We start from the raw sequence: 115,343 nt of genomic DNA on the forward strand, positions 1-115,343 counted from the left end.
TGACCCGAGTCAGTCCGCAGTAACGACCATCTCCTACGATACTTATCTGCAGCGTTATTCAGGATTAACAAGTGCAGGAATATATAACTACGGCAATCCTACTTTGAGATGGGAAAAAGTAGGTATGTTTAATCTTGGGGTTGATTTTGGCCTGCAAAACAACCGTTTCAGTGGATCTATAGAGTATTATCATAAAAATGCAAAGGATCTTTTAGGGCCTACCCCCGTTGACCCACTGATGGGATATTCCGGATATATTACTTCCAATGTGGCCAATATGAAGGGCAAGGGCTTAGATATTCAACTGAATGCTACGGTCGTTAATACGGCCTTTAAATGGAGGCCTTCTTTAATCATGAGTTTTAATACAACTGAAGTTACGGAGTATTATAACATGAACATGAATGGTTTAATCGCAGATAGAGGTGGCCTGTTTGCCATTGTAGGGAAACCGGTGTATGCGGTCTATAGTCAGCGTTGGGCAGGCCTTGATGCTAAAGGAAATCCCCAAGGATACCTGAACGGAGAGAAATCCATTGCTTACAATACGATGAACGAAAATGTTAAGGTGGATGAGTTGGTTTATAATGGTTCTGCAACACCAACTATGTTCGGGTCCTTTAACCATAATCTATCTTACAAGAACCTCAACCTATCTTTTTCCATCTCTTATAAATTCAATTATTACTTCAGAAAAGATGCCATGAACTATGCTGGGATATTTTCCGGATCAGCTCCGACAGCTGAATATAATAAAAGGTGGCAAAATCCAGGAGATGAGTTGATCACGAATATCCCATCAATGGTTTATCCAAATAACAGTGCGAGATCTTTCTTCTATCAGGATGCAGAGATTAATGTGCTTAAAGCAGATCATATCCGCTTGCAATACATTAACCTATCTTATTCCCTACGTAAGGAAGATTACAAACGGCTCCCGGTAAAAAGCCTGGATATTTTCAGCAATATCTCCAACCTGGGGATTTTATGGAGAGCAAATAGGCAGCACATAGATCCTGACTTTGGAAACAGGTCTATGCCAGCAGCTAAAACTGTCTCTTTTGGGTTAAGGGCAAATTACTAAAGAAGGATTTAACGTTTAAGATTAGAAGCATCATGAAAAACTCAAAAAATATATTAATGTTCTTGCCATTGGCACTCATCTGTTGCCTGACAATTACCGGATGCAAGAAATTTCTGGATGAGAAACCAGATATCAAACTCGCTGTTCCCGAAAGTCTGCAGGACTTACAGGCACTTTTAGACAATAGTGGGAAAATGAACACATCGGGTTCTAATGGGCGCAGTACGGATTTACCGGAAGCGAGCAGCGACAATTATCAGATTGATGATGAATCTTATGAAAGCCTCGAACAAGGCACTCGAAATATCTATATCTGGGGACCGGAAGTGATGGGTACTTATGCCTCTGAAATCGAGGGTTGCTGGGGTGGTCATTACTCCGTTATCACACCGTGCAATACGGTATTAAAAAGTATTGAAGGCATTAAACGAACCTCCGCCAATGCTGTAGCATACGACAATGTAAAGGGAAGCGCTTTATTTTTTCGTTCAAATTCCTTCTTATGGCTGGTTACCGGCTGGTCAAAGACCTTCAATGAAAGTAGTGCTGATCAGGACCCTGGTATCCCATTGAGGAAAGACGATACTTACAATGAAAAAGTAAGTAGAGGAACGCTGCGTCAGACCTATGACCAGATCATAAACGACTTGAATGAAGCGCTGCCCTTATTACCTGAAAAACCGGTACACTCCTTTAGACCTTCCAAAGCTGCTGTTCATGCCTTATTGGCCAGAACTTACCTGGCCATGCGCAAATATGAATTGGCCGCAACCGAAGCAAAAGCATGCATCCAGGTATTTGGCAACAACAATTTACTTAATTACAACACCTTAGATGCAACAAGTGAAGAACCAATAGCCAGGTTCAACCCGGAAGTAATCTTTTCTATGGAGTCATTCACGACTACTTATACTGATGAAACGGCTACAGTTAAGGCAGATCTTTATGCCAGTTATGATGACAATGACCTGCGTAAAACCGTATTCTTCTATGAAAATGAGGATTTCGGGGGATATTCTTTTAAAGGGCATTATGCAGGATACAGGCTTTTTACAGGTCTGGCATTAGATGAAGTTTACCTGATTGCAGCTGAATCCCTGATCAGAACCAATAAAGCAGGAGAAGGAATGGACCTACTCAATGAGTTACTGTTAAAAAGATGGGCTACGGGAAGTTTTGCGCCACTGCAAATTACAAATCCTTCGGATGCCCTTCTATTGGTGTTAAAAGAACGCAGAAAGGAACTAGTGATGCGCAACCTACGGTGGATGGACCTCAAAAGGTTAAATATGGAACCTGAACATCAGGTCCAAATCAGTAGAACTATCAAAGGAAAAATAGAGAAACTGGAACCTGGAGACCCCAGGTATAGCTTCCCTATCCCGCTTAGATCAATTCAAATGTCTGGCTTAACACAAAATCCGAGATAAACACCTAATCAATTACATATGAGACTTTTATTACTGGCATTATTGATGCCCCTGCAAATCTATGCTCAAAATTCCCCTGGTTATGTCATCAGGGGTAATACCAATGTTCCATCTAAAAAAGCATGGATCTATATAAGTAGATCTACAGAAAGGTCAGCAAAAACAGATAGCGTACCATTTAAAGACGGCCGGTTTGAGTTTAAAGGAAGTGTTACTGAACCTACGGAGGTTAAAATTTACATTGACTATAGATCTCCAAAAGCAGTATTTGTCGTTGACAATAGCGACATGATATTTAAAGCTACCGATTCATTAAACAATTTTTCCGTGACTGGTTCCCCGGCGGCGATGGCAGCTATTGAGTTTCAAAAATTGATCGCGCCAGCGGAAAAGAAATATGATGCATACTTAAGAGATTACTGGGCGAATTATATGAATAGAGCAGATCTCGATTTAGAAAAAAAAGCAAGTAAAGAAAGAATTGACCTTGCTTATGATCATATCAATGATTTACATTTATCTTACCTTAAAGCAAATCCAAAAAGCCCTATTGGTATAATTCTCTTGAATAAATACGTTTCCAGAAAAGGAAATATGGATGGCTTATCCCCGATATTCAATGCGCTTACTAAAGGTATAAAAAGCTCAACATCTGGTAAAGCATTTGCCGCCCGGCTAAATACAGCCTTGACCCTGAGCATTGGAGAACCTGCATTGGACTTTACCGTAAAAAACCCGGATGGAAAAGAGGTTAAATTATCTGATTTCAAGGGTAAATACGTTTTTCTGGATTTCTGGGCAAGCTGGTGCGGACCATGCAGGTCAGAAATGCCTCATGTGCTGAAGGCCTATTCAGCAAACCAGAATAGGGGATTCATGGTAATGGCTGTGTCTCTTGACAAAGAAAGTAAACGTGAGGAATGGCTGAAAGCAATTAAAGATGATGCGACCAGTGTCTTCTCACAAACCATAGATCCCACAGGAGAAATTGCTAAACTGTACGATATCCGCAGCATTCCTCAAAACTACCTGATCAATCCTGCAGGAAAAATCATTGCTAAAGACCTCAGAGGCAAAGACCTGGAAGCATTCCTAAACAAACAATTAAATCCTTAAAACCTGCTATGAAAAAAATACTGATCGCAGCATTATTCCCATTTTCGGCATATGCGCAACCAAGCAACTATATAATTAAAGGTGAAAGCCCAGCTAAAAACAACAATAAATGGGTTTACCTAACTAAATCGCAAAAAACAAGTCCGGACAGTGTGATGATCAAAAATGGTGGTTTCATCTTTAGGGGCACCCTTGCTGAACCTGTACAAGTAAAGATCTTTATCAAAGATCCGGAGGCAAAGTTCAAAAATAATCCAGGTTATAGAGGTATCAGCTTTTTCATGGATAATAGTACAATTGAGTTAAAAGTAACCGATTCCATTCAAAACAGTCTGGTAAAAGGATCTACAGCGGAAGATCACTATACAGCGTTCAAAGAAGCAACAAAATCTAAATCTGACGAATACATGGTTTATTTGGAGAAATTTTGGGATATGAGTCGGTTGGATAAAGTGGACACCGTGAGGGTCAACTATGAAGACCGTAAAGATTTGGTAAAGAACCAGTACTACCAGAAATACATTGACTATGTGATCGCGAACCCAACCTCTCCTATCTGTATGTATCTGTTGAAACAATATCAGGAATTCAATGATAAAGTTATGCCAATGAAAGAAGCATTTGACGTACTTCCTGCCAGCACAAAAACATGGCCCTCTGCAAAAGCGTTCTCGAAAAAACTGGAGGTTGCACTACGTCTGGCTCCTGGTCAAATGGCAAAGGATTTCAAAGTAAAAGACACAGATGGAAAATGGGTAAGTTTTTCAGCTATTCCCGATTTCAAAGGAAAGTATGTACTGATAGATTTCTGGGCAAGCTGGTGTGGCCCATGCAGATCAGAAATGCCAAATGTACTGGCAACTTCTAAAAAGTACAAAGGGGCTGGTTTAGCTGTAATGGCCGTTTCCATGGACGAAACGAAAGATAGAGACAAATGGCTGGCCGCTATAAAAGAAGATGGAACGCAGGACATGTATCAGGCCCTGGACGAAGAGCGGATCGCTGCTGATCTTTATAACATTCAAAGCATTCCTCAGAACTACCTCATCGATCCTTCAGGTAAGATCATTGCCAAAAATATCAAAGGCATTCACCTGCGCAGAAAAATGGCGGAATTGTTCCCTGGTTTGTAGTGGTACAGGTAAAAAACTACGTCGTTATTATTAGAAAAATTTAAGCATTAATTAAGATAAAATTTATATATGTGTGGTATTGTTTGTTCCTTTTTACCGGTTGAGAACCAGTTTATATTACGAACCAAAGTCTTGGAGATGGCGAGACGTATACGTCACCGGGGTCCGGATAGTTCCGGGATATACGGTTCATATAAGGCTCATCTGGCGCATGAACGTTTAGCCATAAGTGATTTTGAAACTGGAAGTCAGCCGCTGTATAATGCTGATCAATCAGTGGTACTAGTAGTAAATGGCGAAATATATAATCATGAGCAGCTTCGTGGCGAAATTGGCGTATATCCATATCAAAGCCAATCCGATTCGGAGGTTTTAATGGCGCTTTATCTAAAGTACGGAATTGATTTTTTGGATAAACTAAACGGGATGTATGCCTTTGCGATTTACGATACGCGAAACGATTCGTTTTTCATCGCCAGAGACCACTTGGGCATTATCCCATTATATCATGGTTACGACAGTAAAGGACAGTATTTTATAGCATCCGAGTTAAAATCTCTGGAAGGATTTTGCGACACCATCGCCCAGTTTCCTCCAGGACACTATCTTTACAGTAGAGAGGGAATGACCCCTATTCCCTATTATAAACGTGAATGGGAGGATTTCGATGCGGTAGCAGCGAACATCAGTACGGATACGAATTTGTTACGCCAATCGCTGGAAAACTCGGTTCGCCGACAAATGGCTTTAGAAGTTCCATTTGCTGTATTGTTATCCGGTGGGTTAGATTCATCCATCATTGCAAGTATCGCAAAGCAAGAGATAAATGAGCAGAACCGTCTGATGAACCAGCAAATTCCATTACATTCATTTGCTATAGGATTACAGGGCGCGCCTGATTTATTGGCCGCCCGAAAAGTTGCAGACTATCTCGGCACTACTCACCATGAAGTGCAATTTACATTGGAGGAGGGAATAGATGCGCTCCGTGATGTTATTTATTCCTTAGAAACCTATGATGTGACGACTGTAAGGGCCTCTACTCCTATGTATTTATTAGCCAGGGTGATGAAATCTATGGGGATAAAAGCAGTCCTTTCCGGAGAAGGATCAGACGAATTATTTGGAGGCTACCTCTACTTTCACAAAGCTCCTTCAGCCAGAGCTTTTCACGAAGAGACCGTTCGCAAACTGAAAAAACTATATCTATATGATTGTCTTCGTGCCAACAAATCGCTTTCTGCCTGGGGAATAGAGGGACGTGTGCCCTTTTTGGACATTGATTTTGTTGACACCGCAATGCGAATCAATCCTTCCCTGAAACTGATCGATAAAAGTCATATGGAAAAATGGATATTGAGGAAAGCTTTCGAAAACTGTTTGCCTGATGAGATTCTCTGGAGACAAAAAGAGCAGTTTTCAGATGGTGTAGGCTATTCCTGGATCAGTACCTTAAAGCAATATGCCGAGCAGGAAGTTAATGACGGTAGGTTTCAAACAGCAGCTTCACGTTTTCCAGTCAATACTCCGTTAAACAAAGAAGAATACTTTTATAGAACAATATTTGAAGAATTGTTCCCATCGGCTGCCGCCGCTGCAACAGTACCCTCAGTGAAATCGGTAGCGTGCAGCACACCAGAGGCCTTGGCATGGGACAGCGCATTCCAAACTATGAATGATCCTTCTGGTCGGTCGGTACTGCAGGTACACAACGAAGCTTTCAAATAAAATGTAATTACCCGATACATCTACCTGCGTTAGAGCCCGCTAATTCAATAGCGGGCTCTTTTTTAATTTTATTCGCTAATATTGTTCAGCTTCATTGGGAAAATCATTGGTTTTAACATCTGTTATGTATGTTTTTGCGGCCTCTTCTATGGCCTGGTAAAGATCTGCATATTGCCGTAGAAAACGCGGCTTAAATCCTTTATTCAGGCCTAACATATCGTGAATTACCAATACCTGTCCGTCACAATATTTACCGGCGCCAATCCCGATAGTAGGTATATTTAGGTTTTCGGAAACTTCTTTCGCAAGTGTGGCGGGGATTTTCTCCAGCAACAAAGCAAAACATCCGCATTCTTCCAGCAACAGCGCATCATCCATTAATTTTTTAGCCTCTTTTTCATCTTTGGCGCGGAGCGCGTATGAACCGAATTTATTAATAGATTGCGGCATTAGTCCGAGATGTCCCATTACTGGTATTCCTGCGCTGATGATTAGTTTAACAGCGTCTATAATTTCTGCGCCTCCTTCTAGTTTTACACCATGCCCCCCCGATTCTTTCATGATGCGAATCGCTGAGTTTAATGCCATTTTGGGGTTTCCCTGGTAGGAACCGAATGGTAGATCCACCAATACAAACGCACGATTGACTGCCCTTACTACACTTTGTGCATGATAAATCATATGATCTAATGTGATCGGCAACGTTGTTTCATACCCAGCCATTACATTTGCAGCTGAATCTCCTACAAGTATCATGTCCAGTCCTGCGTGATCCAGAACGGTTGCCATCGAAAAATCATACGCAGTAAGTACCGCTATTTTTTCTCCCCTAGCTTTCATCGCCTGAAGCGTATGGGTGGTGATTTTTTTAATTTCTTTGTGTTGGGACATTTCGTCTTAAACTTTATTAATTGTTAACCTTATTGGATTTATTTTTTTCCTGGATCAGGCAATGTATTCTGTATAGATGAAGCAGGACAGCTATGCTCCCACCAATGATCATTGGCATAGCATATAATAAAACACCATAAATGATATAGATAGAGTTTGCAATTAAAGAACAGACTCTTAAATAAAATATATTCTTCATTCCCATGGAGATGATATTTAGTGAAAGAGCTGAATAACCAATTGCATCTATCATATTGTAATTGAAATTAACGTCGCTGTCATTTTTGCAATCAATTTATCTTGTTCTAAATTATAAACGTACCCCTCACAAATCGTTAATGTTTTTCCTGTTTGCAATACTTTCCCAACAGCAATTAGCGTCTTTGTATCTGCCGGTTTCAGAAAATTAACCTTGAATTCAACAGTTAATACTTCTACATTTTCGGGCATTAGCGTGAGTGCAGCATAACCACAAGCACTATCAACAATACTGGTAGCAACACCTGCATGAATGTATCCGTGTTGTTGAGTCAGCCCTTTCGAAAAGTCACAACTAATTTTAACCATCCCTCTATCAACTGCTATCAAACGGGCATTTAAGGTGTTCATTAAGCCCTGTTTATCAAAGCTCTTTTTTATCTTTTCGTACATCATACTTAATGTTTTATTGCTTATTTGTTATGACACAAAAAAGTGTAAGAATAGGCAGTTCATAATCCGCTGGTAGAATTTTATCTGATTCACAAGCTTTTAATTCACAAAGCATTTCCAATTCTATCCAAACAGTCTCATTATAAATAATCTTGTCGAATTGGGCTGAACACATCAACTACTTCTCCTGCTTCGATGATTTCTATAGAGTGTTCTACATCAGCATGAATGGAATAAGTATCTCCCTCTGATAATAAATATTCATTCCCTTCAAACCTCAATTTGTATTTGCCCGAGATAACGTAACCACTCTGCTCGTTTGGGTGTTTATGGAAAGGAACAAAATCGGTTGATTTATAAAGCATTTTTGCCACCATGGTATCTTTACCAATAGAAAGCACCACGAAATCAACTCCTAAAAACTGTCTTGCAACAGCTGCTTCTTTTTTAACTACATTTTTCATATTTGGCATTTTAATTAATTAAAGTTAATTCCATCTGGATATTGCAACGTGCATAAGGTGTAGACCGGTTCACAATTTTCTTAAACCCAAGTTTGTGGTACAAATTGATTGCAGGTTTTAACTCAGTGTTACTTTCCAGGTAAAGTTTTGATGCACCTAGTTCTTTAGCTGCGTTGACAACTGCCAGGCCAAGTAACCAGCCAATACTTTTGCCTTGTATGGCGGGAGATACAGCCATTTTAGCCAGTTCATATTCGTAGTTAGCATCATCCATTTTGATCAGCGAACATACCCCCACAGGCTCATTCTTGTATAGGGCAACAAAGATTTTACCACCCTTGTCAAGTATATAGGATTTAGGATTATCCAATGCTTTGCGATCTGCTTCTTCAATCTCAAAATAAGTTGAAATCCATTCTTCATTCAGGGATTTAAAAGCACCTTGGTATTTCTCTTGGTATTCCACGATTTCAACGTCCTTACGCTCCCTAAGCTTGCGTTGTTCCTGAACTCTTTTGAGCAAAGATTTATGATCTAAAAGATATTCCCATTCTTCTAAAGCTTCCCAAAGATTGTGATGTGCTTCTGATATCACTCCATCTATAGCCGCATCAACATCTGCGCATTGCAATACAAGCCTTTCGGACATCTCCCTTCCTTTGTCAGATAAAGCGACAACATTCCTACGCTTGTCTGTCGATGTTTGATTTTCATTTACTAATCCAGCACCAATCATTTCTTTAATAATCTTGCTTACAGATGGCTGCGAATGTCCGATTTCATTGGCTAATTCGGTTATAGTTTTTGGGACATCTTCTGCAAGTATAAAAAACACCGGAAACCACTTTGGCGTAAAATCGATATGGTACCAATCATAGATTTTTGCAGCATCATCTGTAATTCTTGTTGTAAATAGGCGCAATCTGCTCCCTAGCGCCATTTTTCCTGTTTTTTTAAATAAATCCATTTTACATAATTAATTACATAACTAATTATGCAAATATAAAACTTTAATTGGTAATGATGGATAAAGACAAAGTAAAAATGGTTCTCTTACAATTATAGAGTGAGCATTTTTTTTCTGAGACTGACCATATCATTCAATACTTTTTTCTTTTTTACTTTTGAATATATCTGTGTGGTACGGATACTTGCGTGCCCCAGCATGTGTGAAACGCTCTCCATAGGCACACCATTTTCCAATGTAACAGTTGTGGCAAAAGTGTGCCTAGCCAAGTGAAAGGTAATTGCTTTATCAATATTGGCCTCCCCTGCAATTACTTTTAGATAACGGTTCATGGTCTGATTTGAAAAGGAAGGAAAAACTGTTCCATTTTCTTTGGCAAATTGGTTATTGTTATATCGTTCAATAATTTCCAGGGCTTCAGGCAATAACAGCACATGAAATTTATGTTGTGTAAAGTTTCTATTCTTCTGCCTTATCATTTCAATCCAATATTCACCCGCACTATCTTTAACCAAATGCTTTTTAGCCAGACTTACTAAATCACAATATGCCAACCCAGTTAAGCAACAGAATATAAAAAGGTCACGAACGATTAATTGACCGCTTTTCAACCCATCAATGGCTCTGATTCGTTTCAATTCTTCATTTTCGAGACAGTCACGATCTTTATGTATTATTTTCCGTTCAAAATGAAGAAAAGGCTGATTCATAGTCCATCCGTTTTTCAAAGCGACTCCAAATACCTTCTTAAAGCGTTCCATGTGTTTCATAAGTGTATTATTTCCACAAGGCTTCTGCCCCTTATCTGGTACGCGGTTGAGCATATATATGCCAAAATCAGTTATAAACTTATTGTCAATCTTATCTAAGTATATATCTTTCACCTTTTTCTGTTTTATCAAAAATTCTTTTAAAAAACGTTCGGTTGAAAAATAATTCTTTAAAGTCCCAGGTTCAATTAATGATGCTAGGTCAATATTATGGTGACTTAATAGAGAATTTAAAGTACATGGTTCCTTATCATACCCCTCTACCCTCGCTTTTATACTTTCCGAAGACAATGGCTTATGTTCATATTTCAGGTCGTTATAGGCGTTATTAATATCATTTATCAGTAACCGAATTTTCTCTCTAACCAGTGTTTCTTCCTTACCGTTGCCAGAAAGAGTTTGTTTAGTTTGATTCCATGCAGAAACATCAACCCTTTTCTTGGTTGAAATATCAGAAAACTTACTATTTAAAGTGATCCGAACAAATAATGGTGCGCAACCTGCTTTCATTTTGTCCTTTTTTAGGAAAAATGACAGACTAAATGTGTTTGGGCTTTTCATATTTTAATATGATTTATGCCCTTTTATGCCCTTATGCCCTCTCCTATTTTTAAAGAATTTGAGAGAAAAAACACAGGGTTAAAAAAGGCGGTAAAACAAAAAACTCAAGTAGTCATTTTTACTTTTTTTTGAAGGACAATAATAGCTGAAAAAAAGAGGGTGTAGAATAGGGCATAAAAACCTTGATATTCTTTGCTTTTCTTTGATATGACTAAAACGAAAAAACCCCCTAAATAGTGATATTTAGAGGGTTTTTGATAGAATTTGACATCTATGTTGTCGGGGTGGCAGGATTCGAACCTACGACCTCCTGCTCCCAAAGCAGGCGCGATACCGGGCTACGCTACACCCCGAACTGGTATCAATTTTTTACTGGTCATTATTAAAACTACGCTTCCGAATAGTTTGTGTCGGGGTGGCAGGATTCGAACCTACGACCTCCTGCTCCCAAAGCAGGCGCGATACCGGGCTACGCTACACCCCGAACTGGTATCTTCTTTATTTTCTTGTCAATACTAATTACCTTTCCAGGTAATTTTTGTCGGGGTGGCAGGATTCGAACCTACGACCTCCTGCTCCCAAAGCAGGCGCGATACCGGGCTACGCTACACCCCGAACTGGTATCTTCTTTCTCCCCTTTTCGAGGGGCTTTAAAGTCACGAATCGTTTTGGTTAAACCGAACTAATCGTTTCTTTGCATTATGCGGAGAGGGCGGGATTCGAACCCGCGGTACCGTTGCCAGTACGACAGTTTAGCAAACTGTTCCTTTCGGCCACTCAGGCACCTCTCCATTTTCAATAATTCAATTAACTTTCCCGCTTTAAACAAAAACCGTTGCTGTTTTTCGGGATTGCAAATATAGGAAGATGATTGATAGTTCCAAAATAAATTTAAACATTTTGTAGGTAATCTATACGCACATGATAGATGCTCATAAGCATCGTCTTGAATATCAACTTTATAGTTTCTAAATCTTTTAAAGTAATATCGCAATTATCTAACTGATTTTGTTCTAATTTATAGTTAATGATCCTTTCGACAAGGTCATTTATGCTTTGGGCGTCTGGATTTTTAAGACTTCTTGAGGCTGCTTCGACCGAATCTGCGAGCATTAACACTCCGGTTTCCTTAGAAAAAGGGATCGGACCAGGGTAACGGAAGATGTTTTCGTCCACAAATTTCTCCGGAGAGTTCTTTAAAAACGACTGATAAAAATAATCTACCCGGGTATTTCCATGGTGCGTTCTGATAAAATCAATCACACTTTCCGGCAATTGATGTCTGCGGGTAATTTCTATGCCCTTATGAACGTGCTTAATGATGATCTGAGCACTTTGCTCATACGGCAGCTTATCATGCGGACTGAGCGCCGTATTTTGATTCTCTATAAAGTATTGCGGGTTCTCAATCTTACCGATATCATGGTACAAGGCACCGGCCCTTACCAAAAGAGAATTTCCACCGATTTTAAAGATCGCAGCTTCTGCAAGATTCGCCACCTGCAAAGAATGCTGGAAAGTTCCCGGCGCTTTAAATGCCAGTTCTCTCAGTAATTTATTATTGGTATTGGTGAGTTCGATCAGCGCCACATCTGAGGTTATGCCGAACATGCGTTCAAAAGCATAAATCAGCGGATAAGCCAACAGGGATAAAAGCACGCTAATAATGAAGGGCACAAAGTTGAGCCATTCGATTTCGCTGAAAGATCCTTCTCTTAACAACCCAATGCCGAGGAAGGACACAAAGTATGCCGAAAGGATAAATAATGCAGACAATAGCAGCTGTTCTCTTTTGATCAGGTTTCTGATACTATATATCGCCACCATTCCGGAGGTAATCTGATAAAACACAAATTCAAAACTATTCGGCACAAAGAAACCGGCAATCAGGATCACCAGTAAATGCAGATACAATGCCAAACGGGTATCAAATAAAATCCGGATGATGATCGGGACAATACAGAACGGAATATAATAGATACTTGGCAGGTTCAGTTTAATGGCCCAGGTTAAACAGAGCAGCATCGTGGTAATCACCAGCAGCAATAAGGACAGCTGACGGTTATCGGCAAAAATATCCTTCCTGAACAGCTTTAAAAAGAACATGAGCAGGCTGACAATAAAGCCTACCAGTAGGATTTGTCCGAGGTAAACCAGCTTACTATCTCCAATTGTTTTCGTCTGCGCTTCATAGGCGTCCTTAAAAGATAGTAGCTTTTGATAGATCTCATCATCTACTACATTGTCTTTTGCGATGATCAGTTCTCCTTTCTGCACCATCCCACGGGTCGTAGAAAGGCTGTTCACGGTATTCTCTTGCACCACGCTGGTTAATTTCTCATCGAAAGTGATATTGGGCTGCAGATGATCTTCCACCAGTCCGACAATCATATCTTTAATCTTCATGTTTACGGAATTAAAGTTCTCCTCAAAAAACTTCAAAGCGGTAGGCACTGTAAAAACATCCTGGGTACTCAGGGTTTTACTGATGTTATTATTGATCAGTGAAAAATCATAGTATTTATTTCCTTTCTGGTGTTTCACATCCATGGCTATGATGCCCCGGTTGTAAATGGTCTCCAGGAGCTTAATAGAAGCTGCTTTATAGGCCGCCTTTTCTTCTTCCGGAAAGGCATTGGTTTTCCATTTCACATCAAATTCATTGGAATAAGCTTCTTCCACATTGTTGATCAGCTCTGTATTCATCTTATAGATGGGCAATACATTGCTTAAAGCGTCTTTTTTATCCAGCGCCACCTGTGGCGTTGTTTTTAAGATCGCAAAACTAAATGGAGAAACCAGGTCTTTATTTTTCCAGATCTCCCCCTTCTCAAACTCATATCTGAACCTGGGTTGTTTAGGTAAAAACACCGTTATGATCAATACGGACAGCACCATCATCACATATTTGATATTTGATGAATACTTACGGTAAAGTACCCTGTGGGAATTCTTCTTGATTTTTGCCAAAATGATATGAATTGATTTCATTCAAAAATAATACAATTTTTCCTCATATCGGCTTTTGGCAAAGCTAATCCTGCGAAAGGATGGGATTTACAAAGAATATCTCTTGCATTTACGGAATATCATTCGTTACTTTATGATATCAAATCAATATCATTATGTATCAGGAAAAAATCATCACTCCCCCATCAGGCTATCTTACATTTGTCCTATTCCTGGCGCTGTTAGGCGGCGGAATTTATGCATTAGCCATTGAACAGTATGCAATTGGCGTTATCGCCCTTGGCCTAAACTTCATTCTGGTATTACCCGGACTGATCATCAACAATCCTAACGAGTCGAAAGTACTGACCCTTTTCGGGAAGTATGTAGGCACTGTAAAGAGCGACGGCTTCTTTTGGGTAAACCCATTAACAGTTAAAAAGAAAGTATCCCTAAAAGCGAGAAACCTGAACGGTCATCAGATCAAGGTAAATGACAAGCTGGGCAATCCGATTGAAATTGCAGCTGTAGTAGTATGGCAAATTCAGGAAACTGCAAAAGCGATGTTTGCAGTAGAAGATTACAACCAATATGTAACTATTCAAAGTGAAGCCGCAGTAAGACACCTGGCGAATATCTTCCCTTATGATAATTTTGAAGACGAGGAAGCCACGATCACCTTAAAAGATGGTGCGGAAAAAGTAAGCAGTCTTTTAGAGGCAGAACTCAGCGAACGTTTGTCGAGAGCAGGCATCGAAGTGATTGAAGCCCGGATTTCCCACCTGGCATATGCACAGGAAATTGCCAGTGCTATGTTACAGCGCCAGCAGGCAACAGCGATCATTGCAGCCCGAAAACTCATCGTAAAAGGCGCGGTAAGTATGGTAGAAATGGCTTTAGAGCAACTTTCTGAGAAAAATATCGTAGAACTTGATGAAGAACGCAAAGCATCCATGGTGAGCAACCTGTTGGTAGTCCTTTGTGGCGACAGAAACGTACAACCAGTCGTAAATACCGGCACCTTATACAATTAATACGCATAGCATATGTCTGAGAAAGATAAAAAAGCTTTTGCCCTGAGAATCAACCCTGCCCTGCTCAAAGAGATTGAGAATTGGGCAACGGATGAGTTCAGGAGCATCAACGGGCAAATAGAATACCTGTTGAATGAAGCTGTGAAATCGAAAAGAAAACGACGGATAAACAAAAATGATACAGATGAGCCTCGTTAAAAACGATGGAGTTTAACCAGCAGATACTACTTATTACTTAACTTTGCTTCTAACCAAAAATTTAAAGCATCAATGAGAGAAGTAGTTATAGTATCTGCAGTTAGAACCCCGATAGGAAGTTTTGGTGGTTCACTAGCTGGTTTTTCAGCTCCCCAACTGGGAGGCATAGCCATTAAGGCTGCTGTAGAAAAAGCGGGCATCAGCCCTGCTGACGTTCAGGAAGTGTATATGGGCAATGTATTGTCCGCAAATATTGGTCAGGCACCAGCTACGCAAGCCGCAAAACTTGCCGGCTTACCGGACCTTCCTGCAACCACCATCAATAAAGTTTGTGCTTCAGGAACCAAAGCCATCATGCTGGCTGCACAAAGCATCGCCCTTGGCGAACACGATATTATCGTTGCCGGAGGCATGGAAAGCATGAGCAATGTGCCCTATTATTTAGATAAAGCAAGAAACGGATACCGTTTAGGCCATGGTCAGTTAACTGACGGATTGGTAAAAGACGGTCTATGGGACGTATATAATGATTACCACATGGGTTCTGCCGCAGAATTATGCGCCGCAGAATGTGAAATTAGCCGCGAAGATCAGGATGCTTTTGCCATCAGTTCTTATCAAAAAGCTCAGGCCGCGCAAAATGAAGGCAAGTTCGATTCAGAAATTGTCGCTGTACCCGTAAAAGACCGCAAAGGCGAAGTAACGCTAATCTCGAAAGACGAAGAGCCCTTCGCTGTTAAATTCGATAAAATCACAGGCTTAAAACCCGTGTTCAAGAAAGATGGAACCGTAACCGCAGCCAATGCTTCTACCTTAAATGACGGTGCTGCCGCCCTGGTATTGATGAGCGCTGACAAAGCCAAAGAACTTGGATTAAAGCCGTTGGCAAAGATCCTTGCTTATGCAGATGCACAACAGGCACCGGAATGGTTTACTACTGCCCCGGCAAAAGCAATTCCTTTAGCCTTAAAAAAAGCAGGCAAAACGATCAGCGACGTAGATTACTTTGAAATCAACGAAGCCTTCTCTGTTGTTTCTTTAGCGAATAACAAGTTATTGGAATTAGATGCCGCAAAAGTAAACGTAAATGGTGGCGCGGTAGCAATCGGACATCCACTGGGTGCTTCGGGTGCGAGAATCGTAGTTACCTTATTAGCCGTATTGGCTCAAAACAACGGCACCATCGGTGTTGCAGGAATTTGTAATGGTGGTGGCGGTGCCAGCGCAATAGTTATTGAAAAGTTAGGTTAATGTTCAAAGCTTCAAAACTAATCCTGTTGGTCATGATTTTATGCTGTGCAATGACGAAAGTCTATGCGCAGCATACTTTTCCGTTAACTAATATCCCGGCAATGGCCAGGTATCAGGACTCTTTAATCCGCATTAGCGATCAGGCTGAAAATGCCCGAGACAATCAGGCCCGTTTTGAGGCAAATGCACATTTTATAAAAACACTGGTGACTGCCCTGAAAACTCCGGGTTCCTTTAGCCATGGTTTTGACTCCCTGAAAAGAGTATCTATCCTGAATGCTCCAGACAAATCCTTCCGCCTCTTCACCTGGTACCTTCCGGTAGATGATGGTGGCTATCGTTATTTCGGTGCCATCCAACTGGCCAGCAAAGATGGAAAGCTCAAATTATTCCCTTTAATAGACGGCACAGCCGAGCTGAAAGATCCCAATGTGATCACCAGCAATAAAAACTGGTATGGCGCTTATTATTATCAGATCGTCCCGGTGAACACCAGCGGAAAATCAGCTTGTTATGCTTTACTTGGATGGAAAGGAAATAACAGCAAAACGTCTAAAAAAGTAATCGAAATATTATCCTTTGAGAATGGCGAACCCAGCTTCGGAAAAGCCATCTTCGTACAGCCCAAAAACACGGGAAACAACCGGGTCATCTTCGAGTACAATAAGTTGAATTCGATGACGCTTACGATGGACAAAGGGGTAAACATGATCGTTTTTGACCATCTTGCTCCCTTCAACGAAGAAATGACAGGAAATTTTGAATTTTATGCTTCTGACCTAAGTTTTGATGCGTACAAAGTCACTGGCGGCAAACTTAAACTCGTTGAGAATGTGGAACTAAAGAACGATCCGAATGAAATGGATGAGCTCTACATCGACCCGAAAGACAAAAAGATTCAGGCAATCAAGAAGCTTTAAAGGATGATTATACACCTTTAAACTGCTTTAAAAATTTGTGAGTTTGACTCCGTGTGCCTATCTTGCGCGATGGTTTATTTTAACATTATACAAAAACCCTACCAAAACAAGCGCCTCTTCATTATTTATTTATAAGAACTAACTGAACCTTTCAATAAATTAATACACCAAAATACTAACACATGAATGCACAAAATTTGGACACTCCAAATAACTTTTTTGAGAGTAAGGTACTAGGACATCCGGCAGGACTGTTTGTTCTATTCTTTACGGAGATGTGGGAAAGATTCTCCTACTATGGGATGCGCGCATTACTTGTGCTTTTTCTAACTTCTTCCATTATCGGCGACAATCCGGGATGGGGATGGCCTAGAGCTCACGCTTTAGCGATCTATGGTTCTTATACCGGTTTGGCTTACCTGACTCCTATTTTAGGAGGTTATATTGCCGACAGGATCATCGGATACCGCTGGGCAGTTATTGTAGGCGCCATATTAATGACCTTAGGGCATTTATCCATGGCTTTCGAAATTGATCATTTCTTTATGTACTTAGGCTTATGTCTATTGGTAGTAGGAAATGGTTTCTTCAAACCAAACATGACTTCCATCATCGCACAGATGTATAAAAAACACCCGGAGAAAAAAGATGGTGCGTATACCATTTTCTATATGGGTGTAAATGCAGGTGCCTTTTTAGGGATGCTATTGTGTGGATATATCGGAGAAAGCAAAGACTGGGGATGGGCTTACGGATTCGGTTTAGCCGGTATCTTTATGTTTATCGGTATGCTTCAATTCTACTTTACACAAGGTATTTTCGGAAATATTGGCTTAAAACCAGTTAAAAACGAAGTGGAAGAAGTTTCTGATAACCTGGAAGAATCTACGAGAAATCCTTTCTCTAAATTCGACCTGTTATTGATTGGTCTGATTGCAGCGATTGGCTTATCCTGGATCATCAATGATCCGGTTTCCAAAATTACGAGCATGAACTTGTTCGCGTTTAAAGTTGGAAGCATGGAAGGTAGTAATTTCATGATCATCACCGCATTAGTACTTTTCTTATTCATCTTAGTGAAAAGGATCAGTCAGTATACGCCGGTATTACGCGATAAAATGATTGCCGTAATCATCCTGGCCTTCATTACCATTTTCTTCTGGGCATCTTTTGAACAGGCAGGTGGTTCGATGACGATCTTTGCAAAAGACTATACCCAACGACTTTTAACAGGTGATTCTAAGGTTATTTTCAACGTCGTAAACACCTTAATTACGGTTATTCCTTTAATGATCATCTCTTATGTATTGTTAAAGTTGTTCTCTAAAACTTTCGGTAAATACTCTATTGGTAACATCATTTTAGCTTCAGGTTTCATCATCATTTGGGTGATTGTCATCTATATGCTTAAAAACCAATATGCGGAAGTGAAATCAGAAGTTCCGGCCACCTGGTTCGGTATCCTGAACTCGCTCTTCATTATCAGTTGTGCACCAATCGTATCTAAACTTTGGGAAAGTAAATACAATCCTTCTGCAACATTCAAAAACGGCTTCGGAATGATCCTATTGGGAATCGGTTTCGCTACGCTGGCTTATGGTGCAAGCACAATCCCTCAGGGTGCTGCTGTAGCTTCAGTAAGTATGATCTGGTTGGTATTGGCTTATTTCTTCCATACCATGGGTGAATTGTTCATCTCTCCGGTAGGTTTATCTTATGTAAGTAAACTGGTTCCGGGTCGTATGATCGCCATCATGTTTGGTATCTGGTATCTGGCTATTGCTATTGGTAATAAAATTGCCGGTACGATGGGTGGTATGATCGATGAGATCACCTCTAAATATTCTATGACAACTTTCTTCCTGATTTTCACCTTTATCCCGATCGGATTAGGTTTAATTATCATGGCGCTAACTCCGGTGTTAAAACGCTTAATGCACGGTGTAAAATAATTACAATCAAGCCTTTGGAACTCTCCAAAGGCTTTTTTTACTAACAGATCAATTACAATTAAGATATGGCTGAAAATCTTACTTTAGAACAAATTCAGAATTTCAAGGGCAAGTACCCTAAACAACTTTGGTACCTGTTTTTCTCCGAAATGTGGGAACGCTTCTGTTTCTACGGAATGCGGGGAATGCTTACCTATTTCATGGTAACGCAATTAATGATGAAAGATGGCGATGCCAACCTTCAATATGGAGCCACGCAGGCATTTGTATATGCGTTTACCTTTATCGGCGGACTATTTGCGGATAAAATACTGGGCTTCCGGAAGTCGCTCTTCTGGGGTGGTATCCTGATGATCATCGGAAGTGCCATCCTGTCCTACGATCCGCATCAGTTCTTCTTTCTCGGGATCAGTTTCACGGTAGTTGGTACCGGTTTCTTTAAACCGAACATTTCTACGATGGTAGGCTCGCTTTACAAAGGCAATGACCCACGTCGCGATGCTGGTTTCTCTTTATTCTATGCTGGTATTAATATTGGTGGTTTATTGGGTGGTTATGCCTGTATTTACCTGGGTAAAACCTATTCATGGCACCTTGCTTTCGGCCTTGCCGGAATTGTAATGACCATCAGTTTACTAACGTTCATCTTTACTAAAAAGAGCTTAGGTCCTATCGGATTATCGCCTTTTGAAAACGAGGAGGTAACGGTGATCTTAGCCGACAGTCTGGACGGAAAAATCCCTGCAGAACCTGCGGTGCTAAAAACTAAAGCGATCAACAGAAAATGGTACGATTACGCAGTTTATGCGGGATCATTAGCGATCATTCCGGTGATCATGACTATGGTTGCCAAAACACAATATACCGACTGGTTTATGTATATCATCGGCCCTGCTACCCTGGTTTACATCATTTATGAAATGAGTAAATACGGATGGGCAGAACGTAAGAAACTGATTGCAGCGATCATCTTCATCTTGTTCTCTATTGTATTCTGGGGTATTTACGAGCAAAGTGGTGGCTCTATGGCACTTTTTGCAGCGAGAAACCTGGATGATAAACTTCTTGGGGTAATCACCTTAGATCCAAACGGTGTAAACAACGCTGCAAACTCTTTCTTTGTGATCATCTTTGCCTTTGTTTTCAGTCTGGTTTGGATTGGTTTAGCGAAGAAAAAGATTGAACCGAATACCGTAGTAAAATTCGGATTGGGCTTTATCTTTCTGGCAGGCGGTTTCTTTATCTTGTACAGCACTCGTTTCTTTGCCAATGCACAAGGTATTGCTTCTTTAGATGCTTTTGCGCTTTCTTACCTGGTGATCACCTTTGGGGAGCTTTGTCTTTCTCCAATCGGCTTGTCCATTATGACCAAACTTTCTCCTGTTAAACTACAGGGTGTGATGATGGGGATGTGGTTCCTTGCCAGTGCTTACGGTCAGTATGTAGCCGGTATTCTAGGTGCAAACATGGCTAAAGGTGGAGAAAATGATACCACTGCTCAGAAATTAATCACCTTTACGGAAGGTTATAAGCAACTTGCTATTTATGCATTAATCGCAGGCGTATTGCTGATTATCCTGTCACCATTGGTGAAAAAACTGATGGGAGACGTCAAGTAATCTCATATTATTGTGATTTAACACAATTAACCCTCAGTATATTCTACATACTGAGGGTTTTTTCGTTAAGAATACATAATTTCGCTCCTAAATTTATATTACGTGTCAGACAGTCTAATTATAATCCCTACCTACAACGAGAAAGAAAATATTGAGAAGATCATTAGAAAGGTGTTTTCGTTGCCTTATGCTTTTGAAATCTTAATTATTGATGATGGTTCTCCTGATGGAACAGCCGCTATCGTTAAAGGGTTGCAGCAAGAATTCCCTGCGCTTCATATTGAAGAAAGAAAAGGGAAATTAGGATTGGGTACCGCCTATATTCATGGCTTCCGCTGGGCATTGGCGCGTCCGCAATACCAATATATTTTTGAGATGGATGCTGATTTCTCACACAATCCGGACGACCTGATCAGGCTTCGTGAAGCTTGTGTGAAAGGTGCGGATCTGGCTATTGGTTCCCGTTATGTAAATGGCGTGAATGTAGTGAACTGGCCGATGAACCGCGTACTGATGTCGTACTTCGCTTCGATGTATGTACGTATCATTACCAGAATTGACATTCAGGATGCTACTGCCGGTTTTAAATGTTACACCAGACGTGTTTTAGAGACCATTCCTTTGGATAAAATCAAATTTGTGGGTTATGCCTTCCAGATTGAGATGAAGTTCACAGCGCTTAAATATGGCTTTAAGGTAGTCGAGGTTCCGATCATTTTTACCGACCGTACCGAAGGAACTTCTAAAATGAGTACCCGTATTTTCAGGGAAGCATTTTTAGGCGTGATTCAGATGAAAGTCTGGAGTTGGTTCAGGAATTACAACCGGTAATTCCTTATTCCTTGCGGGGTTTTCCATCCCGCATCATGGTTCCGAAATCCCAGTCTTTGTCCATCGCCGTAACGATCCTGACCAGTCTTTTTGTTCGCGTAGGCTCTGTTTTCGCCGCATTCAACCAATTGATGTACCAGTTTTGATGAGATTTGGGAAGCTTTAAAAAGCCTTCCAGCCAATGAGGTTCCTCAGCCAGGCAAAGTTCCAGATCATCAGGCATGGTGATTTTAAAGGTCAGGTCTTCTTCCAGACTAAGTTCCAGCAGGGCTCCCTTATCCTTTTTTAATTTCTTGCGAAGTGCCGCGTTTAAGGCAATGATGAAATCACCTTCACCCATGGGTACCAGGGCTAATCCTTCCACAGCAATCTGATCCAGCGTACCTTTTACCCGATAACTTTTTCTGCAATCTGCTTTGATTTCATTGGCAATCGCAGCGGGAATGAAAACATAGGTCCAACCGCTCTTCTCCCCCATTTCTGCAAAACGTTCTATCTCTGCTTTAAAAGTTACCATAACACTAAGTTAAAATTTCTCTTCTACACCCAATCCAAATAAGGCAAAATCGTACTTCACGGGATCCAGTGGATCAAATTCGGAAAGCGTTCTGGTTAATTCAACTGCCGTTTGCCAATCCGTTTGTTTTCTGCTGATCATACCCAGTTTACGGGCCACACGGTCTACATGGACATCGCATGGACAGATTAAATCGGATGGTTTCAGCGTATTCCAAAGTCCGAAATCTACGCCTTTATTGTCCTTTCTGACCATCCAGCGTAAAAACATATTGAGGCGTTTACAAGTGGATTTTTGCATAGGCGAAGAAACATGTTTGATCGTTCTACGCGGGAAATCCGGCAGACTAAAAAAGTAAGACCTGAAATGATTTAAAGCGCGCTCTGTTGGAGGTGTTTTCTCTAATTCTGACAACATACAGGCCGCAGAGGCGTAGCCTTTTTTACCTTTTAAAGGTTGTTCTTCCAGGTATTCTTCCCTGAATATAGGTTTCGGAGCAAGGAAGGCCGTTTCCAGACTATCAGATTGCTCGTAATGAAACTTAAAGAAAGACACAAAATACAACAAATCGGTATCGTTGAAAGTCCGGTGTTTAAAGCCCAGCAAGCCTTTGAGCTCATCATCGCTATGCTGCAACATGAAATCGTGAGGCGCATTGTCCATCCGTTCAAACAGCTCTGTACATTTATTGATAATGGTTTTGCGTTGCCCCCAAGCTAAAATTGCCGCAAAAAATGCGGCAATTTCAACGTCTTGTTTTTTAGAAAAACGGTGCGGAATGCAAATCGGATCATTGGTAATAAAGTTCGGCTTGTTGTATTGCTCAACTTTATAGTCCAAAAAGTCTTTAAGTTCCAGGAATTCCAATATTTCTTATTTTAGTATGGTATAAATTAGCTTAAAGCCTGTTCTAAATCTGCGATCAAATCGTCGATATCCTCTACCCCTACACTCAGGCGTAAAAGGTTATCTGTAACACCAACTTTCTCACGTTCTTCTTTAGGAATAGAACCGTGCGTCATACTTACCGGGTGGTTGATCAATGATTCTACCCCACCTAGTGATTCTGCCAATGTAAACACTTTGAATGAAGACGCAACTCTGAACGTTTCCTGAAGGTCAGCACCTTTTAAAGTGATCGACACCATACCCCCAAAACCGCGCATTTGTCTTTTCGCGACATCATGGTTAGGATGGTCTTCAAAACCAGGCCAGTAAATCTTATCTACTTTCGGATGCGTTTTAAGGAAACGCGCCACTTTCTCACCGTTCTCACAATGCGCTTTCATACGTAAATGAAGGGTTTTAATTCCTCTCAATACTAAAAATGCATCCTGAGGTCCTGGCGTAGCACCACAAGCATTGTAAATAAACCAAAGGTCTTTATACAACTGCTCATCGTTTACCAACAAAGCACCCATTACGACATCAGAGTGACCACCAATATATTTGGTTACCGAATGCATCACAATGTCTGCACCCAGATCAATAGGATTCTGAAGATAAGGAGAAGCAAAAGTATTGTCGACCGTTAAAATCAGGTTATTTGCTTTGGTAATTTTGGCCACACCTTCAATGTCGATGATCTGCATGGTTGGGTTTGTAGGCGTTTCAATCCATACCAATTTCGTTTTATCATTGATATATGGCAGCATATTTTCTGGTTTAGATAAATCCAGGAAATGGAATTTGATGCCATATTTCGCGTATACTTTAGTGAAAATACGGTAAGAACCACCGTAAAGATCGTTACCGGTGATCACTTCATCACCCGGTTGCAACAGTCTTAAAACGGTATCTGTAGCACCCATTCCACTAGAAAAGGCCAAACCATATTTAGCATTTTCCAAAGCGGCAAGGCAATCTTCTAAAGCTTTACGCGTAGGATTTGTACCTCTTGAATATTCAAAACCCTGGTGATCTCCGGGAGATTTTTGCCAATAGGTAGAGGTTTGATAGATTGGAGTCATTACTGCTCCTGTAGACGGGTCAGGTTCCTGACCGGCATGTATAGCTTTTGTTGCGAACTTCATAGGTTATTATTTTGTTCTGTTTCGGACTTCAACTGATACCCCAGGTTTTTACCTGTTGGGTAACCGCTTGCAGCCAACATAGATTGTTTCTGATTTAAAGTTACTTCTTTTATTTGCGCAAAAGGGGGAATAATCAAATCAGAATCCAGACAGAACAAAATTGACCGTTCAATGATATCTGTCAGGTTTTGTTCCGTAACCAGATTGGCCGAAAAATCCGGATATAGAAAATTCAACGCGCCCTCCCCTTCTACCAGAAAGTGTTTTTCTTTATTGATCAGGACTCTGGCAATGAGGGAGCCTTCATCCGCCAGGCGGTTATATTTAATGGAATCTGCGAGGAAATTATGGATATAAATGATTCCGCAATAACTTAAGGAAGGGTCATCCTTCACATATTTCGTTTGAAATACCGAATGCCCCGCCTCAAAATTAAACACATTGCTGTGCATGGAAACCACCATCATATCGCCAGAAAACTTCAGCTGTACTTCAAACTTATTGTTCTCTTTATAATCTATTTCTACAGCAGAATCTTTCGATTGATAATCGTGTTTCAACCGGCCGGCAGTAGCAATGAGTTGCTTTTTCAGCAACTCAAAGACTTCCGTAGTATTTCTGTAGATCGCCTGTTTTAAAGAGGCTTTATTTTTAAGTTCAATAAGTATTTTAGCGTAATTCTCTGTGTCCATTTTTTAATTTTTGTTTCCCTTAATCGCGCAAATTGCTTTCTTTATTAATAAGCGCGGGCAAATAACACCCTTTGTTTAGATGGTTTACCTGAGTAAATACAAACACCATCTTCCTGCTTATTGTTTAAAGGAATACATCTGATCGTTGCTTTTGTTTCCTCTTTGATCTTTTGTTCCGTTTCCGGAGTACCATCCCAATGTGCAGAAACAAATCCGGTTTTACCGTCTAACAATGATTTCAGCTCCTCATAAGAATTCGCTTCTGTCGTATGTTCTTCACGGTACTGGAATGCTTTATTATAGATATTTGCCTGAATTTCATCTAACAACTGAACGATGAAAATATCAAGACCTTCCTGAGCAACAGTTTGTTTCTCTCTGGTATCTCTACGGGCAAGTTCAACGGTACCATTTTCCATATCACGGCCACCAATTGCCAGACGGATTGGTACACCTTTCAATTCATATTCTGCGAATTTGAATCCAGGGCGTTGTGCTTCACGGTCGTCATATTTCACGGATACACCTAAACTTTTCAATTTAGCGCTCAACTCATCAACAAAACCGGTGATGTTTTTAAGGTCTTCCTCATTTTTGTGAATCGGAATAATGACCACCTGGATTGGGGCTAATTTTGGAGGCAATACCAAACCGGCATCATCACTATGTGCCATGATCAAGGCACCCATTAAACGAGTGGAAACACCCCATGAGCTCGCCCATACATGCTCAATTTTACCCTCTTTATTGGTGAATTTCACATCAAATGCTTTGGCGAAATTCTGTCCAAGAAAATGAGAAGTACCTGCCTGTAAGGCTTTACCATCCTGCATTAATGCTTCGATACAATAAGTCTCTAATGCACCTGCAAAACGCTCATTAGCGGTTTTCATACCTTTTACTACTGGCATAGCCATCCAGGTTTCCGCGAAATCAGCATATACATCTAACATTTTCTCGGTTTCCTCTACCGCTTCCTGTGCAGTTGCATGCGCGGTATGTCCTTCCTGCCATAAGAATTCCGTAGTACGAAGGAACAGACGCGTACGCATTTCCCAGCGCACCACATTGGCCCATTGGTTGATCAGCAAAGGAAGATCACGGTACGACTGGATCCATCCTCTGTATGTATTCCAGATGATCGTTTCAGAGGTAGGTCTTACAATTAATTCCTCTTCCAGTTTCGCAGTTTCATCCACGATAATATTTCCATTTCCATCATTTTTAAGACGGTAATGTGTCACCACGGCACATTCAGTGGCAAAACCTTCCACGTGTGACGCTTCCTTAGAAAAATATGACTTAGGAATGAATAAAGGAAAATAAGCGTTACTATGTCCTGTATCTTTAAACTTTTTGTCTAAAACCGCCTGTATTTTCTCCCAAATGGAGTATCCGTAAGGTTTTATCACCATACATCCTTTAACAGAGGAATGCTCTGCCAGATCGGCTTTCATAACAATGTCGTTATACCACTGCGAATAATCTTCATTTTTACTTGTAATACCTTTGCTCATAACTATTTGGAATGTTTTTTGTGTAACTTTGCTTGAAATGTAGTTTACAAATTTATAAATTTATAGCCTACAAAAAAGCGTGTGACACACAAACAACACATATAGTTATGAAACCTAGACATTTATTCACCAGTATGCTGGCTTTGACAACCGTGGTTGTCGCTTCCTGCTCTGCGCCAAGGTACGCGCAGCAAGGTGCCCAAGAGGATGATGTTTACAACTCTAATGCAAAAGCGCAGATTTATACGCCTCAGCCAAGAGTAGTAGCTTCTCAAGATCAATATTACGATTCTAATGATGAATATTACGGTACCAGTGATCCTTATTATGACATGGATTACTCTTCCCGTATCAATAGATTTTCTTATGCCAGTCCATGGAGATCCTATTATGATCCCTACTTCGACGGTGGCTTCGGTTACGGTGGTGGATTTGGCAATTACGGCTTTTCTTTAGGTCTTAGCTTTGGTTCTGCCTGGGGCAACCCATGGTATGGCGGTGGCTATTATCCAGGTTGGGGAAGCGGTTTCTATCCAGGATGGGGCGGTGGCTTCTACCCGGGATGGGGAGGCGGCTTCTATCCTGGTTATCCGGGATGGGGTGGCGGCATCATTGTTGGCTCAAACAGATTCAATAATGCACCAAGACCATCAAGAAGTCCTGGTGACCGAATGAGTTACGGCGGAAATACAATTAGAGGTAATTCTGGAAATACCAGAAGCGACAGAAACGGAAATGTGATTTCCCGTGGAAGCAGATCGGATGCTTATCTTCCGAACAGAACTCAAGGGAATACTCCGAGACCAGCTGGTCAAAGCAGAATTGGACGTGAATATAACAACCAACAGCAACAGACCAGACCTTCAACAAGAGAAAGCTACAGACCACAACCACAAAATACGCCAACTTACAGCGCACCAACACGTGGTGGTGATGGAGGAAGCAGATCTTCTGGCGGCGGTGGCGGCGGCGGAGGCGGTAGATCTTCCAGAGGTGGAAGAGGTTAACCAGGTCTAAGTATTATCATTCAGAAAACGAACATGAAAAAAATTCTATCCTCCTTAGTGGCTATAGTAGCCACTACAGGTTCTTTATATGCCCAGACTCCTGCTGATGGCTTAAACTTTTCTAAAACGAATTATGGAAGCACAGCCAGATTCAAAAGTATGGGTGGCGCACAAATTGGTGTAGGTGGAGACATGAGCTCATTAGGCGGTAACCCTGCCGGACTTGGTTTCTTTACCAAATCTGAGTTTAGCCTTACTCCTGAATTTAATATGATGAAAGGAAAAGCAGAGTTTCTTGGCGAAAGAACCAACTCTTCTAAAAATATGCTGAACCTGAATAATGTAGGTGCAGTGTTTTACAATCCTACTTATAAACCTAAAGGTCAGGACCCTACTAAAGGCGTGATCAGTACTGTTTTTGGTGTAGGTTACAGCCGTAACAACGATTTCACAGGCAGGTACAGCTTTAACGGAACTAATAACAACAATTCTGTCAATAATTACTTCGCAGAAGAAGCCAACTTTTTCGCACCAGGTGATCCAAAAACTTTGGCGAACTACAGCATAGAGAAAATGGCTTATGACAATTATTTAATCAATTACGACGAGGCAAATGATGTTTATAACCCGGCAACACGTGCTCCATACCGTCAAAGTCAAAACGAAATCAGAACCGGATCTACTTCAGAAATGAATGTAGCAGGTGCTTTGAATATCTCTAATAAATTCTACGTTGGTGCGAGTCTGAACTTTGTAAATTCAAGATATGAAAGCGACCGTTCCTTCAAAGAATCAGGATATAATACAGGTGTACTCAGTACTTATGATCTGGATTATAGAACAAATTCTGATGTTAAAGGGGCTGGTTTCAATGCCCGTTTAGGTATTATCTACAGACCGGACGCCAACCTGCGTATCGGTGCAACGTACCAATCACCAAGCTGGATGTATTACGATGATGTTCAGGCACATTCTTTGTCTACCACTTATTATCAAGGCGAAAAAGAAGGTCAGTTCACGAATACACCTGGTATCAGTGGATTAACTTACCAATTGCGTACACCTGGAAAAGGATCGTTGGGTGCAAGTTATGTGATTGCCGGCAGAGCTTTAATCTCAGCAGATGTTGACTATGTTGACTATTCATCGATGCATTATTCTCTTGACCAGGACGACAACATGGGTCAGATCAATTATGCAAACGACTTTATCCGCGACAACTACACAGATGCGGTTAACTATAGAATTGGTGCAGAATTTAAAGTAGACAATGCGGTGAGTTTAAGAGCTGGTTACGGTAACAACGGTACTGCAATTAAAAATGACACCAAAAACTATTTTGCCACTAAATATTATACAGGTGGTGTAGGCTACCGTGTAGGTAACTATTATTTAGACCTGGCTTACCAACGCATGGAAGGTAATACAGATCTTGACAGTTACTTTTTAAATGATGGATCAGAACCTGTTGCCAATATCAAAACAAGCAGAGACAATGTGTTTTTAACATTTGGTGTGAGATTCTAATCTACGCCGGTTAAAATTTCCAATAAAAAAAAGGGAAGTTGATTCAAAATCAGCTTCCCTTTTTTTTATTGGTTTTTCAGCTACCTGACAGACCAGTATGAATCTCCCGATTAAAACCCACCCGCTTTAAAAAGCCCTGCAAATCTTTCTATATTCTTTTCTACCTGAGCATCTTTAATCAGTTCCGGTGCATGATGAGGCTTCTTACGTGCATCAATCACTACCGGGCCGGTACATCCCCAATGTTTATTTCTGGTAAATGAATTGATACCATGAATATCCACCGCAGGATTACTCCTTGTAAAAGTGATCCAGACCAGGTTATTGATATTCTGAGCAGTAAAGGCACTATCGTCACATAAAACAATCAAGGCAATCCCTTCCAGATTCAGGTCTTTCAATTGCTCATTTAAAACCACTATTTCTTCCATGGCCTGCGCATGACTCAGATAAGGAGCGGCCTGAACAGCAAGTACGCCTGGAATGGCGACAAATGCAGCACTAAAACCTGCTGGCAAAGTAAATCCAGCTGGAACAACCTCCGATAACGTTCTACATATGGCACCAGCAGCAGCAAAAACTACTTTAGAGCCACTATTTAAACCGTCACCGCTATAATCTAAAGTATCAATGGTGGTATTGGTATGGAAATGCAAATCAGTCTGCGGATCCATTCTTGACAACACATGCTGCATAAAACGGGAAAGATCATGCGTATCTAAAGATTCGTCATCTTCCCTTGCGGCAATAAATAGGTATTTAGCCAGACTAAGCTGGTTTTTACCTAAAATGTGGTTGGCAATAGTTAGAATTTCCTGAGGCCTGCGTTCTTTAAGAAAAGGCGTATAACGCTCACTTCCTATCGCGAACAATAAAGGATGAACACCCGCTGCGTCTACCGCATTGAGCTCTTTCAAGCCATGTATTTCCTGCGGCAAAGCTGATCCTGCAATCTCATGAATCAAGGCCCCAAAACTGGTATCCTCCTGCGGAGGTCTGCCCACCACTGTGAAAGACCAGATCGCATCCTTGCGGTGGTACACATTGTGCACCTTCATCAATGGAAAAGGGTGAGTTAAACTATAATAACCCAAATGATCCCCAAAAGGACCTTCTGGTTTGTTTTCCTGAGGATAAACAGTGCCGGTAATTACAAAATCGGCATCCGCAGAAATACAGAAACCTTCCTCATCATAAAAATACCTGAACCTGCGGTTGCCCAATGCACCTGCAAAAGTCATTTCCGACAAGCCCTCCGGCAAAGGCATTACTGCGGCCAGGGGATGCGATGGCGGTCCGCCTACAAAGATGCTGACCTTTAAAGGTTGCCCCTTTGCATTCGCCTTGGACTGGTGTACCCCAATTCCTCTATGAATCTGGTAATGTAATCCGATCTCCTGATCTTGTATATAATCATTTCCGGCAAGCTGAATCCGGTACATGCCGAGATTGGCATTCATAATTCCGGGCTTATCGATATCTTCTGTATATACCTGTGGCATGGTAATAAAAGGACCACCATCCATAGGCCAGTTCACAATCTGCGGCAAAGCACTGATTGTGGTCTTACTAAAAGTAGATTTAAAAGTTTGTTTTAAAGGCAATGCCGTAAGGGCAGTAAGGGCAATTCCAGGAATCTGCAAAGGTTTCTTTAGTGCGCTCATCGGATCAAATTTCAATCCTACCAATTGCTCTACTTTATCCAGGCTGTCCCTGAACATGAATTTGGAACGTTCCAGTGTACCAAATAAATTAGATACTGCCGGAAAAGGGCTTCCTTTTACCTTCTCAAAGAATAAAGCGGGTCCCTGTTGCTCGTAAACACGCAAATGGATCGCTGCCATTTCGAGATATGGATCTACTTCTTCTTTTATCCTGATTAAATGGCCGTGTTTTTCTAAATCGGCCACACATTCTGCTAAACTTTTATATCCCATTACCTACCAAAGGTATTAAACTATTGTTGTTTGGCCTAAAGCCATTCCATAGAAAAGAGATATATTGCTTTGCTTTTATAAAAATAAAAGCTCCGGTGCCGGGAATAGCAGTCGGAGCAATTACGAATGGGAGCGTTCCATAATCTTTAATACCTATAATAAGAATCCAGGATTAACAATAACCAGCACAAATGTTTAGCACCAATTACAATAAATATTAATCAAGGACAATACCTTTACATTTTTAACAAAAGTAACAGCGAAACTTTATGAAATAGCAAAACTTTCCACAGAAAGAGTACAACATTATAATCTTACACCCACTTTTAGCTATTTTGCAGCCGCAAACCACACAATCCCCCATGTCTACACCGCTCCACCAGCAAAAAAAGCCTGATCAAAAATACTTATATTCCGTATTTGAACGTCTAGACTATTTCTTTCCCCTGCCTTTAGCCGCCAAACTGCAGCTCAGTGAAACCTGCTATGAAATTCATGTCAAAAAGAATGAATACTTATTGAGGAAGGGAGACTATAGTTATTTCGTATATTTTATCATTGAAGGCATCCTCACCGGTGAGGCGACTTCCGGAAAACAAGTCATCACCAGTTTCATCTGTGTACAGGGAGAATTTGTTTCTGCCATTGAGGGGATTTATGGCATTGTACCAGCTACAGAAGACATTAAAGCCGAGGAAGATTCTTTATTGCTGGGTGTACATGTAGACGATCTGGAAAAGCTGACCGCAAACTTTCCGGAAATGAACATTGTGATGAGAAAAGTGATGGAGCTTTATTATAAGATTGCACATCACCGCTCTGTATTTTTCAGGATTGGTACGGCATCCGATAAATATGCCGACTTTTTAAAGAATTACCCGCATCATGCAACGCGGATACCTCTGGAACTGGTGGCTTCTTACCTGAATATAAAAATCACTACCTTAAAGAAGATTGTGAGTGCCTATAACCGACAGGGTGAGGAAACGGTCTTATCAAAAGAAAGTATTGAGGCTTATCTGGAGGAACATCACCCCTACCGTCAGAAGAAATTATCGCTGGCACAGTTTGCCGGAATGCTGAATGTAAGTTCGCATACCTTATCACATTTGCTGAACCTATACTTCCAGCAGAACTTCAGTCATTTTATCAATACCTACCGGGTGAATTATATTTTAGCCCAGCTCCAAAACAAAGACCATTGCAAACAATATAGTTTAGATGGCTTGGGTCGTGAGGCCGGGTTTTCTTCCCGCAGCTCTTTCTTTTATGAGTTCAAAAGACAGAAAGGAATTACACCACACAATTACCTGCAGCAACAGGAGAACCTTCCGCTTTAAACATCTGGTTTTAAAATAAAAAGCCACTGTCTGAAACGTTCAGACAGCGGCTTAACAGATCATTAGGGGGAATGATTGTTACTTTTTACCACAAAAAGATCGCAGCATCCAGGTGTTTTTCTCTTTGAACTGCATGAATCTGTTGACCATGTCATTTGATCCGTCATCACCCGCTTTATCAGTGGCTTCTAACAGGTCACGTTCTACCTGGATTAAATGAGCCATATCGGCTAAAATTTCTTCCACCATATCCATGTCTTTCATGCCTATGGTATTCACTTCTTTAAGTGTTGATTCTTTGATATAGTCTGCAAAACGGCTATGCGGTGGTTTACCTAAAGTAAGTACGCGCTCGGCTATTTCATCAATTGTTAACTGTGCATTGGTATATAACTCTTCAAATTTGATATGTAATGTGAAGAAGTTCTGACCTTTTACATTCCAGTGACAACCTCTTAATTTCTGGTAATGTATGTGATAGTTAGCTAGATAGTCATTAAGCATGTCCACTACAGGTCTTACTTCTTTCTCATTTAAACTAATTTCTTTTGCGTCCATAGTATATATTGTTTTATTTTTGTCCGATCATAGGGTATGCCTATACAACAACACGAAAATTAAATGGTTTTGAAAATTGTTATTTTGAGGGACAATACCCCTTTGGAATCAACGTTAAATATTCAAAATTCCCGCTTTCTTTTATTATTCGTATAATTGTTCATTAAATTTAACAGAGACATTAATGTATAAATATTATATAGTATCGTTATTTGCAGTGCTTTTAAAATTACCCACTGCCAATGCCAATACCAGTACAAGGGATTCTATTGGAGTAGAAAACCGGAATGGCAAAAAGTTAATTATCCACGAAGTAGCTGCAAAAGACACTTATTACGCCATAGGCAGAAGATACAACGTGATCCCGAAAGACATCATGACTTTTAACGACAATAAGTTCCTTCAGATTGGCGTCATCATTAAAGTACCTACTAATATCCCTTTTAATAGTCCTGCAGCAGAAAAAACACCTGCTACCAATAAAAATGCAGTACTGAAGAAGAATCAAAATACAGACCCTGATGGCATCTTATTAGAACATACGGTTCAGAAAAAAGAAAACCTGGGTATGTTGGCAAAAAAATACGGCACTACCGTTAATGAGATCAAAAGACTCAATAACCTGAGTACCATCAACCTTTCCATCGGACAAGTATTAAAAGTCCCTGCCAACGAAGGTGTAGAAACTACGGAAACCGAAACAACAGCAGCTCCGGTAACGGCAGCAGTACCGATTGTAGTGGTTCCAAAAACAAATACAGTTCCGGCAACAGCAATTAAAAAGGAAACCAAAGAAGAAATTCTGGTTCCTATTTTCCCTAAAAAGCAAGCAAAACCTGCGGAGCCTGTTCAGGAAAAACCTCTCGCGGTAAATACTCCGGCTGATATGTCGGAAGATTTTATTGAGCATACCGTCGCTTCTAATGAAACGATGTATTCCATTGCTACCCGTTACAAGTTATCAATGGATCAGCTGAAAGCTAAAAATAACATGACCGGATACTCGTTAAGAGTGGGTCAAAAATTACTGATCAAAGGTCAATACCCACAAAAACCAGCTCCTTCTGCGAATCGCACAGACAGTCCGGTGGATACTTTGAATTCTATAAAAAATCCGTCATTAAGGTTGCCAGCCAGCAGATATGGCTTAAACCAAATGGACGAAAAAGGAACAGGAATATGGATTGCAGATCCGGATCTTGATCCCTCAAAAATGTTGGTATTACATCGCAGTGCGCCAATTGGAACCGTAATGAAAATTACCAATCCAATGAGCAACAGGTCTACCTTTGCGAAGGTAGTCGGTAAATTCACGGAAAATGAATCTACAAAAGATGTAATCATTGTGATGACTAAAGCTGTGGCGGACGCGTTGGGTGCTATAGATAAAAGATTTTTTTGTAATTTAACGTACGGTGGACAAGATAATGAACAATAAGCCATTTATCATTGGTATTGCGGGGGGAAGTGGTTCCGGTAAAACCTTTTTTTTAAATTGTTTCTTACATCATTTTAAGAACGATGAAGTAACCCTGGTTTCTCAGGATGACTATTACATTCCTGTGGGCGAATTGAGCCAGGAAGAAAACAAGCTTTACAATTTCGACCTGCCATCAACGATTGATGATCAGCAGTTCCTTTTGGACATCAAGAAATTGATCAAAGGTGAAGTGATCTATAAAAAGGAATACAATTTCAACAATCCTTTGGCCATCACTAAAATTCTGGAAATCAATCCTGCTCCAATCATTATTGTTGAAGGACTTTTCATCCTGCATTTCAAAGAAATTGCCGCCTTATTAGACCACCGTATATTTGTGGAAGCAGAAGAATCTGTTGCTCTGGCACGCCGTATTAAACGCGATGGTATGGAAAGAGGCTATCCTGAGGATGACGTTACTTATAAATGGCACAACCATGTGGTTCCTGCCTATAAAGAATACCTGTTGCCATACCGGGAAACTTGTGATCAATTGATCACCAACAATTTCAATACTCCGGATGACATCATTAAAATCACAGAGGAAATCTCCTCCGATTTAAAAATAAAATATTTAAAGCATAAAGCTGAGTAAACAAAAAAGGGACGTTTGATACGTCCCTTTTTTAATTTAATACCATTTCCGGCACGTCGTCATCTGCAAACAGCTTACCTGTTGTGGCCTGTCTGATGTAATCTACGCTTACTCCCGGTGCTCTTTCAATTAGTCTAAATCCACCACCCGGCAGTACGTCCAATACGGCAAGCTCCGTCACAATTTTCTTAATGCAGTTTACCCCTGTTAAAGGCAAAGTACATTTTGGCAGAAGCTTACTCTCTCCCGCTTTATTAACGTGTTGCATGGCCACAATGATGTTCTTTGCAGAAGCCACCAGGTCCATCGCACCCCCCATTCCTTTCACCATTTTCCCCGGAATCTTCCAGTTGGCGATATCTCCGTTTTCAGAAACTTCCATAGCGCCTAAAATCGTCAGGTCAATCTTCTGACTTCTGATCATCCCGAAGCTCATGGCAGAATCAAATATCGAAGAGCCAGGTAGCGTGGTAATGGTTTGTTTACCGGCATTGATCAGATCTGCATCCTCTTCCCCTTCAAAAGGAAAAGGGCCCATCCCCAACAAGCCATTTTCCGACTGCAGTACTACATTGATGCCTTCCGGGATATAATTGGCAACCAATGTGGGAATGCCTATTCCTAAATTCACATAAAAACCGTCTTTGATTTCTCTTGCGATACGTTTCGCAATTCCGTCTTTATCCAACATATAAATAATTTACAGGATTAATTTTTTGTTCTAACTGTACGTTGCTCGATTCTTTTTTCATAGGCTGTGCCTTGAAAAATGCGGTGAACGAAGACACCCGGCGTGTGGATATGGTCTGGATCAAGCTCCCCTGCCTCCACCAATTCTTCCACTTCTGCGATCGTGATTTTTCCGGCCATAGCCATTACAGGATTAAAGTTTCTGCTCGTAGACCTGAAAATCAGGTTGCCGGCAGTATCCCCTTTCCATGCTTTTACCAGGGCAAAATCAGCATCAAAAGCATATTCCATCAGGTAATCTTTACCATTAAAGTTTCTGACTTCCTTACCTTCGGCCACTTCTGTACCAACTCCGGCAGGGGTAAAAATTGCAGGCATCCCATATCCGGCAGCCATACATCTGGTGGCTAAAGTACCCTGAGGAATCAGTTCGACTTCCAGTTCCCCACTCAGCAACTGGCGTTCAAATTCCGCGTTCTCACCTACATAAGAAGAAATCATTTTCTTTACCTGACGTGTTTTCAGCAACAAACCGATGCCAAAATCATCTACGCCAGCATTATTAGATATACATGTTAAATCTTTAACGCCCTTTTTTACCAGTGCGGTAATGCAATTCTCAGGAATTCCGCAGAGCCCAAAACCGCCGAGCATCAGGGTATTCCCATTCTCGATATCGCTGATGGCTTCATCAGCACCCGAAACTACTTTATTGATCATATATAAGGTTTTGCTACTAAATTATAGTATAAAATGTGTTCGAACAATTTATTTAGCGATTTCTATAATTTTATCATCAGTACCATTACTGGTGGTCAGGTAAAGTCTTCCTTCCGGGGATTGACAAATCGCCCTGAGGCGTCCAAACTGATTGACCAAAAAGTCTTTAGTAGCCGTAATCTTGTCGCCACCAGCATTTAAACTCAGCTGTGTCAGGCTGGCGCCTTTCAGACTAAGCAGTAATAAAGAGTTTTTCCATTGCGGAATATAGTCGGAGTTATAATAAGAAAGACTGGAAGTAGCGATGGTTGGTGTCCAGGCAAACAGGGGTTCTACCACGTTATTGGCGCTACAAAAACTTTGCTCGCCAGGGAGATTACAAAAACCTTCCACATTTGGCCAGCCGTAATTCCGTCCTTTAAGGATCAGATTAACCTCATCATCATTATTTGGGCCATGTTCAGAAGCGTAAATTTTATCACCCACTTGTATCAACCCCTGGGGATTTCGGTGACCGAAAGTCCAGACCGGAGAATTGGCAATCGGATTATCGGCCGGGATACTCCCATCCAGGTTCAACCGCAGGATCTTTCCGGACAAAGAGCTTTGCAACTGCGCATTGTTCGCATTATTGGCATCCCCTGTGCTGATGAATAATTTTTGATCAGTACTGATCATTAACCGGGAGCCATTATGGATACTGGAGGCCGGAATTTGATCTATAATTGGCAAGGGCGCAGTTAATGCCCCGTTCGCATACGTAAAACGGACTACTTTTTCCTTGTAATTGCTTCCTGTTCCATAATCATAGACCACATATACCCATGGATTAGTGGCGAAATTTGGTGCAAGCGCCATGCCCAGCAAACCGCCTTCGCCATTAGCAACTACTTCAGAAATGGTGTGTAATACCGTAACCGCACCGGTTTGAGGATTGACTCTGCTGATCTTCCCGCCTCTTTCCGTGACCCACAATTGTTGGTCAGGGCCATAAATGATTTCCCATGGAAAGGCTAAACCAGCCGTCAGCACCTTTGTTTTCAGCGCTGCATCCGGAAGAGGATTCTCTACCGGTTCTTTAGATTTATTTTTCTTACAACCCGCAGCGCAAAGCAAAATTGCCAGGGCAGTGATCATTAATATTTTCATAGGACATTGCTTTTATTTAATAACAAGCAATGTCCTGAATATGTTTAACTAGTTGAAATACACATAAGTAATCCCATCACCACCTCTATCGGCATGTTCATCTTCTACCCTGTTTACCTGACTATATTTTTTCAGATACTCGCGGATCAGTTTTCTTAAGATACCGTCGCCTTTTCCATGAATCAGCTTAATGAAGGGAAAACCAAGCATGATCGATTTATCCAGATACTTTTCTACTTCATGCAAAGCATTTTCGCCCCGCATGCCACGTAAGTCCAGCTCAGCGGTGAAATTACCAATCGCCTCCGACATTTTGCCCGAATAAGAATTGGCCTGTACTACCTTTTTTGCCTGCTTATTACTGATTTTATAAACCCTGTTTTTCTTCAATACGGAACGTAACTCGCCTAAAGCCACGACTAGATTGTCTCTGTTGATCTCTAAAACCTGTCCCGTAGTTTCCGTATTGTTCAGCTGTACCCAATCGCCAACCTGAATCGGCGTATTTAAGGCTACGGCTACCTCAGGTTTCTTTTCTTCTTTTACCTGATGCTGCACCAATACTTTTTGCAGATTCTGACGCAGTTCTTTGGTCACAACCTTATCAGCCTGCTTATCTTTAATCTCGGCAATTGTATTTTCTACCAGCTTATTGGCATTTTTGATAATTGCCTGAGCTTCCAGTTTGGCCTCTTTGATCAGCACTTTCCTGTTTTCATCTAAGAACTGTTGCAGCTTTTCATTTTCTGCAACCAGGTTTTTCACTTTATTCTGCTGATTAGACAGATGCAGTTTGGTATCATAGATCTGCTTTTTCTCTCTTTCCAGGTCTACCAGTAAACTGTCGATACGGTTTTGATTGGTTCCTGTTTTTGCCCTTGCCAGTTCCAGCACTTCTTTTTGCAGACCGATATTCTGTGCAATTTCGAAGGCATACGAACTACCCGGTTTTCCAAGCTCCAGAATATACATTGGTTTCATGCGGTCGTTATCGAACAACATTGAGGCGTTTTCCAGACCAGGAGTATTCCCTGCGAAAAGCTTCAGGTTAGAATAGTGGGTGGTGATTACCCCTCTCACCTTCTTATTGTTCAATACTTCTAACACAGCCTCTGCCATTGGACCACCAAATTGCGGATCGGTACCGGTACCAAACTCATCAATCAGCACCAGTGTTTTTGGCGAAGCATGTTCCACGAAGTATCTCATTTTCGTTAAATGCGCACTATACGTACTCAAATCACTCTCAATAGATTGATCATCACCAATATCAGCAAAGATATTTTCAAAGATCCCCACCTCACTGGATTCATGTACCGGAATCAGTAAACCCGATTGCACCATGATTTGTAATAAACCAACGGTTTTCATACAAACCGACTTTCCACCCGCATTGGGGCCAGAAACCAGCACAATACGAAGCTCTTCCGTGATGTGAATATTCAAAGGAACCACGGTCTTTTTATCTTCCTTAAAAGAAAGATACAAGAGCGGATGCGTGGCATTAACGAGTTTCGTTTTCGCTTCTTTGATCAGAATTGGCATATCCGCATCTATATCAATTGAAAACAAAGCCTTAGCCCTCACGAAATCGAGTTTAGTCAGGAAACCATGGTACGACAACAATAAAGGCGTGTAAGGTCTTAAATCTGTAGTCAGCGCGATAAGAATCTTAATGATCTCTCTGCGTTTATCAAATTCAAGGTCTCTCAGCTTATTGTTCAGCGTAAATACCTCTTCCGGCTCCATATAAACGGTTTGCCCGGAAGCAGACTCATCATGAATGAAACCTTTAAGTTTTCTTTTGTTCTCCGCAAGGATAGGAATACACATCCTTCCGTCTCTGATGGTTAAGCTGCCATCCGCCACCCAGTTGTTGCCAACCGCAGTTTTGTAAATGGAATCCATCCGCTTTCTCACATCCTGCTCTGCTTTAGCGATATCGCCAATGATCTGTTGCAAAGTGGAGGAAGCATTGGGCTTGATTTTCCCTTTCGGGTCCAGCACCATTTCAATTCTTTTCAGGATATTCTTTTCTACCGGAAGGTGCTCTAATAAAGCCTCCAGGTTGGGATATACTTCTTTTCTTTCTTCAAAAAAACGCAATACAGAAAAAACCGTGAGCAGGGAAGCATACATCTGGTGCAATTCTTCCTCCACCAGGTAAGTTCCTTCTACTTTAATTTTATCTGCTAAGGATTTGATGTCAAAAAATGAGCTGATTTGTAAAGGCTCCTGATTTTCCAGGATACTTTTAAACTCATAAGTCTGACGCAAAAATTTATTGATCTGGTCATACTTCGTCATGACCTGCATTTTATCGACCATTTGTTGCCCCATTGGGCTCAAACAGTGTTTATGTATAAGTTGTCTGACCTCACTAAAACCCAAACGCTCTAAACAATTCTCCGGATATAACATACTTATAATTCTAATTTGGGTTTTTATAAACCATCTTTGGTTGAATAAACTCCATCGCTTTCTTCGTGGTATCCGTCAAATTCGTGGTATCTTTCAATAGGAAGCGGATTTTATAATCCGGTGACTTCCTGGCCAGCGAATCCGCTGATAATTTTAACATTAATTCTATTCTGTTTTTCGCGTTGATGACCGAGTCGGATTTAGTAATGACCGCTTTTTGTCTCGATAAATCCTGAATCACATGGGTATAAATTTCATCCAGTAACTTCGGATTGGCGTTATAATAAGTCATACTCCTTGCAAACATCGCGGAGTCCACATTATATTTCTTGTAAATACCTTTATAATAGGCACTGGCCACTTTCTTCGCAGAATCTACTCCCGGAAGATTGGAAATATAACCATCTACCACATGGATATCGCTCAGTACACCCGGCATTTTATCCGGCTGAATGATGTCTTTAGGAATCCCTGGTTTACAGGCAGAAATCAGTAAAAAAAGGGATAGTATATATAAAAAGTTTCTCATTATGCTTAAAACATCATTATTTCTTAGCCAAAGTTCGCTAAGGTTCTTAATTTTACCAAAAATACTGATAAATGAGTATAGCAGATAACTTATTAAAATATAAAAACGAATTGGATGAAGTTGCGGTGAAATTAATCGCGGTTTCGAAATACCAGGAAGCATCGGCAGTTTTGGAGGCTTATAACGCCGGACAAAGGGTATTTGGGGAAAACATTGTGCAGGAGCTGGTAGAAAAGCAGGCGCAACTTCCGCAGGATATTGAATGGCACCTGATTGGTCATTTACAAACCAATAAGGTAAAATACATTGCTCCTTTTATTAGTCTGATTCAATCGGTAGACAGCTTAAAACTGTTGATCGAGATCAATAAACAAGCGGCGAAAAACAAAAGAGTGATCGATTGTTTATTGCAGATTTACATTGCTGATGAAGACACGAAATTCGGTTTAGGCTACGATGAAGCAATTGATTTATTGCGTTCAGAAGAGTTTGCAGCCATGAAAAACGTTCGTATTACCGGTTTAATGGGTATCGCCAGCAACAACGCACTGGAGAAACAAACACTGGATGAATTTACAGAACTTAAAGTCCTTTTTGATGGGATTAAAGTAAGTTTCTTTAGAAAAGACGATAGCTTTAAAGAGCTTTCGATGGGGATGTCCGGAGATTATAAACTGGCCATTGAAGCAGGAAGTACCATGGTTCGCGTGGGCAGCAATATTTTTGGAAAAAGGAAAATTAAACACTGGAAAGAAGAAGCATAATGAATATAAACATCAGAGTTGCCACACAACAGGATTGCCCGCGTCTATTAGAATTGATTCATGAACTGGCGCTATATGAAAAGGCTCCGGAAGAAGTGACCGTTACTTTAGCAGAATTTGAAGATGCTGGTTTCGGTTCTAATCCGGTATGGAATGCCTTTGTTGTCGAAAATGATCAGCTGATTATCGGCTTTGCCTTATACTACACCAGATATTCTACCTGGAAAGGATGCAGATTATACCTGGAAGACTTTATCGTTACCGAAAGCTACAGAGGCAAAGGCATCGGAAAATTACTTTTTGAAAGAGTCATGAAAGAAGCTAAAGACAAGAACTTTAACGGGATGAACTGGCAGGTGCTGGACTGGAATGAACCGGCCATCAACTTTTACAAAAAGTATGATGCACAGCTGGAAGCAGAATGGTTAAATGGTTCTTTTTCAAAAGAACAGATTTCTAAAGTATAGTTTTCGAAAGAACAGTTATTCAATTTAACTGTTCTTTCGAAAACAGATTCATTGATTCTTTAAAAACTATCAGAGATGAAAAAATTAGCAGTATTAATGCTGGCTTTAAGCTTTGCAGCTTGTCAGAGTGAGAAAAAAGCAAGTGATCAGGGAGATACTACCGCTCTTTCTAATCTGGAAGTTAATGCCACAAATGGCTTGTCTTTTAAATACGACAGTCTTAAGGTTTTCAGTAAGCCTAATCCTGCGGCCAAAGAAAAAACCACGGATACTACCTATGTACGCCTCGTGTATCCGGTTTTCCAGGATCAGAAGCTGAACCAGTGGATCGAACAAAAAACGATTGCAGCGGTTGCAGATACTGATGATAAGAAAGTAGAGACTTACCAGCAGGTGGCTGATAATTTTCTGAAAGATTACGAATCCCTGGCTACTACCGCAGGAACTTCAGCAACCTGGTTTTTGGATGCCGAAACAAAGGTCTTAACAGATCAGCCTGATTATTTAGGTTTGGAACATAGCCTGGTGAATTATGCCGGTGGTGCACACCCCAACAGCGCCATGATTTACTGGAATCTGAACCCGAAAACCTTACAGGAAATCACACTGGAATCCCTGATCAATGAAGGCAGCATGCCCCAACTGGTGACTATTGCAGAAAAGATTTTCAGGAAAAACGAGAAATTAAGTCCGACAGCAAGCCTTAAAGACAGCTATTTCTTTGAAAATGACAAGTTCAACCTGAACCGTAATTTTACGATCACCAAAGAAGGATTAAAATTCCTATACAATCCATACGAAATTAAAGCCTATGCTTATGGTAGCACTGAATTGATCATTCCTTTCAGCGATTTAAAAACCATAGCCAGGCCAAATACCTTACTCAGTCCGACAAAATAACTATGCTCGTATTCAAATTTGGAGGCGCCTCGGTTAAAGATGCAGCTGGCGTCATCAACCTTGCGCAAATTGTTAGCCGCTACCCAAAAGAAAAACTATTGATCGTCATTTCTGCCATGGGCAAAATGACCAACAAACTGGAAGAACTCTGCAAAGCTTACCTGAATGGAGAAGAAGAACTGACGCATCAGATCTTTGAAGCCGTAAAAGCTTACCATTTTGCTATTATTGCGGACCTGTTCCCGAATCACCAACACCCAATCTACAATGATGTAGCGAATACCTTTGTAGAAATCGACTGGCTGATTGAAGAAGAAATTACAGATACACCTGATTACATCTATGATCAGATTGTGTCTATCGGTGAAGTCATTTCTACTAAAATCGTTGCGGCTTACCTGAATGAAGCCGGTTTAAAAGCCAAATGGCTGGATGCCCGTAACTTCATTCAAACTGATAACAATTACCGCGAAGGAAATGTAAACTGGGAGAAAACGGAAGCAGAAGTACAGAAAGAATTATTACCTGTACTGGATCATTTTATTGGCGTAACCCAGGGATTTATCGGGGGCACCAGTGAAAACTTCACCACTACTTTAGGTCGCGAAGGCTCTGATTATTCGGCTGCGATTTTCTCTTCCTGCCTGAATGCGGCTTCTTTAACCATCTGGAAAGATGTTCCGGGCGTATTAAACGCAGATCCAAAATGGTTTGATGAGACTGAGCGCATTCCGCAATTGTCGTATCATGATGCCATCGAACTGGCTTATTATGGCGCTACGGTGATTCACCCAAAAACCATTAAGCCAATCCAGAATAAAAATATCCCCTTATATGTACGCTCTTTCCTTCATCCGGAAGCTGAGGGAACGGACATCACCAATGCGGAAAACCACTTGCCGGTCCCTTCTTTTATCTTTAAGGTGCAACAGGTGCTGATCTCTATTTTCCCTAAGGATTTCTCCTTCATTATCGAAGAAAACCTGAGTGATATTTTCAGTCTTTTCCATAAACACAAGGTAAAAATCAATACCATGCTGAATTCTGCCATCAGTTTTTCGGTGAGTATTGATGAAGATCCGGAGAAATTAAAACAACTGATTGAAGAACTTTCCGTTCATTACAAAGTAAAATACAATACCGGTTTAGAGTTGGTGACCATCAGGTATTACAACCAGGAAACTATCGATCGCGTAACTGTTAACAAAAGCATTTTGCTGGAAGTTAAAAGCAGACATACCTGCCAGATCGTGATGAAAGACCGTAACCTTAACGCCTAAAATCTAGTCCATTGAACAAAAATATTTTAGCCGGCGAAGTACAGGAATATATCAATAACCATTTAACCGGGGATGTATTTACCATTGCCATGGCTAAAAGTCCCTTTCCGGAGGTCAGTTCTAAAGAACTGGCCAACCAGATTGCCGCAAAGCAAAAAAGCGCAAAGAAATTACCGCATTGGTATCACCGGGAACTGATTTATTACCCGGCATTATTGTCGATAGAGCAGTGCTCTTCGGAAAGTACAGCGGCTTATAAATCAGGTTTGGCCATTGGCGAAACACTGATCGACCTGACCGGTGGTTTTGGGGTAGACAGCCTTTTCTTTGCCCGCAAGCTGAATCAGGTGACCCATTGCGAGATCAACCCGGAGCTTTCCGAAATTGCCGCATACAATGCACAAGTGTTTCAACAGCAAAACATGAGCTTTCTGGCCCTGGATGGCATTGCTTATCTTCGGGAAACAGCGGTATTTTTCGACACTATTTACATTGATCCTGCCAGAAGAAGTAGCACAGGAAAAGTGTTTATGCTCAAAGACTGTACGCCAAATGTGGTGGAGCATCTGGATCTGCTGTTGTCAAAATCTAAGCGGATCATCATTAAAACAGCACCTTTACTTGATTTCAGTGCCGGATTAAAAGAACTGAAAAATGTAAGTGAAATCCATGTAATCAGCGTTAAAAACGAATGTAAAGAGCTGTTATGGATCGTCGAAAACGAGCCTTCCGCCCGGGTGAAAATCGTTTGTACCACCCTCAATGAGCAGGAAAAAAACTTTAGCTTTTTTAAAGGAGAAGAGGATACTGACGCAGAAATCCAGGACCTGGACTTACAGCAATACCTTTACGAGCCCGATACTGCCCTGCTGAAAGGCGGCGCTTTCAATCTGATTGCCAGCAGGTATGGCTTACAGAAATTACATGCACAAACACAACTTTATACTTCTTCAGAAGTTATTGAAAACTTCCCGGGAAGAAGGTTCAAAATCAATGGCCTGCGCTCAACCGCCGATCTGAAAAAAGAAAAAGACCTGAGGGGAAATGTGATCGCCAGAAATTACCGCGACAAAGCGGAACAGCTGGTGAAAAAATACAAGATCAAACCGGATCAACAGCGCTTTTTAATCTTCACACAGAGTAAAAAACAAGGTTATCTGATCATTGATGCCCATATTGAGCAGCACTATTAACGAATACCTACTCGTTTCTACACGATGAAATCCCTGTTTCTCAAAGTTTCATTCCAGCAGTCTAACTGAAAAATTTAACATTCTTTAACATACTTTAACACTTGTAAAATATTATCCTTTAATGATTTGGTTATTTTTGATTAACCCAAAATTAAACCTTAAATCATGAAAAATTATTGCCGCATCAACAACCTGGTGGGCTTCCTCCTTTTTGGGGTCGCCACCCTTGTGTATTGGCTGACAATGGAACCAACCGTCAGTTTCTGGGATTGTGGAGAATTCATCGCTGCCAGTGATAAACTACAGGTCGGCCATCAACCCGGAGCCCCTCTGTTCCTGATGATCGGCAAGCTTTTCTCCTTATTCGCCCTTGGCGACACTGCCAAAATAGCTTATTGGATCAATTTCAGCTCTGTGCTATTCAGCGGAGCCACCATCATGTTCCTCTACTGGACCATTACAGCGCTGGCATCCAAACTATATCCCGAAGAAAAAACCAAACTGGAATCACTGGGTATCATCGCCGCAGGTATTGTAGGTGCATTGGCCTATACTTTTTCCGATACCTTTTGGTTTTCGGCAGTAGAATCGGAAGTATATGCGCTCTCTACCCTATTTACCGCCATCGTGTTCTGGGCCATTCTGAAATGGGAAAAAAGCCTGGACAACCGCTGGCTGATTTTCATTTCTTTTCTTGTAGGCCTTTCTATCGGCGCGCATCTTTTAAGTTTACTTACCATTCCTGCGATTGTTCTGGTTTATTATTTCAAGAAAACAAAAGCAGTAACCTGGCCTGGTACGCTAAAAGCCTTTGCCCTTGCCTGTCTGATTGTTGGCATCGTGCAAATCGTCATCGTACAATACCTCGTTCTTGCAGCCGCAAAATTCGACCTTTTCTTTGTGAATACTTTAGGATTGGGCTTTGGCACTGGTGCCATGGCTTTTATTTTAATATTAGTTGGCGCCATTAGTTATGGCATTTACTATTCGATCCAGCAGCGTAAATATAACCTGAACCTCAGCCTGCTTTGTTTCGCATTTATTATCTTCGGATTCAGTTCCTATTTTGTGATCCTGATCCGTGCAAATGCTAAACCCAGCATTAACTTATCAAACCCCGACAGTCCCTTTTCCTTGTACAGTTACCTCGGAAGAACCAATTACGGAGAAACCCCATTGTTGTACGGAAAATCCTTTGATTCCAAACAAACGGACTATAAGGAAACCGGCACAGAATACCGTAAGGGAAGCTCAAAATATGAGGAATCCGGAAAATCATTCAAGGTGAATTACGATAAAAACATGCTCTTTCCGAGAATGTACAGTAGTAAACCAGATCATATCAACTTTTACCAGCAATGGATGGGACTCGAAAAAGAACAGCCAGTTACAATGTCTGATAACCTGGGATTTTTCAGTTCTTATCAGGTAGGTTTCATGTACATGCGTTATTTCTTATGGAACTTTGTGGGCCGTCAGAGCGATATTCAGGGACAAGGAAATCTGGAGGAAGGAAACTGGCTGTCTGGCATTAAGCCATTGGATGCCGTCAGACTGGGTTCTCAAAGTAAACTGCCTCCTTCTATTCAAGACAATAAAGGCCATAATGTGCTGTACGGCTTACCTTTTCTATTGGGAATGGCCGGACTAATCTTCCTGTACAGAAAGGACAAACAGGCCACTTTGGTGATCGCCACCTTATTCTTTTTCACCGGTCTGGCCATCATTCTATACCTAAATCAGGACCCGCTACAAGTTAGAGAACGTGATTACGCCTATGTAGGATCATTTTATGCCTTTTGTATCTTTATTGGCTTAGGCGTATTGGCGATCAAAGAAATGCTTTCCCGTTTTGCTCCCCGAAAAATGAGTCTGGTTCTGGCCGTAGTAACAGGAGTATTGATTGCACCGGCTTTAATGGCGGTACAAGGTTGGGACGATCATGACCGTTCCGGCAAAACCACTGCAAGAGACTGGGCCGTAAACTACCTGAATTCCTGTGCACCAAATGCGATTTTGTTTACCAATGCGGATAATGATACCTTCCCCTTATGGTATGCGCAGGAAGTAGAAGGCATCAGAACGGATGTCCGCGTGATCTGTCTACAGTTTCTTAGTGATGGCAATTTCATCAATCAATTGAGAAAACAACAAAACAAATCTGCTGCATTACCAATCACCATGGCCCCTGAAAAATATCAACAGGGTGTTCGCGATTATATCCCTTATATCGATTACGGATTTACCGATAGTGTAGAATTAAAAGACTTGTTAACCGTACTCACCTCGGATGCAAAAGCCGATCAGGCACAAATGAACGATGGTTCTTATGAAAACTTTCTGCCAACTAAAAAGCTTAAAATGACCGTTGATTCCGATCAGCTGGTTAAAACAAATACCATTAAAGCGGCAGATCAGGACAAAGCTGTTGGCCAGATGGAATGGACCGTAGATAAAAACTTCATTGGTAAAGCAGAGCTGGCGATGTACGACATCCTGGTACACAACAACTGGGAAAGACCAATTTATTTTGCCACTTCTGTTTCCCAGGATACCTATATCGGCTTAGACAAATACTTGTATCTGGAGGGTTATGCCTACCGTCTACTCCCTTTAAAAACGGATCCTAAGGATGATCGTAATAAATCAGAGGTCACCAATACGGAGGTGATGTACAACAATGTGATGCACAAAATGGATTATTCCGGCTTTAAATCAGCCAGATACCTGGATGTTGAAAGCAGAAGAATCGGAGAAAGCACCTGGACTTTCCACAATACCCTGGCTACAAACCTGATTTTGGAGGGCAAAGATGTACAGGCACTAGCGGTCATGAAGAAAAGTGCGAAAGAACTTCCGCTAAAAAATTACTCGATTCAGGATACGATCAACAGGTATAATAGCATCAGGCTGTTTTACGAGTTAAAAGACCTGCCACAGGCCAACTTAATGGCTAAGGAAACACTTTCCTTTATCGACCTGGAATTGCAGTACATCGCTTCTCTGGAACCGGAACAACAAAGAAGACGGTTAAGAGATATACAGGTTGGCCTGTCTATACTGAACGGTATGGAGGAATTGAGTAAGGCAAACCAGCAAGCGGAATTAAGCAAAGCCATTAAATCCAGCTTTAGTAATTACGAAAGTATCTTTTTAAAGTCCATCGGATAATTCATCAGATCTAATAAAGTATAAAATGTAATGGCCCCATCATTCGTTGAATGATGGGGCCATTTTTATGATTAATATCTTCAGAAATAAATCAAGCTCTATTTATTTGGTTGAGGAGTCATTCTTAGATAAGGTTTAATCACTTTATGTCCTTTTGGAAATTTAGCTGGAATATCTTCTGTTTTAATGCTGTTCATCACCACTACATCATCACCATCTTTCCAATCTGCCGGAGTAGCAACGCTATAGTTCGCAGTCAACTGCAAAGAATCAATTACTCTCAAAACCTCATCAAAGTTTCTGCCGGTAGAAGCTGGATACGTCAACATCAATTTCACTTTTTTATCTGGTGAAATCACAAATAAAGAACGTACGGTTAAGGTTTCCGAAGCATTAGGGTGAATCATATCATAAAGATCTGCGATCTTTTTATCCTCATCTGCAATGATCGGGAACTCTACAGTAGTATTTTGTGTTTCATTAATATCTCTGATCCATCCTTTATGTGATTCTGCTGAATCTACACTCAGGGCCAGTACTTTTACATTTCTTTTTTCAAATTCACCTTTTAAGGAAGCCGTACGGCCAAGTTCAGTAGTACATACCGGAGTATAATCTGCCGGATGAGAGAATAAAACGCCCCAGCTATCTCCTAAAAATTCATAAAAATCAATATTACCGATAGAAGTTTCTGCTTTAAAGTTGGGCGCTACGTCCCCTATTCTTAAACTCATAATGTTGTGGTTTTAGGGTATAAATTATAATATCTACAAATTTAGTATACTTTTTAGAATAATTGTGGGTCTTTTGTAATTTCTCCATTTTGATCACCTAAAAAATTAATCTCCGGGAGCTGGCTCCCCAGATATTTATTGAATGCTTTGATGGTATAATTGGCCAGAATTGGCGTATCCTTTTCATCATGCTGGTGCAGGAAGAAATAGACTTTTTCAAGGCCCTGGTCGAGCCATATCTTAATACGTTTCACCCATTCCTCAATTCTTGCTTCATCAGAAGCTTTAAATGCAGCCCCATTTCCGACAAAACGAATAAAGACTTCAGGGATAGTCAGCTCCATATGAATCACATCTCTTCTACCACTGGCATCAGTAATGACGGCACCCTTATTTAATCTGGCCAACATTTCGAAAAGTGCTTTGCGGTTACTGGGTACAGTAAACCACTCTGTATTCCGAAGTTCTACAAATACAGATAAGTCTGAGGGTAGGTATTCGAGATAAGCCTCCAAAACCTCCTTGTTTTTGGGCCCGAAATTATCCCCCATTTGCAGAAAACATGGTCCGAGGTATGCTCCGAATTCAGAGATTCCGGAGAGAAAAATTTCAGTTGCTTCTTCCGCACCTTTTAGTCTTTTAATATGGGTAATGGTTTGGGAAAACTTCGGACAGAATACAAAGCCATTGCTCGCATTCCCGGCAGCCTTTTCTTTCCATTTCCTGATTTGTTCCGCTTTAGGAAGACTATAAAACACGGCATTCAGCTCGATGGCATTAAAATGTTTCACATACTCATCCAGGAAATTAGCTTCTTTAGTTTTTGGCGGATAAATCATGTTTACCCACTCTTTCCTACCCCATTTTGCACAGCCCACATAAAACTCCGGCGCTTTCCCTGATTTTTTGCCCGATAAAGTACGTAGCGTTTGCTGCCCATCTTCCGGCAGACTAAAGTCTATCGTTTTAAGTTCATCATCATCAACTTTCCCAAAATCCATGTCTTTGTAATTAGTTTCACAACAGCTTATCTTATAAAACTAGAAAATTATCAGGACAAAAGAAACAAAAAACGCCGTTAAAAAAGAAGACCCTACAGCGAGATCAGCTATAGGGTCTTCCGGAGAATTATAAGGAAATTTCTATTTATATACTTTGATCATGAATACATAATCTTGTATTTTCTGTACCTGTTTATTTCTGCTCAGGCCTTGTAAAGAATTCCTTTTATTGAAGGCTACTTTTTTACCTAATGAATCATTAGGAATAGAGTTTAAAGCCTCTTGAATATATTTCGATTTGATGGCAAAAGTGGCTCCATCTACCTGTTTCTCTTTCGCAGAGATTACACCGATGATATTACCCTGATGGTCTAACAATGGACCACCACTATTACCTGGATTTACCGGAATAGCCACCTGATACTGTGTAGTATCGCCATTATAACCTGTTTTTGAACTTACATAACCTTCACCAAATACGGCATCATCTTTAGGGAAGCCCAACGTATAGACTACATCACCCATTCCTATTCCACTTTGTTTTAAACGGTAAGGAAGGTTAGAAAGCGGGCTAAATGAAGGGTCTGTGATCTTAAGAATGGCCAGATCATACTGAGAATCTGTTCTCACTACTTTAGCTCTGTAAGATTCACCTTTATTGTCTTGTACATATACCGAATCTGCGCCATCTACAACATGCAGATTGGTTAGTAAATAACCGTTAGCGGTTAATGCGAATCCTGTTCCGCCAAAATTGGCAGGTTTCACATTTTTAGGTGTGTTTTTAGAATTGATGATTCTGATCAGGCTGCTTTGAGAATTTTTAATCTTCGTCAGTTCCCTGCTTACCAGTTCTACGCTACCACTTTGTTTGGTATTTTGCTGTATAGAATATACGGTTACCACAGTTAACAGGATAAAAGAAGCGGCCACAGCGATTGCTGCCTTATTTTTACGCCATAAGTTAACGATATAAGAAGGATGAGGTCTTAGCGCTTCTGTTAAAGCATCCACATCAATTTCTGCATGGGCGCGATCCATTTTCGCTTTTAAATCCATCATATTGGCATAGTCTCCCAGAGATTCCAGAAAAACTTTATGCGCAACCACTTTATGATCCACTACGGGATCATTCTTGCGAAGCTGCTCAAAAGCTACTCTTTCTTGCTCAGAAAGCTTACCATTCAAATAATCTTCAATTATACCCTCTAACTCAATCTCGTTTCTCATATCACCTTTATACTTGAAAAAACAATTTCTTCAGCCGCTGTAAGCATTTGTATTTTTGAGTTTTGGCATTATCCGTATTGGTATAGCCAAATTTCTCACAAATGTCCTGCATCGAAAGACTGTTGATGTAAAAATCCTGAATAATGGTTTTGCAAGGCTCACCAAGATGAAGAAGTGCATCGTTCATTTTATCAAACTGCTGATCTTTTTCTTCATGTTGTTCCAAATCTACCTCTACTGCCATGATATCCTCAAAGTCTGAGATGTTATTGGTTTTCCGGCTTTCCTGCGAAAGCTTTTTTAACCATATTCTTCTGCAAACTGAGTATATATAGGTCTTTAGTTTACTGCTTAATTCGAAATTTCCGCCCTTTATTTTATTGTATAATACGATGATTCCTTCCTGATACACGTCTTTTGCATCATCTTCATCACCGTTATTATTCAGGATAAACTGCAATACCATCGGGAAATACCCTGTGTACAGCTTATTTAGCGTATCTTCCGAGTCATTTAGTATCCCTAAAACTACCTCTCTATCTGTTGGAACTGAACTGCTTAACTTATTACTCACCAATTAATACATTTATACGTGAATGGTAACCCAATGTTAACCAAAAAAAAATACTTTTTATGATCTTTCCCCTAATACCTTACCTATAACGTTCGCCTTCCCGAATTCGTCAAATATTTTTTTTTATTTTTTTTGAATTCGCTGGGTTACCTTTTAATCTTTCCGGTATTAATCTGCAAAATTAATTAATTATTTAAAATCGAATTATAATGAAAAACGCATTTAAATTAGGCTTTGCAGCTTTAGCAATCACTTTATCAGTAGCAGCTTGTTCATCAGAAAAAAAAGGTGAATCAACTGACACTACATTAACTGATTCAGGTGCTGTTGTAACTACAGTTGATACTAACGTTGTTGACACTACTGTAAAAGATACAGTTGTTAAAACTACTACTGTTGCTACTGATACAGTTGTTAAAAAATAAGCTCAATAGGCTAATAACAAAAAAGGTGCTGGAAAATTCCAGCACCTTTTTTGTTGCAGCTATATTTTTTTTTCAGCTAACGTAAATTATAAGTGTCAACGTATCTCCGTATAGCACACCTGCTATAGTGCTGCTATACTGGTGCTGGTTGATGAGGACTTGACGGGGAGTTGACGGAGGGTTGGCGACGGGTTGCTTAGGCTTATTCCTTAGCAACCCCTCAGCACCCCTCCATCAGCCCTTCAACAACCAGCACTAGTATAGCCATTCTACACCAGCTCTATACCATTTATTACAACAGTACTCCCCGCTTAAAACCTCATTTAAAGCCGGTTTCCCTCAAATTTGAAAATAAATAAAAAAAAATTGAGGAATCGGGGTTACCTTTTCTGATTTAGGGTATTAATCTACAAAATTGATTATTTAACATTTAAAAAAAATATAATGAAAAACGCATTTAAATTAGGTTTCGCAGCTTTAGCAATCACTTTATCAGTAGCAGCTTGTTCATCAGAGAAAAAAGGTGAATCAACTGACACTACATTAACTGACTCAGGTGCTGTTGTTACTACTGTTGATACTACAGTTGTTGATACTACAGTAAAAGATACAGTTGTTAAAACTACTACTGAAGCTGAGAAACCAGCTGCTCACTAGTTTTAATTAACTCTATAAAAAAAGGCTTTGGATGATCCAAAGCCTTTTTTTATGCCCTGAAATTCAATTAGCGCGGCTTCCATTCCCAAAAACGGCTAATAATACGTAACTTCGCGACCGTAAACAATCTTAATATCCATGAATTTATCACCATTACAAGCTATATCTCCAATAGATGGCCGTTATAGAAATACAACTGAATGCCTGTCTAAGTACTTTTCTGAATCTGCCCTAATTAAATACAGGGTCTATGTAGAAGTTGAGTATTTCATTTCACTATGTGAAATCGGACTACCTGGATTAGCGAAATTTGATAAAGCCAATTATGGAAAATTACGTCTGATTCATGAGCAATTTACTGATGTACATGCTCAGGAGATTAAAGACACCGAGAAAGTAACCAACCATGACGTGAAAGCGGTAGAATACTTCATCAAAAAACAATTCGATGATTTAGGCTTCCAGGATTACAAAGAATTTATCCATTTCGGATTAACTTCTCAGGACATTAACAACACTGCTATTCCATATACGTTTAAGCTGGCCTTAAATGAAGTATATTATCCAAACATCAGCAATTTAATCAGCAAGATTAAAGAACTGGCAACAGAATGGAAAGACGTTCCTTTATTGGCATTTACACACGGTCAGCCAGCTTCCCCTACTAAATTGGGTAAAGAATTCCTGGTATTTGCTGAACGTTTAGAAATCCAGTTAAATAACTTAAAAAACATTCCTAACAGTGCAAAATTTGGCGGTGCTACCGGTAATTTTAATGCACACCATATTGCTTATCCAAACGTTAACTGGGTAGATTTCTCTAATAACTTCGTAAACGAAGTATTGGGCTTAACCCGCGCGCAACATACTACTCAGATCGAACATTACGATCAGTTTGCTGCACAATGTGACGCTTTAAAACGCATCAACAACATTATTATTGACCTTGACCGTGATATCTGGGCTTATATCTCTAAAAATTACTTCAAACAAAGAATTAAAGAAGGAGAAGTAGGATCATCGGCAATGCCACATAAAGTGAACCCTATTGATTTTGAAAACGCAGAAGGAAATGCAGGTTTAGCCAATGCTTTATTTGAATTCTTCGCGGCAAAATTACCAATCTCACGTCTGCAAAGAGACCTGACCGATTCTACGGTATTGAGAAATGTAGGTGTTCCGATGGCACACACGCTCATTGCCATGTCTTCTACGATGAAAGGATTGAACAAAATCATCCTGAACAATGATGCCATTGCTGCCGACCTTGAAAACAACTGGGCAGTGGTTGCAGAAGCGATTCAAACGGTATTGAGAAGAGAAGCTTACCCGAATCCTTATGAGGCCTTAAAAGACCTGACACGTACCAATCAGAAGATTACAGCGGATACGATGGCCACCTTTATTGATGGTTTAGACGTAAACGAAACTATAAAAGCAGAATTAAAGCATATCACCCCGTTTAATTACACGGGTGTCTTCTAGGAATTAATGACCTAAAACAGACATCGATACCTTAATTTGCCGCTTTGAATTATTTATTTTTGTAAGAAAAAAAGACAATGACGATCAACGTATATACAGAACAAACCCCTAATCCTGCCACCATGAAATTTATGGTCAATAAACTATTGATCAATGGCAGCGAAGATTTTGCGACTAAAGAGAGTGCCGAGCTATCTCCTTTTGCAAAGGAACTGTTCAAGTTCAACTTTGTAAACGGCGTTTTTTTTGCAAGCAACTTTGTAACGATCACCAAAACAGAAGACGCAGAATGGCCGGATATCGAGCCAATTCTTAAAGAATTTGTAAAAGGTGCCGTAGAATCAGAGTATAAAATCAAAGAAGAAACTGACGAAGCTGCTCCGGCATTTACAGGAACAGATATCGAAATCAAAATTCAGCAAATCCTGCACGACTATGTTCGTCCGGCAGTAGAGCAGGATGGTGGTGCAATCAGCTATAAATCATTTGATGATGGTATCGTAACCGTAGAACTTAGAGGTTCTTGCAGTGGATGTCCATCTTCTACCATCACGTTAAAATCTGGTATCCAGAATTTATTACAACGTATGGTTCCTGAAGTGAAAGAAGTAGTATCTGAAGCTTTATAAAAAACACCAGCATACGAAAAAGGCCTTGATTTTCAGAATCAAGGCCTTTTTTTTATGGAGTAAATTAGATTAATCGTTAAAATATTTAGCCATAATCGCCAGCATTTCGGCATCAATAGCGCCATTGGTAGCCAGGATCTCGCGTTGTTCTATAAACTCAGTGCCACCAGAAAAATTAAGGATATTCCCTCCTGCCTGTTGCACCAGGTAAGCACCTGCCGCCACATCCCAGGAATTCAGGTTGTATTCGAAGAAGCCATCGAACCTACCGCAAGCCACATAAGCTAAATCGGTGGCCGCAGAGCCAATTCGTCTTAAGCCATGACAGCTACGCATCATTTCGGAAAGCAACTTCATATAGGCCTCCTGCTTATCGAACTGATAGTATGGAAAACCGGTAGCCATTAAGGTATCGCTTAAAGAAGTTCGCTTAGAAACAGAGATTTCTTTGTTGTTCAGGTAAGCTGCTCCACCTTTGTAAGTAGAAAACATCTCCCCCCTGTTGATTTCATAGACCACCCCGATCACCGGCTGTCCTTCTTCATAAAGGGCAATGCTGATCGCGTAAGTAGGCAAACCATGGATAAAGTTCGTTGTTCCGTCTAAAGGATCTATAATCCAGTTAAAGACCTTACCAGTGGTATTGATTGTCTCCTCCTCCGTAATAAAGCCAGCCTCAGGAATCAATTTCACTAAATTCCTGACCAATTGCTTCTCCGCATTTTTATCTACGTAGGAGACCAGGTCATTCAGACCTTTAACCTCTACCGCATTCGCGTCAAAATTCATGGACTCCTTGCGGATAAAATTGCCTGTTAAACGGGCTATTGCTATAACTTTAGAACAAAGTAACTCGTAATTCAAATCTTAGATTTTAATAGTTTGCATGCTTTTCTTTATTCTTCACAGAATAGATGATCAGCAATAAACCGGATAGAAATAATATACTGGAGATCAACTCCGCCTGGGTAAAACGAATCCCGGCAACATCATATTTGGTATTTACTCTGATCAATTCTATAAAGAATCTCTCCATACCATTCATCATCAGGTAAATTCCGAACATCATACCCGGAAGTTTAATCTTCGTACGGATGCGCCAAAGGATTAAGAACAGGATAAAGCAAACAATTACCTCATAAATTGGTGTTGGATATACCGGATTCGCCAGTTCATGGCAGAATCTACCTACGCAACCCGGAATAGGAATCCCTTCATTGGCTACGTTATTCGGGTAAGTATAAGCCCATAACCAGTCTGGTAACCAGCTTACCGGCTTAGGATTCAGGTTGTCAATACCCCAGTCGCCGTCTCCGGACATCTGGCATCCGATACGACCTACCGCATAAGCTAACATCATCCCCGGGCCGCCAATATCCAGCATGTGCAGGATTTTGATACCGTTCTTTTTCGCAATGTATAATACCGCAGCACCACCGCAGATCAGTCCACCGTAGAAAGTTAGTCCGCTGAAAGACAGTAAACCACCTATCGGATCCTGAACAAACGTGTCCCAATGCTCCAGGTTGTCAAATATTTTAGCGCCAAGGAATCCCCATACTGCTGCCCAGACAATCATATTGCCCATCAGTTCATAAGGATGTTGAATCACTTCCACCGTTTTTGGTGCTGGTAATTTAACCCTGTTTTTTTCTTTATGATCCCAGTAGGCAAACAAACCTGCAAAGAACAGGCCGCCCAAAATGCTGCCTTTTGTAGAAAGTAATACCGTTTGGGCATCACTCACAAATAATTTATAATTTAATAACGCATAAACCAGTTTATAACCAATCAGGAAGCCAAAAATACCGTTATAGAACAGCTCAATCGTGGTTGCCGGTTTTCCAATCGTAATGTATTTCTTGATTGGGTGGATCACTCCTAAAGCCTCTTTACGTTTAAATTCTTCTGTAAATGCCCAGTAACCTGCAATGAAAGCAAGCGCTACAAAAACACCGAATGTATTAAACGGAAGTGGTATCTGGACACCAAAAAGATATTCTAAAAAATGAGATACGGTTGGAAACATAGGAATGGATAGGTTTTTATGCGAATATAAGATTAATGAGCTAAAACTTCTTCGGTTTCTGCAACTTCAACCTCACCATCAGCGGTAAGTTCAAGTAATTTCACCCTTTTAATTTCATTCACCATAACAGGATCATATTTTGCCTTTACTTTCACGTAGTTTTTAGTGAAACCATGCATGAAACCATCTTTTTGATCATCTTCAAAAAGCACTTCACCTACGGTCCCAATCTGCGACTGGTAAAAAGCTCTGCGTTTTTTGTCTGATAAGATGTGAAGCATTTTGCTACGATCTGCTCTGGTGCTTCCTGCAACACGACCTGTCATTTCTGCCGCAGCGGTTTGCTCGCGTTCAGAATAAGTAAATACGTGTAAGTAAGAAATATCCAGTTCATTCAGGAACTGGTAAGTATCCAGAAAATCTTCATGTGTTTCTCCAGGGAAACCAACAATCACGTCTACACCGATACAGCAATTTGGAATTAATGCTTTAATAGTGGCCACACGTTCAGTGTATAGTTCTCTCTGGTAACGTCTTTTCATTAGCCCCAGGATTTTATTAGAGCCTGATTGTAATGGAATATGGAAATGTGGAACGAATCTTTTTGAAGTCGCAACGAACTCAATGATCTCATTGCTCAGTAGATTTGGCTCGATAGAAGAGATACGGATTCTTTCGATTCCTGCTACTTCGTCTAAAGCTTTAACCAGGTCGAAGAATTTATCTTCTCTGTTGCCATCTCTGATCCCGAAATCGCCCAGGTTTACACCCGTAAGCACGATTTCTTTCACACCGCTTTCAGCGATCTGCGTTGCTCTGTTGACTACATTTTCGATGGTATCACTACGACTGCCACCACGAGCCAAAGGAATTGTACAATAGGTACAAGGATAATCACAACCATCCTGAACTTTAAGGAAAGTACGGGTTCTGTCACCTATAGAATAGGCTGCAATAAAGTTATGGTTTACTTTTTCTATGTTTTGCTGATGAATAACGGCTTTTGGAAGCTTCGTTAAATCAGAGATAAATTCTACAATACGGAATTTTTCTGCAGCACCTAATACCATATCAACGCCTTCAATTTCAGCAATCTCTACAGGTTTCAGCTGTGCATAACAACCCACAATGGTCACATAAGCATTCGGAGAATACTTCAACGCTTCTTTAACCACCTTACGGCATTTCTTGTCCGCATGCTCCGTTACAGAACAGGTATTGATCACATATACATCCGCCCCGGCTGTAAAGTCCACCACCGCGTATCCGGCATCGGTAAATAACCTCCCTATGGTTGAAGTTTCTGAAAAATTTAACTTACAACCCAGTGTATAAAATGCAACCTTCTTCATTTAGCCCTAATAAAATTTCTTAGATAATGCGCAAAGATAAGGTTTTAACCGAGATTATTGCTCATTCCAGCGGTAACTATCCTGACGGAGACCGGCAAGGTCGATGACACGGCTAACCACGGTTTGTGCCACATCTTCGATGGTTTTTGGCAGACTGTAAAACGAGGGACTTGCCGGACAAATGATGCCACCAGCTTCGGTTACGATCTTCAGATTATTGATGTGAATGAGGCTGAAAGGGGTATCACGCACTACAGCAATCAATTTTCGGCGTTCTTTTAAGATCACATCGGCAGCACGGCTGATGAGGTCGTTGGAAATGCCATGGGCGATTCTGCCAAGGGTTCCCATAGAACATGGAATGATAATCATAGTGTCAAATTTTGCAGAACCGGAAGCAAAGGGGGCATTGAAGTCCATTTTTGGGTAGAACTTGTAAGGGTAGCGATCATAGTCTTCATTACCTAGTTCAAAGCGCCAGACTTCCTTCGCATTATCAGACATCACTACTGCTACAGTCTCAATCTGATCAGCGAGTGTCATTAAGTTATCCAACAGTAGTTTAGCATAAATAGAGCCGCTGGCTCCGGTAATGGCGACAATGATTTTCTTCTTATCCATAGCAGCGGCAAAGATAAAGTTAAAACGAATACGATGTATGGAATGTGTTTAGAGTCTCCAGGCTAAAAAAAAGCTGTAAAAAAAAAGGATCGGAAATAAATTTCCGACCCTACATCTACCTATGAAAAACATACCCTCGAAAGGGTAAGCTCAAATGTAATTAACTTTTTGATTAAATGAAAGTTTAAACGCACTTTTTTACAGTAAAATCTTGTTTAGGACGGATTAAACCTAGTTATTTTACAGTATAAAGATTTTTATCGCTCAGTATCTGCCAATTAGCTCCGACTTTCTTTTGCTTTAAGCGCAACGATATTGCCTTTCCTTTATATTGTGCTACATAAATTTTGACTGGATGGTACCCTGCTTTAAGTTTTACGGTAGTCGTTATCTCCTTATCCGATGAATATCCAAAATCTGCGTCCAGTAATTCCGCTTCATGTAAACGCATATAGGCTTTTCCATTAGTTTCAATTGAAAAACTGTATTCCCCGTCTTCCGGTGCTTTAAACCAGGCTTCATACAATACCATACCTGAACTTTCAGGGATTTCTTTGGAGTTCAATTCAGATGCTTTACCTTTTTGTGTTGCGGTTCTTCCTTTCTCAGTAACCACCCATGGGAAATCCCCGTTAAAGAATTTCCAGCTGATGCCACGGCTGAGTTTTCCAAGGGGATTTACTGAAGGAATCAGCGCTGCATCATAAGGACGAGGTGCTTCCGCATCTACTTTTCTTCCTTGTAATACTTTGGCTTTCATCTTTTCCTGCAAATTTTGATAAGCAGGATCGCTGCCCAGATTGGTCGTCTCTTTAGGATCTTTGACCACATTATAGATTTCAAAATCATCGGTTGCGGATTTGATCCCATAACGTACACCTACCAGATCGCCGATCCGGATCATTTGCATCTGGTTGCGTTTTCTACCTCTTCTACTGGCTTCAAATTCTTTGAAATCGGGCGTATTCCCTCCTTCTGTATATTCTACATAAACCTGACCTTGCTCCTGTTTTCCTTTTCCGGTTAAAGCCGGCAACAAGGAAACACCGTCTAAACGTGCCGGTGCAGGGATATTTGCCGCAGCGGCAAAAGTAGCCATCCAGTCGGACAGCATACCGGGTAAGGCGATCGTTTTTCCCGCTTTGATTTTTGAAGGCCAGGAAACCAGTGTCGGCATTCTCAATCCACCTTCCCAAACATCTCTTTTGATCCCATCAAAAGGACCGTAGCTTCCAAAAAATTCCGGACTGTTGGCTACATAACCTTTCGGCAGGTAAGATTCTATTGAAGGGCCATTATCTGAAGTAAAAACCACCAGTGTGTTTTCTGCAAGATTCATGTCTTTTAAAAGCTGCATGATATCGCCTATGGCATCATCAATCCTTCGGTTAGCCGTTGCATATCTTTTATAAGTATCCGGCCATGGCTTTTCAGGAGTGTTCACATTGTGATCATCATCATAAGTTGCATTCGCATAATCAGGATGCACATAGCTGTCGATTTGGCCTGAGGCGGTATTGATCATAGCACCGGTTTTCCCGGTCCACTGTAAACCGCCTTTTAGACCGCCGCCAGCCGGGTAAGCCTGCGTTGGCAATTCTAATACCGCATGTGGAGCATCATAAGCAAGGAACATAAAAAATGGCTGTTTTGCTTGTTTTCCCTGTTTCTGATCAACAATCCATTTCTTCGCATAAGCAGTCCATAAATCGGTGGTATAACTTTTACTTAATCCCGCAGCTACATTCGTATAGTTATCATACACTTCTTTTTTACCTCTGTAAAGGCCTTCGAAAGGATAATGCTCATGTCCGTCAGCATGTCTCATGTAACCATAAAACTGGTCGAACCCGCGCTTTGATGGATGCGCAGGCCAGTTGGGTTCGTCTTTAGTTTCGCCCTGTAAGCCCCATTTACCAATGGCCGCAGTGGCATAACCTGCGGTTTTCAGCATATTGGCGATGGTATGGTTGTCTTCAATCTGCTTGTCGAACTGGTTATCCCTGACACTGGCATTTCCCTGGTTCATACCCGTCATAAAAGATGCTCTGGAAGGTGCACAAACGGGGGCATTGCTATATTGGTTCGTGAATTTTGCACCGGAGGCCGCCATCTGATCCAGATAAGGTGTCATTTGATACGGTAAAGCTCCTTTTTGTTTTCTTTGGTTCTGAAAGAAAACACCAAGATCTCCATAACCTAAATCATCTGTTAAGATGAAAATAATGTTTGGCGCATCCGCTTTTTTAGAAATTGCCGGTCTTTGTTTCTTTTGATGTTTTTGATTTTGTTGAGCATTCAGGCTCATTGGAATAGCTGCAATAGGAAGCATAAAGACCATCAGGGTGGTTCTCCAGGTTCTTTTCATCATGTTGGTTAAGGTTGCGTGTATGTGTTGGAACCAAAGTTATCAGTTTTTATGAAATACCCTTTATCCTAAGCTGATAATCCTGAATTGGTTAAGCGAGACTGATTTTATGAGCCTTACCATTCAGCAATATTGGCTGTTAATTGTGTATTAATGAAATTACAGGGTATTTAGAAAAGATTTTTATAAATTTAGCCAGACCTAACCAAATTTTATGAAGCCACAACTACTCAAAGTTTCAAACAACCTTGTGAATTCATTTAGTGCAAGGAGAGACAAAGTTCCTTACATCAACAACCGCTGGCATTACCATGCGGAAGTGGAATTAATCTATTTTAAAAAAGGAAATGGCACCCAGTTTATTGGCGATAACATCAAGCGTTTCAGATCCGGAGACGTTGTACTTATAGGTGCACACCTCCCCCATTACTGGAGATTCGACGACAGTTATTTCACGGAAGATGAACAGGAAAACGCTGATGTAGTGGTGGTTCATTTCTGCGAAAACTTCTGGGGAAATCATTTCCTGAACCTGCCGGAAAACAAAGCACTAAAACTGATTCTGGAGAAAGCACAAAGAGGAATTCAAATCTCAGACAAAGCAAATCAGGTTATCGGAGAAATCATAGAATCTATTTTACTATCTGAAGGATCGAAAAGAATTATTCTTTTGATGGAAGCATTGCTAGCTGTAGAGAACTGTACGGAGCATGAATTGCTTTCTTCAATCGGCTTCCGTCATGATTTTGAAGAGCTTGAAAATGACCGTATCAATGCGATTTATAATTACTCCCTGGCTAATTTCAAAAGAAAAATCCAGATGGAAGAAATGGCTGCAGTGGCCAATATCAGTCCAAATTCATTTTGCCGGTATTTTAAATCGAGAACAAGAAAAACGTACACCCAGTTTATCTCTGAAATCAGAGTGGGCCATGCTTGCAAATTGCTGATTGAGGACAGCATGAATGTCAAGCAGATCTGTTATGAAAGTGGCTTTCACAATTTTGCCAGCTTTCACAAACACTTTAAAATCATCACCGGAAAAAGCCCTTTAAACTACCAGAAATCTTATCTGCAAAAATAAACAGCGGCACGATCTAACCCTGCAATACATCAACACGTAAAGCACTAAAACCATTAAGCAATAAAACAACACACAAAACTAAGAAATCAACCAATTCTATGAACAAAAAGACCTTACTGTCAGCCTTGTTTCTTTGCCTGTCCATGACAGCCAGCAAAGCCCAGGAAAACAGCTCAAAAGAAAAGACCAATGCCACTGCCACAGCAAAAAAAATGGAGTGGTTTAAAGATGCCAAACTGGGGATATTTATCCATTGGGGTGTATATTCCGTAAAAGGTATCTCAGAATCCTGGGCATTTTTCAATAACTACATCAGTCATGATAACTATATGAAACAATTGGATGGCTTTAATGCCTCCAAATATAAACCGGAAGAATGGGTTAAGCTGATCAAAGAAAGTGGCGCCAAATATTCGGTGATTACCACGAAACACCATGACGGCGTTTCTTTATGGGACACTAAAGCACCCAATGCCACGACTACCCTTAAACATAGTGCGGCTAAAAAAGACCTGATTGCTCCTTTTGTAAAAGCATTAAAAGCATCGGGACTAAAAACCGGACTATATTTTTCTTTACCAGACTGGAGTTATGGCGATTATGATGGTTTCACAAGAGAACATAAAAGGTATCAATTGGAAACTGAACCTAAAAGATGGAATACTTTCCTTGGCTATTATCAGCAACAGCTTAATGAACTTTCAGCGAACTTTAAACCCGATTTAATTTGGTTTGATGGAGATTGGGAGCATAATAGCCAGGAATGGCAAGCGCAAAAGGTGCTTAGAAACCTGCGTAGTTACAACTCAGACATCATCATCAATTCCCGCCTGAATAACCATGGGGATTATGAAACTCCGGAACAGGGAATTCCTGTCGTGCAACCGCCAGGAGATTACTGGGAATTGTGTTATACCATTAATGATTCCTGGGGCTATCAGCCTTACGACAACAAGTATAAATCTCCAAATATGATCATCAGAACTTTGGTAGATTGTATCAGTATGGGTGGAAATCTGTTGTTAGATATTGGCCCTAAAGCCGATGGAACCATTCCTGAGCAACAAATTGCCGTATTAAAAGGTCTTGCCCGCTGGACCAGCAAACATGGTGAAGCCATTTATGGAACGCGCGCAGGTATTCCTACTAATCATTTCAATGGAAAAACCAGTCTTTCAAAAGACAAGAAAACACTGTATTTATATGCAGATTGGGCACCTTACGGAGGCGTATTTAACCTGAATGGCCTGCTTTCTGAGGTTAAATCTGCGAGAATTGTAGGTAGCAGTCAATTGCTAAGTACAAAAAAAGACGGAAACAACCTAAGCTTGCGCATCCCGGAAAACGCAGCAGATCAAGATGTCACAGTGATGGCGCTTGAATTCAATGAGCCAATTCGTTTAGCAGAAAAAAACACATCAACCGTATCACTAAGGCCTAAAAAAGAGCTTAGCGACAAACAACAGATTGCACAATATACCGCTGCTATCCATGACGGAAACAACCCATTCGGGAATACAAAACTTACGGTAGATGGATTGGGTCTGGAAGCAGAAAAGAAAACCTTATCTCCTGAAATTTACAACTGGGTCACTAAGAATTCAGAAAGTTTATACAAAACAACTAAAGGACTTCCCGAAGGTCATTACCAGGGAAAAAGTGCATTATCTGCCGATAAACAAACTTTATTCCTATTCGTAGAAGGTAAGCCAACAGGCCCTATTGCCTTAAAAGGAATTAAAAACAAGATCAGCAGAATCCGTATTGTAGGCGAAGGAACCATGATAGAACCAGAGATTTATAATAAATTGTACTGGAGTGCAGTTCCGGGAATTGTCTATATTCCTGTTCCTCAAGATCGCTTAGATAAAAGCTTAACCGTAATTGCCGTATTGCTGGATGGCCCTGTAGAGTTACACCGGGAAAGAGTAACTGCGATTGAAAGCAACATGTAAATAATCCCGCTGAAATATTAAACGCCGCTACATCAGAAATTCTGGTGCAGCGGCGTTTTTCTTTAAGTATATTTTCCTTAGATGTGTTTGGTTAAAAACTAACCGAATGATCTTCCGGATATAACTGTCCGGACCAGGCTTTTTTACCGGTCCAGTCTGCTGGCGGGCTGGTCCAAAACACATCATTTGCCGGCAATCCTAAAGGCAGAAAACCAACACTACACAGGTATAAACTTCCGGTGCTGATGTAAGTCTCCGCAGCTTCGGGCTGATGCCCGCAAAAGCCTAATTGTAACCATCCCGAAGGACTGAAGGTCCCTTTCATTCCGAATTGTCTTTTCATGACTGCGGTTAAAGCCGAACGGACTTGTGCCGGACTAATCATCGCCGGTAACTCGTGATTTAAAGCCAGCTGTCCCAGGGGCTGAAATGCGCCAACACGATACACTACTGACCTTCCGATAGCAGGATAAGCCCCTTCCGGAGAAATCAAACGCTCCTGACTCGCGCCGTAACGCTGCATTCTCCGCAGGATCAAATTATAGTCCTTTTCGCTGTACAACCCTTTTTCGAGCAATACTTTTACGATATCGACCAACATCGGATGAATCACAAATCCATTGTAATAATCAAAATGGAACTTCTCCCCATCCCCGTACCAGCCGTCTCCTTTATACCATTCTTTGTGCTTATCAATGGCATAAGTTACTTTTTCCTGTTGCCATTCTTCTCCGATTTTCAAGAAGAAAACCTCTACCATTGCGGCAAACAACAACCAGTTATTTTGTCCGGGTTTAATCCAGCGTAAATTACGAAAAGCGGTAATCACCTGTTGTTTTCCTGCGGCCGGTAATGGTTCCCAGAGTTGCAAAGGTGCGCGCAAAAAAGCATGTGCTAAAAAGGCAGCATCTACCAACAACTGAGATTCTCCTTTTTTCACAAAATCAGTATAATCCGGACTTGCCGGATCTACAATATTCAGGATACTTTTCCGGGCAAGATCTGCAAACTCCGCTCTTTTCAATCCTTCTTTTGATTGATCAGCAGGTAAAGAAAGCCAGCCGGATACACCAGCAAGTGTTCTGCCCAGGGCTTCCAGATAGGTTACTTCTGCCACTTTTTTCGCATATCCTTTTGGCGTTTCCAAAGGCATGTTTTTCTTCAACTCCCCTTTAGACGCGTTTCTCAATACCGGTTCCGCAATCTTAATCATTAAAGCCAGCCAGTATTCCCGATCCGACGAAGCAGTATCAGTAGTACCGCCTATTCCAGCATCCGAAAAAGCCTCCGGAATAGCCGCAATAGCCTTTCCCGGACTGATTAAACCAAATAACCCTGCTAATGGGGCAATCTTAAAAAAATTTCGTCTTCTCATTTAAATATCATTTGAATGTTTATGTTACCTGGTCCTTCTCCTTCTTCTCCACAAGCAAAAAAATTCCTCCTCCACATGTAAAAAACACTTAACCCCAGCGGTTAATTAACTTTTCCAGCTGGCCTCCTGTTCGCCCCTTTTCGGTTCGTCAGGTCATCGCCAAGATCCACTCTTGCTTCTTCCGCAAATCCTTCTATTTGCTTAACAATTTCAGGATAGTTTTCCTGAACATCGTATTGCTCTCCAGGATCATGGGAAAGATTATACAAAGCCTTTTTCACCTTTACGTCTGGCGCAGGTCCTGGATAGCCAGCTTTACCTGGTAAACTACCAGAATAAGCTCTGGAACTATGTGGAAACACCAGTTTCCAGTTTTTATAACGTACCGCTTTCAGGTTATTCACATCATAATAATAGTAGAACTTCTCTTGGGCCTTTAGCCGTTTTTCCGGTTAATAAAGCGGAGAAATCCATTCCATCGATTTTATGAACCGGTAGCTTGGCTTTGGTGAATGCCGCAATCGTGGGTAAAAGATCTGTATTTACCATCAATTGAGAGTTTACACTCCCGGCAGCAATTTTACCAGGCCACCTGATCAGGCAGGGAACACGCGTTCCGCCATCCCAGGCCGTTCCTTTTCCTTCGCGAAAACCTCCGGTAGAACCTGCATGGTCACCAAAATTCAGCCATGGGCCATTGTCGCTGGTAATGATCAGAATCGTGTTTTCCGACAGTTTATATCGATCCAAAGTTTTCATAATCTCTCCTACCGACCAGTCCAGTTCCATGATTACATCGCCAAACACCCCCAGTTCACTCTTTCCTTTGAAAGCTTTTGAAGCTGCTAAAGGCACATGTGGCATCGGGTGTGCCAGGTACAAAAAGAAGGGTTCCTTTTGATGATCCGTAATAAATTCGACTGCTTTCTTAGTGAAGGTGCCGGTCAGTTTCCCCTGATCTTCCAGGTTATCATTATAGGCGACCACTTTTTCCCCACTTATGATGGGCAATCTCGGATATTTACCTCTGTAAGTGGAAGAATCCAGGGGTTTCCCATCGTAACCAACCGGCCACATATCATGGGAATAAGGGATGCCATAAAAACTATCAAAGCCGAAATAAGTGGGCAGGAATGGCGCTTTAGAGCCCAAATGCCATTTTCCAAGCATTGCAGTTTTGTATCCTTCTTTTTTCAACAAAGAAGCAATGGTTTCTTCAGAATTACTTAAGGCTGTTTTTGCTTCCGGATTTAAAGCATGAGCCAGGCTGAGCCTGTTTGGGTAACATCCGGTGAGGAGTGCTGCCCGGGAAGGGCTACATACGGCTTGTGCCGTATTGAAATGTGTGAGGCGCATCCCTTCGGTTGCCGCCCTGTTAAAATTTGGGGCTGGTATACCGGTCATCCCATAAGGTTCCGTATCTCCATAACCCATATCGTCCATATTGATGATGATCACATTTGGACGTTCATTTTTCTTTTGTTGGGCATCCGTATTCAACGAGATGCCCAATAAAAACAGCAAGGATAGGCTTGTCTTTCTCATCCTACCTCCCCATCCATCCACCGTCAACAGTCATGACTGTACCATGCATATAGTTTGAGGCTTCGGAAGCTAAAAATACCGTCGGACCTTTAAAATCTGCTGCTTCACCCCATCTTCCCGCAGGAATACGTTCCATGATCGAGCGACTTCTATTTTCATCTGCTCTTAAAGCAGTGGTATTATCTGTAGAAATATAACCAGGTGCAATGGCATTCACATTGACCCCTTTACTAGCCCATTCGTTGGCAAAAGCTTTCGTCAATTGTCCAACAGCGCCTTTACTTGCCGCATAACCCGGAACAGTAATTCCGCCCTGGAAAGTCAAAAGAGAAGCGGTAAAGATCACTTTTCCAGATCCTCTCAATATCATCTCTTTTCCGATTTCACGAGTCAGGATAAATGGCGCAGTTTGGTTCACCGCAATCACTTCATCCCAATATTCATCCGGATGTTCAGCGATTGGTTTTCTCAGAATCGTACCTGCATTGTTTACCAGAATATCAATTACCGGATGATCGGCTTTCACCTTCTCAATAAATGCTTTTAAAGAAGCACGGTCATTAAAATCACATTGGTAAGCAGAGAAATTACGCCCTAAAGCTTTCACAGATTGTTCTACCGCAGAGTTTTCAATTTCCAGACTGGCGGAAACGCCAATAATATCAGCTCCGGCTTCTGCTAATGCTTCAGCCATTGCTTTTCCAATCCCACGTTTACAACCTGTAACCAGGGCAGTTTTACCTTTTAAATTAAATAAATTCAGTACCGACATTTGATGATGTTTTTATAAAATAAGACTTATTGAACGCTCACCTTTAAAGGCTGTTCTAATGTTTGTTTAAAATTGTTCAGGTAGCTAAACCAGGCTTCAGCGGTTGTAATTTCGCCTGCTTTATCCCATGCAGCGCCATTATAATACACAACAGGTACGCCACTTTGTGCTTTCGTTTCAGCCAGTAACTGCTCTTTCGTTACCTTCATCTGAAGTTTAGGATCTGATAAGATCACCCCAATCCCCATCGTGCCATCAGCACCATGTTGAGGCTCCCAATAACCCATTACACCTTGTTGCTCATTCAGCAATAACGTTCCTGGTTCAGCTCTTTTGATAATACCGACTACCACTGGCAAATCGCCGGCACCCGGATATTCATAGTTTGCTTCTACTTTATTCAAATGAGAACCTGCATCCAGTGAAATCGTTTTCGCTACTTTCACTAATTTTCCAGCTACATCCCAGTTTTCATAAGTCAATTGAAAAGTAAAGCGCAAGGCCCCCTGATCAAGAATCTTCCAGGTTCTGTAGTTTAAAGGGTAATAGATCTTATCACCAGCAATCGGAGCAATATCACCGCCACCTAATGTGAGGCCTACATGGTAATAATCATTCCCATCGCCCAAATCTTCATGGTATTTACCTCTCTTATACCTTTCATTTAACACCATTCTGCTCACTCTTTTTCCCCAGACATCAATGCCATAAGCATTTTCTTTAGGTGTATTTTCCAGTGCTTTTCCGTACATACGGAAAGCCACCTTATCATTTTCCCAGGCGAAATCATCTTTACGCTCAGGAATGTATCTACCGAAAGTCTTTTGAACTGGTTTTAGTGCCTTTCCCGGAACGATACTTAGTTTAATGGTACCGTTGGCTGGCACATCTACCTGCACCAACAAGTTTTGAGGACTGGTTAGGCCTTTATATTCCAGTTGAAAAGGCACTTCTTTTTGTGCTCCATTCAAGACCTTAAAGTTTGCAGTATCTATTGCCGGATATTTAGCCAGCACATTTTGCCATGGTATGGAAGTTACCACAGCAGTTCTTTTCAATTTTGAAGTATTCTGAATGCTGATCACAGCCTTCGCATTTTTTATTTGTGCGGTAAGGGCGACCGGCAGACTTGCACATACCCATAAAACCAGGAGAATCTTTTTCATTAGTTCATACAGTTTAAAAGCTCAGGTTAAAATAAGCTCAGGTTGTGGCTTTTCCCTACAACCTGGGCTTATTGGTTTATCATTTTTATCTCAATTCTGTGATCGCGCAGTGGTCCATATCGCCATAATCAAGGTTTTCACCCGCCATTCCCCAGATGAAAGTATAATTGCTGGTTCCTGCTCCAGAATGTACCGACCAGTTTGGTGAAATGATGGCCTGCTCATTTTGCATCCAGACATGTCTGGTTTCCTGAGGTTGGCCCATAAAATGACATACACTTTGTCCTTCCGGTACTTCAAAATAGAAGTAAACTTCCATCCTGCGATCGTGAGTATGTGCCGGCATGGTATTCCAGACACTGCCACTTTTCAATTCTGTCATGCCCATTTGCAATTGACAAGTCGGCAATACACTGTTCACGATCAGCTTATTGATCACCCTATGGTTGGCTGTTGCTGCTGAACCTAATTCCACCACTTCCGCTTCCGCTTTAGAAACTTTTCTGGAAGGATAAGTATGGTGTGCAGGTGCCGAATTGATGTAAAATTTAGCTGGTGTATTTGCATCAGCAGAAGAGAAACTCACTTCTTTTGTGCCTTTACCAAGGTATAAAGCTTCTTTATATTCCAATTCGTAGCTTACGCCATCGGCAACCACAGTACCCGTAGCACCTACATTGATGATGCCCAATTCTCTTCTTTCCAGAAAGTATTTGGCTTTCAGGTTTTCAGGGTTGGATAAAAGAACGGTTTCATTTACAGGCATTACGCCACCGGCGATGTACCTGTCGAAATGGGATAATGTCAAATGAATAGCGTCTGCTTCAAAAAGCTTTTCCATCAGGAAATTATCGCGCAATCCTTGTGTATCTAATTGTTTTCCTTCATTTGGGCTCAATGCGAACCTGCTGTCAAAATATGTTTTCATCTATATAATTTTAATAATTGAATGTTCTTGATAAGAATTCCCTGGCTTTTATAAATACCAGTTTTTATAGCGATGTAAGGCTTCTAAAAAGTAATAATCGGCATAGGTTAAAGGCACATCGATTTCCGATTTATGCGGAATAGAGCCAACACTATGCATCAAAAGAAAACCACCATTCTCCCCTAATTTCGCGCGGTATGCCGTTGAGGAAAGAGAACGGATCATCTTTTCTGCTGCATCTACATAGGTTTTACGTTCTTTTTTGCCAACATACTGTCCAAGTTCTAATAATGCGGAAGCATTTACAGCGGCCGCAGAAGCATCACGGTAGGTATCAGGAATACCCGGCGCATTAAAATCCCAGTACGGAACCAGGTCTGCCGGCATATTCGGGTGATTTAAAGTAAACTTTGCGATATTTCTAGCCTGCTCCAGGTAGCGTTTATCTTTGGTAAAGCGGTACATCATGGTATAGCCATACAATCCCCAGCTTTGACCTCTGCTCCAGGCCGACTCATCTGCGGCGCCTTGTGCAGTTTGTTTTTTCACAACTTCACCAGTTTTCATGTCATAATCTACCACATGGTAAGAGCTGAAATCCGGACGGAAATGGTTCTTTAAAGTTGTATTGGCATGAGTAACCGCCACTTCTTTATACTTTTTGTCTCCGCCATGGTCTGATACCCAGCTCAACAATTCCAGGTTCATCATGTTGTCAATAATCACTGGTCCGCCCCATCTCTTACTGGAATTCCAGGATTGAATTACTTTTGCCGCAGGGCGATACCTGGTCGTTAATGAAGCCGCAGCTGTATCTATCGTAGTTTTGTAAGCAGGATTTTTAGTGATGCGGTAAGCATTACCAAAGCTGCAATACATCATAAAACCAAGGTCATGGTTACCAGTATAATGTTTTTCTTTTTCCAGAATACCCAGTCTGGCGGTTGCTTCTGTCAGGATTTCCGGATCTTTTGTGTATTCATAGATATAAAACAAAGTGCCCGGATAAAATCCACTACACCACCATTTAGTATCACTGGTTTGCACTTTATTCTTAGCCGCATTATACGTTTGAGGCATTACATCTGCCGGAACGTTTTTGCTCAGGACTTTGTATTGCTGTTCAGCAAATTTAAACTGATCATCGATTAACTGGCTCATCCCCTCTTTTACGGCCGGGGCATCCTGGGCTTTGAGAACGGCAACGTTCATCATTAAAAAACTTAAAAAAACTACAAGCTTCTGCATCATCTAATATTTAGTTAAAAATTTATAATTACTCTATTTAAGAAGACATCCGTCTGATCAGATCCACCGGAATTACATAAGGTTTTTGCCCGACTTCCCGTTCCCCGCTTTTCAATTGCTCGATCAATACGGCTACAATTTTTTGCCCAACCTTAGCTGGATACTGTTCTATAGTAGATAAAGCCGGAGTAATAATCGAGGTTCTCGGATCATTTGAATACCCGATAATCTTCAAATCACGGGGCACCTGAATCCCATTCTCTTTGGCAAATTCCAGTGCGGCAATGGCCGTCACATCATTCGCAGAAAACAACGCATCGGGAACCACAGCACCTGAAAACATCTTCGCCATCGCATCTTTTGCATTTTCATGCGTCAGTTCCTGATGAAAAACCCAGTCGGCATTTACCGGCAGCTGATGTTGTTCCATGGCCTTTCTAAATCCTGCGGTACGATCCTGATATAGGTTAGAGCTCAACTTTCCAGAGATATGGGCAATCTTTTGACTACCCGTTTCAATCAAATGACAAGTGGCCAGATATCCGCCACGAAAATCATCTCCTTTAATGAAGGTTGCCGGATAAGTATCCAATGGAACACGGTCATAGAAAATCACGGGAATTCCACTACTCACCAGTTTATCAAAATGACTAAAATCCGTGGTTTGCAAGGTACAGGCCACAATTAAAGCATCCACTCTGGAAGCATAAAGAATATCGGCAAGTTCTTCCTCCATACTCAGCACATCATTTGACTGGCAAATGATCAGGTTATACCCATGTTTATGTAGGGCATTTTGAATGGTGGTGATCACTTCTGCATGAAAAAACATAGAAATACGGGGAACGATGAGTCCAACCGTATGGGTTTTATTGCTCCTTAATCCGGAGGCCATCTGGTTCCTTCGGTAGCCCAATTGCGCCGCCATTTTCAATACATCGCTTTTTGTTTTCTCCTTTACATGAGGATGATTGTTCAGCGCCCTTGAAATCGTTGCCGGAGAAAGCTTCAAAGCCTCTGCGATATCAAGAATCGTGTTTTGTTGCGGTTTTTTATCCTTATTCATCTATAAAACTGGATTTTCAGTAAATTAAGAAGAGGCAAGCTAGTCATTTCTTCTATAAAATGAAAACGTTTTCATAAAATTACAGCATGCACATCTCCTCCGTTATTTTGGCAATATATTAAGCAGAATTGCCGCGAAGCCCTGAAATTACTTCAAAAGTGATAACTTCCGGCTTTCTTAGGAATTCTGATGTGGTACCCGGTATCACGAAACCTTAAACTATTCTTTATGACCGTTGGCCTTTTCATCCCTTGCTACATTGACCAGTTCTACCCAAATGCAGCAATTGCCACCTTAAAGCTGCTTCAAAAACTAGGTGTTAAAGTAAGTTATCCGCTACAGCAAACCTGTTGTGGGCAACCCATGGCGAATTCAGGTTTTGAACACCTGACCGGCGGTTGCAATGAACTTTTCATTGATAATTTTGCGGAGTTCGATTATATCGTATCCCCTTCCGGAAGTTGTGTGTTACACATCAAAGACCATTTGCATAGTGATGGACAGCCGGAAAAAGCAGTTTCAGTCCGTAAAAAGGTCTATGAACTGACAGAATTCCTGACGGATATTTTAAAGGTAGAAAAGTTAACAGCCCGATTCCCGCATAAAGTAGGCGTACATCAAAGTTGCCACGGCCAGCGGGGATTGATGACTTCTCAAATGACAGAATTGGTTGCTGCACCATTTTCAAAACCTTTACACCTGTTAAACATGGTGAAAGACCTGGAACTGGTCCCATTGAGCAGGCCGGACGAATGTTGTGGATTTGGCGGAACCTTTTGCGTGGCAGAAGAGGCTGTATCTGTAAAAATGGGTAAAGACCGTGTTGCAGACCACCTCAACAATGGTGCGCAATTCATTACCGCAGGAGACATGTCTTGTTTAATGCATATGGAAGGGATTTTAAAACGTCAGAATAGCCAGGTAAAAGTGCTGCACATTGCAGAGATTCTAAACGCAGAAGAGGTTTAACCTAAAAGATTTAAACGCAGAAATTTAAGAAAATGAGTACAGGAATAAAGGACCACGCAGCATTATCTGACATTTTCAATCAGGACGAAGCCCGGGTTGACTGGCATGATGAAACCCTATGGTTTGTACGTGCAAAGCGTGATAAAGCCGCAAATACATTGGAAGAATGGGAAGCGCTCCGCGAAAATGCCTCTCAGATTAAAGACAATGTATTGTCCAATCTCCACGATTATCTGTCGGAGTTTGAAAGCAATGCGCAAAAGAATGGCGTTACCGTACATTGGGCTGCCGATGCCGCAGAACACAACAGGATCGTCCATTCCATCTTACAAGCAAAAGAAATCACCAGAATGGTAAAAAGTAAGTCTATGCTGACTGAAGAATGCCATCTGAACGAATATTTACACCAAAACGGAATTGAAGTCATCGATACTGACCTTGGCGAGCGCATCGTCCAGCTGGCTGAAGAACCGCCAAGTCATATTGTATTGCCTTGTATCCATAAGAAAAAAGAAGAAATCGGGGAGTTGTTCCATGAACATCTGGGTACTCCAAAAGGCGCTTCAGATCCGCAATTACTGACTGCAGCGGCCAGGGTACACCTTCGTGAGAAATTCCTGACCAGAAGAGCAGCGATTACCGGCGTCAATTTCGCCATTGCGGAAACCGGCGAATTTGTAGTCTGTACCAATGAAGGTAATGCCGATATGGGCGCACACCTTTCAGAGGTTCATATTGCCTGTATGGGCATTGAAAAGATCATTCCAAAACGCGCAAACCTGGGTGTATTTTTAAGGCTTTTAGCCCGAAGTGCCACCGGACAACCGATTACCACCTATTCCAGCCATTTTCGTACCCCCAGACCAGGACAGGAAATGCACCTGATTCTGGTAGATAACGGCCGGACGCAACAGCTGGGAAGAGCAGATTTCCGAAACTCTCTAAAATGTATCCGTTGCGGAGCCTGTATGAACACCTGTCCGGTTTATCGCCGAAGCGGTGGACACAGTTACCACACCGCCATTGCCGGCCCTATTGGAGCAATTTTAGCGCCCAATCTGGACATGAAGCAATATGCAGATCTACCTTTCGCCTCCACTCTATGTGGCTCCTGCACCAATGTATGTCCGGTGAAAATCAACATCCATGAGCAGCTTTACAAATGGCGACAAGTCATTGTAAAAGAAGGCTATGCAGATCCTAAAAAAGCGATTGCCATGAAAACCATGGAACTCACCCTGTCTAACCCTTCCTTATATAGAACTGCCGGAAAAGCAGGTCGCTGGGTGATGAAAAACGCGCCTTTTTTAGTCAACAACAAGTTAAATGCCTGGTATAAACAACGCGATATGCCGGCGCCACCCCAACAGTCATTCCGTGAATGGTATAAAAAGAACAACAATGAGTAGCAGAGCCCAGATCCTTGCACGTGTTAAAGAAAACCAACCGGCTTTAACCGTTTTACCCGCAGATTTAACCGCCCTGGTTCAGTATCCTGATCCTGTGGAAATGTTCGGCAAAGTACTCGAAGGAATTGGCGGGATGATGCATCCGGTGAAAGACTATGAAGAAATGATCGGATTGATCAACACACAATTTTCCAGTCTACCAAGAATCATTTCTACGATTCCTGAATTGAAAGCAATCTCTGAAAAAGGTTGGGAAGAGCAGAACCCGCACAGCTATGAAAACGTAGATGTAGCGATTATAAAGGCCCATTTTGGCGTCGCAGAAAATGCAGCACTCTGGGTAACTGAGTCCTTAATGGGACAACGGGTGATCCCTTTCATTTGTCAGCAGTTGGTTGTAGTGGTTCATAAAAAAGATATTTTATCCAATATGCAGGAAGCTTATCAGCAAATTGCAGATTCCGTTTATGGTTTTGGCGCTTTTATCGCCGGTCCTTCAAAGACCGCTGATATAGAGCAATCCTTGGTACTCGGTGCCCATGGTCCAAAAAACATGACGGTTTTTGTACTTGCCTAACCTATTCCTTTTGGATTTTTGAGGGAGCATCAACTGGCAATGTGAAAAAGAACCTACTTCCTTTGCCAGGCTCACTTTCAAGACCGATTTTCCCATGATGGCGTTCCACGATATCGGCACATAGGTATAATCCGATGCCAAAACCCGAGGCATTTTTGACCTGTAAATCGTCAATTCTATAGTATCTGTCAAATATTTTACTAAGGTGATTGTTATCGATACCAATGCCATGATCCGTTACAGAGACCAATACTTCTCCATTTTCCAGCTTCGCAGAAACCAATATTTTTCCTCCCTGAGGGGAGTACTTAATGGCATTACTCACCAGATTATCAATCACCTGCGTAATCTTATGTTTATCAGCAAAAACCAGGGGTAATTCTCCTGCATCAAACAGAATTGGATGGTTCTTTTCCTGAAATACGTAATCGTTTATCACCTCTTTAATCAATTCATTTACATCGATCAGTTCTTTTCTAAGTTCCGTCTTATTCGTTTCAATTTTCGACAAGTCGAGGAAGCTATAGACCAGCTTAGTCATTTTATTAATCTGCCCTTCAATCCTGGCGCCTACATTCTTAATGAAACCCGGATCTGTAGCTGCTTTACTGGATTTCAATAGTTGAGCATATGCTTTTAAAGAAGTTAACGGTGTCTTTAGCTCATGACTGGCGATGGCAATAAAATCGTTTTTCTGCAATTCCTCCTGTTTACTTTCCGTGATGTCCATTACTGTTCCCAGCATCCGGACTGGCGTGCCGTTATGGTTAAAAATCACCTTTCCGGTAACGCTAACCCAGTAAACCACCCCATCAGGTCTGTTTATTCTGGCCTGATAATTATATTTTCCGGAGATCAGTGCGGTTTGAAAAGCCTGTTCTACAACAGAGGTATCTTCCAAATGAATAACCGCACGAAGTTCGCTATGACTCAAATCGGCCTTACCTGGAAAGCCGAATAAATCTGCCAGGCCAGGAGAATAAATGAGCTCCATCGTTTGCAGATCCAGGTCCCAACTGGCAATACCTGTTGCTTCGGAAGCCAGACGAAGCCGCTCTTCGGTATTTTCAATCTTTTTCCTTGCAAAGACTCTTCCCGTCACATTATTGACTACAGAAAGCAATCCGGTAACCTCCTGACCTTTGCCAAATACAGGCTCCAGATTCAGGTCGAAATAGAAAGTTTCCAGTACCCCATCACGTTCGTATTTAACCGGAGATTCCCTTCCCTGATAGGCCTGTCCAGTGGAAATGACCTGCTCAAAAATCTCGCGATAGCCAAAATCAAGCATAGAAGGCAGTAAATCAAAGATAGATTGCCCCAATACTTCTAAAGGTCCGCCTTTCCCCCACATCTTACATATGGCTTCATTGGCATATTCAATAATAAAATTGTCCTTGGAGTAAAGTGCCATTCCAATCGGCGCTTTCAGAAACATTTTATGTAAACGCTGCGTTTGTTCCAGCATGTTTTCCTCAGAGGTCGTCGCCATTTCTTTCAACATCACCTGTGCCGTCACATTAGTGGTGGTGTTGATGATATAAGCAACCTTACCATTATCATCCAGCACTGGCTGATAAGAATTTGACCAGTATAAAGGCTCCATCTTACCAGTTTCACTGGAATAGATGTCATATATATAAATCGGAAGCTCTACTTTTTTCTTTGTCCGGATCACGTCTTCCAATGCACGAAGCGCCAGTTCTCTACCATAATCATCTTTTTTACCAGGAAGGACATCCAACAGGCTTTCTCCCAATAGCTCTTCCCTTGATTTTAAGGAAATGTCCACAAATTGATCGCTTACCGCTAAAATGGTAAAATCCGGGGAGTTCGCTTTGAAAACCACCGACTGCGGGGATACTTTGAAAAAATTCTGAAAATCCCCACGGGTGTAGAAACAATCGCTGGAATCTGTAGCAAGCGCATTGTTCATATTTACCAAAATTTAGTCAGGATTATTATCATTAAACGTAGAAATATGCTTTTAAATTATGGTGATAACGTAAAACGTTGATATTAAGTTTTAAAAATTCTACGCAAATACAGAGTAAAAACACTTAACCTGGTTAACAATATGATAACCTTAAACTTAAAGACAGCTTATATCCGGAGCATACTTTTGAGGCAATCCAGAACCGACAAACCATAGATATGAATAAAAATCTACTATTTAGTTTCTTATTAATTGCCTTTATAGGCTGTAAAAAAGCTGAAACACCAATTATTGAAATATCAGAGGTTGAACTCAATGAAGATGCCGGGACCTTTGCCGAGATCGGCAGCTATGCTGTTGGAGGAGCCGGAGCCGCAGAAATCACTGCTTTTGACCCTTTGAGCAACCGCTTATTTGTAGTGAATAATACGGAAGGAAACAACAGAATTGAGGTAATCGACTTTAAAAATCCTGCCGCCATGAAAAGCATTGGCAACATTCCCCTTGCCAATTATGGGGGCTTTGTGAATAGCCTCAGTGTACATGATGGCAAACTTGCCGCAGCCATAGAATCAACAGATAAACAGGCAAATGGTAAGGTTGTAGTTTTCAAAACGAGCGACTATAGCGAGATTAAAGTCGTTACTGTAGGTGCTTTACCGGATATGGTGACGTTTTCGCCCGATGGCAAATACATCTTATCCGCAAATGAAGGAGAACCTAATGACGCCTATACCGTTGATCCTATAGGTACAGTTTCCATCATTTCGGTGGCCAATAACTACGCGGTAAGCACCCTCGATTTCGCTGCTTTTGCCAGTCAGAAAGCAGCATTAATGACTAAAGGATTCCGTGTTTTTGGTCCGGGAAAAGATTTCCTGAAAGACATTGAGCCGGAATACATTACCATTTCTGAGGATTCAAAAACAGCCTGGGTTACCCTACAAGAAAACAATGCGATCGCAAAAATCAATATTGACAGCAAAACAGTGACCGATATTTTCCCTTTAGGTTTTAAAGATTATAACCTGGATGGCAACGAAATTGACCCCAGCGACAAAGACAATGTCATGCTTTTAGGGAAGTGGAAACTGAAAGGTATGTACCTTCCTGATGCCATTGCCGTACTGGAATCTGCTGGAACGCCTTATTTATTTACCGCCAATGAAGGCGATGCCAGAGAATACACCGGCTTTTCTGAGCTGCAAAGAATCAAAGACAAATCCATCATTTTAGATCCTACAGCCTTCCCTACCGCCAGCTTACTGAAAAAAGATGAGCAGTTAGGCCGGTTAAATATAACCACTACGCTAGGTGATACTGACGGAGATGGCGATTATGATGAATTGTATTCTTTTGGCGCGCGCTCTTTCAGCGTTTGGAATGGCAATAGCGGCGCACAGGTGTACGACAGTAAAAATGAACTGGATGCAAAAAATATTAATGCAGGGTTTTATGACGACAACAGAAGTGACGATAAAGGTGTAGAACCGGAAGGCATTACGATTGGCAGTGTTGGCGCTAAAAAATTAGCTTTCATCGGATTAGAAAGATCAGATGCCCTGGCAATTTATGACGTCAGCAATCCTTCAAAGCCTGTATTTCTTCAATTGCTAAAGACAGGAGATGCCCCGGAAGGTGTGCTTTTCATTACCGCAAAAAACAGTCCGACAAAAAGGAGTCTGTTACTGGTTAGCAGTGAGGGCGACGGGCAGATTAAAGTATATTCCCCTAAAACTATATAATTTTCTATTCTCGGCGGGGTAGCTGATCGTTCCCGGATCTCTATCCCGTTTTTTACAAGTCTACCTTTTTATTAGGTTCCCTCAATAAAAACCAATGGACCATCTCTTCTTTGATAAACTTCTGATAAAACCCAAGGTTGCTTAGTGTTTTTGTAGAACCCTCGTTCACATGCGCGCATTTGGCAGTAATCATCTTCACTTCAGGCTGTTTAAACGCCCATTTGATCAGCCCTCTGGCAGCTTCAGCAGCATAGCCTTTGCCTCTTTCTGACTCGATAATCGCATAGCCAAGATCTACAACTCCTTCCGCAGCGGGGCGACCTTTAAAACCGACATCCCCAACCAGCGATTTACTGGCTTTATCAATGATCATCCAGGACTCAAAACCCGATGGCGCTGCTACCAGATTCAGATTTTCAATAATCCTTGGTAAACATTCCATCAAATCCTCGTCTGGCCAACCTTTGCCCAACTTCAAACCTAAGGTCGATAAGGAAGTAAAATCCCCCGCCATGACATCCTTTGCAATCTGAACTGTAAAGGGCAGTAAATAAAGACGTTCCGTAGTTATCTTTTTTGATTTCATGATATGCTAAACTCAATAATAAGAATATTTTAGTCTTTAAACTATATTCCTGTCATTTATTTTTTAAAAACCGTAAAACTTTTAAAATCCTAAAGTATTGAGCAATTTTGCAATCATTCAGGAGCTCATTTACAGCACTGGACATTTATTTTATACCGATATGAAAATTTTTGCAGAAACAGATCGTATTATTTTAAGAGAACTTACCCTGGCAGATGCCCCCTTAATGTTCAAAATGGATTCTGATCCGGAAGTCCATAAGTACCTGGGCAATAAACCTCTTAAAAGCATCAGCGAGTCAGAAGACAATATTCGTTTCATCAGACAACAATATGAAGAAAATGGTATTGGCAGATGGGCGGTTGTTGACAAGCAAACAAACACTTTTGTAGGTTGGGGAGGTCTCAAATTCATCACTACCCCCATCAATAACCGCAACCACTTTTATGAAGTAGGTTACCGGTTTTTGCAAGAACATTGGGGCAAAGGTTATGCGACAGCATCCGCGAAAGCTTCCTTGAAATATGCGTTCGAAGAAATGGATCTGGAAACCGTTTATGCCATGGCACATGGAGAAAATGCAGGTTCCCGCCATGTTTTACAAAAATCAGGCTTAAAAATCACCGGTCATTTTGACCATGAAGGGATAAAATGCGACTGGTTTGAGATTAGTAAAGAAGATTGGTTAAGGAGATAAAAAGAAAATCCCGGCCATTTGATGGCCGGGATTTAAACAATGACATAAGAATAGCTCAATCTAACACCCTGTTCCAGTCCGGATGACGTTTCAAATAAGCGGCAACCAGCGGACATAGCGGAATCAACTTATATCCATTATCTTCTATATAAGACAAGGTTTTTTCGATCACCGCCGTAGCTGCACCTTTACCTTGTAGTTCTTCCGGCGACTCGGTATGAATCAACCAGATCTTCTTACCGCGTTCTTTATATTCGATGAACGCAGTATACTCCCCTACTTTAAGTTCAAAACGGTTTTCTTCCGGGTTCTTCACCAGGGGGATACTCACATATTCCTCATTCATAGCTTTATATATTTTAATTAATCAGCCAATACACCAAATTTACCCATATTAAAATCTACTATTGCCTGACTGATTTCTTCATCTGTATTCATTACAAACGGACCATAACTTACAATCGGCTCATTCAAAGGTTCACCGCTCATCAATAAGATCACCGCATCTTGATTTGCTTTCAAATGAATCTCTTCTCCTTCGTTGGCAAATAATACAAAATTATGTTCTCCTACAGCTTCTCCATTTACCTCTACACTACCATTCACCACCAATAAAGCAGTATTGTGCGTAGCAGAAACCGAAGTGCTTACTGTTCCACCTTCATTCAATTTAATATCAAACAGATTTACCGGACTATAAGTTTGTGCAGGACCTGCAATTCCGTTAAAATTACCGGCAATTACATTCACTACCCCTGCGCCATCCGGCAATTCCAGTTTCCCCATACCCGCAGCAGTTAACTCCTGATAATGAGGTGCTACTGATTTATCTTTTTTAGGCAGATTTACCCATAACTGTACCATTTCAAAGGGACCGCCTTTTTTAGAGAAAGCCTCTTCATGATACTCTTTATGTAAAATACCATTACCGGCCGTCATCCATTGCACATCACCAGAATTGATCACCCCATGACTACCGGTACTGTCATGATGCGCAACTGTACCTTTATAAGCAATAGTTACGGTTTCAAAACCTTTATGTGGATGGACACCCACCCCTCTAACATGATTTGAAGGACCAAAATCATACTCAGGATTAAAGTCCAGGAGTAAAAACGGGCTGATTCTTTCCTGAGGGATACCTGCTCCCGGGATATAATTAAATACCCTAAACCCATCACCAACCATGTGTGGTCTGCCAGAATTTGTCACGATTTTTTCAATTACCTTTTTCATTATATTTCTCCTTTTTTAGACAACAATCAATTGCTGGTTACCAAAAACCCATTGATTAATTAATTATTGTATACAAAGATACCTTAGCCAGTATACTTCCACGTTGATGTAGGATAAGAAGTGTTTTTTTGAAAGATAAGAAATGTTATTTTCTGCCTCCAGCTACAGTATGAGGATAGGCATTCTTCATAATTGCCCTGATTACCTCATCCAACTCCTCAGAAGAAGACTTTAAATGTGTGATATAATCTTTTAAAACAGGATCAGAAGAATACGCTTCTAAAAGCGCTACAAGGCCCATTACACGAGATAAAGGGGCGCGGATTTCATGCGATTGTATCCAGGCAATTTCTCTCAACTGCCTGTTTTGTGATTCTATAGCTTTAAGATGGTTGATCCTTTCCGTAATATCCTGCATCGAACCAATCATACGTATGGGTTGCCCTGTAGTATCAAAAACAATAAAGGACCGGTCTAACACCGATTTATAAGTACCATCCGCGCAGCGAAACCGATATTCCAGTTTTAACCTGTTTTTTTTATTGGTTGCCAGCAATTCAAATTCGGCCAATACCAGCTTCACATCTTCCGGATGAATCCTTTCCAGCAACCAATGCTGACTGGTGTGGATATTAGCGTAGCCAAAAACCTCCTTAATTCCTTTATTCCAAAGGATACTTCCGGTGTCCATATTCCAGTCCCAGATCACATCACTCGTTGCTTTAGACACGATATTATACCTTCCAATACTCTCAGAAATTTTTCTTTTGTTCTCTAAATCTTCCGTAATATCTCTTGAATTCCAAACCATTCCCCGAACTGCGGGATCATCCATCATATTGGTCAGAATTGTTTCCATCCAACGGTAAGCCCCCTGCTTATTTTTAAACCGAAACGGAGGAATAGCCGCATGCTTTTTTATCTTGTGAAACTCGCGTTGCAGCTCTTCCCGATCCTCAGGATGAATGGAATCGAAGATTTTTTTACCTAATAACTCCTCCGGATCAATGCCCAGAATGGTCATAGCGGCCGGACTCAGATATTTATACATTCCTTCCGTATCCACAATGGCGATGAAGTCTGATCCATTTTGAACCATTGCTTTAAACCTTTGCTCACTACTAAACAAGGCATATTCTGCCATAATTTGCTTCGTACGGTCGATCACCAGTACCAGGCAAGCCGCAATATCTTCAAACCAAACCGCATTGCTTTCTACCGAAACATAAACCAAATCCCCGTTCTTTTTACAATGACGGGTGATCGACTGATTAATATCGCCTAAATGGAGTGTTTTAATCACTACTTCCTGCAATACCTCCCGATCTTCTAAAGGCCTGACATCCTTAATCGTCATCTTTAAAAACTGCGCACGGGTATAACCATAAAACTTTATCGCAGCTTCATTTACATCCAGAAAAACGAGTGTCTTTTGATTGTATACCCATTGGGGAATGGGACTCAAATTGAATAAATCGATGTAACGTTGTTTTTCCTTTTCCAGTTGTTCGGTGGCCTGTTTATGTGCGGTAATGTCTTTAAAATAAACAGACAGTCCTTCCCCGGATGGAAAAGCTGCAACTTCCACCCATACTTTCTTAGGTTCAAAATATTCCTGGAAACGTACTGATGTATTTTCTGCGATAGCGCGATGGTACTCGGTGTAAAATTTTAGCGGGATGGCCTCAGCATAAACTTCCCAAAGGTTTTTACCGATGATATCTTTTCTTGGCATCATCAACATCTGTTCCGCCTGCTTGTTCCAGTAAGTAACGGTCCAATGGCTGTCCACTTCAAAAAAAGCATCCGTAAAGCTTTCCAATATATTGGAAATTCTTTTCTGATAAGCCTTCAATTGCTTCTCATAGGTGATATCTGAAGGGGGAGCCTTAATGTTTTTCATTTTATCTTTATCACTTATTCAAATACCTACTTCCAGGGGTTGATTTCCTTTCTTAAAAAAGAAAACATAACAGTAGCGTAAAAACACTAAGAAATTAAAATCTATCAGAAATTATTGCTTTAGGCTATAAAATTAATTACCTGTGCAAACAACAGAAAATTTGTTCATAATTTTGTAGTATAACGAATGTAGTCCGCAATTGTTTTTAAGCATTCTATAAAATAAAAGGGTAGGAATCAAATACGGCATGGGATGAGCCGTGCCGTATTTGATTCAGGATACTTATTTTTTAGAGTTATCTGTGTTTTTGGAGTCCACCTTAGACCTGCTCTGCGGTTTTCTAACCGGCATTACCGGAGTATAAATCTCCAGGCGGAGCTCGTTAAGCAGCTTTTTCAAGCCTTTCATTAAGCCGATCAGCAAAACAACCTGATGATCATCATGATTGAGCAATCTATAGGCATCATCATTAGTCAGCTTGAACTGTCTTTTTAACAGCAAAGGGATTTTATTGCTCTGCGCGGTTAACGCACAGGAATATAAAAACATGCTATGGATAAATTCCGCAAGGGAACGTTCGTAGCTTAATTTAAGTTTTTTGTAGCTTTTACTGCGTTTAAAAAACACTTGAAAGGGCTTAAAACGCAGTCCTTCGATTTCATAAGTAGCCATTCTTAGCTCTTCATCCTCTCCATAACTGAAGCCAAACCAGCTATCCAGTTCTGCCCTTGCCTGGCCAATAATCGTAAAAGCTTTTAAACAATTTTGAACACATGGGTCCGTTACATCTTCAAAAAAGACACCATCTTCAATTGGAGATTCCCAGGGGTTATTAAATTCGCTGTAATATTCCCTGAATTCCTTTTTAAAGGTGAGGTAATATACAAATTCATAAAAATCTGAATGAACAGAGGACATCAATATACTTAAGCCTCTGATACAATTGTCTAAATCGAACGGATCATTTGTAGAGTTTTTCATAACAATTTATGACTAATAGCTAAAAGTTATAAGGATAAATATACAATTATATTTAATTTCCTATTTATCTTCTTCATTTTTTAAGCGGAGTCTGATGACAGGAATTCCGTCTGCCATAGACACCTGATTTTTATTGAGTTTGACTTTCAAGGTATCATCCGCTACTCCTGTAAAATCAACAGGCTGTCCCGTTTCCAGAATACTACAACTGAGCACATCTGAAGGACTAAATGGCAAGATTAATTCTCCGGCAGTTAAGGGTTTAACGATGCTGACAAATACTTCGCGTTCGCCATTTTTCTTGTTAGATTCTGTAAATACGACTCCTGCAGGTGCAGAAATACCTTTCAAAGGTTTAGTGTCATATACTGAGGCACCATTGGCAACCAGCCAGCCTCCCATTTCTCTAAGGCGGTGAATTGCGGCTACCGGCAAACTTCCATCAGGCTTAGGTCCTACATTTAACAAATAATTGCCACCCTTAGCCGTGTTGCTGACCAGATATCCCAGCATTTCTGTAGCCGGTTTCCAGCTATAATCGGTGGCATGCCAGCCCCAGGAATGAACCATAGTAGCAGGGGTTTGCCATGGACGTTCCAAAATCTTTTCCGGATACTGGTTATCATGCATTTCTAAAAAGTCGATGTCATCGCCAGGCCCCTGATAACGAATACGGCCGTTTATTAAACATTTAGGACTGTATTTCCTAACTAAGGCAATCAACTCATCTCTTCTGTGTTCCGTAATTTTATTGGGCTCATCCCAGGTATCAAACCATAATAAATCAGGATCATATCGCTGAATCAACTCCTGTACCTGTGGCAATGATTTTTCTTTCCAATACTTTTCAAACTGAGCATCAGTTCTTTTCACCTTACTCCATTCCGGCCAGTCTCCACCCGGATGCTCCCAGTCCTGCCAGTGAGAATAGTAAAACCCAAATTTCAATCCGTACTTTTTACAGGCTTTCGCCAGCTCTCCAAGGATATCTCTCCCTTTCAGTGGACTGTTAGCAATATCAAAAGTAGAGACCTTGCTATCCCATAATGCAAAACCATCATGATGTTTAGCGGTGATCACAAAATATTTCATACCCGCGTTTTTAGCCTCCAGAATCCACTGATTTGCATCGAAATGGATGGGGTTAAACTGAGTAGCCAGTCCCTGATATTCCTTTGAAGGAATCTCTAATCTTTGCTGAATCCATTCCGCATACCAGCTATTTCCGTATTTAAAGGTGGTATCCGGAAGGCGATGTCCTTTATACTCCCCAGCTAAAATACTGTACAGCCCCCAATGGACGAACATCCCGAACTTGGCTTGTTTGAACCAATCTGCACGGTTAGCCGGGTCACCAAGATTCTTTTGGGAATGGGGTTTAGTTAGGGAATTGGTTTGCGCGAAACTTCCGGATAGGAAAATCATGACGACGAATGTCGTCAACAGTAATTTTTTCATCATTTTGTTTGTTTTTGGTTATCATTTGGTTGCCCCAATTTACGGATTCCAGAACAAAACAGGCCATTATTACCGAAAACGAAACCAATTAAATGCAGAAAACAATCCCGGGAATTAATCCTTTGTTTTTTGAAGAACCGAGCCCTGGATAAAGCTGCGGTAATAATATTTTTCTTCCAGCAGCTTATAAGCTGCTTTGGTAAAATAAGGCCTCATATTGATCAATTTCGAAGCTTCAACATTGCCCATCAATTTAAAAAACTGATACATCAAGGTTAAGAAAACAGCTTTCCACCAGGCTCCACCTCCATTTCCATTTTCGGTACTTGTCCCGGCTTCCCCGGTTCCAGCTGCAGAATTGAAATCCGTATGAAACCAAAGTCCCCCATTTTTAAGCATGGCATCTAAATGATGAAATACCATTACCGCTCTTTCCTCTGCAAAATTATCGAACAAAAACGGTGTACAGATTACATCAAAAGGCACCTCAGCAGTAAAATCTTCTATTCCAAGGTTCAGGAAATCAATGGTATTTCCATCAGGAGAACCTGCCATCTTCTCTTTTGACAAGTCCATCATCTTCGCTGAAATCTCCACATAAACCAGGTGTAAACCCCGGGGATGAACTTTAGCAATTTCTTCCAGAATCCAGCCTGTACCTCCCCCAACAATTAGCACCCTTCCCTTTTCCGGAAGATGACCTAACTGATGAACCTGTGCATTTACCTGCGATTTAAAGAAAACCAGGCGACTCAGGCGATCATAATAACGCGCTATTTTATCATAATTATTCATCATAAGCCTGGAGAATCAGTAGAATAGAACATTAGGTCAAAGGCATAAATTGCATGGCGATGATTCCACAAATCGCTTTAAACAATATCAATCCATCAATCACCATCAGATAATATAAGATATTTTTTCTGCGCCTCATGGTATAGGCAATATAAATGGTCAACAGAAAAGGCAATAAATTGAGCAGGAATGGCCCCGGTCCGAAGCCTTTGTAACGCACAAAAATGAATAAAGCAATAATTCCTACGATCAACAAGGGGATCAGAATATAAAAGATGGTTTTTCTTAAGCCAAAGCGCACTACAAAAGTTTTCAAATGCCTGTTCGAATCTGTAGGATAATCTTTGATATCGAAAATAATAGCATTTACCGTGCAAAACATCCAGTTTTTAATGAACAACCAGGTCCAGAGTAAAGGATCATGATAGCCAACACCGGTTTCAATTTTAAGCATAATTAAGGGCATCACATTGGCGCAACAAGCCCATACAAAGCCGATGACGAAAGCCTTTAACCATCCTGTATTCCGCAGATTTAATTGCCGGAAGGACTTTGGCAGCAAGCCATAATAAAAAGCACCGGCAAAAACGATCACCCCAATTGCTATCCAATAGTTCAGCGGAAGGTTCAGAATATTCCGGTAATTCTGATAAAGCAGACTGGCGGCAAGCCCAACACAGACCACAAACAAAATTGCCTGACTCCATTTGATAAAATGCTGATGCTGAAAATACCAGAGACTCCGGGGATTGTTTGGCGCCGGTTCCGCAGACATTTTATGATAGGCGTAGGTATAGTATATCGTTGGGGCCAAAAACAATAACAGGTAATAGTTAATGGAATTAAAGGGCAATTTAAGTTGTTCCGTGGCTTCCAGCGTTAATGCTACTGCCAGGATACCCACAAAGTAATTCCCGAAAAATATAAACTGAATAATTTTCTTGCCCATTAAAAATATCAGACCAGAGGGATCTATGCTGCCAATTTCGGATATAAAAAGAATATTTCACTATAAACCTCAATAACTCTCGAAATTATCACAGTTAACGCAATGTAATACCCGTTGATCTATCCCATAAAGTACACATTCGATGTTTCTTTTTTCCTCGATAATTTGTCTGGCATATTTCAGCCCTTTATCTATGTTTTCAAAAACAGTATACACCTTTTGATGCGGATATACGGCATAATTACAAGCCTCATCCAAAAGAATTCCGGTAGCAATTTCCGCCCTCACCAGTGCAACTTCTTTAACATTCATGATCGGGAAATTCTCCAGATTACCTGAGGCATCCTCCCTCTTTTTCCAGCGCAAAACAATAGACCTTAGCCATTTTTTAAAACGGACTAACAATGACGACCGGTAACGTACTGGTTTTTTCATGAGATAATAAGATGGGAGAATCTGTCGCTAATTAATAAGGTAGAAAATTACGTATTATTTTTATGAAAGAAAAATGTAATCCTCCTATACAGACCATTTTAAGCATTATTGTACTGAAATTTAAAGAGATCAGCGGTATAAAAAAACTATCTTTGAATCAAGGTTAATCTGGTTGTGCAATAACTTAAAGAGAATCTTAAATGAAGGAAGTAGTCCACCAATATGGTGTTGAATTGGATTGGGTAGCAGGTCTTGCTGAACAAATCGGCGGCTATGTAGACGGAAACTACATCCGTATTGCGGATGAACTGCAACCAGGCAACCGTTATGTGCTCCCGATTAATGATCATTTGACTGCTTTTATCATTGATGTCACCAACCGCCAGGACGTCATCTACAAACTCAGAAATACCCGCAGCGACTTTGTCGGGCTATATTTTAACCTCAGCGAAGGTGATTCCATTCACATCTTAAATAATGTCAGCAGATCTGCCGGGCGTTGGGGATACAATCTGGGGATATTTGACGCGGATTTAAACGGAGATTTCCAGGTAAAAGAAGGCTCATCAACCTATATGATCGCCATTTTCATTAAGAAAACTGCTTTAAAACAATACTTATCCGGCATCCCGCAACACCAGCAAATTGTAGAATCTATTTTCAATCCGGAACTCAATACCATTGTACGTTTCGATAGAATGAGCAACCATGCCTGGTGGCTGATGAACGAACTCCGGAAATCACCTCCCTCAGGGCCATTGTACGACATTTTTATCACCGCCACCGTTTATGGACTGATCGCCGATTATCTGGATCAGCTGATCAGCCAGGAAATCATCATCGGGCAGGTGCTCCCCGAAGATGTCGGAAATATTCTCAGCTCACAGGCTTACTTAGTTTCCCATATTGAAAGCACCTTCCCCGGAATACAGGCATTGGCAACCGAGGCCAATATGTCGGAGACCAAATACAAAAAACTTTTCAAAAAGATCAGTGGCATTAGTCCGAATGCATTTTTCCTGAGCAACAAGCTATCTTGTGCAAAGGAAATGCTGGAAACCGGAGATTTTACCATTGCAGAGATCGCTGATCAATTCGGTTTCTTTGATTCCAGCCACCTGATCGAACAATTTAAACACACTTACGGTGTTCCACCCAAAGAATACCTCAGCCAATTATAAGTATGAACCAGGAAAGGATAGAATTTTGTTATCATTATACCCTTGGCCCGGAATGGCAGCAGCAAATCGTCAGCGGTATCGGTGCAACGCTAAAAGACAACAAGATTTTAACGATGCCGGAAAACATTGCGGATGGAGGCTCCATATTTCTGGAAGTTACCCCGGGATTGTCGGTGTTGCTGCTCGACATGACATTTAAAGTTCCCGTAGCCATTACCAGAGTCCCTACAGACCATAATTATTACATGGTTTATTTTGACATTGGCGATGAAATCACTACCCATATCATTGGAAATACCATTCATAAAGCCGGCTACCATGCTAAACTAGGGATGGGATTTATGGATTGTAGTATGAAAGGAATCATCATGCCTCCAGTAGGACAGCGCTCTTACAGCCTCCGGTTATTCATAGAAAAAGGCCATATGAAAGCCCTGGCAGCAACCACCCGTGATCTGGAAACGAACAACCTGCTTTTCGATGAATCCAAAAACACACTTTTCTTTTATAGTCATATTGATAGCAGAAGCAAAATATTACTGAGCCAGTTGAAGGAAAATGATTTCAGTAGTCCATCATTTGAATTGAAGCTGAAAAGTACCGCATTATACCTTTTGGCTTACCTCGTTGAGCGGGCCAGTAGGTTCGAACCCATCATCAATAAACTCTCTCCCCAGGATATAGAGCGCATATTTCTAACTTCCGAATACTTGCTGGCGAATTTACAGTCGGAATTCCCCGGCCTGCTAAAGATGGCAGATCTGGCGGAGATGTCGGTTTCAAAGTATAAAGGTCTTTTCAAAAAGATACTAAAAGATAGTCCCAATCAGTTTTTCCTGAATGAGAAATTGTTACTGGCACAACAGCTTTTACAAAGTGGCAATTTTAACAATGTGCAGGAGGTGGCTTACGAATTGAACTATAGCAGTCCGAACTACTTTGCGAAGGTTTATAAAAACGCCTTCGATGTATTACCCGGAGAAATTTTAATAAAACAGAACAGCAGTCTGTAATTAGCAGCTGCTGTCTGTTGTAGATTGCCAAAAGTCATCCCTTACTTTTGCATACTGAACACCAGGTAACCCCTGTTTTTCGTATGTACAACTACACTACCTCCCTTTGATTCATACTTATTACCACTGGCCAGTAAATCAGCCACAGTAAGGTCGTTTTCTCCGGGAACACTCTTCGCGGTGGAAACTTTCGCCTCTGCCAACCCGCCATTAGCGCCCACTTTATAACTTGCTCTCATCGGCAATGTTTCAGGTATTCCGTACACCTGAGCTGTCTTTTCTTTCTGATCAAATACCAGACTTAAACTGCTCAATGGGTATTTTATACTGACAGAATCTTTACCCTCCACATCGGATTGCATCATTTCAATCAACCTGTATTTTCCGGTTGGCAGAACTGTATTTTCCTCTTCTTGTACTTTATCTTTTTTACAGGCAATAAATGCAGTTGCGATCACTAAGAGTACGGCTAAAAATTTGTTGTTCATTTTGTTGTGTTTATGGTTAATTATTTAGTTGTTATCCTGAGTATTAATTGTCAATTCCCAGGTAATGTGCAATGAGCTTTTGATCTCTTTCCGGCTTACTGGCAATGGATAAGGAGCTGCTTTCTCCAATACAAATCACCCGTTTACCATTTTTATCTTTCACAATTGCAAAAAAACCTGCACTTTCCACCTCATTGTCTTTACCTGCTACTTCCGCATGGATCAGATCGGATGGAAATAAAATAGGACTTCCTTTTACGATGATATATTTTCTTAATGACATCTTTCCTGGTGTTGATTAACAATACAAAAGTATGGACCAGGCATCTCCGGGAATGGAAGGATCAGACATAAAACTCTTAAAATAAGACCGAAAACACTAAATTGAGCGTTAATAGCAATGGAATACCCTAAAGAACTACTGATTGAAGCCTAAACACGAATCCATGGAACCCACTGACGTAAAAATATCAAGGAAGAAACCGATTTTCCCGGTCTCCCCCGCCTTACAAAAATACCTGAGAAGCTACCAGCGGGAATCTAAACTTCCGATCAGTTACAGCGATCTGATGATGTTCGATGAATCGTATCCAATCATGGATAAATACGGCCGGGACTCTTTATGGGAAGGCCCGATTTATACTTCCGACCGCATAGAGAACCTTCACAACGGCTTAAAAGTCATTTATGCGAATTTAAAAGCATCAGGAAACCTACGCATTGTACAACATAAATACATTGATAAAATTGAGTATTGCACTTTTGGCAATACCCATCCCTTCCGCATCCGGATTGTGAACCGATTAAATGATGTTTACGATTATTTCTATGTTAAAAAGGCGGATGCGTCCCGAATTTACGGACTGGAACTGGAGGAAATCTTCTCGCCAAACCAGGTCAATTATCTCGTAGACCGGGAAACCCTGATTGAAGAGCATATTGCCGGAATCCCTGGCGATGTATTTGCAAAAACCTATTTACAGAACCCTGAATATAACCAGACCCGTATCGCTAAAGAGTTCGTGAAATTTAATGAGCGCTGTTTAGTGACGCTATTGGGAGATATGAGGGCTTATAATTTTGTGGTGCAGATCACACCAGACTTCGACGATATACAATTCAGAATCAGGGCCATAGATTTTGACCAGCAGTTTTATGAAGGAAATTTAAAGGTATACCAACCGCAGTTTTTCAAAGAAAACTTCCCCTATGTGAAACTATGTACGGAACAGCTTACCGATAAAACTTTCCTGCAATATCAGCAGGAAGAGAAATCTTCGATCCTACACCGGGTGCGCTCAGAGCGCCACCGTCTCGCTGATTTAAGAGATGTATCAAATGAAGATGAATTGACAACTATTGAAAACACCAACAGACTAAAAGAAAGCATGGCCGTTCATTTTGCAGACCCCCGTTATCTGGAATGTGAAACCATGACGGATATCATTGAAATGAATATAAAGAACATCATCCGACAGGTGAAATTATAAGCAAAATCTGCTGATAAAAAATGCCCGGTGTAATTAAACTCCCGGGCATTTTCATTTATAATCAGCATTTTTTATGCCCAACGTTAACGGGTAACGTCGCGCTATATTAAATCTTTTTGATCATGACCACACCATTGGTGCTGTCATTCTCATCACCACGAACCTTTGCTTTGATCGTAAATACCGCGCCGGTTTCATAGTTATCGATTTTGAAACTATACTTGTTATTGCTGGCATCGCTACCGCTAAAACCATCATGTGTATCTTCAGCAACCTTAACGCCATTTTTAAACACTTCTACCGATTGGATATCGAGACGGGAATCTCCGCTTGTGTACCAGAAGTGAAGTGCATACGACCCATTGCCATTGATTTTTCCGGAGCTTTTCATTTCTAATATTCCAAAATCTTTCCCCTGCACATTCTGAGGGTTCCATTCTGCAACCAGATCACCGTATTTCTTAAACTTATCCGCTTTACCAGGGAAGTAAAAAGGCAAGGAGAACTGACTTCTGTTCAACACGGTAACCGCGTAAAAATCGCTCAATTCCTTTACCCTTACTGGCTCGGTATAAACCGGAGAATAGACGTTTGGAGGCGTACCATCCGTCGTAAAACGAATCTCCGCTCCATCTACTACATTTTCCAGTTTAACCACATACCCATTTGCAGCTTTTTCATTGCTGATCAATTTAGGCAGCGGCATGCGGTAACCGATTCCAGCGGCATCATAACGGGTATACTGACTGCGCATTCTGTTTTCAAAACTATTCCAGTTTTGTCTGGCAAGCGGTGTCCATAAAACCTCTGCCAAAGCAGACATCCTTGGGAAAGCCAGGTACTCCAGATACTTCTCCGAACGATTTTCATTCAGTATCGGAATTTCCTGAAGAATTGTGCCATGAATAAACTGATCTGACCACATGGTTGCAGATGCACCTAAGATCTGGGGACGATATTTTTCATCCAGACCTTCCAGCATCGGATTCAACTTATAAACTTTCTCTAAAGAGATTGGAGGCAACCAGCCGGCAGCTTTAATTTCTCCGGGAATCGCGCTTTCTGCGACATCGAAGTATAAATATCCCGTCAATGACATCACTGAATAGTGTCCTGCTTCCGAAGCTTTAAATGCCTTTTTAGGCTCATGCCAGATCATTCCAACGGCTTTATCTTCTAAACCATCTTCGATGATCTCATCCCATCCCACAATCGTTTTTCCATATTTACCTGCTATTTTCTGAACGCGGCGGTTAAAATGAAGGCGCAATTGCTCTTCTGTTTTCAAACCTAGCTCAGTTTTTTTCTTTTGACAAGCCGGACAAGCTTTCCAACGGGTATAAACCGCTTCATCCCCACCAATATGCAGGTATTTTGAAGGAAAGATTGCTACTATCTCTTTAATGATGTCGTCGATAAACTCATAAGTACTTTCCTTACCGGCACATAAAATTTCTTTACTGATCGAATGTTGTGTCGGAACCTCATACTGGTCGCCGGTGCAACATAAATAAGGATAAGCAACCACCGCTGCCTGTGCATGCGCAGGTAATTCCAGCTCGGCAATGATGTCTACATTTCTTGCAGTAGCATAAGCTACTATATCTTTCAGGTCTTCCTGTGTATAATATCCACCTTTTCTATCTGGTCCAACACCGCTGAAACCACCAACAGAAGTCAGCTTTGGGTATTTCTTTATTTCTATTCTCCAGCCAGAATCATCGGTCAGGTGAAAATGCAGCGCATTCATTTTGTACATGGCCATCATATCAATGAACCTCAATACATACTCTTTTGAAAAGAAATAACGGGCAACATCCAACATCATTCCTCTCCATGGGTACAATGGGGCATCAGTAATAGCCACACCTTTGATCTCCCATTTCAAACCTTTCTGACGTTCCTTGCTGTATACTTCAGGAGGCAACATCTGAAGTAAAGTTTGTATGCCGTAAAATACGCCTGCACTCGTCTTTCCTTTAATGCTGATCAGGTCTTTATTAACGTTTAATTTATAGCTTTCTTTATTGGCAGAACCGGCATCTCCGGTGCTTAAAGCAATGCCACTTACCGGACGATCGGACTCCACTAAAACGAAATCGTATCCTGTAGCTGGCGACAATGCCGCAACCAGCAATTCTGCCTGTTGTTTCAGCCCCTTAGCGTAAGAAATTTTTGTTTGTGGTTTAATCAGAAAAGAACTTCCACCTTCAACCATCTTTTGAGGGAGTGGAACGATGTTTAACTGGGCAAACACCGATGAGGTGGCCAACAGTAACACCGCGAGAAAAAAGCCTGCCTGGCATTTAATTTTCATAACAATATTTGGTTTGTTTAGGATCAGGACAACCCATATTCCCGGAGCAGTCCTGATACAATTGTAAGAAAATATTAACTAGAAAATTTGTTAAAAAACTACAGGGAGGCACACAATCGTTTGCATTAAGCATTGCAAACGATTGCGTAATTTACAAAGGCAAACCAGGCGGTAGCCCCTTTTTTGATTATTTAAGGTAATCCAGTATTTTCTCCATCAATTCGGACTCTGTAAAAGGCTTCACGATATAATCATTTAGGCCGGCCGAAAGGTAACGTTCATGAGAATCGCTGCTGATTTGTCCGGTAATGGCAATAACCGGCAACTGAGATTTCTGCTCATCTTCCAGGGCACGAATCCGCTTAGTCAGCTCAATCCCATCCATTTCAGGCATCTGAATATCTGTAAGCACCATATCATAGCGGTTAGACTCCAGAAAGTTTAATGCTTCCTGTCCGTTATGTGCCGTATCAAAGCTGATTCCGATCTTTTTAAAGATCATTTTGATCACCAGCAGATTCATATCAGAATCATCCACCACCAATAAATGAAGGTTCTTAAAGCGGTCGCTATTGATCACCGTAGATTTTTGTTCGTCCAGTTCTTCGCTATCTTTTTCGGCAATCACATAAGGGATTTCCAGCGAAAAGGTAGAGCCTTTACCCAGGGTACTCTCTACAGCGATTTTACCTTTATGCATTTCTATCAGTTTCTTGCTGATGGCCAATCCAAGACCAGAGCCTTTTTGCCAGTCGCTACGGTTAGAATTGATCACTTGTGAAAACTCATTGAAGATCAAAGGCAGGTTTTCCGCAGCAATACCAATACCGGTATCCTTCACTTTCAGGAGCAGGGTAACGTGTTTTTCATCTGCTTTTTTAACGCTCACCAGGATACTTACTTTCCCTTTATCGGTAAATTTAATCGCATTTGCGATGAGGTTCATGACGATCTGTTTCAGTCGGTACGGATCCCCATCCAGCAATAAATCCGGTGCATCATCCATCATCAGTTCTAAGGACAGGTCTTTTTCATCTGCCAGAATCCTTGCGGTTGCTGCGATATCTGATAAGATCTTTTTATAGCGGAAGGGTGTTTTAGCCAGAGATAACTTTCCGGTTTCCAGCCTGGAGAAGTCCAGCACTTCATTTACAGCAGACAACAACATGGAAGAAGAATTGTCGAGGAGCTTAGACATCTGCTGCTGGTCTTCATTTAAAGGCGTAGATTTCAACTGTTCAGATACACCTATAATTGCATTTAGCGGCGTTCTCATCTCGTGACTGATGCTGGTAAAGAACCTGGATTTGATCACGACCTGTTCTGCTGCCAGTTGATTGGCCCTTAAAGTCTTATCATAAGCCCTGTAAAGCTTCCACATCAAAAGAATAATCGAAAGATAAGAAAGTACACTAATCCAGAAGTTAATCTGTCTGGACCTTCCTATGGCGTCCAGGGAAGTATTGGCCCTGCTTTTTAAAATTGCTTTTTTCAGCTCCGCATTCACGCCTTCCTTGTTTCTAAACTCCTGAAACAGGCGTTTTATATTTTGAAAGATATTTTCATTTAACTTCAGAATCTCTTCTTCTTTTTTCGTTAAAACATTGCGGTTATTCTTTAAATCTGCCAGAAGCTTGATATAGAATTGCTCCATATTTTCCAGCTGTTTCTTATTGTACGATTCTATATCAGAAGCTCTTTGCTCATACGTCACCTCTGTTTTCAATCGCCTGGTAGAATCTTTAGGTCTTTCTTTATTTTCAATGGCATTTTTCAGCCTTCTCAGCAGTTTTTGCTTAGGCACAGGAGCTGTAACAACAGATTCCTGAACCTGCGTCACTTTCTTTAGCATTGGTTTCGGATATGCCTGAAATGTTGGTTTATCTCCGGTGATTTTCAGCAATTCCAGTCCTATATTGACGTTATTTAAAGAGTCTGTGAGTTTTTTAAGCTGACTATATAAAGTCATTTGTCCTCTTTTATTTTTCAAATCGCCAACAATACTTCCTGAAATATCACTGCTATCGGTTACGGAAAGGTCTTTCAGCAAACTGGAAATCAGCGTAATATCCCTGGTATATTTCTTCAAATAGGTGGTATCCCATAACGTGGTGTACATCCTGAAATTATTTTCAGCGGTTTGTAAACTCAGGGTGATGGTATCGAGCTTGGAAATCCTTAAACTATTATCTTCTAACTCCTTAAGACTGGAAACAAGGGTAGATTGTTGTCCACGCTGGACCACAGAATTTCGAAACAAAAAGCCTATGAATAAGATAATGACTGCGGAAATGAGAAGGAAAGAGCGTTGTTTATTTTTCATTGATAAAAAAAGATCAATATAAATTTCGGCCGGTTAGGCGGTGGTAAGTACGATACTCAAAGTTAAACATAATTTATAACAACGCTAAAACAACCATTTAATTATAGCCTTCAGCTATTAAAAGGCCATAAATACTTAATTCCGACCCTTACAAAGCATAAAACCCAGGATCGGCTGACACTTTTCTGCACAAGATTCATAAAAACCAGCTTCTACCCGATGTCCGGATGCCGTTTCCTTTCCCCAGAAAAATTCCGCAATACTTAAAGGTTTCAAACCATGTGTAGCAGCATAATCCAGCAATTTTGGTGCGCAGCAGTCTCCCGTACCTACCGGAATTCCCTTTTTCAATTGAAAAGCCTCCTCCAGACTACGTTTCTCCCCCTTAAAATTATGAAAGGTATACAGCGCATTCAGTTTGGCAAGAATCCCATGCGAGACCAGCCTCCTTTCGGCCAGTTTCAAATACCATTCCTTAGATTCCTTCCGGAGGCTGTCTATTAAATCTGTTAAAGGATGAAGGTCCAGATTCCCCCGCTCTACCGTAGCTACAAAAGCATGTTCATCTAGCAGTGGTGGTACCCAACCGGCCACATTCCAGACGCCATTATGCCTTGAAGAGAAGGCCCGAAGGATCACTTCCTCTCCCTGAGCATCTTCACAAACCAGGATCCCGAACATTCGTCCCCTCATTTTCGTATATAAAATATCGGTAGATAAACGGGGATCGGCAAGTTCCAACGGCACATCAAAATCTATTCTTTTGTGTGTAGCAAGTTGAGCCATTAAGGCCTCACAATGTGGGATAGCAAGCGCAGAAGGCAATTCGTGAATTTCTCCACAATCATTGCAATAACCAAAACAGGACATATAATTCGACAAGGATACAAAGATAAGTAAAAATATAAGAATCGATTTGGATATATGTAGTCAACTACGTAGTTTTGAACCGTACAATAAAAAAGAAACAGATGGAAGTACAGATAACGCAAATAAAAAATGAATCTGCAGCAGCAATCATCGACCTGGTTTTACCGATTCAGCAAATCGAATTTAAGGTAGCGATTACCTTAAGCGACCAGCCGGATTTACTAGACATAGACAACATATATTATAAAAACGGTGGTGCTTTCTGGGGCGCAACATCGGAAGGCAAGCTATTAGGCACCATTGCCATGATTAAATTCAGCGAAAATGCCGTTGCTCTTCGCAAGATGTTCGTAAAAAAAGAATTCAGGGGAAAAGAGCTTGGCCTTGCCCAGCGTTTACTGGAAAACCTGATCATACATTGCAAAAACAACGGAATTGAGCATCTTTACCTCGGAACAGTTCCTGTGCTACAGGCTGCCCTTCGTTTTTATGAACGCAATGGCTTTCAGAAAATGGAAAAAGCAGACTTGCCGGCACAATTCCCATTGATGGGTGGAGATTCCGTATTTTATCAGTTATCCCTAAAATAATGAGCGTCATCGACGAACTTGGTATCCTGGCCCTTTCTACCCGCTTACAGCGCTTGAGTGAACAACTCCGGAAAGACGGTGCCTTACTCTACAATACCTATGAAATTGATTTCGAACCGAAATGGTTTCCGGTGATTTATACCCTTCACCACAAGCAGCCATTAGGTGTCGTAGAATTGGCCACGGAAATCGGTTATACCCACCCTTCTACCATCAGTTTGCTGAAAGAACTGGAAAAGCAAAAGCTCATCGGCTCTAAAAAAGACAAGAAAGATGAACGCAAAAGGCTGATCCAGCTCACCGCTAAGGGAGAAGAACTGATTCTCAAAATGCAACCGGTATGGGCACTAATGACCCAGATCTTAACCGACATCACCAACACAGAAAACAACCTGTTGAAAGCGATGACGGAAACAGAAGAGAAATTAAAACAGCTGAGTTTTATACAGCGGGCATTACAAAAAGGAACTGCTGAATAAGCAGCCTTTAAAACTTCAACAGGGAACCTGATTCCAGTTCATAAGGCGCCATCCCGGCAAGGAATATTCTGGAAGGTTTACTCCCTTTTGTACGAACCACCGTACCTTTTACACTTACCCAGCTCCCCTCCCGAAGTCCAACAACCGGTGTATCGTTAAACACATGAAACTCTTTGATTCTCGTTTCTCTGGTTTCTCCGTTATGCGTACTCGCAGGATCAGGGTCCAGATAATGGGCATTGATGTTAAAAGGAACCAAGCCCATCGTGGTAAAATCCGAAGGATAAACAATCGGCATATCGTTGGTGTTTTTCATGTTAATACCGCCAATATTACTCCCTGCACTGGTTCCCAGATAAGGAATTCCACTTTCTACCTTTTTCTTCAATACCTCCATCAGGTTTAAATGATGCAGTTGTTGTACCAGTAAAAAGGTATTTCCCCCACCGGTAAAAAAACCTTCTGCCTCTGCTATTGCAGTTTCCGGCTCCGGAAAAGTATGTAATCCGCGTACCTTAATCCCTATCGTTGCAAAAACTGACCTTACCTTTTCCGTATAGTCATCATGACTGATACCTCCGGGGCGGGCGAAAGGGATAAATACAATTTCAGCAGCACCGGCAAAAAAGCCAGAAAGCTCCGGCAACAGGTAAGCAAGATATTCTTCTCCAAATAAGGTAGAGGTGCTGGCAAGCAGGACATTCTTCATAACGATCTTTTTAAAAGGTATTGCGAAAGTAGCAATCCTAACCGTATAAACGAAAAAACGCCTCCAGAATCAAATCAGGAGGCGTTTAAAATGTTATTTAGATTTGCTTTCCAGCCATTGTCTGGCATTTACAAAAGCTTCCATCCATGGAGATACTTCATCTTTACGTCCTTTCGGATAGTTAGCCCAATGCCATTGGAACAACGAACGTTCAATGTGTGGCATCATGACTAAGTGTCTTCCGGATTGATCACACATCATTGCGGTGTTGTAATCAGAACCGTTTGGATTGGCAGGATAAGTTTCGTAAGCATATTTTGCGACGATACCATACTGATCTTCCGCATATGGTAAAGAGAATTTACCTTCACCATGTGAAACCCAAACGCCTAATGTACTTCCGGCAAGGCTGGATAACATCACAGAATTGTTTTCCTGAATGGTTAATGAAGTAAAGATACTCTCATGTTTATGACTATCATTGTGCAGCATTTTAGGTTTTTCTTCATGATCCTTGTTGATCAATCCCAATTCTACAAACAACTGACAACCGTTACAGATACCTACAGAAAGCGTATCCTCACGTTTAAAGAAGTTTTCTAAAGCTACTCTTGCTTTCTCATTGTATAAGAATGCACCAGCCCAACCTTTTGCAGAACCCAATACGTCTGAGTTAGAGAAACCTCCAACAGCACCGATAAACTGGATATCTTCTAAAGTCTCACGACCAGAGATTAAATCTGTCATGTGTACATCTTTCACGTCGAAACCTGCAAGGTACATGGCATTTGCTAGTTCACGCTCTGAATTACTTCCTTTTTCTCTTAATACCGCAGCTTTTGGTCTTGGTTTTGAAGCATCAAAAGAAGGTTTTTTACCATCAAACTGTAATGGGAAAGTATAGTTTAAAACGTGGTTTTTGTAGTTATCAAAACGTTCTTTTGCTTTAACCGGACCAGCTTGTTTCTGATCTAATAAGTAAGAAGTTTTGAACCATACATCACGTAAATGATCAATATCAAAGCTATGGCTGCTGCCTGCGTTCTTAACCGTTAATACCGGCTCAGATTTCACGATACCAATTTTATGGTAAGCCACACCCGCTTCAGCTAATAATCCTTCTACAGATGGATCAGCCTGGAATACAATACCAATATTTTCTGCGAACAACACTTTAATCAAGTCATCATTGCTCAATTCAGAAAGATCGATGGCAGCACCAAGGTCTCTGTCTGCAAAGCAAAGCTCTAATAACGTAGTGATTAAACCACCGCTACCGATATCATGACCTGCCTGGATTTTACCAGTTTTGATCAATTGCTGAATCGTATTGAAAGTATTTTTAAATTGAGCTGCATCAGTTACATCCGGAGTTTCATGACCAATTTTGTTCATGATCTGCGCGAAAGAAGATCCACCTAATTTATAAGTATCATTTGATAAGTTGATGTAATAGATAGAACCACCGTTTTTCTGAAGAACAGGCTCTACTACTGCGGTAATGTCATCGCAATGACCACCAGCAGAAATGATTACCGTACCCGGAGCAATCACTTCTCCGTCCGGATATTTCTGTTTCATCGATAAAGAATCCTTACCGGTAGGAATGTTAACACCCAATTCAATGGCAAATTCCGAACATGCTTTAACCGCTTCATATAAACGGGCATCTTCACCTTCGTTTTTACAAGCCCACATCCAGTTGGCAGAAAGCGAAACGCTATCTAAACCATCTTTTAACGGAGCCCAAACCAGGTTGGAAAGCGATTCAGCAATGGCGATACGGCTACCCGCAGCAGGATCAATCAAAGCAGAAATTGGTGCGTGACCGATTGAAGTCGCGATACCCTCTTTTCCCTGATAATCCAGCGCCATTACACCACAGTTGTTTAATGGCAATTGTAATGGACCAGCACATTGTTGTTTGGCAACTTTACCACCTACACAACGGTCAACTTTATTGGTTAACCAATCTTTAGAAGCAACCGCTTCCAATTGTAATACCTGCTCCAGGTAGGTATCTAATTTATTGATATCATAAGTAACAGGTTCGTATTTCCTGTCGATAGTTTTATCTTCCATTACCACCTTTGGCGAACTGCCAAACATGTCTTTCAATTCTAAGTCCATTGGTTTTAAACCTGTAGATTTAGAAGCGAAAGTAAAACGGTGATCGCCGGTTACTTCACCAACAGTATACATTGGGCTGCGTTCACGTTCTGCAATTTTATGTAGAATATCGATGCTGTCTGCGCCGATAACCAATCCCATACGTTCCTGAGATTCGTTTCCGATGATTTCTTTCGCAGAAAGTGTAGGGTCTCCAACCGGAAGTGCATCCAGGTCGATCAATCCACCAGTTTCTTCTACCAGTTCAGAAAGACAGTTTAAGTGACCACCAGCTCCGTGATCATGAATAGAAACGATAGGGTTAATATCACTTTCTACCATACCACGAACGGTATTAGCCGCTCTTTTCTGCATTTCCGGGTTAGAACGTTGGATCGCATTCAGCTCGATACTCGAACCTAATGCACCAGTGTCAGCGGAAGAAACCGCAGCACCACCCATACCAATACGGTAATTCTCGCCACCTAAGATGACAATTTTATCACCTGTACTTGGTTTATGTTTTAAAGCCTGATCCGCTTTACCGTAGCCAACGCCACCAGCAAGCATGATCACTTTATCGTAACCTAACCTTCTACCTTCTTCTTCATGCTCAAAAGTAAGCACAGAACCGGTGATCAGGGGTTGACCGAATTTATTCCCAAAATCGGAAGCACCATTAGAGGCTTTGATCAGAATATCCATTGGCGTTTGGTACAACCATTTTCTTTCTTCAACACCAGCTTCCCAAGGGCGGTTTTCTTCTAATCTCGACAGGGCAGTCATATATACTGCAGTACCAGCAAGAGGCAATGAACCTTGTCCGCCTGCTAATCTGTCTCTGATTTCTCCACCAGCACCAGTTGCAGCACCGTTAAACGGCTCAACGGTAGTCGGGAAGTTATGTGTTTCCGCTTTAATAGAAATTACGGATTCAAAATCTTTTACCTGGTAATAATCAGGCACATCTGCTCTTTTCGGAGCAAATTGCTGTACTACCGGACCTTTTACGAAGGCAACGTTATCTTTATACGCAGAAACAATTCCGTTAGGATGAGCTTCTGAGGTATGGCGAATCATTTTGAAAAGCGAATAAGGTTTTTCTTCTCCGTCGATCACGAATCTTCCGTTGAAGATTTTATGGCGACAGTGTTCAGAGTTTACCTGAGAGAAACCAAATACTTCTGAATCGGTTAATTTACGACCCAGGTTTTCAGCTAATTTGTTTAAGTAATCTACTTCTTCATCGCTCAATGACAAACCTTCCTGCTTGTTATAAGCAGCGATGTCAGAGATTTCCAGAATGGATTCTGGTTGTACGTTAGTCGTAAATACATCCTGACCTAGTCCTTCATATTTTTGAAACAACATGTGATCAAAGTCCGAAGCATCAGCAGTTACGGTTTCAAACTCCTCGATACGAACGATACCATGAAGGTCCATATTTTGAGTTATCTCTACCGCGTTTGTGCTCCATGGGGTTACCATTGCTGCCCTTGGGCCAACAAAGAAACCACTTAAGGAAGTTTCGGTTTTAACTTTTGCGCCTCCAAACAGCCAACTTAATTTTGAAATATCAGCTGGTGTAAGGCTTCGGTTTACTTGCAAGACATAAATCCTGGCAGATGGGGTTTCGAAGAAAGAGATCATATTCATAAAGTGCTGCAAAGATACTTTAAAAAGTAATAATGATGCAATTGAAAAAGACTAAAATAACAACAAACCTTGGATAAAAACAGGTAGATTACCTCAGTTATGACCCTGATCTGTTCATTTTTGCAGCCTAAACGGAGTCTTTCCCCTTGGTTGTCGGGGCCCTGGCCGGGCCAGATCCCCTTCCAACGCCCCGACAAAAAAGCGTCAACCCGCCCATATCACTCCCGAACTCCAAAGCCCAACCTACCTAAAACAAGGGCACATAAAAAAGGCTGCCTTCTCTTTGCAGAGGGCAGCCTTTGGTAAAAGTATAAAGTTAACTATGGATTTTGTCCGGCAGGACCGATTGCTTTATTCGCATCGATTTCTGCCTGTGGAATAGACCATTGCCATTCATTACCACCAGCGGGAACGCTTAACACCCCACTAATTGCTAATGTTGCATTACCACCGGTTCTGTCTACTGGTAAATTCAGACGTTTCAGGTCGAAGAAACCAAATCCTTCGCCCCAAAGCTCCACTCTTCTTTGAATAAGAATTTCATTCAATAGTGCAGCGCCTGTATTGGTAGACAGTACATAACTGGCGTTACGGTTTTTAGCCAAAGTAAACAAAGCATTTTGTGCATTGATATTTTCTCCGGCATTACCTTCTACTGCTAAATGCGCTTTTGCTTCTGCTTCGATCAGGTACATTTCTGCAACCCTCATGTTCACTACATCACCAACACTTGTGGCACCGGCATTGGTAAATTTACGTTGCATATAAGTAGATCTGATCCCTTGAGGAGGGATCGGAAAAGACGTATTTGTTCCGGTTGGATCCCAAAGGCCTTTACGTACGTCTGTTGCCGCAATCTGATTAAACAAGACCGAATTGATACGTTTCGGATTACTTCTATTTGCAGTAGAAGCATAAGTTCCCATGTAAGCAAAGAAAGAAAAGAAGAAGGTAGTCTGATCTTCTTGTTGTGCACTACCCCACATCCACTCTGTATTGCCCAGGCTATTAAAGCCTTTCAGGTAATCTGCGTTGCTCATTAATGGATATCCGGCTCTGGCCTCTACTGCATTTTGCGCAGCAACAGCCCATAAACCTTGTGCTAAGGCAACTCTCGCTTTTAACCCTTTGGCTACACCAAGATCCAGGTGTGATTTTGTAGGTCTTGCCTGTGCTCCTGTCAATGATAAAATGGAAGCATCAAGATCTGCATTAATCTGCTTGTATACCTCCTCTACTGAGGATCTCGGTAAACCTGCATCTAAAACAGAGCTGATTTTGATTGGTATTCCGGCCTGGGTATTGGCAGCTCCTTTATCGTAGCGTTTTCCAAAAGTCTGTACCAGCACAAAATGTGCCCAGGCACGATAAGCTAAAGCTTCTCCTTTAATTAGTTTTTTACTTGCTTCTGGTCCTTCAGCTGCATCAATACCATCAATGATCATATTGGCATTTTGGATGATCCTGTAATAGAAGGTATAGAAGTAGTTATTAGTACCATTGGTTGCATTTTTATGCGACACCCATTTATAAACGTTATGGGCAGTTGTGCTGACTGAATTAACCAGGTCATTTCCCATATAATCAACATTCATATTCACCGAACCCTGTCCACCTTCTTCCTGTCTGGAATATTGAATATACAATGATCTGTGGATCCCGTTTAGGGCAGACATAGCATTGGTGGTGGTCAGAAAAACCGCTTTGGTATCAACCAGGTTTGTTGGTTGAACATCTAAATATTCTTTTTTACAGGAGCCAAAGGACAAAATGAGCACGCCCAATGGTAAATATAGTTTGTGTAGATTTTTCATGTTTGTCTTATTTTAAAATGTTGCACTTAATCCTAAACTCAATACCCTCGACGGCGTATAAACATTTGAATTTGTTCCGTTAAAGTTCTGTCTTGGGTCAAATCCTTTACGTTTAGACCAAAGAACCAGGTTCTCACCTGAAGCAAAAACATTAAGGTTGTTTAATCCAACACGTTTAATAAATGTTGGTGGCACTGCATAGCTTAAATTTACTGAACGCAGATCCAGGTAAGAAGCATCGATCAGGAAGCGTGTTGAAGTCGCATTACTTAAAGCAGATCTACCAACATCCAATCTTGGGGTATTAGACTGATCACCAACCTGTTGCCAGCTTTTTAGGGCATCCACATGTAAGGAACCTCCGTAAGAACTGTAAGACATCAGTCCCTGATAGTTAGCGTCGAATGATTTACCTCCTACACCATAGTTCATTTGTACGGAAAGTGACAATCTTTTATAACGGAAGGTATTGGTAAAACTACCATCAAAATCAGGCAATGCAGTTCCTGAATAAGCAAACAATGCATTGTTGGTGTTAGTTGTGTAATTCTGACCATCAATTGTTCTAAGATCCGCTGGTGCAGCAGGACTTGCAGGATTGATCCGGTACAAACTAGAACCATCACTTGGATCTACTCCAGCCCATTGACGCAACCAGAACTGATAACGGGAAACACCTACAGCCAGTTGTTTTGTACCATCAATAAATGTTGGCACATCATCAGGCATTTTGGTGATCTTGTTACGGATCATGGTCCAGTTGACATTCAATCCCCAGTTAAAATCCTGAGTTTTTACAATATCCCCACCAAGTTGAATCTCGATACCTTTATTGCTCATATTTCCGATATTCTTAGAAATGGTACTATCAAATGTGGCTCCGTTTCCAATACCGATACCGCTAGACAGCGCCAATGGCACTCTAAACAATAAATCTGTAGAACGTCTGTCGAACACTTCAAATGAACCGCGTAATCTGTTTCCGAAGAAGCCAAATTCAACCGCTGCATCAACTTGTGTATTGGTTTCCCAGGTCAGATTAGGGTCTGCAACGTTAGCCAGCAGAATACCTGGTTCAGAACCATTGTTATAACCCAATCTATAGAAGTCACCTGATGGGTATAAAGAATCCAATCCGTCATTACCTAATGAACCGTAAGAAGTCCTTACTTTTAAATAAGACAACCAACTCACATCTTTCAGGAAGTCTTCCTGACTGGCAAGCCAGGCTGCACCGATGGCATAAAAATTACCCCATCTGTTTCCAGGACGCCATTTAGAAGAACCATCCGTTCTAAAGGAACCTGATAAAATATATTTCGAATCATAATCGTAATTCAATCTGGCAAAATAGGCCTCTTTTTTATAGGTATCCGTATAAGAACTCAGGTCTGTAGTGGTGGCAAAGTTAATCAGTTCGGTGTTACCATCCAGAATCTGACCGTTCCTTGCTCCAGTTAAATATTTGTAGTTATAACTGTAGTTGTTATGCCCCAATAAGACACCAAAATTATGGTTATCAATTTTTTTAGTATAGTTTAATAACTGCTCAATAGTATAAGAAGTCGTGGTGGTAGAAGTATTTCTGGCTCTGCCATTCGGCGCACCATCACCCACAATTTTATTCTGATAATCATTGAAGAAATAATTGTTTACATCTACCCCAAGGTTAGTCGTAAATTTAAAGTCTTTCAGAAAGGTAATTTCTCCATAAGTCCTTGCGCCCAATACATTTCTTTTGATTTGTGTAGTATTCAGTAAAGTTTCCTGCAGAATATGACGACCAGGGAGTGCACCTGAAGGTCTGTTAGGAATACCTAAAGTTCCTTGTAAACCACCGGTATCATAGATTTTCTGACCTTTCTCATCTAAAATAAAGTCTCCTGTTGTCGGATCATGAGCATACACCGGGTAAATTGGTCCGATACTTCTGGAGAAGTTAAAGGGGTTTACAATACTGCCGGAAGTCTCCGCATCAGCCTGATTAGACTTTATAATATTACCAGAAATGTTCAATCCTGTTTTAAACCAGGTTAATGGCTTAGAGTTGACATTGATTCTACCACTGATTCTGTTATAATCAGAACGGATAATGTATCCTTTTTCATTCAGGTACCCCAGGGAAACATAGTAATCAGATTTCTCAGAACCGCCACTCACGGCCATGCTGTAATCTGATCTCACTCCATTTCTCTGCAAACCATCTAACCAATCCAGATCGCCTGGATATTTCAATTGTGCATTTGGGTTTAATACCCCATCAGTACCTACAATGGTCTTATCAGGAACGTTAAAAGGATTATTCATCAACAAGGTTTTGATGTCATTTGTAGCCATGGTATTGGCTGTAGCAAGAGGTAGTCCTGTTCCGGTAGTCGGATAAACCAAGCTATTTCTGTAAGCCTGCCATGCTAAAGGATAATACTGATAAGCATCAACCGTTTCATATTCAGGAACACCTCTGGAAGTTACGCCTTGCAAACCTCTGAAAGTTACCTGTTCCTGATGTGCTCTACCTTTTTTAGTCGTGATCAGGATCACGCCATTGGCAGCACTGGAACCATAAAGGGCCGATGATGCGGCATCTTTAAGGACACTGATACTTTCGATATCTTCCGGGTTAATACTTCCGATGTTTCCATCATACTGGATACCATCCACTACATATAATGGATCATTGGAAGCATTGATGGATCCAAAACCACGCAAACGGATAGAAGGGCCAGCACCTGGCTGTCCGCTACCGGCATTAACCTGAATACCTGGTGCAGCTCCTGCTAAGGCAGTTAATACATTGGTTACCGGTCTTTTGGTCAGATCTGCTGCATTTACACTGGCAACAGCACCTGTAAAAGCAGATTTCTTAGAAGTTCCATACGCTACGTTGATCACTACATCGTTCAATGCTTTTGCATCTTCAGACAGTTGAATATCGCCCAGATTTTCTGTCGCTTTTACTTCTTTTGGAACATAACCCAAATAAGAAACCACCAAAATGGCTCCTTTTTCTACGTTTTTAAGTAAGAAACTACCAGTAGCATCAGTACCAGCGGCTTTAGAGCCAGATTTAAGCTTCACAGAAGCACCACCCAGAGGAAGTCCCTTCTCGTCCAGCACACGACCACGCACATCAATGTCCACAAGGGCAATTTCTGCTGTACTTTCCTCTTTATTTCTGATGATCACGATATTGTTATTTACCGCATAGGTTAGGTCCTGGTTGGCAAAACAAAGGCGAAGCACCTCTTCCAGTGTAGCACCTTTTACATTGATATCGATAGGTTTAGCCGTACGGATCAGTTTGGCACTACCCAAAAAACCATAACCGGATTGTATTCTTATTTTGTTAATAATTTTCTCGAGAGATGCGTTTTTCTCAGACAAAGTGATTCGCTGAGCATATCCACTGGCACTTACATGAAGTATACCTATAGACATTAAAATGATAATCAGCTTCATAATTCTTATGAATTGAATAGGTATATACGCCGACGGCTTACCCCTAAAAAGATGGTAAATAATCATATATTTGATCGTTTGGGTTTAATTGATTGAGTTGTTTGTCGCAATAAGATGGGTTCTCCCGAACAAAAAGATAATTAATTATCGGAGCCGTTTGTGTTGGTAGCACAACGGCTTTTTTTTGTGGGATCCCTATGATGTTAAGTAGCATTATTTCATCACAATGATCCTCCTTCCTTCGATCTTAAAATGAACTTGTTCTGTTTGTTCAATAGCGTCCAAAATGGAAGAGACGTTTTTACTGCGGGAAACTACGCCGAGCAGAGAAACCTCAGAAGGGTTAATTTCATATACAATTTCCACGTCATACCATCGGGCTACTTTTCGTAATACACTTCTGAGGTCTTCATCATTAAAGACAAAGTTTCCGTTTTTCCAGTCCAGCACATCGTCTACATTTACTTCTGCTACCTGAATCTCTTTTCCCGGGGCAACGGTACTTTGTTGTCCGGGTTTAAGCAGCACTCCTTTTCCTGAGGATACAGAGACTTTTACCGATCCTTCCATCAGACTCGTACGTATGTTGGATTCATCAGCATAAGAATTCACATTAAAATGTGTGCCTAAAACTTCTATGAATTGTCCGGAGTTTTTTACTTTGAAAGGATGCGCTGCATCTTTAGCTACTTCGAAATAAGCCTCTCCTACCAGCTCCACCGTTCTATCCCGGTTTACGAATGACACCGGATAAGTAATTCTTGAGGCTGCATTTAACCAGACTTTTGTACCATCGGGCAATATCACTTGGTATTGTCCACCTTTTGGGGTTTCAATACTATTCATTGCCGTTAATGCACCTTTTGAGTTCCCTGCCTGATCGGCTATTTTATAAACGATATGCCCTTCTGCATTTTTACTGATCTCTATGCCGGATTCTTTAGCTAAAGTTCCTATTCCTGCATCGGTTAAGGTAATTTTCTTACCGTTTGCGAGGGTTAAATAAGCTTTATTTCCACCCGGAGGAATGTCGTTTTTAGCGAACTTATTCTGCGCTTTATTGGGCGCTTTACCCGGGTCCTGTTTAAAATGAAGGAGAATCCCTACGGAGAAACTGATGAACAAAATGGCAGCAGCGGATATCCTTGACCACAAACGGACAGTTTCTCTGCTAAAATTTAAGCTGGATTTTAAGTTCTGCCAAACATCAGATTTGGCCTCTAACAGTTCTTCTTCGGCAATTTCATGATCTGAGGGAATATGCTGCGCATACCAGGTTTCGAGCAACGCGAGTTCTTCTGAATTACAGGTTCCGTGATGGTATTTATGAAGTAATTCATTGAGATCAGCTTTTTTCTGCATAAGTTCTAAAAAGCATTTTCTGAGCTTCCTAAACTATAGACCTTTAAGACCGGGGGTATGGGGGTAAATATTTTATATTATTTATCAAAAAAATGATAATAAATAACAGAATATCGTCAGAAGTGTCATTAGACCTATTTTAACTCTCAAAATTTTAAGTGCATTTTTAACATGGCTGCGCACAGATTGCTCCGTGATGTCCATTTTCTCTGCGATTTCTTTATAGGTGTAGTTGTATTTTCTACTGAGTTCGAATGCTGTTCTCATTTTTGGTGGCAACAACTGGACTTCCTTTTCAATAATTTCGGCAAGCTGACGCTCCCGCACTCTATGGTCGGTCAGTCCTTCATCCGGCCTAATCAGGATCACCTGTTTTGCCGCATAAGCGGTCACCACATTTTGATGTGCAATGATTTTTAAGATTTTGTTTCTGGTTGCCGTATAGAGATAATTGGAAAGATTTTTATCAATAATAATGACTTCTCTTTTCAGCCATAAGTCTTCAAACAGCTCATGAACCACATCTTTTGCCTGTTCCTGATCACGGAAACGGTTATAGGCATGCTTGTATAATAGTCCAAAAAAACGCTCATAGATTTCCCCAAAAGCCCGATGGTCTCCGGAATGGAGTCGCTCTGCCAGATCACTATCTGAAAGGTTCTGGTAAGAGATCATTATTTAGTTGAGGATAAGATTTAGTTTATAACCCAATATTAATTATTTATTAGCTTATTGTATTATATTTTTTACAAAAAAACGTAATACTGACCGAATATAAAAAGGATAGAAATTTTTAGGTAAAAAATGTTTAGGTTTCTCTGGTTTTGAGTTGTACAACTAAATAGAGAAAAATCAGTCAAATATAAAGTTCTCCTTACTTCCTCATTCCAGAACCCGATACTTCATCAAAGGAAATACCTGATTTTATTAAATTAGGTAGTATATTTAGTTAACAGCATTTCCCAATTCGCTTTCTACCTATGGCCTTAAAACACAATATGAAATTCCGGATCAGAAAGATCAGAAAATTCTTTAGCCTTTTAGGGCCCGGACTGACTACCGGTGCTGCTGATGATGACCCTTCGGGCATTGCAACTTATTCGCAAACAGGTGCGCAATTTGGTTACGGACAACTCTGGACAGCCTTGTATATGCTCCCTTTCATGACAGCCGTTCAGGAAGCCTGCGCCAGAATCGGTCTGGTGACCGGAAAAGGCATCGCCGCTGTGATCAAAGAGCACTATAGCCGAAAGGTACTTTATGCGGTAGTAGGCCTCGTTGTAGTAGCCAACACCATTAATATCGGGGCAGATATTGGCGCTATGGCCGCAGCCGCGCAACTGTTGGTTCCGGTTCATTTTGTACTGCTGACTTTCTTTTTCACGGCAACGATCCTGTTGCTGGAAATTTTTACCAGTTACCGCGCCTATTCCAGAATATTGAAATGGCTCGCACTCGCCCTGCTCGCCTATCCGATTACCGCCTTCATGATCGATCAGCCCTGGTCTACGGTGTTAAGGGCAACGGTAGTCCCGCATTTTGAGTTTTCATTTGATTTTCTTTTTATCATTACCGGAGTATTCGGCACCACCATTACACCTTACATGTTTTTCTGGCAAGCCTCCCAGGAGGTGGAAGAAGAAAAAGAAAAAGGTTTCATCAGGGACGGGAAACCCAGGATTGGCTGGCCAAATATCCACGCCATGAGAAAGGATAATAATATAGGAATGGTGATCTCGGAATTTACAACCTGGTGTATTCTTTTAGTTGGCGCAACCGTACTGCACAACAGCGGTATTACCGATGTAAAAAACGCTGCCGATGCCGCGAAAGCACTGGAACCGCTGGTACATTCTTTTCCAAATTCCGGTTATCTGGCTAAATTAATCTTCTCTATAGGGATCATTGGCCTGGGTTTACTCGCCGTGCCCGTACTTTCAGGCTCTGCAGCCTATGCCGTAGCCGAAGCGTTTGACTGGAACGCCAGCTTAAACCTCAAGCTTAAAAAAGCACATGGCTTCTATGGCGTCATTATCCTATCAACATTTATTGGCCTGTTCATCAATTTCATCGGCATAGATCCCGTGAAAGCCCTGGTTTATACCGCCGTAATGAATGGCGTCGCTGCTGTCCCTTTGTTGTATCTGATCGTTAAAATCGCCGCAAGCGACAAAATTATGGGCGAATACAAAAGCGGATGGTTATCGAAAACCTTATTGTGGGCCACGTTTTTCATCATGGGGGCCGCAGCAGTTGCCTTGTTTTTCACGATCTGGCATTAGTGTTATTTTGAAAAGCCAGCTGTTCTTTACCAAAGCCATACCCAGATAAAGAACAACCGCTTTCTAAAATTAGAAAAAGCTTTATTTCAAAAGAGAAGTACTGGCAGAAGTCTGGCGAAGAAACACAAGCCCATCAAAGGATTGTTTTAGCGTTCCCTGGTATTTGTAATGATCTTCATTTTCGAAAACATAGCCCATATCAAACTGCCTCATTGGCGTATCTAACCAGGAAAAACCGGCAGACTGTGGCTTAACATTTGCCAGATTCAGGAAATAATTAGCTGGTTTACCCTGAGCCAGGATATATTCGTAAGTCCCTTTATATGCCGGTTCAATAGCATAAGACATCCATTTTTTCTGCTCATAATTTTCTGCAGCCATGTAGGTTCCACCTGCACTGGTAATGGATATCGGAAAATAATCAGCCGCAAATTTTTCCTTTAGAAAAGTGCCCATTGATTTTAATCCGCCAACACCGACACTAGCAATATGTGCGTTATGTGCCCAAAGCAACACCTTTTCCTTCGGATGAGATGCCAGGTAAACAATTAGATTGTCAGCCATATACTCATCTCTGTTTCCGTAAAATAATTTAGTTTCTACCCACTGGCGACAAACTCTCGCATAACTTTTCAATTGAAAAAGCTGCTCCTCATTAGCTATCTTTTTTCTTGCTGTCAGAATCACCAAATCCAGGGAATCCAGTTGTTGCTTTAGCTTATTTCCTGCGTCCACTCTTTTTGGATCATCCATAGGCTTCCTGCTTAACTTCAGTGCTGCTTCCAGGGATTTATCCAGGTTGATGGTTTGCGCAAGGATTTCTTCGCTATGCGACCTGCCATAATCCCTCAACATTTTACCGGAGTTTTTTAGGTTAAAATCCTCGCTATCTATGCCTATAAACCGAATCTTAACTTTGTGTTTTAGGTTATAATCCTGTATCCAGGTAAAAAGCTCCAGCATCTGTTCCGTTTTCCAAAGCTTGTAAAAGGGCATCCTCAAAAGACTATCCTTTAAAGCCGCTGAAGGTAGATTAAGCAGGCGGTTCATCTGATCACAGGTGGAGATCGCCTCTTCCAGTACGATGGTTGTAAATCCCTTTTCCTTAATCAGATAATCTATCAGGCGAATCTTAAATTTCCCAGCCTCACTCGTTCCATGTGTTGGCTCACCCAATGCCACTATTCTTGATGCTTTTATAGCATTGCCGACAGGCACTAAATCTTTAAATGAAGCACTGCGATCAAATGACTTGCACTCAGAAAGATTCGAGGCCAACCACTTTAAACTTTTCTCATCTGGCTCTTCATACAGGCTTTTTGGATCCTGAACTTCTACCCCATCTACGATCAGACTTAAATCATCCAACCAAACTGTGCCGCCCGATTTCGTTTCAATACCGTAGTAGAAACCAACCCAATCCTCGCCTGCCGGAGGCGTATAACTGAGGCTCAACTTCTGCCAACCCTTATTAACTGGCCCCTGACCATACGAATACACGATTTTTGCCCCATTAACGAGCTGTATAAAAAGTGAAACCGTGGAGTCAGGAACTTCCTCAGTTTTTATCCATCCGGTAAGTTGAATCGTTTTGAGTTTTGTGGAAGACATTGCCCCAAATCTATTTGCGCCAAGACCTGCTTTTTCAGTATCCGATCCGCGCTTTGATCCATCTAATTGCAGCGACTGCTTACCTGACCGAAATACCTGATTGCTGATGCCTATTGCAAACTTGCCACCTGCATCATCAGCAATCCAGTTTCTGGGCATCCCCTTGTTATCCGACAATTCAAAGCCACCATTAACGGTTTCCTGAGCATTTGCAGCTACGTAACCGAATACGATCAAAAGAGAAAGGACTAAAGCATATAGGTTTTTCATGTTTTTAAATTTAGTTTCTGTTACAAATGAACCTGAAAACAAGGAGTTACACCGGATTTATTCGGCAACAGGAATCTTTCGCCAGATCAAAATCAAGCTACTTTCATTCATCGTGAAAAATGCAGCTTTCGTCGGGGAAGCCTGGATTAATTCAAATTTTTAAACGATTTTAGTTCTGTGCAAAAAAAGAACGTTTTCAATTTCCCGCTAATCTTCGAAGCCATGATCTGGCTTTTTTACGTCGGTTTTTACAAGTATTCCAATTTAGTGGAGCATGCGAACCTTCCCAAGGTAAAAAATGGGTACTTCCCATACCACCAAATCGGGCTGTATGCGATTGTCTCTACTTTATACCTGATCCCCTATTACCGCTGGGCTGTTCCAAAATTGCTTTACCTCAGACGGTACCTACTGCTTTTCCTGTTAACCTTAGTCGTTTTCGTGTTTATAGCGACTTACAACAACATTGGGATTGCCTGGATATTTCTGCAGTTTACCTCAAATGAACCGGTAAGTGCTTTTTTCAAAATGCAATCCGCAGGCTTCTTTATGGATTGGAATATGATCATGACCGATTTCATTGCCTTTCTCAGCATTGCCTTTTCCCGTTTCTCCTATCAGAATGAACGCGAACGTGCTGCTATCGAAAAGGACCATCTGGAATTACAACTAACCATGCTCAAGAACCAGCTGCAACCCCATTTCCTTTTCAATACCCTCAACAGCCTTTATGGAATGAGCCTGACGGGTTCAAAAGATACGCCCAGATTTATCCTCCTGCTTTCTAATATGATGCAGTATATTCTTTATGATTGTGATCAGCCAATGGTTTCTGTGAAGGCAGAACTCGAATTTATGAAGGGATATTTTGAACTGGAACAAAAGAAATACCCTGATGCATCAATTAACCTATTGATTCATGAATTTCCACAGGATCTGGAAATCCCGCCCATGTTACTATTACCCCTTATCGAAAACAGTTTCAAGCATGGAAAACATAAGGTAGAAAACAACAGTTCGGTCTATGCTGAATTTATGATCAAGGATCAAAAGCTCGAATTTCTGATCACAAATGATAAACTATCCAGCCTGCCTTTTCAAATGAAAAAACTACCTGGTGGAATTGGACTGGTCAACATCAAAAAAAGACTGGAGCTCTATTATCCGGGCAAATATGAACTGCTGTTCACTGAAAATGACCTATCTTATTCCGTGAAACTAATTATCACTTTATGATCTCCTGCATTATCCTTGATGACGAGCCTTTTGCGCACCAGGTATTGGAACATTACATTGCACAAATCCCTGATCTCGTCCTCACTGCAAAGTTCAGAAATGCGGTAGAGGCTTTTGAGTTTCTGGGG

99 protein-coding genes and 4 tRNA genes (2 of these 103 cut by a window edge) are annotated in these 115,343 nt (G+C 41.1%); 42 read left to right on the top strand and 61 right to left on the bottom strand.

Annotated features, from left to right (window positions below; genetic code table 11):
- From R2Q66_RS22130 to asnB, 5 genes are all read left to right on the top strand, one after another.
- Window positions 1-1,084, top strand: partial view of a SusC/RagA family TonB-linked outer membrane protein gene (locus tag R2Q66_RS22130; protein WP_316753344.1) — the end only. Its footprint begins 2,429 nt before the window's first position; only the last 1,084 of its 3,513 coding nucleotides appear in the window; its start codon lies beyond the left edge, outside the window; its stop codon occupies window positions 1,082-1,084.
- Window positions 1,085-1,116: 32 nt separating this feature from the next.
- Window positions 1,117-2,514 carry a RagB/SusD family nutrient uptake outer membrane protein gene (locus R2Q66_RS22135; protein WP_316753346.1) on the top strand — a complete coding sequence of 466 codons (1,398 nt, stop codon included), beginning with the start codon at window positions 1,117-1,119 and terminating at the stop codon, window positions 2,512-2,514.
- Window positions 2,515-2,532: 18 nt separating this feature from the next.
- Window positions 2,533-3,630 (top strand): TlpA disulfide reductase family protein, encoded by a 1,098-nt coding sequence (locus R2Q66_RS22140; protein WP_316753348.1) that lies wholly within the window; start codon window positions 2,533-2,535, stop codon window positions 3,628-3,630.
- Between the two features lie 8 nt (window positions 3,631-3,638).
- On the top strand, window positions 3,639-4,763 hold the full coding sequence (locus tag R2Q66_RS22145) for a TlpA disulfide reductase family protein (RefSeq protein ID WP_316753350.1): 1,125 nt from the start codon (window positions 3,639-3,641) through the stop codon (window positions 4,761-4,763).
- 69 nt (window positions 4,764-4,832) lie between these two features.
- Window positions 4,833-6,491 carry an asparagine synthase B gene (gene asnB / locus R2Q66_RS22150; RefSeq protein WP_316753353.1) on the top strand — a complete coding sequence of 553 codons (1,659 nt, stop codon included), beginning with the start codon at window positions 4,833-4,835 and terminating at the stop codon, window positions 6,489-6,491.
- A 75-nt stretch (window positions 6,492-6,566) separates the two neighbouring features.
- Here the strand turns inward: asnB and panB are convergent, their stop codons facing one another.
- The 10 genes from panB to R2Q66_RS22200 form a co-directional block, all read right to left on the bottom strand.
- Window positions 6,567-7,382: a 3-methyl-2-oxobutanoate hydroxymethyltransferase gene (gene panB, locus R2Q66_RS22155; protein WP_316753354.1), complete on the bottom strand. Its 816-nt coding sequence runs from the start codon at window positions 7,380-7,382 to the stop codon at window positions 6,567-6,569.
- Window positions 7,383-7,631: 249 nt separating this feature from the next.
- Complete coding sequence (locus tag R2Q66_RS22160; protein WP_316753356.1) at window positions 7,632-8,036, bottom strand: PaaI family thioesterase; 405 nt, start codon at window positions 8,034-8,036, stop codon at window positions 7,632-7,634.
- Window positions 8,037-8,173: 137 nt separating this feature from the next.
- Window positions 8,174-8,497, bottom strand: a complete 324-nt coding sequence (locus tag R2Q66_RS22165) for a cupin domain-containing protein (protein ID WP_316753358.1) — start codon at window positions 8,495-8,497, stop codon at window positions 8,174-8,176.
- A 10-nt stretch (window positions 8,498-8,507) separates the two neighbouring features.
- A complete protein-coding gene (locus R2Q66_RS22170; RefSeq protein WP_316753360.1) occupies window positions 8,508-9,464 on the bottom strand; it encodes a helix-turn-helix domain-containing GNAT family N-acetyltransferase in 957 nt (318 codons plus the stop codon).
- Window positions 9,465-9,556: 92 nt separating this feature from the next.
- Entirely contained in the window at window positions 9,557-10,795 is a 1,239-nt protein-coding gene (locus tag R2Q66_RS22175; RefSeq protein ID WP_316753362.1) for a site-specific integrase, read from the bottom strand.
- 279 nt (window positions 10,796-11,074) lie between these two features.
- Window positions 11,075-11,148 (bottom strand) — tRNA-Pro (locus R2Q66_RS22180).
- Between the two features lie 57 nt (window positions 11,149-11,205).
- A tRNA-Pro gene (locus R2Q66_RS22185) sits at window positions 11,206-11,279 on the bottom strand.
- Between the two features lie 57 nt (window positions 11,280-11,336).
- Window positions 11,337-11,410 (bottom strand) — tRNA-Pro (locus R2Q66_RS22190).
- An 89-nt stretch (window positions 11,411-11,499) separates the two neighbouring features.
- Window positions 11,500-11,586 (bottom strand) — tRNA-Ser (locus R2Q66_RS22195).
- A 100-nt stretch (window positions 11,587-11,686) separates the two neighbouring features.
- Window positions 11,687-13,786: an HDIG domain-containing metalloprotein gene (locus R2Q66_RS22200; RefSeq protein WP_316753364.1), complete on the bottom strand. Its 2,100-nt coding sequence runs from the start codon at window positions 13,784-13,786 to the stop codon at window positions 11,687-11,689.
- 134 nt (window positions 13,787-13,920) lie between these two features.
- Between R2Q66_RS22200 and R2Q66_RS22205 the strand changes: the two genes are divergently transcribed.
- The 7 genes from R2Q66_RS22205 (at window position 13,921) to R2Q66_RS22235 (ending at window position 21,549) form a co-directional block, all read left to right on the top strand.
- Window positions 13,921-14,778 carry an SPFH domain-containing protein gene (locus R2Q66_RS22205; RefSeq protein ID WP_316753366.1) on the top strand — a complete coding sequence of 286 codons (858 nt, stop codon included), beginning with the start codon at window positions 13,921-13,923 and terminating at the stop codon, window positions 14,776-14,778.
- Between the two features lie 12 nt (window positions 14,779-14,790).
- A complete protein-coding gene (locus tag R2Q66_RS22210) occupies window positions 14,791-14,976 on the top strand; it encodes an Arc family DNA binding domain-containing protein (RefSeq protein WP_316753368.1) in 186 nt (61 codons plus the stop codon).
- Between the two features lie 72 nt (window positions 14,977-15,048).
- Window positions 15,049-16,227 carry an acetyl-CoA C-acyltransferase gene (locus R2Q66_RS22215; protein WP_316753370.1) on the top strand — a complete coding sequence of 393 codons (1,179 nt, stop codon included), beginning with the start codon at window positions 15,049-15,051 and terminating at the stop codon, window positions 16,225-16,227.
- Entirely contained in the window at window positions 16,227-17,147 is a 921-nt protein-coding gene (locus R2Q66_RS22220) for a hypothetical protein (protein WP_316753372.1), read from the top strand. The genes R2Q66_RS22215 and R2Q66_RS22220 overlap by 1 nt, the downstream gene beginning before the upstream one ends.
- Window positions 17,148-17,329: 182 nt before the next feature.
- The gene (locus tag R2Q66_RS22225; RefSeq protein ID WP_316753374.1) at window positions 17,330-19,099 is read left to right on the top strand and encodes a peptide MFS transporter; all 1,770 of its coding nucleotides are present in this window, start codon (window positions 17,330-17,332) and stop codon (window positions 19,097-19,099) included.
- A 65-nt stretch (window positions 19,100-19,164) separates the two neighbouring features.
- Entirely contained in the window at window positions 19,165-20,718 is a 1,554-nt protein-coding gene (locus tag R2Q66_RS22230) for a peptide MFS transporter (RefSeq protein ID WP_316753377.1), read from the top strand.
- A gap of 102 nt (window positions 20,719-20,820) precedes the next feature.
- Window positions 20,821-21,549 (top strand): polyprenol monophosphomannose synthase, encoded by a 729-nt coding sequence (locus R2Q66_RS22235; RefSeq protein WP_316753380.1) that lies wholly within the window; start codon window positions 20,821-20,823, stop codon window positions 21,547-21,549.
- Window positions 21,550-21,553: 4 nt separating this feature from the next.
- On the opposite strand, the gene R2Q66_RS22240 is transcribed toward R2Q66_RS22235, so the two are convergent.
- From R2Q66_RS22240 to proS, 5 genes are read right to left on the bottom strand one after another with little or no spacing between them, the layout of a single operon-like run.
- Window positions 21,554-22,066 carry a YdeI/OmpD-associated family protein gene (locus R2Q66_RS22240; RefSeq protein WP_316753382.1) on the bottom strand — a complete coding sequence of 171 codons (513 nt, stop codon included), beginning with the start codon at window positions 22,064-22,066 and terminating at the stop codon, window positions 21,554-21,556.
- A gap of 9 nt (window positions 22,067-22,075) precedes the next feature.
- Window positions 22,076-22,933, bottom strand: coding sequence for a TIGR02757 family protein (locus R2Q66_RS22245; RefSeq protein WP_316753384.1), 858 nt, complete (start codon window positions 22,931-22,933; stop codon window positions 22,076-22,078).
- A gap of 26 nt (window positions 22,934-22,959) precedes the next feature.
- A complete protein-coding gene (locus tag R2Q66_RS22250) occupies window positions 22,960-24,099 on the bottom strand; it encodes a cystathionine gamma-synthase (RefSeq protein ID WP_316753386.1) in 1,140 nt (379 codons plus the stop codon).
- Window positions 24,096-24,791, bottom strand: a complete 696-nt coding sequence (locus tag R2Q66_RS22255; protein WP_316753388.1) for a hypothetical protein — start codon at window positions 24,789-24,791, stop codon at window positions 24,096-24,098. The genes R2Q66_RS22250 and R2Q66_RS22255 overlap by 4 nt, the downstream gene beginning before the upstream one ends.
- A gap of 44 nt (window positions 24,792-24,835) precedes the next feature.
- A complete protein-coding gene (gene proS / locus R2Q66_RS22260; protein ID WP_316753389.1) occupies window positions 24,836-26,308 on the bottom strand; it encodes a proline--tRNA ligase in 1,473 nt (490 codons plus the stop codon).
- A 107-nt stretch (window positions 26,309-26,415) separates the two neighbouring features.
- Here proS and R2Q66_RS22265 point away from each other — a divergent pair, with 107 nt between their 5' ends.
- Entirely contained in the window at window positions 26,416-27,315 is a 900-nt protein-coding gene (locus R2Q66_RS22265) for a hypothetical protein (RefSeq protein ID WP_316753390.1), read from the top strand.
- Window positions 27,316-27,348: 33 nt separating this feature from the next.
- On the top strand, window positions 27,349-28,842 hold the full coding sequence (locus tag R2Q66_RS22270; protein ID WP_316753391.1) for an OmpP1/FadL family transporter: 1,494 nt from the start codon (window positions 27,349-27,351) through the stop codon (window positions 28,840-28,842).
- Window positions 28,843-28,952: 110 nt separating this feature from the next.
- Here the strand turns inward: R2Q66_RS22270 and R2Q66_RS22275 are convergent, their stop codons facing one another.
- Window positions 28,953-30,779, bottom strand: a complete 1,827-nt coding sequence (locus tag R2Q66_RS22275; RefSeq protein WP_316753392.1) for a UbiD family decarboxylase — start codon at window positions 30,777-30,779, stop codon at window positions 28,953-28,955.
- Between the two features lie 362 nt (window positions 30,780-31,141).
- Between R2Q66_RS22275 and R2Q66_RS22280 the strand changes: the two genes are divergently transcribed.
- Window positions 31,142-32,119, top strand: coding sequence for a helix-turn-helix domain-containing protein (locus R2Q66_RS22280; protein ID WP_316753393.1), 978 nt, complete (start codon window positions 31,142-31,144; stop codon window positions 32,117-32,119).
- A 78-nt stretch (window positions 32,120-32,197) separates the two neighbouring features.
- Here the strand turns inward: R2Q66_RS22280 and R2Q66_RS22285 are convergent, their stop codons facing one another.
- Complete coding sequence (locus R2Q66_RS22285; protein ID WP_316753394.1) at window positions 32,198-32,677, bottom strand: DNA starvation/stationary phase protection protein; 480 nt, start codon at window positions 32,675-32,677, stop codon at window positions 32,198-32,200.
- A 184-nt stretch (window positions 32,678-32,861) separates the two neighbouring features.
- Between R2Q66_RS22285 and R2Q66_RS22290 the strand changes: the two genes are divergently transcribed.
- The gene (locus tag R2Q66_RS22290; protein ID WP_316753395.1) at window positions 32,862-34,115 is read left to right on the top strand and encodes a LysM peptidoglycan-binding domain-containing protein; all 1,254 of its coding nucleotides are present in this window, start codon (window positions 32,862-32,864) and stop codon (window positions 34,113-34,115) included.
- Window positions 34,105-34,752, top strand: coding sequence for a uridine kinase (locus R2Q66_RS22295; RefSeq protein ID WP_316753396.1), 648 nt, complete (start codon window positions 34,105-34,107; stop codon window positions 34,750-34,752). The genes R2Q66_RS22290 and R2Q66_RS22295 overlap by 11 nt, the downstream gene beginning before the upstream one ends.
- 31 nt (window positions 34,753-34,783) lie before the next feature.
- On the opposite strand, the gene R2Q66_RS22300 is transcribed toward R2Q66_RS22295, so the two are convergent.
- Genes R2Q66_RS22300 through R2Q66_RS22320 form a run of 5 tightly spaced genes read right to left on the bottom strand, consistent with a single transcriptional unit; the run spans window position 34,784 to window position 40,261 of the window.
- On the bottom strand, window positions 34,784-35,443 hold the full coding sequence (locus R2Q66_RS22300) for a CoA transferase subunit B (protein WP_316753397.1): 660 nt from the start codon (window positions 35,441-35,443) through the stop codon (window positions 34,784-34,786).
- 17 nt (window positions 35,444-35,460) lie between these two features.
- A complete protein-coding gene (locus R2Q66_RS22305) occupies window positions 35,461-36,162 on the bottom strand; it encodes a CoA transferase subunit A (RefSeq protein WP_316753398.1) in 702 nt (233 codons plus the stop codon).
- A gap of 48 nt (window positions 36,163-36,210) precedes the next feature.
- Window positions 36,211-37,311, bottom strand: a complete 1,101-nt coding sequence (locus R2Q66_RS22310; protein WP_316753399.1) for a PQQ-dependent sugar dehydrogenase — start codon at window positions 37,309-37,311, stop codon at window positions 36,211-36,213.
- A 48-nt stretch (window positions 37,312-37,359) separates the two neighbouring features.
- Window positions 37,360-39,732: an endonuclease MutS2 gene (locus R2Q66_RS22315; RefSeq protein ID WP_316753400.1), complete on the bottom strand. Its 2,373-nt coding sequence runs from the start codon at window positions 39,730-39,732 to the stop codon at window positions 37,360-37,362.
- A 10-nt stretch (window positions 39,733-39,742) separates the two neighbouring features.
- A complete protein-coding gene (locus R2Q66_RS22320) occupies window positions 39,743-40,261 on the bottom strand; it encodes a DUF4296 domain-containing protein (protein WP_316753401.1) in 519 nt (172 codons plus the stop codon).
- A gap of 71 nt (window positions 40,262-40,332) precedes the next feature.
- On the opposite strand from R2Q66_RS22320, the gene R2Q66_RS22325 reads away from it, so the two are divergent.
- The 6 genes from R2Q66_RS22325 to R2Q66_RS22350 all read left to right on the top strand — a co-directional run bounded on the left by R2Q66_RS22325 (window position 40,333) and on the right by R2Q66_RS22350 (window position 48,036).
- Complete coding sequence (locus tag R2Q66_RS22325) at window positions 40,333-41,025, top strand: YggS family pyridoxal phosphate-dependent enzyme (RefSeq protein ID WP_316753402.1); 693 nt, start codon at window positions 40,333-40,335, stop codon at window positions 41,023-41,025.
- Entirely contained in the window at window positions 41,025-41,492 is a 468-nt protein-coding gene (locus R2Q66_RS22330) for a GNAT family N-acetyltransferase (protein WP_316753403.1), read from the top strand. The genes R2Q66_RS22325 and R2Q66_RS22330 overlap by 1 nt, the downstream gene beginning before the upstream one ends.
- 75 nt (window positions 41,493-41,567) lie before the next feature.
- Window positions 41,568-42,392, top strand: a complete 825-nt coding sequence (locus R2Q66_RS22335) for a DUF3298 and DUF4163 domain-containing protein (RefSeq protein ID WP_316753404.1) — start codon at window positions 41,568-41,570, stop codon at window positions 42,390-42,392.
- A gap of 2 nt (window positions 42,393-42,394) precedes the next feature.
- Window positions 42,395-43,672, top strand: coding sequence for an aspartate kinase (locus tag R2Q66_RS22340; protein WP_316753405.1), 1,278 nt, complete (start codon window positions 42,395-42,397; stop codon window positions 43,670-43,672).
- An 11-nt stretch (window positions 43,673-43,683) separates the two neighbouring features.
- Window positions 43,684-44,865, top strand: coding sequence for a hypothetical protein (locus tag R2Q66_RS22345; protein ID WP_316753406.1), 1,182 nt, complete (start codon window positions 43,684-43,686; stop codon window positions 44,863-44,865).
- A 165-nt stretch (window positions 44,866-45,030) separates the two neighbouring features.
- Window positions 45,031-48,036, top strand: coding sequence for a DUF2723 domain-containing protein (locus tag R2Q66_RS22350; RefSeq protein ID WP_316753407.1), 3,006 nt, complete (start codon window positions 45,031-45,033; stop codon window positions 48,034-48,036).
- 98 nt (window positions 48,037-48,134) lie between these two features.
- Here the strand turns inward: R2Q66_RS22350 and R2Q66_RS22355 are convergent, their stop codons facing one another.
- The 4 genes from R2Q66_RS22355 to R2Q66_RS22370 form a co-directional block, all read right to left on the bottom strand.
- On the bottom strand, window positions 48,135-48,770 hold the full coding sequence (locus tag R2Q66_RS22355) for a peroxiredoxin (protein ID WP_316753408.1): 636 nt from the start codon (window positions 48,768-48,770) through the stop codon (window positions 48,135-48,137).
- Between the two features lie 53 nt (window positions 48,771-48,823).
- Window positions 48,824-49,771: a DUF72 domain-containing protein gene (locus R2Q66_RS22360; protein WP_316753409.1), complete on the bottom strand. Its 948-nt coding sequence runs from the start codon at window positions 49,769-49,771 to the stop codon at window positions 48,824-48,826.
- A 141-nt stretch (window positions 49,772-49,912) separates the two neighbouring features.
- The gene (locus R2Q66_RS22365) at window positions 49,913-51,001 is read right to left on the bottom strand and encodes a serine protease (protein WP_316753410.1); all 1,089 of its coding nucleotides are present in this window, start codon (window positions 50,999-51,001) and stop codon (window positions 49,913-49,915) included.
- Window positions 51,002-51,008: 7 nt separating this feature from the next.
- Window positions 51,009-51,575 (bottom strand): sigma-70 family RNA polymerase sigma factor, encoded by a 567-nt coding sequence (locus R2Q66_RS22370; RefSeq protein ID WP_316753411.1) that lies wholly within the window; start codon window positions 51,573-51,575, stop codon window positions 51,009-51,011.
- A 209-nt stretch (window positions 51,576-51,784) separates the two neighbouring features.
- On the opposite strand from R2Q66_RS22370, the gene R2Q66_RS22375 reads away from it, so the two are divergent.
- The 4 genes from R2Q66_RS22375 (at window position 51,785) to R2Q66_RS22390 (ending at window position 54,771) form a co-directional block, all read left to right on the top strand.
- Window positions 51,785-52,000 (top strand): hypothetical protein, encoded by a 216-nt coding sequence (locus R2Q66_RS22375; RefSeq protein WP_316753412.1) that lies wholly within the window; start codon window positions 51,785-51,787, stop codon window positions 51,998-52,000.
- Window positions 52,001-52,444: 444 nt separating this feature from the next.
- Window positions 52,445-52,657: a hypothetical protein gene (locus tag R2Q66_RS22380; protein ID WP_316753413.1), complete on the top strand. Its 213-nt coding sequence runs from the start codon at window positions 52,445-52,447 to the stop codon at window positions 52,655-52,657.
- A 138-nt stretch (window positions 52,658-52,795) separates the two neighbouring features.
- The gene (purB, locus tag R2Q66_RS22385; RefSeq protein WP_316753414.1) at window positions 52,796-54,142 is read left to right on the top strand and encodes an adenylosuccinate lyase; all 1,347 of its coding nucleotides are present in this window, start codon (window positions 52,796-52,798) and stop codon (window positions 54,140-54,142) included.
- Between the two features lie 77 nt (window positions 54,143-54,219).
- Window positions 54,220-54,771 carry a NifU family protein gene (locus tag R2Q66_RS22390; RefSeq protein ID WP_316753415.1) on the top strand — a complete coding sequence of 184 codons (552 nt, stop codon included), beginning with the start codon at window positions 54,220-54,222 and terminating at the stop codon, window positions 54,769-54,771.
- A 69-nt stretch (window positions 54,772-54,840) separates the two neighbouring features.
- Here the strand turns inward: R2Q66_RS22390 and R2Q66_RS22395 are convergent, their stop codons facing one another.
- The 5 genes from R2Q66_RS22395 to R2Q66_RS22415 all read right to left on the bottom strand — a co-directional run bounded on the left by R2Q66_RS22395 (window position 54,841) and on the right by R2Q66_RS22415 (window position 61,144).
- On the bottom strand, window positions 54,841-55,635 hold the full coding sequence (locus R2Q66_RS22395) for an inositol monophosphatase family protein (protein WP_316753416.1): 795 nt from the start codon (window positions 55,633-55,635) through the stop codon (window positions 54,841-54,843).
- Window positions 55,636-55,645: 10 nt separating this feature from the next.
- Entirely contained in the window at window positions 55,646-56,800 is a 1,155-nt protein-coding gene (locus tag R2Q66_RS22400) for a prolipoprotein diacylglyceryl transferase (protein WP_316753417.1), read from the bottom strand.
- Window positions 56,801-56,832: 32 nt separating this feature from the next.
- Window positions 56,833-58,152 (bottom strand): tRNA (N(6)-L-threonylcarbamoyladenosine(37)-C(2))-methylthiotransferase MtaB, encoded by a 1,320-nt coding sequence (mtaB, locus tag R2Q66_RS22405; protein ID WP_316753418.1) that lies wholly within the window; start codon window positions 58,150-58,152, stop codon window positions 56,833-56,835.
- A gap of 54 nt (window positions 58,153-58,206) precedes the next feature.
- Complete coding sequence (locus R2Q66_RS22410; RefSeq protein ID WP_316753419.1) at window positions 58,207-58,773, bottom strand: UbiX family flavin prenyltransferase; 567 nt, start codon at window positions 58,771-58,773, stop codon at window positions 58,207-58,209.
- Between the two features lie 235 nt (window positions 58,774-59,008).
- Window positions 59,009-61,144 (bottom strand): sulfatase-like hydrolase/transferase, encoded by a 2,136-nt coding sequence (locus tag R2Q66_RS22415; RefSeq protein ID WP_316753420.1) that lies wholly within the window; start codon window positions 61,142-61,144, stop codon window positions 59,009-59,011.
- Between the two features lie 211 nt (window positions 61,145-61,355).
- Here R2Q66_RS22415 and R2Q66_RS22420 point away from each other — a divergent pair, with 211 nt between their 5' ends.
- The gene (locus tag R2Q66_RS22420) at window positions 61,356-62,225 is read left to right on the top strand and encodes an AraC family transcriptional regulator (RefSeq protein WP_316753421.1); all 870 of its coding nucleotides are present in this window, start codon (window positions 61,356-61,358) and stop codon (window positions 62,223-62,225) included.
- 98 nt (window positions 62,226-62,323) lie between these two features.
- Window positions 62,324-64,180 (top strand): alpha-L-fucosidase, encoded by a 1,857-nt coding sequence (locus tag R2Q66_RS22425; RefSeq protein ID WP_316753422.1) that lies wholly within the window; start codon window positions 62,324-62,326, stop codon window positions 64,178-64,180.
- 91 nt (window positions 64,181-64,271) lie between these two features.
- Here the strand turns inward: R2Q66_RS22425 and R2Q66_RS22430 are convergent, their stop codons facing one another.
- From R2Q66_RS22430 to R2Q66_RS22465, 8 genes are all read right to left on the bottom strand, one after another.
- On the bottom strand, window positions 64,272-65,555 hold the full coding sequence (locus R2Q66_RS22430) for a DUF2264 domain-containing protein (protein ID WP_316753423.1): 1,284 nt from the start codon (window positions 65,553-65,555) through the stop codon (window positions 64,272-64,274).
- A 101-nt stretch (window positions 65,556-65,656) separates the two neighbouring features.
- Window positions 65,657-65,959 carry a hypothetical protein gene (locus R2Q66_RS22435; RefSeq protein ID WP_316753424.1) on the bottom strand — a complete coding sequence of 101 codons (303 nt, stop codon included), beginning with the start codon at window positions 65,957-65,959 and terminating at the stop codon, window positions 65,657-65,659.
- A gap of 1 nt (window position 65,960) precedes the next feature.
- Window positions 65,961-67,100 (bottom strand): sulfatase, encoded by a 1,140-nt coding sequence (locus tag R2Q66_RS22440; protein WP_316753425.1) that lies wholly within the window; start codon window positions 67,098-67,100, stop codon window positions 65,961-65,963.
- Window position 67,101: 1 nt separating this feature from the next.
- Complete coding sequence (locus R2Q66_RS22445; protein ID WP_316753426.1) at window positions 67,102-67,872, bottom strand: SDR family NAD(P)-dependent oxidoreductase; 771 nt, start codon at window positions 67,870-67,872, stop codon at window positions 67,102-67,104.
- Between the two features lie 26 nt (window positions 67,873-67,898).
- The gene (locus tag R2Q66_RS22450; RefSeq protein ID WP_316753427.1) at window positions 67,899-69,038 is read right to left on the bottom strand and encodes a DUF4861 family protein; all 1,140 of its coding nucleotides are present in this window, start codon (window positions 69,036-69,038) and stop codon (window positions 67,899-67,901) included.
- A gap of 85 nt (window positions 69,039-69,123) precedes the next feature.
- Window positions 69,124-69,966, bottom strand: a complete 843-nt coding sequence (gene kduI / locus R2Q66_RS22455) for a 5-dehydro-4-deoxy-D-glucuronate isomerase (protein ID WP_316753428.1) — start codon at window positions 69,964-69,966, stop codon at window positions 69,124-69,126.
- 48 nt (window positions 69,967-70,014) lie between these two features.
- On the bottom strand, window positions 70,015-71,181 hold the full coding sequence (locus tag R2Q66_RS22460) for a glycoside hydrolase family 88 protein (protein ID WP_316753429.1): 1,167 nt from the start codon (window positions 71,179-71,181) through the stop codon (window positions 70,015-70,017).
- 70 nt (window positions 71,182-71,251) lie between these two features.
- On the bottom strand, window positions 71,252-72,280 hold the full coding sequence (locus tag R2Q66_RS22465) for a LacI family DNA-binding transcriptional regulator (RefSeq protein WP_316753430.1): 1,029 nt from the start codon (window positions 72,278-72,280) through the stop codon (window positions 71,252-71,254).
- A gap of 228 nt (window positions 72,281-72,508) precedes the next feature.
- On the opposite strand from R2Q66_RS22465, the gene R2Q66_RS22470 reads away from it, so the two are divergent.
- Genes R2Q66_RS22470 through R2Q66_RS22480 form a run of 3 tightly spaced genes read left to right on the top strand, consistent with a single transcriptional unit; the run spans window position 72,509 to window position 75,235 of the window.
- Window positions 72,509-73,249, top strand: a complete 741-nt coding sequence (locus R2Q66_RS22470) for a (Fe-S)-binding protein (RefSeq protein WP_316753432.1) — start codon at window positions 72,509-72,511, stop codon at window positions 73,247-73,249.
- A 32-nt stretch (window positions 73,250-73,281) separates the two neighbouring features.
- Window positions 73,282-74,658: a LutB/LldF family L-lactate oxidation iron-sulfur protein gene (locus R2Q66_RS22475; RefSeq protein ID WP_316753434.1), complete on the top strand. Its 1,377-nt coding sequence runs from the start codon at window positions 73,282-73,284 to the stop codon at window positions 74,656-74,658.
- Window positions 74,651-75,235, top strand: a complete 585-nt coding sequence (locus tag R2Q66_RS22480; RefSeq protein ID WP_316753436.1) for a lactate utilization protein C — start codon at window positions 74,651-74,653, stop codon at window positions 75,233-75,235. The genes R2Q66_RS22475 and R2Q66_RS22480 overlap by 8 nt, the downstream gene beginning before the upstream one ends.
- A gap of 1 nt (window position 75,236) precedes the next feature.
- Here the strand turns inward: R2Q66_RS22480 and R2Q66_RS22485 are convergent, their stop codons facing one another.
- Window positions 75,237-77,171 (bottom strand): ATP-binding protein, encoded by a 1,935-nt coding sequence (locus tag R2Q66_RS22485; RefSeq protein WP_316753438.1) that lies wholly within the window; start codon window positions 77,169-77,171, stop codon window positions 75,237-75,239.
- Window positions 77,172-77,389: 218 nt separating this feature from the next.
- Here R2Q66_RS22485 and R2Q66_RS22490 point away from each other — a divergent pair, with 218 nt between their 5' ends.
- A complete protein-coding gene (locus tag R2Q66_RS22490) occupies window positions 77,390-78,916 on the top strand; it encodes a choice-of-anchor I family protein (protein WP_316753440.1) in 1,527 nt (508 codons plus the stop codon).
- A 52-nt stretch (window positions 78,917-78,968) separates the two neighbouring features.
- Here R2Q66_RS22490 and R2Q66_RS22495 read toward each other — a convergent pair whose 3' ends face one another.
- Complete coding sequence (locus tag R2Q66_RS22495; RefSeq protein ID WP_316753441.1) at window positions 78,969-79,502, bottom strand: GNAT family N-acetyltransferase; 534 nt, start codon at window positions 79,500-79,502, stop codon at window positions 78,969-78,971.
- 97 nt (window positions 79,503-79,599) lie between these two features.
- Between R2Q66_RS22495 and R2Q66_RS22500 the strand changes: the two genes are divergently transcribed.
- The gene (locus tag R2Q66_RS22500; RefSeq protein WP_316753442.1) at window positions 79,600-80,199 is read left to right on the top strand and encodes a GNAT family N-acetyltransferase; all 600 of its coding nucleotides are present in this window, start codon (window positions 79,600-79,602) and stop codon (window positions 80,197-80,199) included.
- Between the two features lie 55 nt (window positions 80,200-80,254).
- Here the strand turns inward: R2Q66_RS22500 and R2Q66_RS22505 are convergent, their stop codons facing one another.
- From R2Q66_RS22505 to R2Q66_RS22540, 8 genes are all read right to left on the bottom strand, one after another.
- Window positions 80,255-80,545 (bottom strand): GNAT family N-acetyltransferase, encoded by a 291-nt coding sequence (locus R2Q66_RS22505; protein WP_316753443.1) that lies wholly within the window; start codon window positions 80,543-80,545, stop codon window positions 80,255-80,257.
- Window positions 80,546-80,562: 17 nt separating this feature from the next.
- Window positions 80,563-81,435: a pirin family protein gene (locus R2Q66_RS22510; protein WP_316753445.1), complete on the bottom strand. Its 873-nt coding sequence runs from the start codon at window positions 81,433-81,435 to the stop codon at window positions 80,563-80,565.
- Between the two features lie 145 nt (window positions 81,436-81,580).
- A complete protein-coding gene (locus tag R2Q66_RS22515; RefSeq protein ID WP_316753446.1) occupies window positions 81,581-83,338 on the bottom strand; it encodes a PAS domain S-box protein in 1,758 nt (585 codons plus the stop codon).
- A 282-nt stretch (window positions 83,339-83,620) separates the two neighbouring features.
- Window positions 83,621-84,319, bottom strand: a complete 699-nt coding sequence (locus R2Q66_RS22520) for a hypothetical protein (protein ID WP_316753448.1) — start codon at window positions 84,317-84,319, stop codon at window positions 83,621-83,623.
- Between the two features lie 60 nt (window positions 84,320-84,379).
- Entirely contained in the window at window positions 84,380-85,780 is a 1,401-nt protein-coding gene (locus R2Q66_RS22525) for an alpha-L-fucosidase (RefSeq protein WP_316753450.1), read from the bottom strand.
- A gap of 111 nt (window positions 85,781-85,891) precedes the next feature.
- Window positions 85,892-86,575, bottom strand: coding sequence for a class I SAM-dependent methyltransferase (locus tag R2Q66_RS22530; RefSeq protein WP_316753452.1), 684 nt, complete (start codon window positions 86,573-86,575; stop codon window positions 85,892-85,894).
- Between the two features lie 28 nt (window positions 86,576-86,603).
- Window positions 86,604-87,521 carry a UbiA family prenyltransferase gene (locus R2Q66_RS22535; protein WP_316753454.1) on the bottom strand — a complete coding sequence of 306 codons (918 nt, stop codon included), beginning with the start codon at window positions 87,519-87,521 and terminating at the stop codon, window positions 86,604-86,606.
- 69 nt (window positions 87,522-87,590) lie between these two features.
- Window positions 87,591-87,956: a hypothetical protein gene (locus R2Q66_RS22540; RefSeq protein ID WP_316753456.1), complete on the bottom strand. Its 366-nt coding sequence runs from the start codon at window positions 87,954-87,956 to the stop codon at window positions 87,591-87,593.
- 200 nt (window positions 87,957-88,156) lie between these two features.
- Here R2Q66_RS22540 and R2Q66_RS22545 point away from each other — a divergent pair, with 200 nt between their 5' ends.
- Window positions 88,157-89,137, top strand: coding sequence for an AraC family transcriptional regulator (locus R2Q66_RS22545; RefSeq protein ID WP_316753459.1), 981 nt, complete (start codon window positions 88,157-88,159; stop codon window positions 89,135-89,137).
- A 2-nt stretch (window positions 89,138-89,139) separates the two neighbouring features.
- Complete coding sequence (locus R2Q66_RS22550; protein WP_316753462.1) at window positions 89,140-90,150, top strand: AraC family transcriptional regulator; 1,011 nt, start codon at window positions 89,140-89,142, stop codon at window positions 90,148-90,150.
- Between the two features lie 41 nt (window positions 90,151-90,191).
- Here R2Q66_RS22550 and R2Q66_RS22555 read toward each other — a convergent pair whose 3' ends face one another.
- Window positions 90,192-90,638: a hypothetical protein gene (locus R2Q66_RS22555; RefSeq protein WP_316753464.1), complete on the bottom strand. Its 447-nt coding sequence runs from the start codon at window positions 90,636-90,638 to the stop codon at window positions 90,192-90,194.
- Between the two features lie 43 nt (window positions 90,639-90,681).
- Complete coding sequence (locus R2Q66_RS22560; RefSeq protein WP_316753466.1) at window positions 90,682-90,921, bottom strand: hypothetical protein; 240 nt, start codon at window positions 90,919-90,921, stop codon at window positions 90,682-90,684.
- Window positions 90,922-91,084: 163 nt separating this feature from the next.
- Here R2Q66_RS22560 and R2Q66_RS22565 point away from each other — a divergent pair, with 163 nt between their 5' ends.
- On the top strand, window positions 91,085-92,128 hold the full coding sequence (locus R2Q66_RS22565) for a hypothetical protein (protein WP_316753468.1): 1,044 nt from the start codon (window positions 91,085-91,087) through the stop codon (window positions 92,126-92,128).
- 106 nt (window positions 92,129-92,234) lie between these two features.
- Here R2Q66_RS22565 and R2Q66_RS22570 read toward each other — a convergent pair whose 3' ends face one another.
- From R2Q66_RS22570 to R2Q66_RS22580, 3 genes are all read right to left on the bottom strand, one after another.
- Window positions 92,235-94,445, bottom strand: coding sequence for a beta-N-acetylhexosaminidase (locus R2Q66_RS22570; RefSeq protein ID WP_316753471.1), 2,211 nt, complete (start codon window positions 94,443-94,445; stop codon window positions 92,235-92,237).
- Between the two features lie 187 nt (window positions 94,446-94,632).
- On the bottom strand, window positions 94,633-96,768 hold the full coding sequence (locus R2Q66_RS22575; protein ID WP_316753473.1) for a response regulator: 2,136 nt from the start codon (window positions 96,766-96,768) through the stop codon (window positions 94,633-94,635).
- 135 nt (window positions 96,769-96,903) lie between these two features.
- Window positions 96,904-97,650, bottom strand: coding sequence for a hypothetical protein (locus R2Q66_RS22580; protein WP_316753475.1), 747 nt, complete (start codon window positions 97,648-97,650; stop codon window positions 96,904-96,906).
- A gap of 89 nt (window positions 97,651-97,739) precedes the next feature.
- Here R2Q66_RS22580 and R2Q66_RS22585 point away from each other — a divergent pair, with 89 nt between their 5' ends.
- Together R2Q66_RS22585 and R2Q66_RS22590 are read left to right on the top strand one after the other, a co-directional pair.
- Window positions 97,740-98,228, top strand: a complete 489-nt coding sequence (locus tag R2Q66_RS22585) for a GNAT family N-acetyltransferase (protein ID WP_316753477.1) — start codon at window positions 97,740-97,742, stop codon at window positions 98,226-98,228.
- A complete protein-coding gene (locus tag R2Q66_RS22590) occupies window positions 98,228-98,707 on the top strand; it encodes a MarR family winged helix-turn-helix transcriptional regulator (protein WP_316753479.1) in 480 nt (159 codons plus the stop codon). Before R2Q66_RS22585 ends, R2Q66_RS22590 begins: the two co-directional genes overlap by 1 nt.
- A 7-nt stretch (window positions 98,708-98,714) precedes the next feature.
- Here the strand turns inward: R2Q66_RS22590 and pepE are convergent, their stop codons facing one another.
- From pepE to R2Q66_RS22620, 6 genes are all read right to left on the bottom strand, one after another.
- Window positions 98,715-99,416, bottom strand: coding sequence for a dipeptidase PepE (pepE, locus tag R2Q66_RS22595; RefSeq protein ID WP_316753481.1), 702 nt, complete (start codon window positions 99,414-99,416; stop codon window positions 98,715-98,717).
- 93 nt (window positions 99,417-99,509) lie between these two features.
- Window positions 99,510-103,175 (bottom strand): phosphoribosylformylglycinamidine synthase, encoded by a 3,666-nt coding sequence (gene purL, locus R2Q66_RS22600; protein ID WP_316753528.1) that lies wholly within the window; start codon window positions 103,173-103,175, stop codon window positions 99,510-99,512.
- A 326-nt stretch (window positions 103,176-103,501) separates the two neighbouring features.
- Window positions 103,502-104,995, bottom strand: coding sequence for a RagB/SusD family nutrient uptake outer membrane protein (locus tag R2Q66_RS22605; protein ID WP_316753483.1), 1,494 nt, complete (start codon window positions 104,993-104,995; stop codon window positions 103,502-103,504).
- A gap of 12 nt (window positions 104,996-105,007) precedes the next feature.
- Window positions 105,008-108,454 carry a TonB-dependent receptor gene (locus R2Q66_RS22610; RefSeq protein WP_316753485.1) on the bottom strand — a complete coding sequence of 1,149 codons (3,447 nt, stop codon included), beginning with the start codon at window positions 108,452-108,454 and terminating at the stop codon, window positions 105,008-105,010.
- A 213-nt stretch (window positions 108,455-108,667) separates the two neighbouring features.
- Window positions 108,668-109,816, bottom strand: a complete 1,149-nt coding sequence (locus R2Q66_RS22615) for a FecR family protein (protein ID WP_316753487.1) — start codon at window positions 109,814-109,816, stop codon at window positions 108,668-108,670.
- Between the two features lie 84 nt (window positions 109,817-109,900).
- Entirely contained in the window at window positions 109,901-110,491 is a 591-nt protein-coding gene (locus tag R2Q66_RS22620; protein WP_316753489.1) for an RNA polymerase sigma factor, read from the bottom strand.
- A 323-nt stretch (window positions 110,492-110,814) separates the two neighbouring features.
- On the opposite strand from R2Q66_RS22620, the gene R2Q66_RS22625 reads away from it, so the two are divergent.
- A complete protein-coding gene (locus tag R2Q66_RS22625; protein ID WP_316753491.1) occupies window positions 110,815-112,098 on the top strand; it encodes a divalent metal cation transporter in 1,284 nt (427 codons plus the stop codon).
- An 81-nt stretch (window positions 112,099-112,179) separates the two neighbouring features.
- Here the strand turns inward: R2Q66_RS22625 and R2Q66_RS22630 are convergent, their stop codons facing one another.
- Window positions 112,180-113,979 (bottom strand): erythromycin esterase family protein, encoded by a 1,800-nt coding sequence (locus R2Q66_RS22630; protein WP_316753493.1) that lies wholly within the window; start codon window positions 113,977-113,979, stop codon window positions 112,180-112,182.
- Window positions 113,980-114,156: 177 nt separating this feature from the next.
- Here R2Q66_RS22630 and R2Q66_RS22635 point away from each other — a divergent pair, with 177 nt between their 5' ends.
- Both R2Q66_RS22635 and R2Q66_RS22640 read left to right on the top strand, forming a co-directional pair.
- A complete protein-coding gene (locus R2Q66_RS22635; RefSeq protein ID WP_316753495.1) occupies window positions 114,157-115,215 on the top strand; it encodes a sensor histidine kinase in 1,059 nt (352 codons plus the stop codon).
- Window positions 115,212-115,343, top strand: partial view of a LytTR family DNA-binding domain-containing protein gene (locus R2Q66_RS22640; protein ID WP_316753497.1) — the start only. Its footprint extends 552 nt past the window's final position; the window shows 132 of its 684 coding nt (coding positions 1-132); the start codon lies at window positions 115,212-115,214; its stop codon lies beyond the right edge, outside the window. Before R2Q66_RS22635 ends, R2Q66_RS22640 begins: the two co-directional genes overlap by 4 nt.

It is taken from the genome of Pedobacter gandavensis, from assembly GCF_032677645.1.
Lineage (GTDB): Bacteria > Bacteroidota > Bacteroidia > Sphingobacteriales > Sphingobacteriaceae > Pedobacter > Pedobacter gandavensis_A.

What these genes read in the sequence shown, in the direction of transcription:
- R2Q66_RS22305 (WP_316753398.1), bottom strand. Translation starts at nt 36,162, where the DNA reads ATGATCAATAAAGTAGTTTCGGGTGCTGATGAAGCCATCAGCGATATC.
- R2Q66_RS22630 (WP_316753493.1), bottom strand. Translation starts at nt 113,979, where the DNA reads ATGAAAAACCTATATGCTTTAGTCCTTTCTCTTTTGATCGTATTCGGT.
- R2Q66_RS22625 (WP_316753491.1), top strand. Translation starts at nt 110,815, where the DNA reads ATGAAATTCCGGATCAGAAAGATCAGAAAATTCTTTAGCCTTTTAGGG.
- R2Q66_RS22255 (WP_316753388.1), bottom strand. Translation starts at nt 24,791, where the DNA reads ATGGACACAGAGAATTACGCTAAAATACTTATTGAACTTAAAAATAAA.
- R2Q66_RS22335 (WP_316753404.1), top strand. Translation starts at nt 41,568, where the DNA reads ATGAAAAAATTAGCAGTATTAATGCTGGCTTTAAGCTTTGCAGCTTGT.
- R2Q66_RS22145 (WP_316753350.1), top strand. Translation starts at nt 3,639, where the DNA reads ATGAAAAAAATACTGATCGCAGCATTATTCCCATTTTCGGCATATGCG.
- asnB (WP_316753353.1), top strand. Translation starts at nt 4,833, where the DNA reads ATGTGTGGTATTGTTTGTTCCTTTTTACCGGTTGAGAACCAGTTTATA.
- R2Q66_RS22480 (WP_316753436.1), top strand. Translation starts at nt 74,651, where the DNA reads ATGAGTAGCAGAGCCCAGATCCTTGCACGTGTTAAAGAAAACCAACCG.
- R2Q66_RS22615 (WP_316753487.1), bottom strand. Translation starts at nt 109,816, where the DNA reads ATGCAGAAAAAAGCTGATCTCAATGAATTACTTCATAAATACCATCAC.
- R2Q66_RS22325 (WP_316753402.1), top strand. Translation starts at nt 40,333, where the DNA reads ATGAGTATAGCAGATAACTTATTAAAATATAAAAACGAATTGGATGAA.
- R2Q66_RS22465 (WP_316753430.1), bottom strand. Translation starts at nt 72,280, where the DNA reads ATGAATAAGGATAAAAAACCGCAACAAAACACGATTCTTGATATCGCA.
- R2Q66_RS22605 (WP_316753483.1), bottom strand. Translation starts at nt 104,995, where the DNA reads ATGAAAAATCTACACAAACTATATTTACCATTGGGCGTGCTCATTTTG.
- R2Q66_RS22420 (WP_316753421.1), top strand. Translation starts at nt 61,356, where the DNA reads ATGAAGCCACAACTACTCAAAGTTTCAAACAACCTTGTGAATTCATTT.
- R2Q66_RS22610 (WP_316753485.1), bottom strand. Translation starts at nt 108,454, where the DNA reads ATGAAGCTGATTATCATTTTAATGTCTATAGGTATACTTCATGTAAGT.
- R2Q66_RS22265 (WP_316753390.1), top strand. Translation starts at nt 26,416, where the DNA reads ATGAAACCTAGACATTTATTCACCAGTATGCTGGCTTTGACAACCGTG.
- R2Q66_RS22550 (WP_316753462.1), top strand. Translation starts at nt 89,140, where the DNA reads ATGAACCAGGAAAGGATAGAATTTTGTTATCATTATACCCTTGGCCCG.
- R2Q66_RS22545 (WP_316753459.1), top strand. Translation starts at nt 88,157, where the DNA reads ATGAAGGAAGTAGTCCACCAATATGGTGTTGAATTGGATTGGGTAGCA.
- R2Q66_RS22355 (WP_316753408.1), bottom strand. Translation starts at nt 48,770, where the DNA reads ATGAGTTTAAGAATAGGGGACGTAGCGCCCAACTTTAAAGCAGAAACT.
- R2Q66_RS22340 (WP_316753405.1), top strand. Translation starts at nt 42,395, where the DNA reads ATGCTCGTATTCAAATTTGGAGGCGCCTCGGTTAAAGATGCAGCTGGC.
- R2Q66_RS22585 (WP_316753477.1), top strand. Translation starts at nt 97,740, where the DNA reads ATGGAAGTACAGATAACGCAAATAAAAAATGAATCTGCAGCAGCAATC.
- R2Q66_RS22175 (WP_316753362.1), bottom strand. Translation starts at nt 10,795, where the DNA reads ATGAAAAGCCCAAACACATTTAGTCTGTCATTTTTCCTAAAAAAGGAC.
- R2Q66_RS22510 (WP_316753445.1), bottom strand. Translation starts at nt 81,435, where the DNA reads ATGAAAAAGGTAATTGAAAAAATCGTGACAAATTCTGGCAGACCACAC.
- R2Q66_RS22450 (WP_316753427.1), bottom strand. Translation starts at nt 69,038, where the DNA reads ATGAAAAAGATTCTCCTGGTTTTATGGGTATGTGCAAGTCTGCCGGTC.
- R2Q66_RS22285 (WP_316753394.1), bottom strand. Translation starts at nt 32,677, where the DNA reads ATGGACGCAAAAGAAATTAGTTTAAATGAGAAAGAAGTAAGACCTGTA.
- R2Q66_RS22140 (WP_316753348.1), top strand. Translation starts at nt 2,533, where the DNA reads ATGAGACTTTTATTACTGGCATTATTGATGCCCCTGCAAATCTATGCT.
- R2Q66_RS22570 (WP_316753471.1), bottom strand. Translation starts at nt 94,445, where the DNA reads ATGAAAATTAAATGCCAGGCAGGCTTTTTTCTCGCGGTGTTACTGTTG.
- R2Q66_RS22410 (WP_316753419.1), bottom strand. Translation starts at nt 58,773, where the DNA reads ATGGATAAGAAGAAAATCATTGTCGCCATTACCGGAGCCAGCGGCTCT.
- R2Q66_RS22380 (WP_316753413.1), top strand. Translation starts at nt 52,445, where the DNA reads ATGAAAAACGCATTTAAATTAGGTTTCGCAGCTTTAGCAATCACTTTA.
- R2Q66_RS22230 (WP_316753377.1), top strand. Translation starts at nt 19,165, where the DNA reads ATGGCTGAAAATCTTACTTTAGAACAAATTCAGAATTTCAAGGGCAAG.
- R2Q66_RS22280 (WP_316753393.1), top strand. Translation starts at nt 31,142, where the DNA reads ATGTCTACACCGCTCCACCAGCAAAAAAAGCCTGATCAAAAATACTTA.
- R2Q66_RS22275 (WP_316753392.1), bottom strand. Translation starts at nt 30,779, where the DNA reads ATGGGATATAAAAGTTTAGCAGAATGTGTGGCCGATTTAGAAAAACAC.
- R2Q66_RS22475 (WP_316753434.1), top strand. Translation starts at nt 73,282, where the DNA reads ATGAGTACAGGAATAAAGGACCACGCAGCATTATCTGACATTTTCAAT.
- R2Q66_RS22620 (WP_316753489.1), bottom strand. Translation starts at nt 110,491, where the DNA reads ATGATCTCTTACCAGAACCTTTCAGATAGTGATCTGGCAGAGCGACTC.
- R2Q66_RS22270 (WP_316753391.1), top strand. Translation starts at nt 27,349, where the DNA reads ATGAAAAAAATTCTATCCTCCTTAGTGGCTATAGTAGCCACTACAGGT.
- R2Q66_RS22290 (WP_316753395.1), top strand. Translation starts at nt 32,862, where the DNA reads ATGTATAAATATTATATAGTATCGTTATTTGCAGTGCTTTTAAAATTA.
- R2Q66_RS22530 (WP_316753452.1), bottom strand. Translation starts at nt 86,575, where the DNA reads ATGATGAATAATTATGATAAAATAGCGCGTTATTATGATCGCCTGAGT.
- R2Q66_RS22250 (WP_316753386.1), bottom strand. Translation starts at nt 24,099, where the DNA reads ATGAAGTTCGCAACAAAAGCTATACATGCCGGTCAGGAACCTGACCCG.
- R2Q66_RS22415 (WP_316753420.1), bottom strand. Translation starts at nt 61,144, where the DNA reads ATGATGAAAAGAACCTGGAGAACCACCCTGATGGTCTTTATGCTTCCT.
- R2Q66_RS22440 (WP_316753425.1), bottom strand. Translation starts at nt 67,100, where the DNA reads ATGAGAAAGACAAGCCTATCCTTGCTGTTTTTATTGGGCATCTCGTTG.
- pepE (WP_316753481.1), bottom strand. Translation starts at nt 99,416, where the DNA reads ATGAAGAATGTCCTGCTTGCCAGCACCTCTACCTTATTTGGAGAAGAA.
- R2Q66_RS22240 (WP_316753382.1), bottom strand. Translation starts at nt 22,066, where the DNA reads ATGGTAACTTTTAAAGCAGAGATAGAACGTTTTGCAGAAATGGGGGAG.
- R2Q66_RS22535 (WP_316753454.1), bottom strand. Translation starts at nt 87,521, where the DNA reads ATGGGCAAGAAAATTATTCAGTTTATATTTTTCGGGAATTACTTTGTG.
- purB (WP_316753414.1), top strand. Translation starts at nt 52,796, where the DNA reads ATGAATTTATCACCATTACAAGCTATATCTCCAATAGATGGCCGTTAT.
- purL (WP_316753528.1), bottom strand. Translation starts at nt 103,175, where the DNA reads ATGATCTCTTTCTTCGAAACCCCATCTGCCAGGATTTATGTCTTGCAA.
- R2Q66_RS22220 (WP_316753372.1), top strand. Translation starts at nt 16,227, where the DNA reads ATGTTCAAAGCTTCAAAACTAATCCTGTTGGTCATGATTTTATGCTGT.
- R2Q66_RS22375 (WP_316753412.1), top strand. Translation starts at nt 51,785, where the DNA reads ATGAAAAACGCATTTAAATTAGGCTTTGCAGCTTTAGCAATCACTTTA.
- R2Q66_RS22200 (WP_316753364.1), bottom strand. Translation starts at nt 13,786, where the DNA reads ATGAAATCAATTCATATCATTTTGGCAAAAATCAAGAAGAATTCCCAC.
- R2Q66_RS22365 (WP_316753410.1), bottom strand. Translation starts at nt 51,001, where the DNA reads ATGAGAAACGAGATTGAGTTAGAGGGTATAATTGAAGATTATTTGAAT.
- R2Q66_RS22515 (WP_316753446.1), bottom strand. Translation starts at nt 83,338, where the DNA reads ATGAAAAACATTAAGGCTCCCCCTTCAGATATCACCTATGAGAAGCAA.
- R2Q66_RS22215 (WP_316753370.1), top strand. Translation starts at nt 15,049, where the DNA reads ATGAGAGAAGTAGTTATAGTATCTGCAGTTAGAACCCCGATAGGAAGT.
- R2Q66_RS22560 (WP_316753466.1), bottom strand. Translation starts at nt 90,921, where the DNA reads ATGTCATTAAGAAAATATATCATCGTAAAAGGAAGTCCTATTTTATTT.
- R2Q66_RS22160 (WP_316753356.1), bottom strand. Translation starts at nt 8,036, where the DNA reads ATGATGTACGAAAAGATAAAAAAGAGCTTTGATAAACAGGGCTTAATG.
- R2Q66_RS22485 (WP_316753438.1), bottom strand. Translation starts at nt 77,171, where the DNA reads ATGAACAATGCGCTTGCTACAGATTCCAGCGATTGTTTCTACACCCGT.
- R2Q66_RS22425 (WP_316753422.1), top strand. Translation starts at nt 62,324, where the DNA reads ATGAACAAAAAGACCTTACTGTCAGCCTTGTTTCTTTGCCTGTCCATG.
- R2Q66_RS22320 (WP_316753401.1), bottom strand. Translation starts at nt 40,261, where the DNA reads ATGAGAAACTTTTTATATATACTATCCCTTTTTTTACTGATTTCTGCC.
- R2Q66_RS22210 (WP_316753368.1), top strand. Translation starts at nt 14,791, where the DNA reads ATGTCTGAGAAAGATAAAAAAGCTTTTGCCCTGAGAATCAACCCTGCC.
- R2Q66_RS22315 (WP_316753400.1), bottom strand. Translation starts at nt 39,732, where the DNA reads ATGTTATATCCGGAGAATTGTTTAGAGCGTTTGGGTTTTAGTGAGGTC.
- R2Q66_RS22170 (WP_316753360.1), bottom strand. Translation starts at nt 9,464, where the DNA reads ATGGATTTATTTAAAAAAACAGGAAAAATGGCGCTAGGGAGCAGATTG.
- R2Q66_RS22330 (WP_316753403.1), top strand. Translation starts at nt 41,025, where the DNA reads ATGAATATAAACATCAGAGTTGCCACACAACAGGATTGCCCGCGTCTA.
- R2Q66_RS22495 (WP_316753441.1), bottom strand. Translation starts at nt 79,502, where the DNA reads ATGAAATCAAAAAAGATAACTACGGAACGTCTTTATTTACTGCCCTTT.
- R2Q66_RS22505 (WP_316753443.1), bottom strand. Translation starts at nt 80,545, where the DNA reads ATGAATGAGGAATATGTGAGTATCCCCCTGGTGAAGAACCCGGAAGAA.
- R2Q66_RS22565 (WP_316753468.1), top strand. Translation starts at nt 91,085, where the DNA reads ATGGAACCCACTGACGTAAAAATATCAAGGAAGAAACCGATTTTCCCG.
- R2Q66_RS22555 (WP_316753464.1), bottom strand. Translation starts at nt 90,638, where the DNA reads ATGAACAACAAATTTTTAGCCGTACTCTTAGTGATCGCAACTGCATTT.
- R2Q66_RS22360 (WP_316753409.1), bottom strand. Translation starts at nt 49,771, where the DNA reads ATGGATTTTGGGAAAGTTGATGATGATGAACTTAAAACGATAGACTTT.
- R2Q66_RS22390 (WP_316753415.1), top strand. Translation starts at nt 54,220, where the DNA reads ATGACGATCAACGTATATACAGAACAAACCCCTAATCCTGCCACCATG.
- R2Q66_RS22575 (WP_316753473.1), bottom strand. Translation starts at nt 96,768, where the DNA reads ATGAAAAATAAACAACGCTCTTTCCTTCTCATTTCCGCAGTCATTATC.
- R2Q66_RS22295 (WP_316753396.1), top strand. Translation starts at nt 34,105, where the DNA reads ATGAACAATAAGCCATTTATCATTGGTATTGCGGGGGGAAGTGGTTCC.
- R2Q66_RS22165 (WP_316753358.1), bottom strand. Translation starts at nt 8,497, where the DNA reads ATGAAAAATGTAGTTAAAAAAGAAGCAGCTGTTGCAAGACAGTTTTTA.
- R2Q66_RS22400 (WP_316753417.1), bottom strand. Translation starts at nt 56,800, where the DNA reads ATGTTTCCAACCGTATCTCATTTTTTAGAATATCTTTTTGGTGTCCAG.
- R2Q66_RS22310 (WP_316753399.1), bottom strand. Translation starts at nt 37,311, where the DNA reads ATGAAAATATTAATGATCACTGCCCTGGCAATTTTGCTTTGCGCTGCG.
- R2Q66_RS22470 (WP_316753432.1), top strand. Translation starts at nt 72,509, where the DNA reads ATGACCGTTGGCCTTTTCATCCCTTGCTACATTGACCAGTTCTACCCA.
- R2Q66_RS22225 (WP_316753374.1), top strand. Translation starts at nt 17,330, where the DNA reads ATGAATGCACAAAATTTGGACACTCCAAATAACTTTTTTGAGAGTAAG.
- R2Q66_RS22525 (WP_316753450.1), bottom strand. Translation starts at nt 85,780, where the DNA reads ATGATGAAAAAATTACTGTTGACGACATTCGTCGTCATGATTTTCCTA.
- R2Q66_RS22445 (WP_316753426.1), bottom strand. Translation starts at nt 67,872, where the DNA reads ATGTCGGTACTGAATTTATTTAATTTAAAAGGTAAAACTGCCCTGGTT.
- R2Q66_RS22540 (WP_316753456.1), bottom strand. Translation starts at nt 87,956, where the DNA reads ATGAAAAAACCAGTACGTTACCGGTCGTCATTGTTAGTCCGTTTTAAA.
- kduI (WP_316753428.1), bottom strand. Translation starts at nt 69,966, where the DNA reads ATGAAAACATATTTTGACAGCAGGTTCGCATTGAGCCCAAATGAAGGA.
- proS (WP_316753389.1), bottom strand. Translation starts at nt 26,308, where the DNA reads ATGAGCAAAGGTATTACAAGTAAAAATGAAGATTATTCGCAGTGGTAT.
- R2Q66_RS22135 (WP_316753346.1), top strand. Translation starts at nt 1,117, where the DNA reads ATGAAAAACTCAAAAAATATATTAATGTTCTTGCCATTGGCACTCATC.
- R2Q66_RS22430 (WP_316753423.1), bottom strand. Translation starts at nt 65,555, where the DNA reads ATGAGAAGACGAAATTTTTTTAAGATTGCCCCATTAGCAGGGTTATTT.
- R2Q66_RS22460 (WP_316753429.1), bottom strand. Translation starts at nt 71,181, where the DNA reads ATGATGAACGTTGCCGTTCTCAAAGCCCAGGATGCCCCGGCCGTAAAA.
- R2Q66_RS22300 (WP_316753397.1), bottom strand. Translation starts at nt 35,443, where the DNA reads ATGTTGGATAAAGACGGAATTGCGAAACGTATCGCAAGAGAAATCAAA.
- panB (WP_316753354.1), bottom strand. Translation starts at nt 7,382, where the DNA reads ATGTCCCAACACAAAGAAATTAAAAAAATCACCACCCATACGCTTCAG.
- R2Q66_RS22590 (WP_316753479.1), top strand. Translation starts at nt 98,228, where the DNA reads ATGAGCGTCATCGACGAACTTGGTATCCTGGCCCTTTCTACCCGCTTA.
- R2Q66_RS22205 (WP_316753366.1), top strand. Translation starts at nt 13,921, where the DNA reads ATGTATCAGGAAAAAATCATCACTCCCCCATCAGGCTATCTTACATTT.
- R2Q66_RS22350 (WP_316753407.1), top strand. Translation starts at nt 45,031, where the DNA reads ATGAAAAATTATTGCCGCATCAACAACCTGGTGGGCTTCCTCCTTTTT.
- R2Q66_RS22490 (WP_316753440.1), top strand. Translation starts at nt 77,390, where the DNA reads ATGAATAAAAATCTACTATTTAGTTTCTTATTAATTGCCTTTATAGGC.
- mtaB (WP_316753418.1), bottom strand. Translation starts at nt 58,152, where the DNA reads ATGAAGAAGGTTGCATTTTATACACTGGGTTGTAAGTTAAATTTTTCA.
- R2Q66_RS22520 (WP_316753448.1), bottom strand. Translation starts at nt 84,319, where the DNA reads ATGAAAAACTCTACAAATGATCCGTTCGATTTAGACAATTGTATCAGA.